Below are 114,153 nucleotides of genomic sequence, written 5' to 3'. Positions count from 1 at the left end.
TGGGCGCGCCAGTCCATCGGCCTGCGCAACGTCTACACGGATCCGCTCAACTACCTCCAGGCCGAGCTGCTCGAGCGCAGCCGGAAAGGCGGCGACGGCGCGAGCGCGGCGGACCCGCTGCTTCGGCGGGCCGTCATGGTCACCATTGCCGGCATCGCCGCCGGCATGCGCAACACGGGCTGAAGCGCGACTGCCAACGGCACGCGGGATAGCGGCGTCGCGGCCGCTGGCGTAAACTCGGTGCGTCCGCAAGGCACCCGAGTCCTTTCCCGCGAGGAACCCCCATGACCAGAACGCTGCTTACCACCCTCATGCTCTGCCTCGGTCTCTGCCTCGGCGCCGTCGCCCGGGCCGACGACAAGTACGCCGAGGCCCTCGATGCCTTCCAGCGCGCCGGCGAGACCGACAGGTTCTTCGCCTCCGCCTACGGCTATGCCCTGTTTCCGACGATCGGCAAGGGTGGCATCGGCATCGGCGGCGCGCACGGCAAGGGGCGCGTGTACGCCGAGGGCGAGTACGTCGGCGATACGACCATGACGCAGGTCACCGTCGGCTTCCAGCTCGGCGGCCAGGCCTACAGCCAGATCATCTTCTTCGAGGACCGCCGGGCCTTCGAGATGTTCACGTCCGGCAACTTCGAGTTCAGCGCCCAGGCGACAGCGGTCGCCCTCACCGCCGGCGTCTCAGCGGAAGCCTCCACCGGGGGTGGCGCCTCCGCCGGTGCCAGTGGCGGTCAGCACGACGCGACCACGGTTCACGGCGGCTATCGCAAGGGTATGGCGATCTTCACCATCGCCAAGGGCGGCCTGATGTACGAAGCGAGCCTCGGCGGGCAGAAGTTCAACTACACCCCGCTCGGCGAATAGCTAGCCGTCCAGGGCCCGGGCCGCCGCGAGGCAGTCCGGCCCGTCCCTCGCCACCAGCACGACCTGCAGCGCGCGCGGCCCGTGCGCGCCGAAGACCATCTCAAGGGCGATATCCGCCGTGCTCGAGGGCCCCGCTATGAGGTGCAGGCCCCGCGGGCGCCGCCCGGTGCCGAGGCGGGCCTGCAGCGCCGGCCAGAGCTCGTCGAGGTCCGCGACCACATCCTCACTGTTGACCAGGACGATGTGGTCCTCCGGCAGGAGGTTGTTCCGCGCCGGGTTGTCGCGGCCGCTGGTCAGCACGATACTGCCCGTCTCGCCGATGGCGAGGCGCGCGTAACTCACGGCCGCGAGATCGCCGGGCTCCACCTCGCCGAAGCGGGGCAGGAGGCCCGCATCGCGCCACGGCAGGGCGGCCAGCCTCGGGTCCTGCCCCGCGACCAGCTTGCGGCTGCCGTGCCTTGCGCCGAGGAACTCGCCGATGGCGCGGACAGCCGCCCTGCGATCCGTGACCGCGTCCACCCCTGCCTGGTTGCGCAGGAGCCGGGCCAGCAGGGTGACCCGCGGGTCCGCATGCAGCGGTCGCGGCGCCGGGCCGCGGCCGAGTGCGGCCAGCGCCCTCTCCACGTCGCCCTCGGTGGCCCGCCGGCTGGCGGCGCGCACCCGGGCAAGGATGCGGTCGCGGGCCTCTTCGCTCATCGCTCATCCTCCTGCGGCCCGCGGTAGCGGGCCATGAAGCTCGCGCCGGTGGGGGCCGGCAGGTCCCGCTCGCTGAGGAAGCCGGCGGCGAAGGGCACGCGCGTGAGAACCCCGCGCCCGCGGGCCGCGAGCTTCAACACGCGGGCGGCGATCCCCGTGAGCCGGTGGTAGAGCCAGGGATGGCGGAGGAGCCGGGCGTGGAGAGCGAGGCCGCGGCGCCAGCCCGCGGGCGAGAGTGCCTGCTCGTGCTCCTCCTGCCGCAGGTCGCGCAGCAGGTCCGGCAGGGGGATGTTGGCCGGGCAGACCTCCGCGCAGCGCCCGCAGGCCGTGCAGGCGTTCGGCAGGAGATGGCTCTCTTCCAGGGAGGTGAGCAGCGGGGTCAGCACCGACCCCACGGGCCCCGGGTAGACCCAGCCGTAGGCGTGGCCGCCGGCGGCGACGTAGATCGGGCAGTGGTTCAGGCAGGCCCCGCAACGGATGCATTGCAGAATGTCACTGTAGTCGCTGGCGAGGATCTCTGTGCGCCGGTTGTCCAGCAGAACGATGTGGGTTTCCACCGGTCCGTCGGCGTCGCCCGGGTGTCGGGGGCCGGAGTAGAAGCTCGTATAGCAGGTGACGGGCTGGCCGGTCGCGGAGCGGGCGAGCAGGCGCAGCAGGTCCGCGGCATCGCTCATGCGCGGGAGCAGGCGCTCCAGCGTCGTGCAGACGATGAGCACCGGCGGCAGGTTGGCGCACAGGTCCCCGTTTCCCTCGTTGGTGACCAGCAGCGAGTAACCCGTCTCCGCGACCAGCGCGTTGGCGCCGATGATGCCGACCTCGCCGCCGAGGAACTCCTCGCGCAGCACCTGCCGTGCCTCGCGGACCATGTCGCCCGCGCTCTCCAGGGGACGGTCGCCGAGATCGTGACGGGCGAGGAACAGGTCGCGAATCTCGTCCCGGGTCTTGTGCAGGGCCGGGCCCACGATGTGGCTGGGTGTCTCGCCGGCCTCCTGGATGATGTATTCGCCGAGGTCCGTCTCGCGCACCGCGAAGCCGGCGGCCGTGAGGTGGTCATTGAGGGCGCTTTCCTCCGTGACCATGGACTTGCCCTTGATGATCCGGCGCGCACCGTGCCGACGGCAGATGGCCTCCACGGTGCGGTTAAGCTCGTCCGGCGTCTCCGCAAAGTGCACGGTGTTGCCGTTTTCCGTCGCGGCCTCGAGGTAGCGGTCGAGGTAGACATCGAGGTGATCGAGCGTGTGCCGGCGCACGGCGTGGAGCTGTTCGCGCAGGGCATCGAAATCGCCGTAGGCGTCCACCGCCGCGCTGCGAAGAGCGGGGCCGAAGAGCCCCATGGCCTCGCGCAGTTGCGCGTGTTCGCGCTCCTCGAGCGCCGTGTCGGCCCTGGCCAGGAATTCGGCGCTGTATTGCTCCATCAGCCCCGGGTCCCCTCACCGACCGGCGGTGCTTCCAGCCGGCCGTCGAGCAGCTCCGCCACATGGCGGAAGGACAGCGCGACGCCTTCCCGCCGCGCGCGGCCGGCGAGGGCGATGAGGCAGCCGAGGTCGCCGGCAACCAGCGTGCCGGCGCCGCTCTTCACTGCGTCCCTGAGCTTGTCGTCGGCCATCCTGGCCGAGATGGCGGGCATCTTGGCGCAGAAGGTCCCGCCGAAACCGCAGCACACGTCCGGCTGCGTAAGCTCCCGTACCTCGATGCCGCGGCCGGCGAGCAGTCGCCGCGGCTGTTCGCGGACGCCGAGCTCGCGGAGGCCGGCACAGCCGTCGTGGTAGGCGACGGCCTGCTGCTGTCCGGCCGGCGCGGCGGCAGCGCGGGCGGGCGGAACCGCGCCGAGGACATCGCTGAGGAAGGCGGTCAGTTCCCAGGTTCGCGCGGCCAGGGCGCGTGCGCGGTCCCGCCAGGCGCCATCGAGGAGTTCAGGATAGTGGTGGATGAGCATGCTGGCGCAGGAGCCGGAAGGGACGACCACGAACTCGGCCTGTTCGAAGATTCGGATGACGTCCCGGGCGACACTGCGGGCCCCCTCGTAGTCGCCGTTGTTGTAGCCGGGCTGGCCACAGCAGGTCTGCGCCCGGGGGACGTAGACACGGCAGCCCGCGTCCTCCAGCAGCCGCAGGGTGGCGAAGCCCACTTCCGGCCGGAACAGGTCCACGAGGCAGGTGACGAAAAGGGCGACGGCCGGCTGTTCGCCGGTTGCCGCCGGCTGTGCGTCGGTCGCTACCGTCAAGCCTGGCTCCTGCCCGTGAAGGAGCCGCCAGTATAGCGCCTAGCCGAGGGACGCTGCGAGGCCGATCAGGGCGAGGAGGCAGGCACCGGCGGCGGCAAGCGCCAGGGGATGGCGGGCGCGCAGCAGGGCGGCGGCAACCGTGCCCAGGGAGGCCGGGGCCACCTTGCCGGTGCCGGCGCGGCTGAGTGCGGCATCGAGGGACGGAGGGAAGGCCGGCAGGCTCGCCGTGCCCAGGTTCAGCACCACATCGCCGCGGAGCAGGAACGGCCCGCGGCGGCGGAAGCTGTCGGCGGCACCGCCCTGGTAGACCCCGCGGTGGTCCGCGACGAGCAGGCGCCGCCCGGCGATACCAACGTGCCCCGCGGGAGCCAGGCAGCTGCCGGCGACCCCGCCTGCGAGCACACCCAGCGCCAGGCCTGCGAGTGCCAGGCCATGCCGGCTGCCGACCGCGGCAGCCACTGCGAGCACGCTGGCGGCGATCGCAAGCACGATGGCCTGCCGGCCGCGCTTGCGCCGGGCGGGGGCCAGGGCGGGGAACCAGAGGAAGGCACCGTATTCCCGGTCGAGACGCAGCGCCGGGGCGTCGAGGTGCCGCCGGCGGTGATCGGCCGCCAGGAGCAGGGCGAGCAGGGCGCCGCCGAGGGCTGCGGCCAGAACGCAGCGCAGCAGGGTCGACGCCGTCGATCGCCAGGCGAGCGTCTCGCGCTGCTCCCGGACCAGCGCCGCGAACAGGGAAGAGCGGAAAGGGGCGCCGAGACGCCCCTCGCCGTCCACCCGCTGCAGCTCGGGCTGCTCGGGGTCCAGTATCAGTAGCTGGCGGCCCCAGGGCTGCAGCCGCCGGGCGTCGAGCGCTGCCGGCAGGGGAACCGCGCCCAGGTGCCCCCAGCGCGTGTCGAAGCGGTGCAGGGCCACGGCGCCGGTCTCGTTCTCGAGCAGGGCCCACCACTGGTCGGCGAAGTAGGCGATGTCGCGCACGGCGGTGGCGGTGAATCCCGCCGCGATGAGCAGGAGCGCGTCGAGCTGTTCGCCGTAGCTCTCCGGGTCCGGCCGATGCACGCCGACCATGGGGCCGTCGGCGGCGAGGTAGAGCAGTCCGGCCTCGTTTACGAGCCGCGGCGCCAGCGCTTCCGCGGCGAGTGAGGCCCGTGCCCGGACGGTGCCGTCGGCAATCAGCACCAGGCCGCTGGCATCGAGGACATGGAGCGTATCGTCGCGACCGCCGGTCACCGTCCGCAGCGGGCCTGCCACCGGCAGCGGCTCGCAGGCGCCGCCGGCCGGCGCACAGCGCCACGGTGCCGGCTTGCCGTCCCCGTCGCGCGCCTGCAGCACGACGGAGCCGTCGCGACCGACGAAGAAGGGTGCGGCGAGATCGGTGAGGCCGAGGCGCCCGGCATCGAGACGGAGGAGGTCGTGGCCGGCGCGGTCGTGTAGCAGCACCGCATCCCGGGTCAGCAGGTAGAGCTGGCCGGCCCCGTCCACGCCGGTCGCGGCCGGCCCCGCGACCGGTGCCGGCGCCGATCCGCGCAGCCCGGCGATGATCGCGGCGAGGAGCGCCGCGGCGAAGAGGATGCTGGCGATCAGCGCCACCAGCCAGCGCAGCTGCGCGGCATCGCCGGTCAGCGCCGCCGGCGCATCGGGACGGACCTGGAAGAGATTGGGTGCGGCCGGCTCAGGTGCGGCCGGCTCAGGTGCGGCCGGCCCAGGTGCGGCCGGCTGCGCTGCGGGCGGCTGAGGTTCCGGTTCGGGCTCCGGTTCGGGTTCGGGTTCCGGTTCGGGTTCGGGTTCCGGTTCGGGTTCCGGTTCGGGTTCCGGCTCGGGCTCTGGCTCCGGCTCGGGTCCGACTTCGCAGTCCAGCCCCGCCGCGCGCAGCCGCTCGCAGAGCCGCTCGGCCTCGGTGGGGGTGAGCCCGCGGCGCAGGGTGACCTTGCCGCGATGAAAGAAGGGTTCTACGGCGTCGGGGTCAGTCAGGCGGAACAGCGCTGTCAGCTGCAGCCGGGCGCGGCGCGGGTCCGCCCCGGGCAGAAGTTCACCGCTGAAGGTGAGGTCGCTCACCGCACCCCGGTGCCAGTGCCGCCCGGCTCAGACGAGGTCGAAGCGAAGGCCGGCACGGTCGCGAAGGCGCGTGAGCAGCGCGTCGCCGAGGGCGCTGGCAGGCGTCCAGATGCCGCCGCCCACCGCCAGGTCGTCGAGGGCGAGACAGGCCGCCGCCTCGCCGAGCATGCGCGAGGTCGCGCCATAGCCCGGGTCCCGGTCGCCGCTCACCCGCGCTCGCAGGTCCTGTGCGCGGTCGTCCGGGTGTTCCGCGTGCTGGAACAGTTCGAAGAAGCCGTTCTCGCGCTCGTCCGCATCCGGGCCCTCGCCCGGCGCCGGCAGGACGTGCGCCGCGAGGCGCCGGGTGGGGCCGAGGGCCATGGCCGCCATACCGCCGCCGAGTGCGCCGGCCAGGAGCACGGCCCGGGCGCGCGAGCGGCAGAGCTGGCGCTCGTCATAGGCGAAGTTCTCGCCCCAGGGAAAGCCGAGAAGCGCATTGCTGCGGCGCACGACCCGCGTGTTGATCGCCGCCATGACAAAGGGCCCGGTCCACTGCCCGAAGACCGGGTCGTAGAGGGGGCGCAGGCTGTCGTTCCGGTCCGGGCCCCGCGGAGCGCCGGGCGGGTTGAGGCTGTAGGGGTCGCCAAGGAGCCGGCGGACGCTGCGGTCGCGCCCCGCGGCTTCCATGACGCCGAGGAGACTGGCTACGGTGCCGCCACTGGCGCCGCCCCGGGAACGGCCCACGCGGCCGCGAACGCGACGGCCGGCGACGCCATGGCGGGACAGCATTTCCCGCTGCACGAACCACGTGCCGAGGTCCGAGGGGATGGAGTCGAAACCACAGCTGTGGACGAGACGTGCCCCGGTTTCGGCCGCGCGCTCGCTGAAGCGCTGGATGTTCTCTGCCACCCACGGCACCTCTCCGGTGAGGTCGCAGTAGTGAGTGCCGGCGTCCGCGCAGGCCGCGACCAGTGGCGTGCCGTGACGCGCGTAGGGTCCGACGGTGCTGCATACTACCGCCGTCCGTGCGGCGAGATCCGCCATGCTGGCATCGTCGTCGCTGTCTCCCGTCAGCAGTGCCGGAGTGCCGCTGTCGTCGGCCAGCTCGTCGGCGAGGGTTTCGAGCTTTTCCCGGTTGCGTCCGCCGATGGCCCAGCGCAGCCGGCCGCCATGGCCATAGTGGGCGGTGAGATGCTCCGCGACGAGGCGGCCGGTGAAGCCCGTCGCGCCCCAGAGCACGAGGTCGAAGTCCCTTCCTGCCATGGCGCCTCTACCCCTCCCCGTGGCGGTCAGTGGATCCCGCGCATCATGCGCTTGAGCAGCGGTGACAGGGCCAGCAGTACCGCTGCGACTGCCAGGCCGACCCAGAACAGCTTGCTGAACAGCGCGGTATAGCTCGCCAGCGCCGTGCCGACGTCGGCCACCGTGCCCTCCACGGTCTCGATGGCGGCGATCTTCGACAGCTGCGCGGCAACGAAATTCGAATAGGCGGTGGCCAGGAACCAGCTGCCCATCATGACCCCCGTGATGCTTGGCACGGACAGCTTGGTCACCGCCGAGAGCCCCACTGGCGAAAGGCACAGCTCACCGCAGGTGTGCAGCAGGTAGGCGAGGATCATCCAGTAGCCCGAGACGAGGCCGGCCTGGTCCGGGTTGGCCGCGCCGAGGATCAGCGCGCCGAAGCCCAGCCCCGCCTGGGCGATGCCGAGGGAAAACTTCACCGGTGTGCTGGGTTCCAGGCCCCGGCGGCCGAGGACGGTCCAGAGCAGGGCAAAGACCGGCGCGAACAGGAAGATGAAGAAGGCGTTCAGCGAACCGAACTGGGAGGCGGTCAGGGTCACGCCGAAGACTTCCCGGTCCATTACCCGGTCCGCAAACAGGGTCATGGATGCCGCGCTCTGCTCGAAGAGGGACCAGAACAGCACGCTCGACAGCGTGAGCACGACCAGCACGATCATCCGCGAGCGTTCCACCGCGTCGCACTTCACCGCGATGAACCAGGTCAGCCCGGCGAGCACGGCCAGGGCGAGGGCGTTCAGGAGCATGCCCACGCCGCCGTTGAACTGCAGTAGCTGCCACGCCACGGCCACGCCGCCGAGGGCGGCGAGGTAGATGGTCAGTTCCTTGTTGAGGCCGAGGGGCGAACGCTCCCTGAGGACCTCCGGCCGCGAGGGCTCGGCGAGTCCCATGAGGTGCTTCTGGCCGCCGAGGAAAGTCGCGAGGCCCACGAGCATGCCGATCCCGGCGGCGCCGAAGCCGTAGCGCCAGCCGTAGGTCTCGCCGAGGTAGCCGCAGAGCAGCGTGGCGGTGAAGGCGCCGATGTTGATGCCCATGTAGAAGATCGTGAAGCCCGCATCCCGGCGCGGGTCGTCGGTGCCGTAGAGGCGCCCGACGATGGTGGAGATGTTCGGCTTCAGGAAACCCACGCCGATGACGATGAGCGCCAGCGAGAAGTAGAACACCTGCAGCGCGCCGTCGTCGCGAACCACCTCCTCGCCCACCATGCGCGCCTGTTCGCCCTCCACCGCCATGCCCAGGTGACCGAGCACGAGCAGCAGTCCGCCGAAGACCACCGCCTTGCGCATGCCGAGATAGCGGTCGGCGAGCAGGCCGCCGATCACCGGCATCGCATAGACCAGCGCGGCATAGCTGCCGAGCACCTCGAGGCCGCCGGCATCGGAGAACAGGTGGTACTTGGTGAGATAAAGGAGCAGCAGGTATTTCATGCCGTAGAACGAGAAGCGCTCCCAGAGCTCCGTAGCAAAGCAGACGAACAGCCCCCGGGGGTGGCCGAGGAGGGTCGCGTCGCCGGTGGCGGCGGGAGCGGCGGCAATGGACATGCGGCTTATCCTTTTTGAAGCGGCCTGCGGGCGATGGCCGTTACTCGACAATGTTCGTACAGCGGCCCACGCCATCGCCGGCTTTCCTGTGGCTGCCTTCGGCAAGGCGCCTGCCGCAGGGCGGCCCGGGACCGGCAAAGGCGCATTATAGGGGCAGGCCGCGGCGCGGCCGCAAGGGCGATTCAGGCCGCAGCGGCTCGCCCGTCGCTTGCGGCGTCGAGCGCTGCAGCCAGCTCGGCCGGGTCGCGCAGGCGCTTGACGCGTTCGAAGAAGACCGCCGCCTGCGGGTAGTAGCCGCGCAGGTAGACAAGCCACTGTTTCAGCGGATTGCCCGCGTGGCGCGGGTCGTAGCTGGCGAGGGTGAGCGCGAAGAAGTGGCGCAGTAGCTCGAGCACCGCCGGCCAGGGCAGGGGTTCCAGCTCCTCCCCCCGGCTTGCGGCACGCACCAGCCGCGGCAGGTCGGGCCGGCACAGGGCACCCCGGCCAAGCATGAGGTCGGCACAGCCGCTCGCGGCCCGGCAGCGCGCCGCGTCCCCCGGGCTCCAGATCTCGCCGTTGGCGATGATCGGCAGGCTTGTCACGGCACGCGCATCGGCGATGTCATCCCAGTAGGCCGGGGGCCGGTAGCCATCGCGCCGGGTGCGGGCGTGCACGGCGATTTCCGTCGCTCCCGCCTCGCTGATGGCGCGCACGACGTCGAGGAAAGGTGAGCGGTCGTCGAAGCCCAGGCGGATTTTCACCGTGAGCGGCACGTGTGCGGGCAGGGCGGCGCGCACGGCGGCCGCTATCGCGTGCACCCGCCCGGGCTCGCGAAGTACGATGGCACCGCCGTCGGAGCGGTTCACGGTTTTTGCCGGGCAGCCGAAGTTGAGGTCGATGCCGGGCGCGCCCAGTTCCGCGCCGCGGGCGGCGTTCTCGGCCACGGGGCCCGGCTGACCGCCTAGCAGCTGCAGGTAGACGGGGACGCCGTGGCGGGTCTGCCCGCCCTCCCCGAGCTCCGGGCAGATGCGGTAGAAGACACGCGGCGGCAGCAGGCGCTCCGTGACCCGGAGGAACTCCGTCACGCAGCGGTCCAGCCCCCCGAGGCCGGTGAGCAGCTCGCGCATGGTGTGATCGATGACCCCTTCCATGGGGGCTAGGATGAGTCGCATGGCGTCATTATACCCCGCGCTATACCCGTCGCTGTCCTGAGGGTGCGGCGTCACCGGCGGTGCCCGCCTACCCGTCGGCGCCGGCCATGCAGTATGATCAGCGGCACCACCTCACGGAGACGCGCGCCATGGACGAAAGCCTGCTGCACCAGGGCCTGGACCTGATGCTTTTCGGCATGCTGACCGTGGTCCTGTTCCTCTCCCTGCTGGTGCTTGCCACCGGCACCCTGTCCGCCCTGGTCCGGCGCTTTGCGCCGCGGGTGCCGGCTCCCGCGCCGGCGCCCGCGGCGCCGCGCGGCAGCGCACCGCCCGGCGCGCCCTCGCCGGCGGTGGTCGCGGCGATCACCGCGGCCGTTGCCCGGCACCGCCAGACCACCTCACGCCACAAGGAACACCCCTGATGGAAGCCAGCCAACAACGCCCGCTCGGCATTACCGATGTCGTGCTTCGCGACGCGCATCAATCCCTGTTTGCGACGCGCCTTCGCCTGGACGATATGCTGCCCATCGCGGCCGCCCTCGACGACATCGGCTTCTGGTCGGTCGAGTCCTGGGGTGGGGCGACCTTCGATGCCTGCATCCGCTACCTCGGCGAGGACCCCTGGGAGCGCATCCGGGAGCTCAAGGCCGCGATGCCGAAGACCCGGCAGCAGATGCTGCTGCGCGGCCAGAACATCCTTGGCTACCGGCACTATGCTGACGATGTCGTCGAGCGGTTTGTGGAGCGCGCCGCGAGCAACGGCGTGGACGTTTTCCGCGTCTTCGATGCCATGAACGACTTCCGCAACCTGGAAACCGCGCTAAAGGCGGTGAAGGCCGTGGGCGGGCACGCCCAGGGCACCCTGTCCTACACGCTGAGCCCCGTGCACACCCTCGATACCTGGCTCGATCTAGCCCGGCGCATCGAGGACGCCGGTGCCGACTCCATCGCCATCAAGGACATGGCCGGTCTGTTGCGCCCCTACACGGGCTACGAGCTGGTGCGCCGCCTGAAGGAGACCTGCGCCATCCCTATCCACATGCAGTGCCACGCGACCACGGGGCTGTCGACGGCGACCGCGCTCAAGTGCGTGGAGGCCGGCATCGACAACATCGACACGGCCATCTCCTCCATGTCCATGACCTACGGTCACTCGCCGACCGAGTCCGTGGTCGCCATCCTCCAGGGCACGGCGCGGGACACGGGGCTGGACCTCGACAAGCTCGCGGACATCGCGGCGTACTTCCGCACCGTGCGCAGGAAATATGCGAAATTCGAGGGCTCCCTGCGTGGCGTCGACTCGCGCATCCTGGTCGCGCAGGTGCCGGGCGGCATGCTCACGAACATGGAGAACCAGCTCCGTGAGCAGGGTGCGGCGGACCGCATGGACGAAGTACTCGCCGAGATTCCACAGGTGCGCGAGGACCTGGGCTACATCCCTCTGGTGACGCCGACCTCGCAGATCGTGGGTACCCAGGCCGTGCTCAACGTGCTTACCGGGGAGCGCTACAAGTCCATCTCCCGGGAGACCGCGGGCGTGCTCAAGGGTGAATACGGCGCCACGCCGGCACCGGTGAATACCGAGCTCCAGGCGCGGGTGCTGGAGGGCGATGCGCCGATCACCTGCCGGCCGGCGGACCTGCTCGATCCGGAGATGGACATGCTGGCGGAGGAACTCGCTGGCCTGGCGGAAGAGCAGGGCATCCGCCTTGCCGATGGCGAGCGCCGCACCGATGACGTGCTCACCTATGCCCTGTTTCCGCAGGTCGGTCTGCGGTTCCTCGCCAACCGGGGCAAGGCCGACGCCTTCGAGCCCCACCCCGATACCGAAGCCGCTGCTGAAGGGGCTGCCGAAACACCGGCCCCGGCGGCACCCGCCGCCGCTGCTGCGCCTGGCGGCCCGGCCGTGTACACGGTCAAGGTCGACGGGCAGCCCTACGTGGTGGAAGTGAGCGAAGGCGGCGCGGTGGAATCGATTGCGGATGCGCCCGCTCCCGCGGTGACAGAGGCACCCGCGCCTGCCGCTGGCGGCGATCCACTGCCGGCGCCCCTGGCGGGCAATATCGTCCGCGTGGCGGTGTCGGCCGGTGATGCGGTCAGCGCCGGGGACGTGGTGCTGACCCTCGAGGCCATGAAAATGGAGACGGAGGTGCGCGCCCCCCGCGCCGGCACCGTCGCTTCGGTGGCCGTCGCCGCCGGCGACGCGGTGCACGTCGGCGATACGCTCCTGGTCCTGGGCTGACCGGTGGAGGATCTCTCGGCCCTCTGGGCGGCCTCCGGCCTCGCCGGCCTGGATGCCGGCGCCGCGATCATGATCGGCGTAGGCCTGCTGCTCCTCTACCTCGCCATTCGCAAGGAGTTCGAGCCGCTGCTGCTGGTGCCCATCGGCTTCGGCGGCATCCTTGCCAACATTCCCGGCGCGGATCTCGCCTGGTCCGCCTTCGACAGTGCGCTTCACGGCGGTGATGCGGGGCTCCGGGCCATGCTCGCCGGGCAGCTCGGACTGCCGGCGGATGCGTCCTTCAAGGCCGTGTCCGCCGCTTTCGAGGGCGCCGGCAGCGCGGTGCAGGCGAGCCTGCAGGGCATGGCCCGGGATGCTGGCTACAGCCACGGCGTGCTCTACCAGTTCTACCGGGTGACCATCGCCAGCGGCGCCGGGCCCCTGGTGATCTTCATGGGCGTCGGGGCGATGACCGACTTCGGGCCGCTGCTCGCCAACCCGCGCACGCTGCTCCTCGGCGCGGCGGCACAGTTCGGTATCTTCGTCACGCTGCTGGGCGCCGTCGCCCTGTCGTCTGCCGGCGTGTTCGACTTCACGCTGCAGGACGCGGCGGCTATCGGCATCATCGGCGGCGCCGACGGGCCGACGGCCATCTACGTGTCGAGCATCCTCGCTCCCGACCTCCTCGGCGCCATCGCCGTCGCCGCCTACTCCTACATGGCCCTGGTGCCCCTGATCCAGCCGCCGATCATGCGCGCGCTGACCACGCGGGCCGAGCGCGAGATCGAGATGGTGCAGCTGCGCCCCGTGGGCCAGCTCGAGAAAATCCTCTTTCCGCTGTTGCTGCTCGTGCTGGTGGCATTGCTCCTGCCCGGGGCCGCGCCGCTCCTCGGCATGTTCTGCTTCGGCAATCTCATGCGCGAGTGCGGGGTGGTCGAGCGCCTGTCGGCGGCGGCGCAGAACGCCCTCATCAACATCACCACGATCTTCCTCGGCCTGTCCGTGGGCTCGAAGCTGGTGGCGGACAAGTTCCTCGATCTCGAGACCCTGGGGATCCTCGGCCTCGGCGTGGTCGCCTTCGCCATCGGCACCGCGGCCGGGGTGCTGATCGCCAAACTCATGAACCGGCTGTCGAAGACACCCATCAACCCCCTTATCGGCGCCGCCGGGGTCTCCGCCGTGCCCATGGCGGCGCGGGTCTGCAACCGCGTGGGCCTGGAGGCGAACCCGCACAATTTCCTGCTCATGCACGCGATGGGGCCGAACGTGGCCGGGGTGATCGGCTCGGCCGTGGCGGCGGGGATCATGATCACGCTGCTCGGCTGAGTCCTCGTCCCCCCGGGGTCGTGGTAGGCCCCGCCGGATTTTTGTACACTCGCGCCCTTGCCCACGTGCCGCTGGAAGGGTCGCCATGAACCCCAACTACCTGGATTTCGAACAACCGATCGCCGAGCTCGAGGTGAAGATCCAGGAGCTCGAGCAGGTGGGCAGCGGTGCCGAACTCGGTATCGACGAAGAGATTGCGACGCTCCGCAAGAAGAGCACCAGGCTCACCGAGAAGATCTTTGCCAACCTCTCGCCCTGGGACATCGTCAAGGTGGCCCGGCATCCGCTGCGCCCCTACAGCCTCGACTACATCCCGCGCATCTTCACGGACTTCGACGAACTGCACGGTGACCGCCGCTTCGGCGACGACAAGGCCATCGTCGGCGGCACCGCGCGGCTCAATGGCATCCCGGTCATGGTCATCGGCCAGGAGAAGGGGCGGGCGGTGAAGGACAAGGTCTACCGCAACTTCGGGATGCCCAAGCCCGAGGGGTACCGCAAGGCGCTGCGGCTCATGGAGCTCGCCGAACGCTTCGAGCTGCCGGTGATCACGCTCATCGACACGCCCGGGGCCTACCCCGGCATCGACTCGGAGGAGCGCGGTATCAGCGAATCCATCGCCACCAACCTGGCGGTCATGTCCCGGCTGCGCACGCCCGTGGTCTGCGTCGTGATCGGCGAGGGCAGCTCCGGCGGGGCACTCGGTATCGGTGTCGGCGACCACCTCGCCATGCTGCAGTACTCCACCTACTTCGTGATCTCCCCGGAGGGCTGCGCCAACATCATCTGGAAGAGCACGGAAAACGCCCCGGACGCGGCCCAGGCCATGGGGGTCACCTCCGGCGTCCTCGAGGAACTCGGCATCGTCGACGGCACCATCGAGGAGCCCCTGGGCGGCGCGCACCGCAACGTGGATCTCATGGCCGAACGCATCCGCGAACACCTGATCGAGCAGGTGACGCGCCTGCGCGGGACCTCCGTCGAGGACATGCTCGAGGCCCGCTACGCGCGCCTGATGTCCTACGGCAACTGAGCCCGCCGCCGGCTGTGTCGTGCCGGACCTGAACTGCCCCGTCACCGCGGCCCTCGCCGCCGCGCTCGACGGCCGCGAGGGCCGGCACTGGCTCGTCGGCTTTTCCGGCGGTCTCGATTCCACAGCGCTGCTCCTGGCCCTCGCTGCCTGGCGCTCGCAGCACCCCGGTGCGCCGCCCCTCACAGCACTGCATGTTCACCACGGCCTCCACCCCGATGCCGACCGCTGGGCCGCACATTGCGCGGGCCTGTGCGCCCGCCTGGGCGTTGCGCTCGAGACCGTACGCGTCGCGGTCGAGCCCGGCGACAGCGGTCCGGAGGCGGCCGCCCGCGCGGCGCGCTATGCCGCCTTCGAGGCCGCCCTGGGGGAAGGGGGCTGCCTGTTCCTCGCCCACCACGAGGACGACCAGGTGGAAACGGTTCTCCTGCGCCTGCTCCGGGGCACCGGGGAGCGCGGCCTGGCCGGTATGCCGGTGGAGCGGCCCGTCGGCGCCGGCGTGCTGTGCCGGCCCTTTCTCGCGCTGCCGCGCGCGGCGCTCCGGGACTATGTCGCCGCCCGCGGCGAGCGCTGGATCGACGACCCCTCGAACGACGATCCGGGACCGGACCGCAACTACCTCCGCCGGGTGGTGCTGCCGGCGTTGGCGGCGCGCTGGCCGGGCTACCGGGCGACGGTAAGCCGCAGCGCTGCCAACCTCGCGCAGGGTGCCCGCGAGGCGCCGCCGACCTGGCACAACGCCTTCGGCGACCCCGGCGTGGCGGTCGCCGAGCTTGCCGGGCCGGGCGGGGCGGCACGGCTCCGCGCCTGGCTCCTCGCCGAAGGCTGCGAGCCGGGGCCGCGGGCGCCGCTTCAGGAGTTCCTGCGCCAGCTGGCCGCTGCCGCGCCCGCTGCGGCCCCGCGGCTGGTCGGCCCCGGCTGGTGCCTCGGCCGCTTCGGCGCGGCGGCCTGGCTGCTGCCCCGCCCGGAGCCGTTCGTCGCGCCCGCGCCCCGGCTGCTGGCACCGGGGGACGTGCTGGTGGTGCCGGGTGTGGGGGAGCTCCGCGTGGCGGGGCCGGCGAAGGGCGCACCGCCGCTGCTGGCCTTCCGCCGCGGCGGCGAACGCCTGCAGCTGGCCGGCGAGCCACACCGGCGGCGGCTGAAGGCGCTGCTCCAGGACGCCGCCGTGCCGCCCTGGTGGCGGGCGCGGCTGCCGCTGCTGATCGCTTCCGACGGGCGGGTGCTGGCGGCGGGGGAGCGCTGGCGGGCGGAGGGGAGTCCGTGGGCGGTGTCGTGGGACCGGTCCGCGGTCGCCCGCCGCGACGCCTGATCCTGCGGGCCGGTGTCCGGTCGCCACGGCGCCGCCGCTCCCCCGGGGGGCTCCTGCAGCCCGCTGCCACAGGGGCGCCTGAAAAGGATGCGGAGCCTTTTCACGGACGCCTTTTCAATTGAGCGGCGGGCGCCTTTCTGGTAGCCTTTAGACCCATCTTTTTCGCAGGACTTGCGCGGTGAGCGTGGCCCCCGGCACGCCGGCCCGTTGCGGTGTTGTGGGCCCCCTGACAACGGCGTAGTAAGGGCTTTGCATGACGCGTTTCGTCTTCGTGACCGGTGGTGTGGTTTCCTCCCTGGGCAAGGGAATCGCCGCAGCCTCTCTCGCCGCAGTGCTCGAGGCCCGTGGCCTCAAGGTCACGCTGCTCAAGCTCGACCCCTACATCAACATCGATCCGGGCACCATGAGCCCCTTCCAGCACGGCGAGGTCTTCGTCACCGAGGACGGCGCCGAGACCGACCTCGACCTGGGGCACTACGAGCGCTTCACGCGCACGACCATGCGCCGCAGCAACAACTTCACCACGGGCCGGGTCTACAACGCGGTGCTCGCGAAGGAGCGTCGCGGCGATTACCTCGGCGGCACGGTGCAGGTGATTCCGCACATCACGGACGAAATCAAGCGGCGCATCATCAAGGGCGCCGGCGATGCCGATGTCGCCGTGGTCGAGATCGGCGGCACCGTGGGTGACATCGAAGGTCTGCCCTTCCTCGAGGCGGCGCGGCAGCTGAAGGTGGAACTCGGCTCCTCGCGCGCGCTGCTCATGCACCTGACCCTGGTGCCCTATATCGCTACCGCCGGCGAGATCAAGACCAAGCCCACGCAGCACTCCGTGAAGGAGCTGCGCTCCATCGGCCTGCAGCCGGATATCCTGCTCTGCCGCTGCACCGTGCCCATCGAGGATTCGGCCTGCAAGAAGATTTCCCTGTTCACCAACGTGGAGGAACGGGCCGTCATCCCGGTCATGGATGCGGACTCCATCTACCGCATCCCCGGCGCTCTCCACGCCAAGGGGCTCGACGACTTCATCACCGAGCGCTTCCAGCTCGAGTGTCCGCCGGCGGACCTCTCCGAGTGGGACGAGGTGCTGCGCCGGGAGTTTTCGCAGAAGAGCCAGCGCGTTCGCGTTGCCATGGTCGGCAAGTACATGGAACTGCCTGATGCCTACAAGTCGTTGAACGAGGCGCTCGCCCACGCCGGTCTGCAGACGCTCGCCGACGTGCAGGTGGACTACGTCGAGGCGGAGGACATCGAGCGCGACGGCCCCGGCGTCCTCGCCGAGGCGGATGCGATCCTCGTGCCGGGCGGCTTCGGAGACCGGGGGGTGGAAGGCAAGATCGCCGCCGTGCGTTACGCCCGGGAGAACCGCATTCCCTTCCTCGGCATCTGCCTCGGCATGCACGTGGCGCTCATCGAGTACGCGCGCAACGTCTGCGGCCTGGACGGCGCCCATTCCACGGAGATGCAGCCGCATGCGGCGCATCCAGTGATTGCCCTCATTACCGAGTGGCAGAATGCCGACGGCAGCACGGAGCAGCGCGACGAGAGCTCCGATCTCGGCGGCACCATGCGCCTCGGTGCCCAGCCCTGCCACCTGGCGCCCGGCAGCAGGGTCCGCGAGATCTACGGTGTGGATACGATCCACGAGCGGCACCGGCACCGCTACGAGGTGAACAACAATTACGTGCAGCAGCTGCAGGATGCCGGCATGCGGGTCGCCGGCTGGTCCGCGGACAATAATCTCGTGGAGATGGTCGAACTGCCCGATCACCCCTGGTTCATCGCCTGCCAGTTCCACCCGGAGTTCACCTCGCGGCCCCGCGGCGGGCATCCGCTCTTCACCAGTTATATCGAAGCCGCCTGTGCGCACGCCGCTGCGCGCGGCTAGGCGCCGGCCCACGGGGAGACAGGTATGACGGATCGGGTCGTCACGGTACGGGATCTGCGCATCGGCAACCGCGAGCCCTTCGTGCTCCTCGGTGGCGTCAACGTGCTGGAGAGCCGGGACTTCGCCCTCGAGGTTGCCGGGGTCTACAAGGACGTCTGCGAACGCCTCGGCATCCCGCTGGTGTTCAAGGCCTCCTTCGACAAGGCCAACCGGTCGTCCATCCATTCCTTCCGCGGCCCGGGCCTGGAGGAGGGCCTCGCGATCCTCGCCGCGGTGAAAGCGGAATACGGCCTGCCGGTGATCACCGACGTACACGAGCCGCTGCAGGCCGCCCCCGCGGCCGAGGTCTGCGACATCATCCAGCTGCCGGCCTTCCTCGCCCGGCAGACGGACCTGGTGGCGGCTATGGCGCAGACCGGCGCTGCCATCAACATCAAGAAGCCCCAGTTCCTGTCGCCGACGCAGATGAAAAACGTGGTCGAGAAATTCCGCGAGTGCGGCAACGACCGGCTCATGATCTGCGAGCGCGGCACGAACTTCGGCTACGACAACCTGGTCGTCGATATGCTCGGCTTCCGCGTGATGCGTGACGCCTGCGACGGCGTGCCCCTGGTCTTCGACGTAACCCATGCCCTGCAGTGCCGGGACCCGCTCGGTGCGGCCTCCGGCGGCCGCCGGGCCCAGGTGGGTGAGCTGGCCCGGGCCGGCCTGGCCGTCGGCGTGGCGGCGCTGTTTCTCGAGGCGCACCCGGAACCCGCAAAGGCGCTTTGCGACGGGCCCAGTGCGCTCCCCCTGGACCAGCTCGAAGCGTTCCTGGCCCAGGCAAAGGCGGTGGACGATCTCGTCAAGGGCCTGCCCCCGCTCGCTATCGACTAGGCTTACCAGAGATCCGGGCTTCAGAAAAAGGAGTTCCCATGAGCATGATCAACGGCGTTCGCGCTTTCGAGGTCCTCGATTCCCGTGGCAACCCCACGGTCCTCGCCGAGGTGCTCCTCGAGGACGGCAGCTTCGGCGCCGCCTGCGCACCCTCCGGCGCGTCCACGGGCTCCCGCGAGGCCCTCGAGCTTCGCGACGGCGACAGCAGCCGCTACCTCGGCAAGGGCGTCTGCCAGGCGGTGGCCAACGTGAACGGGCCGATCCGCGAGCTGCTCATGGGCTGTGACGCCACTGCCCAGCGCGCCCTCGACGAGAAAATGATCGCCGCCGACGGCACCGACAACAAGGCCCGTTTCGGCGCCAACGCCATCCTTGCCGTGTCGCTGGCCGCCGCCAGGGCCGGCGCACAGTCCCGGGGCCTGCCCCTGTACCGCCACATCAACGAGCTCGCCGGCGGTCCGGCGCTGTCCATGCCCGTGCCCATGATGAACATCCTCAATGGTGGTGAGCACGCGGACAACAACGTCGACATCCAGGAATTCATGATTCAGCCCGTGGCGGCCACGACCTTCGCCGAGGCCCTGCGCATCGGGGCGGAAGTCTTCCATCACCTGAAGAAAGTGCTCGCCGGCCGCGGCCTCGCCACGGCCGTGGGCGACGAGGGCGGTTTCGCGCCGAGCCTGCCGTCCAACGCGGCGGCCCTGGAAGTGATCGCCGAGGCCGTCGCCAACGCCGGCTACGGCCTCGACACGGACATCACGCTGGCCCTCGACTGCGCCGCCTCCGAGTTCTACAGGAACGGCCGCTATGTGCTCGCCGGCGAGGGCAGGGACTATGACAGCGCGGGTTTCGTCGACTACCTGGCCGGGCTGGTGGATGCGCACCCGATCCTTTCCATCGAGGACGGCCTCGACGAGGGCGACTGGGACGGCTGGAAGCTGCTCACGGAGCGCCTGGGGGACCGCGTGCAACTCGTTGGCGACGATCTCTTCGTAACCAACACGGCGATTCTCCAGCAGGGCATCGAGCGCGGCGTGGGCAACTCCATCCTGATCAAGTTCAACCAGATCGGCAGCCTGAGCGAGACCCTCGATGCCATCAACCTGGCCCGCTCCGCCGGCTATACAGCGGTGATCTCCCACCGCTCCGGCGAGACCGAGGACACCACCATCGCCGACCTGGCCGTCGCCACCGGGGCGGGCCAGATCAAGACCGGCTCGCTCTGCCGCTCGGACCGGGTGGCCAAGTACAACCGGCTCCTGCGCATCGAGGCCGAGGTGGGCAGCGAGGCGCCCTACCGGGGCCGGCTGGAACTCACGCGCTGAGGGCGCGCCCTTGCGCTGGCTCCTGCTCGTCCTCGTCGGTCTCGTCCTGCTCCTGCAGTACCGGCTCTGGTTTGCCGAGGGCAGCCTCGCCGAGCGGCAGCGGTTGCAGCGCCAGGTACAGGAAGCGGAACGGGAAAACGCCCGGCTGCGGGCGCGCAACGAGGCGCTGGCCCGGGAAGTGCTCGACCTGCAGTCGGGCAAGGCCGTGGTCGAGCAGCGCGCGCGGGAGGAACTGAACCTGGTGCGTGAAGGCGAGGTCTTCTACCAGTTCGTGGAGGAGGGGAATACACCGGCCCCGCCGGTCGAACCGTGAGGTGCTGGGGCGTCATTCCCGCCGCGGGGGTCGGCAGCCGCCTGGGTGCTGCGTTGCCCAAGCAGTATCTCGAGCTCGGCGGCCGCACCCTGCTCGAGCACAGCCTCCGGGCCCTGTTCGCCGACGAACGGGTCGAGGGCGTCGCGGTCGCGCTGCGCGCCGGTGACGAGCGCGGGGCGACGCTCGCCTGCCTGCGTGACCCGCGGGTCCTGCTGACGGAGGGCGGGGCGGAGCGGGCCGATTCCGTGGCCGCGGGGCTCGCCGCCCTGCGCACGCGCGCGTCCGAGGATGACTGGGTGCTGGTCCACGACGCCGCGCGGCCCTGCCTGGACCGGCACAGCCTCGGCGCCCTCATCGACGCGGTGGCAGCCAGCGGGGAGGGGGCGATCCTGGCCCAGCCGGTGAGCGACACGGTCAAGCGCAGCGACGACGGCAGGGCGGTGGCCGCCACGGTGGACCGGCGCAGCCTGTGGCTCGCGCAGACGCCGCAGCTGTTCCGCCTCGGCGAGCTTGCCACGGCGCTCGCACGCGCCGGCGCCGTGACCGACGAGGCCTCGGCCATGGAGGCCGCCGGTTACCCGGTGGGCCTGGTGCCTGGCCCGCGAAGTAATCTCAAGGTGACCACGGCAGAAGACCTGGTACTGGCACGCTGTCTGCTGGCGGCGGGGGAGCACGACTGATGCGTATCGGCCACGGCTATGATGTCCACCGTTTCTGCGAGGGCGACCACGTGGTGCTCGGCGGCGTGCGCATCGACCACACGCAGGGGCTCGCGGCGCACTCGGATGGCGACGTGGTCCTGCACGCGCTCTGCGACGCACTCCTCGGCGCCATCGGTGCCGGCGATATCGGCCGCCATTTCCCCGACGATGACCCGGCCTGGGCCGGGGCCGACAGCCGCGACCTGCTGCGCCGGGTGGTGGCGCGGGTGCAGGCCGCGGGCTTCATCCTCGGCAACGCAGACCTCACGGTCATCGCACAGGCGCCGCGGCTGGCGGCCCATATCGGCACCATGGTCGAGCGCATCGCCGAAGCCTGCGCGGTGGACGCCGGGGCGGTCAACGTCAAGGCCACCACCACCGAGGGCCTGGGTTTCTGTGGCCGCCGCGAGGGCATTGCCGCCCACGCGGTGGTGCTGCTGCTGCCCGCGGGCCCGTGAACGGCTCCTGGCCCTCGCCGCGAGGCGAGGCCGCGGCGAGGGCCAGGCTGCGCGCGCGGCCGGAGGACTTCCAGGTCGATGAACTCCTCGGCTTCGAGCCCGAGGGTAACGGTGAGCACCTGTTTCTCCGGCTGCGCAAGCGCGGCCTCGACAGCGAGGCCGTGGCCCGGCGCATCGCGCGCTGGGCGGCCGTGGCGCCGCAGGCCGTCAGCTACGCCGGGCGCAAGGACCGCCACGCCGTGACCAGCCAGTGGTTCAGCGTGCAGCTGCCCGGCCGGGCGGACCCGGACCCCGCCGAGCTCGCCGAGGAGGACGCGCTGGTTGTCCTCGCCAGCGCCCGCCACCCGCGCAAGCTGCGCCGGGGGGTTCACCGCGGCAACGCCTTCCGCCTGCGTCTGCGCGACCTCGCCGCGGTCGGCGCCGGCGACGTTCGCGCGCTGCTCGAGCCGCGCCTCGCCGATCTTGCCGAGCGCGGCGCGCCGAACTATTTCGGCGAACAGCGCTTCGGCAGCGGCGGCAGCAACCTCGCGCAGGCGCGCCGCTGGCGCGACGGCGGGCGAGCCCCCCGGGGCCGCGGCCGCCGGGGGATGCTGCTCTCCGCGCTGCGGGCGCACGCCTTCAACACGCTGCTCGCCGAGCGGGTCCGCGCCGGGGACTGGGATACCGTGGCTCCCGGGGACGTCTGTCAGCTGGCCGGCAGCCGCAGCCTGTTCGCCCACGACGGCAGCGGCGATCTTGCGGCGAGGGCCGCCGCCGGCGACCTGCACCTCGCGCTGCCGCTGCCGGGGCGGGGGGAGCGACTGGAGGGTGTCGCGGCCCGGGCACGCCAGGACGCCGCCTGGGCAGCGCTCGCTGCCGACATCGCTCACCTGGACGGCGCGGGTGTGGAGCTGGCGTACCGCGCGGCACGGGTTATCCCGGGTGACTTTGCCTGGGAGTTTTGTGAAGATGGAGCGCTGACCCTGGCTTTCACCCTGGCCACGGGCAGCTTTGCCACGGCAGTGGTCGCCGAACTGGTGGATTATTCTCAGGAGGAGCAAGCGGGGCCGTGAACAGTCCGGATCTGGCCGGTATCGGCATGACGTCGCAGCGCACCCGTGAGCGGCTGATCGAGCGGCTCCGGGAGCAGGGCATTGATGACTTTGCGGTGCTCGAGGTCATGCGCTCCACACCCCGGCACCTGTTCCTCGACGAGGCGATGGCGCACCGCGCCTACGAGGACACGGCCCTGCCCATCGGCTACCAGCAGACGCTCTCCCAGCCCTATGTGGTGGCGCGCATGACGTCCCTCCTCCTCGCCGGTGGCAGCCTCGACCGGGTGCTCGAGATCGGCAGCGGCTCCGGCTACCAGACGGCCATCCTCGCCCAGCTCGTGGGGCAGGTGTATGCCGTGGAACGCATCAAGCCCCTGCTCGAGGCCTCGCGCAAGCGCCTGCGCCGGCTCAAGCTGCGCAATGTGCGTTTCCGCCACGGCGACGGCATGCTCGGGTGGCCCGAGGAAGCGCCCTTCGACGGCATGCTTTGCGCCGCGGCCCCGGAACAGGTTCCCGAGGCGCTGCTCGGGCAGCTCGCGCCCGGCGGCCGGCTGGTGATACCGGTGGGTGGCGGTATGCAGTACCTCAAGGTCATTACGCGGGAGGAAGAGGGCTTCCACAGCGAGACCTACGACGCCGTGCGCTTTGTGCCCCTGCGCCCCGGAGTGCAGCGGTGAGCGACGCTCCCCCGGCGCGCGGTGCCGCTCCGCCCTCCACGGCCCTTGGCGGCGTCTTCGTGCGCGGCCTGCTCATGGGCGCCGCCGACATCGTGCCCGGGGTCTCCGGTGGCACCATCGCCTTCATCACCGGCATCTACGACCGGCTCCTCGGCGCCCTGAGCGCTTTCGGCCTGCCCGTGCTCCGCCTGTGCCTCACGCGGCGCTGGGGCCGGGCCTTTCACCGCGTGGACGGTGCCTTCCTGCTCACGCTGCTCGCCGGTATCGCGACCAGCGTCGGCACCCTGGCCCATCTCATCGGCTGGCTCCTCGCGGCGCACCCGGTGCTGCTCTGGGCTTTCTTCTTCGGGCTCATCGCCGGCTCGGCCCTGTGGCTGCTGCGCCGGGTGCCGCACTGGAACGGTGTCATCGTCCTCGCCGTGGCAGTGGGCCTGGCCGCAGCCGCGGCCGTCTCCCTGTCGCCCGCCGTGCGCCTGGATGGCGGTCCCGCGGGGCTGTTCCTGGCCGGGTTCCTGGCCATCTGCGCCATGATCCTGCCGGGCGTTTCCGGCAGTTTCATCCTGGTGTTGCTCGGCATGTATGACCGCGTCCTCGCGGCGGTGGAGAGTTTCGACGTCGCTGCCCTCGGGCTTTTCGTCGCCGGTGCGGCCTGCGGCCTGCTCGCCTTCTCGCGCCTCCTGCACTGGCTGCTGCAGCGCTTCCATGGGCCCTGCATGGGCCTGTTGACCGGGTTCCTCGCCGGCTCGCTGCCCGCCGTCTGGCCCTGGAAGCTCGCGGCGGGGGGCGGCCAGGCGCTGCCGGTGCTGCCGGGTACCTGGGCGGCGGCGCAGGGCGCCGCGCCGCAACTGCTGCCGGCGTCGCTGCTCATGGTGGGAGGCTTTGCCCTCGTCTGGCAGCTGGAGCGGCGCTGGGGCGAGCCGGTCACCTGAGCCATGGGCCCGGGCCGCGGAAGCGCTGCGCTGGCGGCGGTGCTCTGGCTCCTGCTGGGCCTCGCCGGTTGCGGCGGCAATCCGCCGGCACCGATCGAGGATCGCGGGGCGGCCGGCAGTGTCGACCGCGCTGGCCACTACACGGTAGCGCGCGGCGATACGCTCTACAGCATCGCGTTCCGCTTCGGGCTCGACTACCGGCGCCTGGCCGCCGGCAATGCCATTGCGCCACCCTACACGATCTACCCTGGCCAGGAGCTGGACCTGAAGGCCCGGGCGGCCACGCCGGCGCGAAAGGTGGCGTCGGCGCAGCAGCGGGCGACCACGAAAACGAAAACGAAAACGCCGCCGCCAGTCACCGCAAAGCCCGCGACAAGACCGGCAAGGCCTGCCGCGCCACGGACCACGGCGGGCACTGCCTCCGAGGCACCGGTCTCGAGCTGGCGCTGGCCGGCCGCCGGCCAGGTGGCTCGGGGCTTTTCCAGCACCGTGCACAAGGGCATCGACATCGCCGGCGCGAAGGGTGACCCGGTGCGTGCGACTGCGGCCGGGCGCGTGGTCTATGCCGGGGCGGGTATCGCCGGCTACGGAAACCTCCTGATCGTGCGCCACAATGCGCGTTACCTCAGTGCCTACGGGCACAACGACCGGCTGCTGGTCGGCGAGGGCGAGCACGTGGCCGCCGGCCAGCGTATCGCCACCCGCGGCAGCAGCGGCACGGACCGCGTCAAGCTCCATTTCGAGATCCGCCGGGACGGCAAACCCGTCGATCCGCTGTCCCTGTTGCCGAAACGCTAGCACCGGAGCTATCGCGCCAACCCGGCCGGGGTGTGTCAAGGCGCCTTGTCACGCCCTGCCACCTTGGGTAATCTCTCCGAGGGTTCTCTGATTGCAACCGAATCCGCCAAGGGGTGGAGAGGACGCTGGCGCTCTTATGGGAAGATCAAAGGCCGCGCACGGTAACGGCACCGCGCGCAAAGGGGGGCCACAGCCGGCGGATGTCTCGGAACTGCTGTCCGCGGACAACCCGTTTGCCGCCATGGAGGACGGCGACGGTAGCAACAGTGATGCTGCCGAAGCCAATGCAGACAACGAGGTGTTCGAGGCGGTCAGCAATGATCGGAGCCTCGACGCCACACAACTCTACCTGAGCGAAATCGGTTTCTCGCCACTGCTGACGGCGGACGAGGAGAAGCACTTCGCCCGCCTCGCCCTCGCCGGCGACGAGGCGGCGCGCAAGCGCATGATCGAGAGCAACCTCCGGCTCGTGGTGAAGATCGCCCGCCGCTACCTGCACCGGGGCCTCTCGCTCCTGGATCTCATCGAGGAGGGCAACCTCGGCCTCATGCGTGCCGTGGAGAAATTCGACCCCGAGCGCGGCTTCCGCTTCTCCACCTATGCCACCTGGTGGATCCGCCAGACCATGGAGCGGGCCATCATGAACCAGACCCGCACCATTCGTTTGCCGATCCACGTGGTCAAGGAGCTCAACGTCTACCTGCGCGCGGCGCGCGAGTTGACCCAGAAGCTGGACCACGAGCCGAGCGCGGAAGAGATTGCCGACATGCTCGACAAGCCGGTGGAGGAAGTCACCCGGCTGCTTGGTCTCAACGAGCGCATCGCCTCCATGGATGCCCCGCTGGGCCCGGATTCGGAGACGACGGTGGTGGATACCATCGCCGACGAGGCGGCCCTGGACCCCTCGGACCTGCTGCAGGACCGGGACATCGCCGAGGGTATCGTGCAGTGGCTCGAGGAACTCAACGAGAAGCAGCGCGAGGTGGTCGCGCGGCGTTTTGGCCTCCTCGGCCACGAGACAGCGACGCTGGAGGAAGTCGGGCAGGAGATCGGCCTGACCCGGGAGCGTGTGCGGCAGATCCAGGTGGAGGCGCTCAAGCGGCTGCGCCGCATCATGGAGCGCCAGGGTCTCTCCGTCGACGCACTCCTTCACTAGCACTAGCACCTGCACTAACACCAGCACTGGCGGGGCCACCAGCCGCTCCCGGCGGTCCGGAGAAAGCGCGCCGGGGCGTCAGCCCCGGGGGTCGCGAATCAGCCCCGCAATCAACCCGGCAATCAGCCCGGCAAGGGTGGTCAGCGCTGGAGCAGTTCCAGCTTGTTCGGCTTGCCCGCCCATTCCTCGGCGTCGGGCATCGCGTCCTTCATCTCGGTGATGTTCGGCCAGACCTCGGCGAGCTCCGCGTTCAGTTCCAGGAACACCTGCTGGTCTTCGGGCAGTTCATCCTCGGAGAAGATGGCGTCCACCGGGCACTCCGGCTCGCAGAGGGCGCAGTCGATGCACTCGTCCGGGTGGATGACCAGGAAATTGGGACCCTCGTAGAAGCAGTCCACGGGGCACACCTCGACGCAGTCCGTGTGCTTGCAGTTGATGCAGTCCTCGCCTACTACGAACGTCATACCACTCACCGCCTTTTTGTTGCTGGCCAAATCGGAAAACGGCGTTAGTGTAGCGGGCGGGGACGGCCACGGAAAGGGTGCTCCGGGCGGAAATACGCCTACAAAACCTGTAGTTATGGCGTCTTCTTGATCTGGCTCAGGTTGTCTTCGGGTGTTGTGTTCAGCTGAGCCGCGCGCGCAGCGTGTAGAGCAGCGCGAGGGCCTCCCGCGGGCTGAGCGCGTCCACGTCCAGCGCCTCGAGTTCGGCCAGCACCGGGTGCTGCGCCGGGTCCGAGAACAGGTCGTTCTGTGCCGGCGCCGGTGCCGGCGCTGTGCTGCCGCGCCCGGCCTCCAGCTCGCGCAGTTTCTCCGCTGCCGCGGCGAGCACGGCCTGTGGCACGCCGGCGAGCTTTGCCACCTGCAGCCCGAAGCTCTTGCTCGCCGGGCCGGCCTGGATCTGGTGCAGGAACACCACGTGGTCCCGGTGTTCGGTGGCGTCGAGGTGCACGTTGACCATGGTCGGGCAGCTCTCCGGCAGGGCTGTCAGCTCGAAGTAGTGCGTGGCAAAGAAGGTAAAGGCACGCACGCTGCGGGCGAGATGCACGGCGGCGGCCCAGGCCAGGCTGAGGCCGTCGAAGGTGCTGGTGCCGCGGCCGATCTCGTCCATTAGCACGAGGCTGCGCGGCGTGGCGTTGTGCAGGATGTTGGCCGTCTCGGTCATTTCCACCATGAAGGTGGAGCGGCCGCTGGCGAGGTCGTCGGCGGCACCGATGCGGGTGAAGATCCGGTCCATGACGCCGAGGCGTGCCGACGCCGCGGGCACCCGGCTGCCCATGTGGGCGAGCAGGGCGATGATCGCGTTCTGGCGCATGTAGGTGGACTTGCCGCCCATGTTCGGCCCGGTGATGAGCAGCATGCGCCGCTCGTCGTCCAAGAGCGCATCGTTGGCGATGAAGGGTTCGTCGATCACCTGCTCCACCACCAGGTGGCGCCCCTGGCTGACCTCGAAAACGGCCTCGTCGACGAGCGTCGGGCGGCTGAGAGCGAGCGCGTCGGCGCGCTCGGCGAGGTTGGCGAGGACGTCCAGCTCGGCGATGGCCGCGGCCGAGGTCTTCAGGGGACCGAGCGCCTCGTTCAGCTGGTCCAGCAGGCCGTCGTAGAGGGCTTTTTCCCGCGCGAGTGCACGGCTCTTGCTCGACAGCGCCCTGTCCTCGAAGGTTTTCAGCTCCGGCGTGATGAAGCGCTCGGCGTTCTTCAGCGTCTGCCGCCGGGTGTAGCGCTCCGGCGCGTCCTTCGCCTGGGCCCGGCTGATCTCGATGTAGTAGCCGTGCACCCGGTTGTAGCCCACCTTCAGCGTGGACAGGCCCGTGGCCTCGCGCTCGCGCTGCTCGATGGCTACCAGCGTGTCGCCGGCATTCGTGGACACGGCGCGCAGTTCGTCCAGTTCGGCGTCGAAGCCGTCGGCGATGACGCCGCCGTCGCGGATCACTGCCGGCGGGTTGTCGATCAGGGCCCGGGCGAGCGTGTCGCGCAGCACCGGGAAATCGCCGAGGGCTTCGCGCAGGGCGGCGAGCCGCGCCGCGTCCCGGTCGGCGAGATCCGCCGCCAGCCCGGGCACCGCGTCGAGGGCGACCTGCAGCCGGGTGAGGTCCCGCGGCCGCGCCGAGCGCAGCGCGATGCGGGTGAGGATGCGCTCGACGTCGCCGATCGGCTTCAGGCGCTCGCGCAGGGCCTCGTAGCGGTGCCCGTCGAGGAGGGCGTCGATGGCGTCCTGGCGGGCGGCGAGCTCCGCCCGGTCCGTGAGTGGACGGTGCAGCCAGCGGCGCAGCAGCCGGCTGCCCATGACCGTGGCGCACCGGTCCATGACCCAGCGCAGCGTGTGCTCCTCGCCGCCGGCGAGGTTGCGGTCGATCTCCAGGTTGCGGCGCGTGGCCGCATCGAGGACGACGCTGTCGCTGCGCCGTTCCACCGCGAGCGCGGTGATGTGGGGCAGGTTCGAGCGCTGCGTGTCCTTCACATACTGCAGCAGGCAGCCGGCGGCGCCGAGGGCGAGGGTGAGATCCTCGCAGCCGAAGCCGGCGAGGTCGCGAACCTGGAACTGCTCCTTCAGCGCCCGGCGCGCGCTCTCCAGATCGAACTCCCAGGCCGGCTGGGAACGGGCGCCGCGACGGGCGGTGACCAAGGCATTGCCGAGCTTTTCGTCGTAAAGCAGTTCCGCCGGGTCCAGGCGTTCGAGCTCGCCGAGCAGCGCCTCCTCCCCCGAGACCTCGAGCACCCGGAAGGTGCCGCTGGAGAGATCGAGGTGGGCGATGCCGTAGTCTTCCGCGCGAGCGGTAATGGCGAGGATCAGCTGGTCGGTCCGCTCGTCCAGCAGCGCCTCGTCCGAGAGCGTACCCGGCGTGACGATGCGCACCACCCGCCGCTCCACCGGCCCCTTGCTTTCGGCCGGGTCGCCGACCTGCTCCGCGATCGCCACGGCCACGCCCGCCTTTACCAGCCGCGCCAGGTAGCTCTCGGCGGCGTGGTAGGGCACGCCGGCCATGGGGATGGCCTCGCCGGCGGACTTGCCGCGGGCCGTGAGGGTGATGTCCAGCAGCTTCGCGGCGCGCTTCGCGTCGTCGTAGAACAGCTCGTAGAAGTCGCCCATGCGGTAGAACACCAGCTCGTTCGGGTGCTCGCGCTTGATCGCCAGGTACTGGCGCATCATGGGGGTGTGCTGGTCGTTGCCGCTACTGGCCGCCACGGGGGTCACTCGCTGCAAAACGGCAGATTGTAGGCGAGGGCCGCGGGCTCCGGCTAGGGAGTACCGGGCGCGCCCACGCTGCCATTGGCGCGGCGCTCCCAACTCTCTATGATCCGGGGTTCAAGCCCGTTTTTCTTCAAAGGAACCGCTTCCATGAAAACACGCGCAGCAGTCGCCTTCGGTGCCGGCAAGCCCCTGGAAATCTGCGAGGTGGACCTCGAGGGTCCCCGTGCCGGTGAGGTCATGGTGGAGCTCAAGGCGACCGGGGTCTGCCACACGGATGCCTTCACCCTGTCCGGAGATGACCCGGAGGGTGCCTTCCCGACCATCCTCGGCCACGAGGGTGCCGGGGTTGTCGTCGAGGTGGGCGAGGGCGTGACCTCCGTGAAGCCCGGCGACCACGTGATCCCGCTGTACACGCCCGAGTGCCGGGAGTGCGATTTCTGCCTGCACCCGCGCACCAACCTGTGCCAGGCCATCCGCGAAACCCAGGGGCAGGGCGTGATGCCCGACGGCTCGAGCCGCTTCACCCTCGACGGCAAGCCGCTGCTTCACTACATGGGCTGTTCCACCTTCGCCAACCACACGGTGCTGCCGGAGATCGCCCTGGCGAAGGTGCGCGAGGACGCGCCCTTCGACAAGATCTGCTACATCGGCTGCGGCGTGACCACCGGCATCGGCGCCGTCGCCTTCACCATGAAGGTCGAGGCGGGGGCCACGGTGGCGGTGTTCGGCCTCGGCGGCATCGGCCTCAACGTGATCCAGGGCGCGCGCATGGTCGGCGCCTCCCGCATCATCGGCGTGGACATGAACCCGGCCAAGGAAGCCCTGGGGCGGCAGTTCGGCATGACCGACTTCGTCAACCCGAAGGACGTGGACGACGTCACCCAGCACCTCATCGCCATGACCGGCGGCGGCGTGGACTACAGCTTCGAGTGCATCGGCAACGTGAACGTCATGCGCCAGGCCCTCGAGTGCGCGCACAAGGGCTGGGGCCAGAGCTGCATCATCGGCGTCGCCGGCGCCGGCCAGGAGATCAGCACCCGGCCGTTCCAGCTCGTCACCGGGCGCACCTGGAAGGGCACGGCCTTCGGCGGCGCCCGCGGGCGCACGGACGTGCCGAAGATCGTGGACTGGTACATGGAAGGGCACATCAACATCGACGACCTGATCACCCACACCATGCCCCTGGAGGAGATCAACACGGCCTTCGACCTGATGCATGCGGGTGAAAGTATCCGCTCTGTCGTCATGTACTGACGGCGCGGAGGCCGCTGGCGCCGTGGGCATCGAGATCGATCGCACCGCCTTTGACCCGGAGGATTTCCGGGCCTTCGAGGCGCGGCTCGAGCAGAACCTCGCCGACCTCGAGGGCCTGCTCGTCGAGCCGGACTTCGGCGTGGGCCCCGCCACCCTCGGGGCGGAGCTCGAGCTCTATCTCGTCGACGGCGAGGGCAACCCGCTGCACGTCAACCAGGAGGTGCATGCCGCGGCTGCAGACCCGCGGCTCACGCTGGAGCTCAACCGTTACAACCTCGAGTACAACCTGACCCCCGGGCCAGTGGACGGTGGCGCCTTCTCGGCCACGGAGCGGGAAATTCTCGACTGCCTCGCTGACCTCAAGGGCCACGCCGCGGCCCACGGTGGCAAGGTGGTCGCCATCGGCATCCTGCCGACGCTCCGCGAGGCGGACTTCGGGCCGGGCTCGGTCACCGACCGGCGCCGCTACCACGCGCTGGTGGCGCAGCTCATCGAGCGCCGGGGCAGCAACTTCCGCATCGACATCAACGGCCGCAATCCGCTGCAGATCGACATGGCGGACATCACGCTGGAGGGTGCGAACACGTCTTTCCAGGTGCACTACCGGGTGGCGCCGGCCGTCTACGCAGATACCTACAACGCGCTGCAACTGGCCACGCCCCTGGCGCTGGCCATCGCCGGGAATTCGCCCACGCTGTTCGGTCACGCGCTGTGGCGGGAGACGCGCATTCCGCTGTTCAAGCAGTCCATCGACTGCCGGCAGCGGGACCGCTACAGCTGGAGCGAACCGGCGCGCGTGAACTTCGGCCGTGGCTGGGTGCGCCGCGGCGCCCACGAGCTCTTCGCCGAGCAGGTGCGGCTCTATCCGCCGCTCCTGCCCATCTGTGGTGAAGGCGAGGCGGGGCCGGCGCCGTCGCTGGATGAGCTTCGGCTTCACCTGTCCACGGTCTGGCTTTGGAACCGGCCTGTCTACGACCCGGCGGACGGCGGCCACCTGCGCATCGAGCTCCGCTCGCTGCCGGCGGGGCCGACGCCCGTGGACATGGTGGCCAACGCAGCCTTCCTGGTCGGCCTCGCCGAGGGGCTCAGGCCGCGGATCAACCGCATCCTGCCGGCGCTGCCGTTCCACATCGCCGAGTACAACTTCTACCGCGCTGCCCAGCACGGCCTCGAGGCGAAGCTGGTCTGGCCACGGGAGGATCAGCACGGACTCGAGGAAACGCCGGTGACGGAACTCCTCGAGGCCTGCCTGCCCGTGGCTGCCGAGGGGCTCGCCGCCATCGGCACGCCGGCGGCGGAGGTCAGCCATTACCTGGGCGTCATCGGTGCGCGGCTGGCGGCGCGGCAGACCGGCGCTACCTGGCAGCTGGACACGCTGCACGGCCTCGACGGCGGCCTGCCCACGCCGGATGCGCAGCACGAGATGCTGAAGCGCTTCATGGCCCTGGCGGACAGCAACCGGCCGGTGGCGGAGTGGCCGTTGTGAGACGCTTCCGTTTCCTGCGCGACCCGGAACCGGCGGCGGTGGGCGACAGCGTCGAGGCGTTCCTGCGCTGGCTCGATGGGCCGGCCTGTCTCTTCATCAGCGGTGCCGATGACAGCCGGTGCCGCGCCTTCGTCACCCTGCTGCACGGCAACGAGCCCTCCGGCGCCCGCGCGCTCTGGCGCTGGCTGCGCGCCGGTGAGCGGCCGGCGGTGAACCTGGTCTGCATCGTCGCCTCGGTGACCGCCGCCCTCACCGAGCCGCTGTTCACCCACCGCATGCTGCCCCGGGCCCGGGACCTGAACCGCTGCTTCCGACCGCCCTACGACGACGCCCAGGGCCAGCTGGCCGCGGAGATCCTCGAACTGCTGCGGCTGCATCGCCCTGAAGCGTTGGTGGACATGCACAACACGTCGGGGTCCGGGCCGTCCTTCGCCGTCTGTACCTTCCCGGACCGGCAGCACGATGCCCTGGCGGCGCTGTTTACCGGGCGCCTGATCATCTCGCACCTCGACCTGGGCGCGCTCATGGAGATCAGCGACCATCGCTGTCCCACGGTGACCATCGAGGTGGGCGGCCGCCTCGATGCGGCTGCCGACCGCTGTGCTTTCGAGGGTTTCTGCCGCTACGCGGCGGCAGACAGTGTCTTCGCCGCGGGGGCCCGCGAGCGCGGCCTGGAGCGCCTGGCGGACCCGGTGCGCCTCGAGCTTCGCGACGGGGTCAGCCTCACCTATGCGCCGCGGCCCTGTGCCGGGCACGACATTACGCTGCGGCCGGATATCGAGCACCACAACTTCGGCAGCGTCGGGCCCGATGTGGTGCTCGGCTGGACCGGCGGCGTCCCCGCCCGCCTGTTCCGCGCCGTCGACGCGGCGGGGGCCTGCGCCGTCGACCGGCTGGTGCGTATCGAGGACGGTGAACTCCGCCCCGCGCAGCCGCTGAAGCTGTTCATGATCACCACCAACGCGGGCATCGCCCAGTCCGACTGCCTGTTCTACGCCGTCGCTGACGACGGCCAGCCCATCGCCGCCTAGCCTTCCCCGGCGCCGGCCTGTGGACCTGTCGCCTTTTCAGGCCGGTTTGGGCGACACGGTCGGCTTCTGCCCGGATTTGAGGGCCCGAACCTCTTGCAATTGCCCTGAAAAGCACTGAGGATATATACAGTAGTTAATAGCAGCAGACGGCTTCGGCCATCGGGAGCGACGGAGAGTGGACATGAACGCGAACAAGGAAAAGGCCCTGGCAGCGGCCCTCAGCCAGATCGAGCGCCAGTTCGGCAAGGGCACGGTCATGCGCATGGGCGACACGGAGCGGGTCGCCATCCCGGCCATCTCCACAGGCTCACTGGGCCTCGATGTGGCGCTCGGCATCGGCGGCCTGCCCAAGGGCCGCATCTGTGAGATCTACGGTCCGGAGTCCTCCGGGAAGACCACCCTCACGCTGCAGGTCATCGCCGAGGCGCAGAAGGCCGGCGGCACCGCCGCCTTCGTCGATGCCGAGCACGCCCTGGACCCCAGCTACGCCGAGAAGCTCGGCGTACAGGTGGATGACCTCATCGTGTCCCAGCCGGACACGGGCGAGCAGGCGCTGGAAGTCGCCGAGATGCTCGTGCGCTCCGGCGCCGTCGATGTGCTCGTGGTCGACTCCGTCGCCGCGCTGACGCCGAAGGCGGAGATTGAGGGCGAGATGGGCGACAGCCACGTCGGCCTCCAGGCGCGGCTGCTCAGCCAGGCCATGCGCAAGCTCACCGCCACGATCAAGCAGACCAACTGCCTGGTGATCTTCATCAACCAGATCCGCATGAAGATCGGCGTCATGTTCGGTTCGCCGGAAACCACCACCGGTGGCAACGCGCTCAAGTTCTACTCCTCCGTCCGCCTCGACATCCGCCGGATCGGCGCGGTGAAGGAGGGCGACGAGGTGGTCGGCAACGAGACCCGCGTGAAGGTGGTGAAGAACAAGGTCTCGCCGCCCTTCAAGCAGGCCGAGTTCCAGATTACCTACGGGCGCGGCATCAACCGCATGGCAGAGATCATCGACTGGGGCGTAAAGCTCAACCTGGTCGAGAAATCCGGCGCCTGGTACGCCTACCAGGGCGACAAGATCGGCCAGGGCAAGGCCAACGCCTCCAAGTTCCTCGAGGACAACCCGGCCCTGGCGAGCGAAATCGAGACGCAGATCCGCGAGCAGGTGCTTGATGTGAAGAAGCCCGCGGCGGATGCGCCGGCCGAGGCGCCGGCGAACAGCGAAGCGGGCGGCGAGGCGTAAACACAACCGTAGCGCCGCCTCCGGGCGGCGCGTGTCTCCAGGGTGCCGGGACCCACAGCACCCACTCTCATCCCCGGCACCCTTTTTTTGTATCTTGGCTATCCTTTCGCCCATGGCCTCCACAGGCAACGACAGTGAACGCGACCCCGTAGCGGCCCGCAAGGCTGCCATGGACCTGCTCGCGCGGCGAGAACACAGCCGGCAGGAACTGTTGCGCAAACTGGGACGGCGCTTCGCGCCGCAGGTGCTGGAGGCCGCGCTGGCACAGCTGGCGCGGGACGGCCTGCAGAGCGACGTCCGCTTCGCGGAGGCCTACGTGCGCCAGCGGAGCGAGCGCGGCTACGGGCCGCTCCGCCTGGTGCGCGAGCTGCGGGAGCGGGGCGTCGACAGCGTGCTGGCGGACCGCGCCGTGGCCGGCGCCGACTGTGACTGGTCGCGCCTGGCGCGCCGGGTGGCGGAGAAGAAATTCGGCCCGGCGCCGCCGGAAGACCGGAAGGAACTGGCCCGGCGGCTGCGTTTCCTCCATTACCGGGGTTTTGACACCGGGACGCTGGGCGACCTCTAGGGTTCTGCCCGGTTGTTAACCGGGCAGAACCCTGGCGCTCAGGGTTCGAGGAGGGCGCGGCGCAGCTCGCGGGCGTGGTCCTGCAGGCGTTGCAAATTGTCGGGTCCTGTACGCAAAAGCAGCTTGTCGAGGGGCTTCATGCCCTCCAGGTCCTCGTCCACGTACGCGTACACGGCCTCTACCTTCATTACCTCGAGCTCCCCGGCGGGTACCGGCAGGGCGATGATCCGGTCCAGGGCCGCCACCAGCGCGTTGTCCACCTTGTTCGGGGCGTAGCCGAGCGCGCCATAGGCCGTCTCGAGCAGGGGACGGAACGACTGGAAAGCCTCCGCCAGTGGCTCTACCGGCGTCGCGACGATGGCATCGACCATGGGGTCGTAGCGGCGGTAGCTGGCCGGGTCGATCACCGTCCGGCCACCCACCTGTTGAACGCGGAACGTGCCCTCGGGTTTCGGCAGGTTGAACACCTTGCCCGGAACCACGCCGCGGCGCACCGCGTCCACGGCGGCCACCGTGCGCTCCAGCAGGTTACTGTGGCCCAGCAGTTGTGCGGGCAGGCCCTCGGTGGCGTACGGGGCCAGGGTGTCACGGACCAACGGATCGCTGTTGTCGAGGGTGAGCGGCGGTTCCTCCGGTTCTGCCGGCGCCCCGGGCTCTGATGCCGGCTCGTCGGGTTCCCCGGCGGGTTGCTCTGGCTCCGGCTCCGCTTCCACGGGGCGCTCCGGGATATCCGGCGCGACCGGCTCGGCGACGCGCGGCGGTGTCGGGTCCGGTGTTTCCGGGACCACGGTCGTGGCCGGCTCCTCCGGCGGCGCCTCGTCGGGGGCGAGCACCAGCCACGCGATACCGGCGACGATGACGAGAGCGGCGGCAGTGACCAGGACCGGCGAGCCGCCGTTGCGGCGGTTCGCCGAATGGCCGGCGCGGTCGTTCTGGTTGGCCTGCATGGTGTCCTCCGGCAAGCGAGGGTGGACCGTGGACGTTAGCAGATTCCAGGCCGGCGGTAACGGTCCCCGTCAGTCGCCCGCGAGGGCCTCGATGACCCGGGGCGGCTGATCGGGCCGGGCATAGGCCAGGCGCTTCGGGTCCCGGGGGCGGTAGTAGCGGTCGAGGCCGGCCAGCGCGACCGTGTCGGCGACCGCCAGGTCAATGCTGCCGTCATCGTGGACGCAGGCGTCCGGCAGTTCGAGGCTCAGCACTTCGCCGATCACCAGGTGGGTGCCGTTGACCGCGAGCGGCTGGTGATCGCGCAGCGCCATGCCGATGCGTATCGAGGCCTCCGCGACGAAGGGGGCGGGAAAGCTCTCCCGCCAGTACTCTCCGAGCCCCACGGCGGCAAACTCCGAGACTTCCCTCGGGTAGCGGGCGGCGGTCTGGTGAGCGCGCTCGACGAAGGCCCCGGCCACGTGGTTCACCGTGTAGTACCCCGTGGCGAGGATGTTGTCCAGGGTGTGCCGCGGAACGCTGTCCGGGCGCATGATCAGTGCCAGCAGGGGCGGGTTGGAGCCGAGGTGCACCAGTGAACTCATGATGGCCAGGTTGCTCTGGCCGTCCCGGTCCACGGAGCCGATGAGGTTGGCGGGTTTGTAGCCGGTGATCCCGTTGACCAGGGCTGCCCGGTAGCGGCGCTCGAGCGCCGCGAGCTCAGCGCTCTCCAGGAACATGGCAGCTCCCGGCGTCGCAGCCGTCTCCGTAGAGGCGCCGGTAGCGCCAGGCCGCCCAGCGCTCGTAGACCGGGTCCACGAGGCGGCGCAGCAGCGGCCAGCGCAGCCAGCTCCACAGCCAGCCGTAGCGCGTGTGGCGCCAGGCGGCGACGTTGGCGTCGGCACCCGTGAGCCAGCGCCCGTCGGCGGTGCGCAGGTGCAGGGTCCGAAGCAGCGTGTCGCGGTCCGGTCCGCCGGGCTCCGGCGCAGCGTCCAGCGTGTGGATGTCGCAAAGGGCCAGGCCCTCGCCGCGCAGCCCGTCGAGCCGGGCGATTTCTCGGGCGCAGAGGCTGCATCGCCCGTCGTAGTAGAGGATGTCGGTCATCAGGATCCCTGGGGTGGTGCGCCGCCGTGCTCATCGTCCGGGTCGCAACTGCTGATGCCCAGGAGCGCCCAGAGGTAGCAACGGGAAAAAATGGCGTTGGCGAAGAGTGCCAGGGCCGCGATGCCGGCAAGCGCACTCAGCGGGCCGTGGCTGTCGCGGGAGAGCACCCAGCCGGCCAGGACGACCGCGCCCACCAGGCGCAGCGTCCGTTCCAGGGTGCCGAGATTTCGGTTGATCATATTCCCCACCATCATGCTGGAGGATTCACCGGAACCTACGCGTCAGCGCCTCAGCCAGATGTATCCAGCGAGCTGGCGATCGCCGCGCCGCCCAGGGCCGCCCCGGGGTCGATAACCAGGCGCACGGGAATGTTCCTTGCGTAAGCCGCAAGGGGGCCCCGGTCATTGAAGCCGGCGAGGAAGTCGCTGCCCGGGAGGCGGCCGGCGAGCCGAGGCAGGACGCCACCGGCAAGGTAAATGCCGCCGGTAGCGCCGAGGCTGACGGCCAGGCTGCCGGCGAAGCGGCCCAGCAGCCGGAGGTACCAGGCCAGGGCCTGCGCGGCACGGGGATCGTCGTCAGCGCGCGCGCAGACCGCGGCTGTCGCCAGCGCCGCGCCGCCGAGTTCACGGTAGAGCCGCCCGATACCGTCGCCGCACAGGACTGTCTCTGCGGTCACGGGTACGGCCTCCGCAGCGAGCGCCTCCCGCAGGGCCCAGTCACGGGCATCGACCGGCGCGAAGTCGGCGTGCCCGGCTTCCGTTGGCACCACCTGCTGGCCCGCCCCGGGAGCAATGACCTGTGCCGCCCCGAGCCCCGTACCGGGCCCGAGTACGGCCAGGGGGCCGCTCGCGTCGCGTGCGCCGGCCTGCAGAACGCTGCAGCCGCCGGCGGGCAGGAAGGCCAGCCCGTGTGCCAGCGCCGCGAAGTCGTTCAACAGGGTGACATGCTCAAAGGCAAAGTGCTCGGCCAGCGTTTGCCGGTCGATCTGCCAGGGGCGGTTGGTCAGCCGGGCCTGGTGCCCGTGCACCGGACCGGCCACGGCCAGGCAGGCACGTGCAGGGACGGGGCCGGGGCGTTCCGCCAGGTAGCGCGCAAGTTGGGTGTCGAGGTCCGGCACACCCGCGTTGCCGTAACTTGCCCCATGGCTGAGCCGCGGCCAGCCCCCGGAAAGGGTGGCGATCGCGAAGCGGCTGTTGCTGCCGCCGATGTCGGCTACCAGTACCGAAAGCTCACCGCTGGCCGGGTTGTCGCTCATACACGGCTCCGCCGTTTTTCTGCCCCCTGGACACTCCTCGCGCAAGATCCGGGCTAATGAAGGGTGAACGTTGCCCGGGTGGCCGGATCGGTATCCAGGGCGTTCCTCGGGTAACGTAGTTCAGCCCGGTCGTTCTCGCCGTGATGCACAGCGCTGACACTGAACATCATGTTCAAGGCTTCACCGGGGAATCGGCCCCGCACCACACGCACCTCTCTGTGCGAGCCCTCCAGAAACCGGGGTCGGATGCAGCAATCAGTCTCTTCAGTACCCGAGAACGGCACCCAGAAAGCAGTCCAGGCTCGATGGTTGCAGAAGGTCATCTCGCTCCAGTTGCCGTCGTCCATGACGCGCTCACCCAGCTGGGCCGAAACATGCAAGTTGTACAGCAAGTCGGTGCTGGCGTCACGAAGGTACACATCAAGCGTCGTGAAGTCTTCCGGCTTGCCCTTCGCGCACACGAAGATCGAGTCAGCATCGTGCATGAGCAGTAAGGACACATCCGCCGGAAGGCTGATCCCGACCGCACCTTGCCACTGACTTGCACGGCACCGCCCATCCAGTAGTGGAGTGCTGTCTGTCTGCGTGATGCTCATGGTCATGGGGGAGGGATCGACGGCGGATGCCGGGATTGAAAGGAGAGTGCATGCCAGGACAGTGCCGAGAGCTTTCATGCTGTGGTTTTTCTTGTGACCAGGTCGGTGGCAGTACCTTGTCCCGTTACATGAGCCGACACCACGTCGTGGCCGCCACGGTAAGCTGCGCATTTTTGGCGAGCAGTCGCGGATTTTCTCCAGTCATGCGGCGACCGGCAGACAGCCGCAACCTGACCGACGAATGACTGCTTTCGACCGGTTGAGATCACAGCCGATAGCTGCCAGTCAGTCCGATCATGCTGCATGACCGCTGTCGATCAGGGTAGACATCGGCCTGCACGCTTCGCCTGGCCACGCGAGCGAGCCGCCACCGCGAGGGCGCGGTCATAGCCTGAAAGCGACCTTCCCGGTACGCAGCTCGCCCGGGCACCGGGGATCCCGTTCAATTTGTAACAGTGCCACGGTGGCGGCGTTTTTTCTCCTGTGCTGCAGTCATGGTTTTCCTTCAGCCCGGAGCAACTGCCATGTCCCCAGCGGTACGTTTGCGGCTCGCGCCGCTCAGCCTCGTTCTTTTCCTTGGCCAAGCCAGCGCGCTCGCTGCCGGGGCGCCGGCGTTCGAGCCCCTCCCGCTGCCGGCCGGGGCTACTGAACTGCACGCCGAGCCCGGCGGGGCGGGCACGTGGCTGGTGGCCGCCGGCCGCGCGCTCGTGCGCCTCGTGGATGGCGAGCCCGAGCCGCTGGCCACCGGCCGCTTCGAGAGCCTCGACGCGCGTCCGCTTCCGGGAAGAGAGGGTGCCGGGAGCGTGCTTGTCAGCGCCATCGACGTGGACGCGGGGACCGTTCGCCTCATCGCCTACGACCGCGCCACCGGTAGTATCGTGATGGAGCAGACGATCACGCCGGAAGCGGCCATCCCCGACGCCCAGTGCCTGGCCGGGCATCGGGAGGGCGGTGACGTTTCCCTGTTCATCGTCGATGCCCGCGGCGAGGTGGAGCAGCGCGTAGTCTTTGATGCCGCCTCGGGGGGGCTCGTGGACCGCCCCCTCCGTCGCTTTCCCGGCGCGCCGGAGGTGGAGGCCTGCGCCGTGGACGACGCGCGGGAGTGGCTCTACCTCGCCGAGGAGTCGGTCGGGGTATGGCGCTACGACGCGGCCTGGGAGGGCGACCGCGAGCGGGAGCCGGTACTCCTCCGTGGCCCGGCCGGCCGCCTCGCGGGGGAGGCCACGGATCTTGCCGTCGACGAGCGCGGAGCCCTCTGGGTCCTCGACGGCGACGCGGCTGTGATGCATTACCTGCCTGCCGCGGCACCGCCGGCACAGTGGCCGCTGGCCGGCCTTGCCGAGCCTTCGGCCCTTGCCGTCGCCCCCGCGCTGGATGCGGTCGACGTCGTGCTCTTCGACGAGGCGGCCCCGGATCATCAAAGCACCCGGATTTCCGTTCCGCCGGCAGCGGCCGCCACGGCGCAGCGGCATCCCCCCGCCATTACCGCGAGCGCGGAGACGGCCCCCGTCGCCCGCTACGGTGACGCCGCCGATGACCCGGCGATCCACGTTCCGGCGGAGGGTGCCGGCGAGCCCCTGATCCTGGGAACGGACAAGCGGGCGGGCCTTGCGGTCTACGGCCTCGACGGCACCCTGCGCCAGTTCCTCGCGGTGGGTCGGCTCAACAACGTGGACCTCCTGCCCGCGGTGGCCTTCGCCGATGGCTCCGCCGCGCTCGCGGCAGCCAGCAACCGCAGCGGTGACAGCATCTCGCTCTTTGCCATCGAGGCGGGCAGCGTCCGTCATCTCGGCGACGTGCCCACGGCGCTCAGCGATGTCTACGGACTGTGCATGTACGGTGCGCAGGACGCGGCTTACGTCTTTATTAATGCTACTGACGGCCGCTATGAGCAGTACCGCCTCGGCGGCACGCTCGCGCGCCCGACCGCCGAGCGCGTGCGCGCCTTCCGCCTGCCGAGCCAGCCCGAGGGCTGCGTGGCGGACCCGGTCACTGCGCAGGTCTATCTCGGCGAGGAGTCCGCGGGCGTCTGGGTCGCCGGCGCGGAACCGGACGGTGCGGCGCCGGTGCTGGTTATCGAGGCCGGCGAGCAGCTGGTGCCGGACGTGGAGGGCATGGCCATCTATCGCCGCGGTGCGCAGGCGTGGCTGGTCGTTTCGAGCCAGGGCAGCAACAGCTTTGCGGTCTACGCGCTCGAGCCGGGTTATCCCCTGGTTGGCGATTTTCGCGTGACCGCGGACCTCGCCAGCGGTATCGACGGCGTTTCCGAGACCGATGGGCTGGACGTCACCAGCGCAGCACTGCCCGGCTACCCGGCCGGCCTGCTCGTCCTCCAGGACGGCCGCAACCGGCTGCCGGATGCCCCGCAGGATTTCAAGCTCGTGGACTGGCGTGCGGTAGCTGCCGTGCTCGGGCTCGCTCCCGGTGAATAGGCGCCTGCGGTGCATGACAGGTTCGTGACGGTGCCGTGACCGGCCGGTGACGGCACCGTGAAGCTTTCGTGAATTTGCCGGCGAAGCGGGCCCGTCGTCATAAGGCGGTAACACGCGTGGCCAAGACTCTGGGCAGTTATCGTGGAAAGGAACTGCCGCATGTCTTTCGTCAAGCGCCCCCTCGCCGCCGCCCTGGCCGCCGTGCTTTCACCTTCCGTCCTGCCGGTACTCGCGCAGGATGCCGCGGACAGTGAGGCCATGGACCGCATGGAAGAAGTCTACGTCTACGGGCAGCGCGCGATGATGCAGGGCGCCATCGAGCGCCAGCGCGAGTCCGACCGCATCATGAGCGTGATCACCCGCGACGCCATCGGCAACTTCCCGGATCAGAACGTCGCCGAATCGGTCCGACGCCTCTCCGGCGTCAACGTGCTCAACGACCAGGGTGAGGGTCGGTTCATCGCGGTTCGCGGCCTCGATCCGAGCCTGAACTCCTCGTCCGTCAATGGCGTGCGGGTACCGTCGCCGGAGGCCGATACCCGGGCCGTGGCCCTGGACGTGGTGGCCTCGGAACTGGTCGAGTCCATCGAGGTCGTGAAGACCCTGACCCCGGACCTGGATGCCGACACCATCGGCGCCAACATCAACATCAAGACCACGCGGGCCTTCGATGTCGAGGAGCCGTTCATCTCCCTCAAGGGCGAGCAGTCCTACAATGACCTGGCCGACCGCTACTCGCCGAAGGCGGTCGTCGACTTCACCGTTCCGATAAACGACCGGCTCGGCGTGGCGGGCGGATTCTCCTGGCAGGAGCGTGAGTTCTCAACGGATAACGTGGAGGCGGACGGCTGGGACGTGTCGGAGGATGGCGTGGCCTATGCCGATACCGTCGAGTACCGGGACTACGATGTGATCCGGGAGCGGACCAGCGGCTCCCTGGCTTTTGATTACCAGGCCAGCGACAGTACCGTGCTCTACGCCCGCGCCATGTACAGCCTCTTCGAGGATACCGAATCCCGGCGCGCCCTGGTGATCGGGCTGGATGAAGCGCCCGGCGGCGGCGACGTGAACTCCGCGGTGTTCCGCTCTGCGGACGGCGCCATCGAGGTGGAGCGGGAGCAGAAGGACCGCTACGAAGCCCAGGAGATCCAGACCTTCAGTATCGGTGGCGAGACGCGCCTCGAACGCTGGAGCTTCGACTACAGCGCCAGCTACGCGTACGCCGAAGAGCATGAGAAGGACACGCAGGATCCGACGCTGTTCGTGGCCGGGTTCGAGGAGCCGGGCGCTCTCGGCCTGGCCTTCGACTATCGCGACGATGATCTCCCGGGCTACAGCGTCTTCGAAGGCGGTCGGGCCTTTTTCGACCCGGCGACCTACGAGGTGGACGCGATCGAGGTGGTTGACGCCAAGTCGCAGGATGAGGAACTCACCCTGCAGTTCGACGCCACGCGCTTCTTCACGCTGGACAGCGGCGACCTCGAGGTGAAGTTCGGCGCCAAGCTCCGCGACCGGACCAAGGAGTTCGACGGCACCATCGACGTCCTCGAGGACTTCGACGGCGACTACACCATCGCCGACGTGCTCGGCACCCAGAGTTACGGCCTGCAGAACATGGCGCCGATCATGGACCTGGGCGCGGTGCGCGCTTTCAACGACGCGAACCTCGGCCGCTTCGAGCTCAACGAACTCGATACGGCCATCGAGTCCAGCGTCGGCGACTTCAGTGTCGACGAGGACATCACCGCCGGCTACCTCATGGGTACCTGGCGCGCCGGTGCATTGACGGTGATCGGCGGTCTGCGCGTGGAGCACACGGAAAACGACGTGACTGCCAACCGCACGGAGGTCATCGAGGAGGGCACCGAATACCAGGGCGCGATCCTCGAGGACGACATCGTCGTCATCACACCCACCCAGGATGACAACAGCTACACAAACTGGCTGCCCAGCCTCAGCGTGCGCTTCGATGCGCGCGATGACCTTGTGCTCCGCGCCGGCTTTTTCTCGAGCGTCGTGCGCCCCGGGCCGGAGCAGCTGGCGCCGATCTTCACCGTGGAGGAGTCGGGCGGCGACCGCGAGGGTGAATTCGGCAACCCCGCGCTCGATCCCTACGAGGCGATCAACTTCGATGGCAGTGTCGAGTGGTACTTTGACGAGGCGAGCGTGCTCTCCGCCGGCGTCTTCTACAAGGAGATCGAGAACTTCATCTTCAGCACGGTCTTCGATGAGGACACGCCGCCTTACAACGGCGTTTTCAACGGGGTGCCGTTCACCGAGGCGGTGATCCCCCAGAATGGCGACGACGCGCAGGTCCTGGGCTTCGAGGTGAACTACCAGCAGGTGTTCAGTTTCCTGCCGGCGCCCTTTGACGGCCTGCTGCTGGGCCTGAACTACACCTACACGGACGCCGAGGGCGACACCGGCGAGCGCGATATCGACCTGCCGGCTTCCTCGGAGAATACCTACAACGCCATCCTCGGTTACGAGACGGACCGCCTCAGTATCCGCCTGACGGCCGCCTACCGCGACAGGTACCTGGACGAACTCGGCGGCGACCCGGAGGAGGACCGCTACGTCGACGAGCACCTGCAGGTGGACCTGACGGCGAACTACGATATCAGCGATTCGCTGAAGCTCTACAGCCAGTTCATCAACCTGACGGACGAGCCCTACATCGCCTACCAGCAGGGCCCCGGCCGCGACCGGCTGCTGCAGTACGAGGAATACTCCTGGACGGCCCGCGTCGGCCTGCAGTGGACTTTCTGACCCCGCTCAGTAGCCCCGGCTGAAGTCGACCACGTCGGCGAGGGGCTCGCCGGCGCGGTAGCGGGCAAGGTTGGCGAGAAACAGCTCGACGATGGCGCCCGGGTCCGTGGGGGCGGCGGTGTGCGAGGTGATGTAGAGGTTGTCGACGGCCCAGAGCGGGTCGTCGTCGGCGAGCGGCTCCTCGGGAAAGACATCGAGCACGGCGGCGCGCAGCTGACCGGTCCCCAGGGCGGCCACGACGGCATCGGTGTCGACGGTGCTGCCGCGGCCGCCGTTCAGGAAGATGGCGCCGCGGGGCAGGGCGGCGAGCAGTTTCCCGTTGACCAGCCTCGATGAGGCAGGAGTATCCGGCAGCAGGGCCAGCAGGTAATCGCAGCTGGCGGCGAAATGCTGCGCAGCGTCGAGGGGAAATGTCTCCCTGAAGCCCTCGGACGGATGGCCGCTGCGATTCAGCCCGCGGGCCTCGATACCCAGCGCCGCGGAAGCCCGCGCCACGGCCTGCCCGATCGCCCCGGTACCGAGAATGCCGAGGCGTTTTCCCGCGACGGTGCCATCCCGCGTGGCGTCCCAGCGGGTGGCCCGGCCGCGCCGCAGAATGCCGCGCTCGATCGCGAGGAGCCAGCCCAGGAGCCACTCGCTCATGGCCTGGCCGAAGATGCCGCGAACGCCGGTGAGCGTGTAGTCCCGCCGCGGATGGTCGACGAGCGGGCGCACGCCGGCCCAGGTGGACTGGGCCCAGCGCAGCCGCGGCAGGTCGTCCAGCACCCCGGCGAGGAGGTCCGGATTCGCGAGGGCAAGGGTGGCACCGGTGCCGCGGTCGCGTGCCTCGTTGCTGTCCCTGCAGGCGATCACTTCCAGGCCATCGTGCAGGCGGCCCTCCAGGTGCGCTGCGAGCCCCGCCGCGTCCGGGGCGAGGACGAGCAGCGTGTCGTCGTTGCCGCCCGTCACGTCAGAAGCGTCCGCTGGCGGCCGGGCACTGGTCTACCCGCCGGGGCACGGACGCATCCACGTTCGTCTCCCAGCAGTCGCCGAGGCTGGAGCAGTAACAGACGCCGATCTCCCACTGGGCGGCGAGCTCTTCCAGCAGTTCCACGGCGTCGAGCCCATCGGCGGCCGGGATTGCGAAAACGAAGGGAGCGACACTGTCGCCGGCGGCAAGGATGCGCCCGGACAGCGTCTGCACGGAGCGCTGTTCCACGCTCCCGGGCATGGCAGCGGCCACGGCGTCGAGGTCCGCCAGGGGCCGGCCGTTGTGGCGCAGGGTCATGCCCTGCACCAGCGCCGGGCCGACCCCCGCGTTCTGCACCTTGACGCCGATGAGAAGGGCATCGGCCTCGCGGTTGACGAAGCCGTCGACCTGCAGCGCCGGCCACACGGAGGCCGCGACCTCGGCGCGCATCACCCGGCCCTGGTCCCAGCTCATGTACAGCGCGGCCAGGCCGACGACGATGGCCATGACCGAGCCGACGGTCTCGAAGTGGCGGTGCCACGGCCGACCGGGGGGCGAGGGCGAGGGCGCGGGCTGCGCCGGTCCGGGTGATGCGTCCATGCCTTCGTCCCGCTCACGGTCCATGGCCTATACGCGCTCGATGATGACCGCCGGGGCCATGCCGCCCGCGGCGCACATGGTCACGAGGCCCACCTGCTTGTCCTGGCGCTCGAGCTCGTCGAGGAGCGTGCCGATCAGGATGGAGCCGGTGGCGCCGATCGGGTGCCCCAGGGCCATGGCGCCGCCGTTCACGTTGACCCGCTCCCGGTCGAGCTCCAGGTCGCGGATGAACTTCTCGGCGACCACGGCGAAGGCCTCGTTGATCTCGAAGAGATCGATGTCGGCCAGGGTCATGCCGGCCTTCTCGAGCACTTTTTTCGCCGCCGGTACCGGTGCGTTCAGCATCAGCACCGGCGAGTCGCCGACGTTGGCCATGGCCCGGACCCGGGCCCGGGGCTTGAGGCCGTGGGCTTTCGCGTAGTCGGGGGAGGCCAGGAGCAGCGCAGCGGCGCCATCGACGACGCCCGAGGAGTTGCCGGCGTGGTGCACGTGGTTGATGGCGAGGTCCGGGTAGGCCGCAAGGACCAGGCTGCGGAAGGTGGTGCCCTCATCGTTCAGCGGGTAGTCCGCCAGCGCCTCGAAGGCCGGCTTCAGTCCGGCGAGGCTTTCCAGCGTGGTGTCGGGCCGCGGGAATTCCTCGTGGTCCAGCGCCAGGCTCCCGTCCGGGTTGTGCACGGGTACCAGGCTGCGCTCGAAGCGCCCCTCCTCGACGGCACGGGCGGCCCGCTGCTGCGACGTGAGCGCGAGCCGGTCCAGCGCTTCGCGGTCGATGCCCTCGAGGGTGGCGATCGTGTCGGCGCAGAGCCCCTGGTGCGGCTGCGGATGCTTCGCCCGCAGCCGCAGGTTGTCGCTGTCGATGAAGGGCGACTGGGTCGGGTCCGAGCCGAAGGTCGACATCATCTCGCAGCCGCCGGCGACGACGAGATCCTCCATGCCGCTCATGATCGAGGCGGCGGCGAAGTTCACGCTGGTGATGCCGGAGCCGCAGAAGCGATCCAGGGTCACGCCCGACGAGCGCACGTCGTAGCCCGCGTCCAGCGCAGCCATGCGGGCGAGGTCGCCGCCCTGCTGGCCACGCTGGGTGCTGGTGCCGAAGATCACATCGTCCACCTCGGCGGTGTCGATGCCGGTGCGCCCGGCGAGGGCGGCGAGCACGGTCGCGCCGAGGTGCTGCGGGTGCAGGTGGGCGAGGGCCCCCTTGCCTTTCTTGCCGATGCCCCGGGGGGTGCGGCAGGCGTCGATGATCCAGGCTTCATTCATGGTCATGCCCTCACTTGCCTTTCCACACGGGGGCGCGCTTCTCGGCAAAGGCCGTGGCACCCTCGATGGCGTCCTCGCTAGAGAGTACGTCCTTGAGCAGCGCGTTCTGCCGGTCGAACATCTCCTCGCTGCTCCAGTCCTGCGCGGCGGCGATGACCTGCTTGCTGCGGGCGACGGCGAGGGGCCCGTTGGCCGCGATTTTCGACGCGAGGGCGATGGCGGCCTCGAGGGCCTTGCCCGGTGCCACCACGCTGTTGATCAGCCCGATGGCGGCGGCGCGCTCGGCGCCGATGAAGTCGCCGGTGAGGGCGAGCTCCATGGCCAGCCGGGGCGGTACCTGCTTCGGCAGCTTGACCAGGCCTCCCGCGGCGGCGGCAAGCCCCCGCTTCACCTCCGGGATGCCGAACTTGCTGTCCTCGGCGGCGACGATGAGATCACAGCTGATGGCGACCTCGAAACCGCCGGCCAGGGCATAGCCCTCGACGGCCGCGATCAGCGGCTTGCTCAGCTGCCGTTCGACCAGTCCGGCGAAACCGTGACCCTCGACCATCGGCATCTCGCCGGTGACAAAGGCCTTGAGGTCCATGCCGGAGCAGAACGTGCCGCCGGCGCCGGTGATGATGCCGACGCGCAGGTTGTCGTCGCTCTCGAGCTGATCGAGGGCCGCGCTCACGGCCTCGGCGGTCGCCTTGTTGACGGCGTTCTTCGCCTTCGGGCGGTTCAGGGTGATGATCAGGACGCCTTCACGGACTTCTGTCAGGACTTCTGCTTCTTCGCTCACGAGGTTTCTCCTTTTATCTTCAGGTAGCTGGGGGTGTGAACAGTTCGCCTTGCTGTTGCTCATTCAGTCTTCATGGCTGTAGCGCTCGATCACCTGCTTGCCGAGCGCCATCATGTGCACCTCGTCGGGGCCATCCGCCTGGCGGCACCAGCGGGCATAGCTGAAGGCCTCGGCCATCATGTAATCCTCCGTAAGACCACCGGCGCCGTGTACCTGCATGCAGCGGTCGATCACGTCCTGCGCCATCAGCGGCACCGCGATCTTGGCCGCGGCGATCATGTCGCGGGCCGCCTGGGCGCCGACCTCGTCCATGCGCTTGCAGGCCTTGAGGACCAGCATGCGCATCATCTCGATCTCGGCGAAGCTCTGCGCGATGCCCTCGCGGATGGACTGGTGCTTGGCCAGGGGCCGGCCGAAGGTCTCGCGCCGGGTCACGCGCCGGCAGGCGAGCTCGAGGGAGCGCTGGGCCGCGCCCACGAGGCGCATGCAGTGGTGCATGCGCCCCGGGCCAAGGCGGCCCTGGGCGATCTCGAAGCCGCGCCCCTCGCCGAGGAGCATGTTCTCCAGCGGCACGCGCACGTCGTTGAAGCGCAGCTCGGCGTGGCCGTGGGGCGCGTCGTCGTAGCCGAGGGTAGTGAGCGGGCGCAGCACCTCCAGCCCCGGGGTACCGCGGGGAACCAGGACCTGGGACTGCTGCTGGTGGCGGTTGGGGTTGTCCGGGTCCGACTTGCCCATGACGATGAAGATACCGGTGCGCTCGTACATCGCCCCGGTGATGAACCACTTGCGCCCGTTCAGGACCCACTCGTCGCCGTCGCGAACAATGGAGAGCTGAACATTGGTGGCGTCGGAGGAGGCGACCTGCGGCTCGGTCATGGCGTAGGCGGAGCGGATCTCGCCGTCGAGCAGCGGCCGCAGCCAGCGCTCCTGCTGGGCCTCGGTGCCGTACTTCATCAGCACTTCCATGTTGCCGGTGTCCGGGGCATTGCAGTTGAACACCTCCGGCGACCAGAGCACGCGGCCCATGATTTCCGCCAGTGGCGCATAGTCGAAGTTGCTGATGCCACCGTGGTCGCAGAACGTCGCGAGGGAAGGCGGAATGAAGAGGTTCCAGAGCCCGGCCTCGCGGGCTTTCTCCTTCAACTCCTCGACGATGGGGACCGGGGCGAAGCGGTTCTCCGCGCCGGCCAGCTGCTCCGCGAAGGTGTGCTCGTTGGGGTAGATGTGTTCATCCATGAAGGCCTGCAGGCGCACCTGCAGGTCACGGGACTGCTCGCTGAACTCGAACATGGAGACTTCCTTGTAACTTCTTTCTTGTGACTTCTTAACTTGTGACTTCTTCCGGGGCGGTGATGCTTGCGGAGCGCATACCTTAGCGCCTGCGGCCCGCCAAGGCCACGGCCGGATGCTGCGGGCGCCGCCCCGTGCCGACCCGATGCAACACTTGCAGTGCCGCGCAGGGACCCCTAGGGTAGGGGCATGCTGATCGCCCCTCACAGGATCTGTCGGCTCGTGGGCCGGGCCCTGCGGGGTGCGCCATGAGTGCGGCTGCCTGGGACGGCGCCGTGGCGCGCGCCATCGATCTGCGGCGGGCGCTGCACGCCGAGCCGGAGCTCACCTGGGCGGAGCACGACACGGCCGCGCGGGTGCGGGCCGGCCTGGACGAACTCGGCCTGCGCTGGCGGCCCTGTGCCGACACGGGGACCGTGGCGACCCTCGCGCCCGCTGCCGGCGGCCGCCATCTCGCCCTGCGCGCCGACCTCGACGCCCTGCCGATCCACGAACAGACTGAGCTGCCCTGGCGCTCGCGGCGCGAGGGCTGCATGCACGCCTGCGGGCACGATGGCCACACGGCCACGCTCTACGCCGCCGCCGCCTGGCTCGCCACGGTGGAGGACCGCCTGCCGGGACCGGTAACGCTCCTGTTCCAGCCGGCAGAGGAGGGCGGGCACGGCGCCGCGCGGATGATTGCCGACGGCGCCCTGGAAGGGGTCGATGCCGTCTTCGGCTGGCACAACTGGCCGGCCATTCCCTTCGGCCGCGCCGTCTGCCCGGACGGGGTGGTGATGGCGGGCAACGGCACCTATCGCCTGACCCTGCGCGGTGCGGGTGGTCACGCAAGCCAGCCGGAACTCTGCCGCGACCCGGTGCTGGCGGCCGCCGCGGTGGTACAGGCGCTGCAGCAGATCGTCAGCCGGCGCCTGCCGGCACAGGCGGCGACGGTGCTCAGCGTCACGTCCATCGATGCGCGCAGCAACCCGACCGTTATCCCGGATGACGCGGTGATCGAGGGCAGCTTCCGCATCGCCGACGACCGCGACCGCAGCCGCCTCGGCGACCTGATGACCGAGATCGCTACGGGCACCGCCGCCGGTTACGGCGTGGACTGCGAGGTGGAGCTGTTCCCGCGCTATGGCCCCACGGTGAACCACGCGGAGGAGGCGGCCTGCTACCGCGGTGCCCTGGCGGCGGAGTTCGGGCCGGCCGTGCTCGATGGGGAGACGCGCCTGCCGATCATGGCCTCCGAGGACTTCAGCTACTACCTCCGGGAGCGCCCGGGGGCGTTCGCGCTCGTCGGCGCGGGCGGTGACGAAACCCGTCACCAGGTGCCGTGCCACAGCGCCCGCTATGACTTCAATGATGCATTGATCGCCCCCATGGCGCGGGTTTACGCGCGCCTTGCGGGGGCGCCCCTGCCGGCCGCTGCCCGGCCGCACCCGCTACCCGACGACTCAACGACAGAAACGACAGAGGAAAGGCAATGAATACAGCCATGAACGCTCCCGAGGGAGTCGACGTCTTTCAACAGTGGGAATCCGAGCTGCGCGGCTATTGCCGTCTCTACCCCACGGTCTTCAAGTCCGCGTCCAACGCGCGCCAGGTCGATGAGGCCGGCAAGTCCTACATCGATTTCTTTGCCGGTGCCGGCGTGCTCAACTTCGGCCACAACAATCCGCGCATGAAGAAGGCGATCATCGACTACATCGAGGCCGACGGTGTCGCCCACAGCCTCGACATGCACACCACGGCCAAGCGCGACTTCCTTGAGGCCTTCGTCGCTACGATCCTCAAGCCCCGGGACATGAACCATCGCATGACGTTCATGGGGCCCACGGGCACCAACGCCGTCGAAACAGCGCTCAAGCTCGCGCGCCGGGTCACGGGGCGCCGGTCCGTGGTGGCCTACACCTCGGGCTTCCACGGCATGACCCTGGGCTCCCTCGCCGCCACGGCGAACAGCTATTTCCGCAATGCGGCCGGCGTCCCCCTGGAGCACGTGCTGCGGCAGCCCTTTGGCTGCGAGAAAGTCTGCCTCGGCTGCAACAAGGGCTGTGGCATGGCCTCCCTGGACGCCCTGCGCGGCCAGCTGGAGAATTCCTCCTCCGGCCTCGAGCCGCCGGCCGCGTTCCTGGTCGAAGCGATCCAGGCCGAGGGGGGTGTGCACGTGGCCAGCGCCGAATGGCTGCGCGCGGTGGAGAAACTCGCGCGGGACGTCGGTGCCCTGTTCATCGTCGATGATATCCAGGCCGGCTGTGGCCGCACCGGGTCCTACTTCAGCTTTGACGGCATGGGGCTCGACCCGGACATCATCACGCTGGCCAAGGGAATCGGCGGCTTCGGCACGCCCCTGGCCATGAACCTGGTCAAGCCCGAGCACGACGATCACTGGCAGCCGGGGGAACACACGGGGACCTTCCGCGGGCAGGGCCTGTCCTTTGTCGCCGGCCGCGAGGCGCTCGCCTACTTCGACGACGACGTGCTCATGAAGGAGGTCGCCGCCAAGGGGCAGCGCATGGCCGAGCGGCTGCAGGCCTTTGCCGATGGCAGGGACCACCCGATGCAGGTGCGCGGCAAGGGCATGATGCAGGCTCTCGATGTCGGCGACGGCGCCATTACCAAGGAGGTCTGCGCGCGCTGCTTCCAGGACGGTCTGCTCATCGGCGCCAGCGGCACCCTTGGCTCGACCTTCAAGCTGATCCCGCCGCTCACGATTCCCGACGAAGACCTCGACGAGGGTCTCGACACCCTGCTGCGCAACCTGGAGGCCGTTCTGGAGGAGCGATGAGACAGCGCGATGACATGACCTTTCCCTTCGAGGAGTACGAGCGCCGGCTGCGCGAGCTGCGCGAGCGCATGGCGGCCCGGCTCCTCGACGCGGTAGTGATCACGGACCCGGAAAACCTCATGTACCTGACGGACTACCAGACGACCGGGTACTCCTTTTTCCAGGCGCTGGTCGTCCCCCTGGACGACGAGCCCTTCATGATCACCCGGCATCTGGAGGAGTCGAACATCCACGCCCGCACCTGGGTGGAGAAGACCCGGCCCTACCCGGATACGGGGGACGCGATCCAGATGCTGGTGGAGGCGCTGCGGGAGTTCGGCCTCAGCGACAAGACCGTGGGCTATGAACGCAACAGCTATTTCTTCCCGGCCTACCACCAGGACGCGATCCACACGACCTTCCGCGACGGCCGCCTGATCGACTGCTTCGGTATCGTCGAGGAGGGCCGGGTATGCAAATCGCCGGCGGAACTCGAGATCATGCGCCGGGCGGCGAAGGCCACGGAGGCCGGCATGCGGGCGGGCTTCGAGGCCTGCGAGGCCGGTGTAACCGAGAACGAGATCGGTGCCGCCATTTCCTCGGCGATGTTTCGCGCCGGCGGCGAGCCCCCGGCGGTCATGCCTTATGTGGTCTCCGGGCCGCGGTCGATGATCGGCCACGCCACCTGGGAAGGGCGCACGGTGCAGCCCGGCGAGCACGTGTTCATGGAGGTCGGCGGCTGCTACCGGCGCTACCACACGGCGATGATGCGCACCGTGATCTGCGGCGAGCTCACGGGCGCGATGGCGCAGGCGCAGGAACGCATGAAGTTCGCCCTCGACGAGGTGCACGAGCAGGTACAGCCCGGCCTCACCGTCTCGGACGTGGACAACCTGGTGCGCAACATCATCACCGACAACATGGTCGGCGCGAGCCTCATCACGCGCTCGGGCTACTCCATTGGCATCGCCTTCCCGCCCTCCTGGGACGAGGGCTACATCATCAGCCTGAAGCAGGGCGACTCGCGGGTCCTGAAGGAAGGCATGACCTTCCACATCCTGCCCTGGATGTGGGGCGTGGAGGGGGACAAGACGGTCGGTATCTCCGACACGATTCATGTGACGGCCGACGGCTGCGAGAGTTTCTTCGGTCTCGATCGGGATTTCGTGGTCAAGCCCGCCAGCGGCAAGTCCGCCGGCGGCAGAAAGGCGGCGGAGGCCGCACCGGTGTCCGCCGTGAAAGCCAACGGCGAGGACAAAGGAGCCACCCATGCAGAGAGTGATTGACCCGACCACCGGCCGCCTGCTCCGGGAGGTACCCTACGCGGATGCGGCGCAGGTGGAAGCGGCGCTCGCGGCGAGCCATGCGTGCTTCCAGGACTGGCGCCGCGCCAGCTTCGCCGAGCGCGGCGACGTGCTTCGGGCGGTGGCCAGGCACATGCGCGACGATGTCGAGGGGCTGGCATCGCTCATGACCGAGGAAATGGGCAAGCCCATCCGCGAAGCCCGCGGCGAGGTGGAGAAGGCGGCCTGGGCGGCGGAACACTACGCGGAGCATGCCGAGGCCTACCTCGAACCGCTGACCCTGCCCTCCGACGCCACCCGCAGCTACGTGCAGCACCTGCCCATCGGCACCGTGCTTGGCGTCCTGCCCTGGAATGCGCCCTTCTGGCTCGCCTTCCGCTTTGCGGCGCCGGCGCTCATGGCCGGCAATACCTGCCTCATGAAGCACGATGCCCACGTGCCTTCCTCCGCCGCCGCCATCGGGGCGCTCTTCGAGCAGGCCGGCGCGCCCGCGGGCCTGTTCCAGGACCTGCCCATGGACCATGCGGCGGTGGCGGACGTCATCCGGGACGACCGGGTGCGGGCCGTTTCCTTCACCGGCTCCGATCGCGGCGGTGCCGCGGTGGCCGCCCTCGCCGCCGCCGAGATCAAGCCGGCGGTGCTCGAACTGGGCGGCTCGGACCCGTGCATCGTGCTCGCCGGTGCGGAGCTCGAGGCGGCGGCGGACGTGATCACGCTGTCGCGCATCATCAACGCGGGGCAGAGCTGCATCGCAGCGAAGCGCATCATCGTCGAGGACGCGATCCACGACGAACTCGCCGCGCTGCTCGAAGAGCGCCTCGCCGCCCTCACCGTCGGCGACCCGCGCGAGGAAAGCACCGATGTCGGCCCCATCGCCCGCGAGGACCTGCGCGACAACCTGCACCGGCAGGTGCAGGAGACCATCGCTGCGGGCGCGCGCTGCCGCCTCGGCGGGGAAATGCCGTCGGGCGAGGGCTTTTTCTACCCGGTCACCTTGCTCACGGAAGTGACCCAGGCGATGACCGCGGCCCGCGAGGAGACCTTCGGCCCGGTCATGGCCCTCCTGCGTGCCGCGGATGCAGAGGAGGCGATCGCCATGGCCAACGACACCCGCTATGGCCTCGCCGCCTCGGTCTGGGGGGAGACCGGCCGCGCCGAGGCCATCGCCGCCAGCCTCGACACGGGGCAGGTCGCCGTCAACGGCATCGTGAAAACCGACCCGCGGCTGCCCAGTGGCGGCGTCAAGCGCTCCGGTTACGGGCGCGAGCTCGGACCGCACGGCATCCACGCCTTCGTCAATGCGCAGCAGGTCTGGGTGGGGCCGAAACAGGCGGGCTGACCCCGGCATCCCCGGAGGGCGGTAAAATTGGCAAAAATTAGCGGTACGGCACGGCGATGGTTTGCTATGCTGGTGTCGGTTGCATAAAAAGACCGCTTTGGCGGTCCGGCCATATAACGACAACTACGGGGTAAATGCCATGCCGATCACTGCGCAAGTCCGTCCTCTGCTCACCCATCGCCGCCCGCTCGTCGCCGGCCTCGCCCTGGCCCTGGCGGCCGGTGCCCAGGCCCAGGACCTGATGCTCGAGGAGGTCATCGTCACCGCCCAGAAGCGGGCCGAGAGCCTGCAGGACGTACCGATCTCCGTCAGCGCCGTCAGCGGCGACAAGCTCGTCGAGGCCAACATCAGCAATCTCGAGGCGCTGACGACCTACGTGCCGAACTTCTCCATGAACCAGAGCGGCATCTCGAACAACATCACGATCCGCGGCGTCAGCTCCGGTATCAACCCGGGCTTCGAGCAGTCCACCGGCATGTACGTGGACAACATCTACTACGGCCGGGGCCAGCTGGCGCGCTCGCCGCTCTTCGACCTCGAGCGTATCGAGGTGCTGCGCGGGCCACAGCCGATTCTCTTCGGCAAGAACAGCATCGCCGGCGCCGTCAGCATGGTGACCGCGAAGCCGACGCAGACCTTCGAGGGGTCCGTGACGGCCCTCTACGAGACCGAGGAAGAGCGCCAGGACTACCGCGTGGTGCTCTCCGGGCCGCTCACGGACACGCTTTCCGGCCGCCTGTCGCTCATGTACCGCGACGTGGAGGGCCCCTACACGAACACGGTCACCGGCGACGACGAGAAACAGGAAGAGGAAATGGTCTACCGCGGCTCCCTGCTGTGGGAGCCGACGCAGCAGCTCTCCGTGTGGGCCAAGTACGAGCACTCGGATTTCGATGACAACGGACGCAACGTCGAGCTGACGCAGAGTATCGTGCGCGAGGACCTCGCCGGCACCGGGCAGGGCACGGACTACATCACCGCCCTGGACAATTTCGTCGGCCTCGCCAACGGCGTGCTCGGCCTGCAGCCGCCGGTTACCTATACCGGGTCGGACGGTGAACTCAACCGCGTCCGCGGCGGTAACAGTGACTTTCACGACAACCAGTCGGATGTGTTCGTACTCAAGGTCGACTACGACCTCGGCGGCCTGACACTGACCTCGACCACCGGTTACCTCGAATACGAATTCCAGCAGGACTGCGACTGCGACTTCACCAGTGCGACGATCTTCAACGCCCTGCAGGACGAGGCCTTCGAGCAGTTCAGCCAGGAAATCCGCGTGACCTCGCCGGGCGGCGAGACCCTCGACTACATCGCCGGCCTCTACTACCAGACCAACGAGCTGGACTTCGAGGACTCCATCAACGTGATGGACAACAGCCTCCTGCGGCTCCTCAATCCGGCGTTCTCGAATATCCGCACGCGGCGCTTCGCGGACCAGGAAAGTGACATGTGGGCAGCCTTCGCCCAGGTGACCTGGAACATCTCCGATACCTTCCGCCTGGTACTCGGCGGCCGCTACAGCGAGGAGGAGAAGACGGCGACCAAGTCGCAGGTGCATTTCGGCCCCGACGACCAGCCGACCCCGGCGACGGACCCCACGGGCCAGACGCCGAACGTGCTCTGGGGCCTGAACCCGCTCTTCGGCGCCTTCAGCATCGAGCCCTACGACACGATCTCCGGCAAGCGCAAGGAGGAGGAGTTCAACCCGCTGGTCACGCTGCAGTGGGACGCCACCGACGACATGATGCTTTACGCAACCTACGTGGAGGGCTTCAAGGCCGGCGGCTTCGACATCCGCTCCAACGGCCATCCGGACCCGAATGTCGTCAACGCCCAGAACCTGGGCCGTGGCCTCGATATCGTCGGCGTCTTCGAGTTCGAGGACGAGTCTGCCGAGAGCTTCGAGGTGGGTGCGAAGATGGGCATCGGCGACACGGCGGAGCTCAACATCGCCGCCTTCTACACGGAGTACACGAACCTGCAGACGAGCCAGTTCGACGGTGTCCTCGGCTTCAATGTCCGCAACGCCGGCGAGGCGGAGATTTCCGGTGTGGAAATGGACGGCCGCTGGCTGGTCACCCAGGGCCTCACCCTGAGCGCCGCCGTCGCCTACCTCGACTTCGAATACACGGACTTCAAGAACAACCAGTGCTACTTCGGCCAACAGGTGCTGGACCCGGGCGCCGTGCAGCCCGACGGTGTCACCTGCGACGCCACCGGCAAGCGCAAGGAATACACGCCCGAGTGGACGGGATCGCTCATCGCCGATTACGTGATGCCGCTGGGTGACAGCCTGGAACTGCGCACCACCCTGGACCTCAACTACAGCGATTCCTACACCTACAACCCGACGCTGGACCCGCGCAGCGAGCAGGACTCTTTCACCAAGGTGAACCTGCGCGTCGCGGTCGGTGCCCCCTCCGGGCAGTGGGAGCTCGCCTTCGTCGGCCAGAACCTGACGGACGAGGATGTCGTCATCTACGGCGGCGAGGCGCCCCTCGCCGGCACGCTGACCGGCGGCACGGGCATGGCCTACTACAAGTTCCTCGACCGGCCGGCTACCTACGCGCTCCAGGGCACCTATCGGTTCTAGACCCGCAGGTAACGACAAGGGACGGGCGTCCACCGGGGCGCCCGTTTTGTTTTGGGGCATCGCGCAGTGCCGGGACGGATGCTGGAGAGTGCCCCCAGTCGCTCCCCGATACACGCTTTGTGGGGGCACTCTCCACCATCCGCCCCTACCCGTAGTGGAAGGTCGACCGAGTCGGAACTACGCGGGGCGCCCAGGGGGCAGGGCGGGATACTGCTCTCACAAAGCGTGTATCGGGGAGCGACTGAGAGCAGTATCCCGCCCTGACCCCGGAACCGTGCGATGGTTTCTTTCCGTGAGCGGTGCTGGGCTAAGATTCACGCATGAGCGAGGAAGCGGAAGGCGCGCCGCGCAAGATCATCCACGTCGACATGGACGCGTTCTACGCCAGCGTAGAGCAGCGGGACGACCCGTCGCTGCGGGGGCGGCCCGTGGCGGTCGGCGGTTCGGCGCGGCGGGGGGTGGTGGCGGCGGCGAGCTACGAGGCGCGGGTGTTCGGGGTGCGCTCGGCGATGCCCTCGGTCACGGCGAAGCGCCGTTGCCCCGGGCTCGTGTTCATCCAGCCGCGCTTCGACCACTACCGGGACATCTCCCGGCAGATCCGCGGGATCTTCGCACGCTACAGCGACCAGGTAGAGCCGCTGTCGCTGGATGAGGCCTACCTCGACGTGACCGTCGATCGAGCCGGGCTCGGCAGTGCCACGGCGACGGCGCAGGCCATCCGGGCTGCCATCCGCGAGGAGACGGCGCTGACGGCGAGCGCGGGCGTCAGCTACAACAAATTCCTGGCCAAGATCGCGTCTGACCAGCACAAGCCGGACGGTCTCTGCGTCATCACACCGGCGCAGGGGCCCGCGTTTGTCGCGGGGCTGCCCGTGCGCCGCTTTCACGGCGTGGGGCCGCGCACCGCCGAGCGCATGGCGCGGCTGGGGATCCATACGGGGGCGGACCTGCGGGCCTGTGAACGGGCCTTCCTCGAGCAGCATTTCGGCAAGTTTGCCGGCTACCTCTACGGCGCGGCCCGGGGCGAGGACCAGCGCCCGGTGCGGCCCGAGCGGCAGCGCAAGTCCATCGGCGCGGAGCGTACCTTCGGCGAGGATCTCGAGGACAGCGCCGCCGTGCACGCGGCGCTGGACCGGATCGCCGCCACGCTCTGGACCCGGGTCGAGGGGCAGCCGCTGCGCGGGCGGACCGTGACGGTGAAGGTGAAGTACTCCGATTTCCGGCTGCTGACCCGGGCGCGTTCCGTGGCCGTGCCCGTACAGACGCCGGAGCGGCTGCGCGAGCTGGCGTCTGCCGCCATTGCACCGCTGCTGCCGCCGGCGCGTGGGATCCGGCTGCTCGGTATCGCGCTCTCGGCGCTGGCAGCGCCCGAGCCGCCGGCAGCCGGGGTCCGTGAGCCCCGGCCGGGACAGCAGTCGCTCGCCTTCTGAGCATCGCTCGCGCAGAACCTTGCCGGCCCTGCCGCGGAGGGGTCATCATGGTGCAACCCGACGAAAGAGCGTTTGCGCATGGATGCCCTGTATCCCCCCATCGAACCCTATGACCATGGCTGGCTTACCGTTGGCGATGGCCACGAGGTCTACTACGAGCAGTGCGGCAACCCGGCCGGCAAGCCCTGCCTCTTCGTGCACGGCGGCCCGGGGGGCGGGGCGGGCAGGGACGCGCGGCGCTTCTTCGACCCCGAGCGCTACCGCATCGTGCTTTTCGACCAGCGCGGCTGTGGCCGGTCCCGGCCCCATGCGTCGCTGGAAGCCAATACCACCTGGGACCTTGTCGCCGACATGGAGCGGCTGCGGGACACCCTCGCTATTGAGCGCTGGCTGGTCTTCGGTGGCTCCTGGGGGAGTACGCTGTCGCTCGCCTATGCGCAGGCCCACCCGGACGTGGTCAGCGAGCTGGTGTTGCGCGGCATCTTCCTCCTGCGCGAGCAGGAGATCCGCTGGTTCTATCAGTACGGGGCGAGTGAGCTGTACCCGGATGCCTGGGAGGCCTACCTCGCGCCAATCCCGGCGGCGGAGCGCGACGACCTGGTGCAGGCCTTTTACCGGCGGCTGACCGGTCCGGACGAGGACGAGCGGCTGGCGGCGGCGCGCGCCTGGTCTGTCTGGGAGGCGTCCACGAGTTTCCTGCGGCCGCGGGCGGACTTCGTGGCGCAGCTCGATGCGCCAGCGGCGGCGCTGGCCATGGCGCGCATCGAGTGCCATTACTTCGTCAACGGCGGGTTCTTCGAGCACCCCGACCAGTTGCTGGAAGGGATCGACCGCATCCGCCCTATTCCGGCCGTGATCGTACAGGGCCGCTACGACGTGGTGTGCCCGCCGGTGACCGCCTGGGAGCTGCACCGGGCCTGGCCGGAAGCGGATTTCCACCTCGTGCCCGATGCCGGCCACTCCGCCTTCGACGGCGGCAACGCGGCCGCGCTGGTGGCGGCGACGGACCGCTTCGCGCGCTGCTAGGCGGGGAGCAGCAGGGCGCGCAGCAGGAGCGCCACCGCCCCCACCGCCAGCACGCCGGCCACCCAGAGGCCGATGAACCAGCACACCCTCCGCAGGGCGGACGGCAGCGGCTGCCCGCCCATCAGTGGTAGCCCTCGTCCGGGTCCAGCTTGCCGCGGAATACCCAGTAGGCGTAGCCGGTGTAGCCGAGGATCAGCGGCAGCATGACGAGAGCGCCGACGAGCATGAACCACTGGCTCGAGGCCGGTGCGGCCGCCTCCCAGAGTGTCACCGAGGTCGGGATGATGTACGGCCAGAGGGAAATGCACAGCCCGACAAAGCAAAGTGCGAACAGCCCGAGGGTCAGCAGGAAGGGGGCGAGGTCGTGGCCGTCGCGGGTGAGGGAACGGTAGAGCCAGATGCTGAGCACCGCGACGAGGAGAGGCACGGGCGCGGCAACGGCGGCCGTCGGCAGGGTGAACCAGCGGGTCCAGTAGGCGGCTTCCAGGAAAGGCGTCGCGAGGCTCACGGCACCGATCATGGCCACCGTGATCCCGCCGGTGATTACGGCGATGCGCCGCGCGCGGTCATGGACCTCGCCCTCCGTCTTCAGCACCAGCCAGCAGGCGCCGAGGAGCAGGTAGCCTACCGCCACGGCGACACCGGTGAGCACGGTGAAGGGCGTCAGCCAGTCCCACCAGCCCCCGCCATAGCTGCGCCCGTCCACGCTTACCCCCTGGAGTACGGCGCCCAGGGCGATACCCTGGGCCAGGGCGGCAACGGCGGAGCCGAGGATGAAGGCGCGGTCCCACCAGCGCCGCCAGCGCTCCGTGCGCCAGCGGTATTCGAAAGCCACGCCGCGGAACACGAGGGCCAGCAGCATGGCGATGATCGGCGTATACAGCGCGGTCATGTAGATGCCGTAGGCCATCGGGAAGGCGGCGAAGAGGCCGCCGCCGCCCAGGATGAGCCAGGTCTCGTTGCCATCCCAGACCGGCGCGACGGAGTTCATGAGCAGGTCGCGGTCGCGGCGTGCGGGGAAGGCGGCGAAGAGCATCCCGATGCCGAGGTCAAAGCCGTCGAGCACAACGTAGATGAAAATGGCAAGCACCAGCAGGCCTGCCCAGGCGATCGTCAGCTCCACGAGGTACCTCCGGTTGGCGCGACCTCCTGGAACTGAACCGCTGGCACGGTGCCCGCCGTGCGCAGGGGGCCATCCGTGGGCGGGCCGCCGACCCCATCGGGACCCTGGGCCATCAGCCGGAGCACGTAGAAGATCCCGGCGCCGAAGACCAGGAAATAGACCACGGCGAACACCAGCAGGGAGGTCGCGACGGCCGGCGCCGCGATCGGCGATGCCGAAGCGGCGGTGGTGAGCTCGCCATAGACCGTCCAGGGCTGGCGGCCGACTTCCGTGGTGACCCAGCCGGCAATCACCGCCACCAGGCCGGACGGCCCGAGGGCGACAGCGGCCCGCTGCAGCCAGCGGTCCTCGTAGAGGCGCCCGCGGTAGCGGGCCCAGAGGCTCCACAGCCCGAGCCCTGCCATGGCCAGTCCCAGCCCCACCATGATCCGGAAGGCCCAGAACACCACGCCCACGGGCGGCTGCGCTTCCGGCGGCACCGTGTCGAGGCCCGCCAGCGGCGCATCGAGATCATGCTTCAGGATCAGCGACGACAGCTTGGGGATTTCCAGCGCGTAGCGCACCTCGCCGGCCGCGGAGTCGGGTAGGCCGAGGAGGATGAGCGGTGCGCCCTCCGGGTGGCTCTGGTAGTGCCCCTCCATGGCCATCACTTTGACCGGCTGGTGCTCCAGCGTGTTGAGGCCGTGCAGATCACCGATGAGCACCTGTAGCGGGGCGACCAGCGCCGCCATCCACAGGGCCATGGAGAACATCCGCCGCACCGGCGCGCTGTGCCCATGCCCGCGCAGCAGGTGCCAGGCAGCCACGCCGCCGACCATGAACGCCGTGGTCAGGTAGGCGGCGGTCAGGGTGTGCGCGAGGCGGTAGGGGAAGCTCGGGTTGAAGATGATCGCCAGCCAGTCTGTGGGCATAAACTGCCCGTTCGCGGCGACCTCGTAACCCGTCGGCGTCTGCATCCAGCTGTTGACGGCGAGAATCCACGTGGCGGAGAGCGCCGTGCCGAAGGCGACCATGGCGCAGGCCAGCATGTGCAGCCGCTCACCGACCTTTTCCCGCCCGAACAGCATGATGCCCAGGAAGCCTGCCTCGAGAAAGAAGGCGGTGAGCACTTCGTAGGCCATCAGGGGGCCGATGACCGGCCCCGCGCGGTCGGAAAACACCGACCAGTTGGTGCCGAACTGATAGGACATGGTGATGCCGGAGACCACGCCCATGGCAAAAACGAGGGCGAAGATGCGGATCCAGAACCGGTACAGCGTCAGATAGCTCTGGTCGCGAGTCCACAGCCAGAGGCCGTTGAGCACGGCGAGATAGCTGGCCAGGCCGATGGACAGGGACGGAAAGATGAAGTGGAACGCGACCGTGAAGGCGAACTGGGCGCGGGCCAGCAGTATGGGGTCGAGGGCGTCGAGCATAATCAACTACAGCACGGTGTGAGCTTGGTACGGGCCAGAGGCACGGACAGACCTGCGAGCGCGGGGCCGCGCGGTGCCAGTGCCAGGCAACGGCCTTCAAGCGCACGGTCGGTCCGGGCCTGTCGGAGGCGCAGCGGTAAGGGCGGGCAGGCTCCCGGCCGGGGACGCTGCCTGGACCGGGGAAAAATGGTGCCGGCAAGAGGATTCGAACCTCCGACCCACGCATTACGAATGCGTTGCTCTACCAACTGAGCTATGCCGGCCCGGAAGAGGGCGCGATTCTATGCCATCGGTCCGGTGCCGGCAAGCGCGCGGCCGGATTGCCGCCGCAGGCGGTCAGCGAAGCGACGCGACGTAGTCAGCCTCGGGGTCCGGTGCATCGTCCTTGGGCGCCAGCTGCAGTTCCAGAGCGCGGTCCAGTTCCTCGGCAATGCGCTTGAGCGGGGCGCCGAAGGCATCGTCTGCCGCGGGCTCGAGCTCGAGTACGGCCATATCGACCACCGGGGCGTCCGGCGCCGCAGCCGGCGGTTCCGCGGCGGCCAGGGCGCTGGCAAGGACGGCCAGCCAGGTGAAGTGTTTCACGGTATCCTCCAGGATTCAGGAAGTGTGTAGATATGTAACATTGAGTGTTACGGAAAGATAATAGTACCAATTTGGATTTTTGCAAGTGCTAATAAGAAATTTTTCTCGCGGCAGACGCCCGCCGGGCGGGGATGCGCCGCACCTTGCGCGCGACTGTAGGTATCGAAATGGAATCTAATTTGAGCCCGCATGGTTGCGGGTGGGAGGGGGCGCCGCTGCCTAGAGCGAGGCGATCTTGAGCAGGGTATCGCGGAAGATGCGGTGGGCGGTCGCCAGGTCCATGGCCTGGTCGAAGTAGACCGCGGACCGCAGGCCGATCATCATCGCGTAGGCGACCTCCGCGGCGTCGCGGTCGTCACCGAGGTAACAGGCTGGCGCGGCCTCGAAGATGGCGGCCAGGTGGTCCTTGCAGCGCAGGTCAAACTCGGCCTTGGTCACGCGCAGGACTTCGTCGTGCACGGCCGCGCCGAAGCACTCGAGCATGAAGCCGATCTCGGTCCGCGTGCTGGCCTCGCCGCGGAACCACAGGTCGGCCAGGTGCTCGATGCGATCCCGGGCGCCTGCGTCCCCCCGGTCGCCGATACGGGCGAGGAACTTCTCCGACACGTTCTCGAAATACTGCTCGAGGATGTCTTCCTTTCCGCGGAAGTAGTAGAGCAGGTGGCTCGCCGACATACCGGCACCGGTGGCGATGTCCGCCAGGGTCGTGCGCGTGTAGCCCTTGTCGATGACACAGTCGTGCAGTGCCTGGAAGATCCGGCGCCGACGCTCGGCACTGCGTGCCTGGCGGCTGCTCCGGGGGGCCTGTTGCGCGCTTGCGGTGCTGTTCAAGGGAGTGGCTTCCTTGCGTGGGCCGGGCAACGCTACCAAAAAAAATTGTTTGAATCTTCTTCAAATAATGCTTAGCCTTGGCCCCATAAGTCGAATAAGCGACCAGAGGATCTGCGTATGGCCATCGCCACGCCCGCCCCCGACCCTGCAGCGCGTGCTGTCATCGGCGATCTGCTATCGCGTGCCGCCTTCGCGCTCGACGAGCAGCAGGACGCCATGCTTGCCGCCTGTTTTGCCGAGGATGCGGTGTTTACCCTGCGCATCGCCGGTGGTGACCTGATCGGCCCCTTCGAGGGCCGGGAGGGCATCATGGGCCTGATGCGCGGCGCCTGGGACGAGCAGACGGACAAGCGCCGCCACGTCGTGTCGAACGTGTTTTATCCGCCGGCGGACGAGGCGACGGTGGCCGGTGCCATTGCCGTCGTTTCCTACCTCTCGCTGTTCGCCACGGAGCACGGCGAAGCGCAGTTGCTGTGCACCGGCGTCTACCGCGACGAGGTGATCGTCGACGGCGCGCGGTGCGAACTGGTGCGCCGGCACCTCGAACTCGAGAAGGCTTACTGACGCCGCCATGAATATCGGTCGCATCCCGGCGAAAACGGCACGCATGCAGCCCAGTATACCGGCGCTCATCGATATCCCCAACGACCGCCGGATCAGCTACGGCGAGCTGGACGAACGCGTGCGGCGCCTCGCCAATGGCCTCCTGGACAGCCTCGGTGCGGAGAAAGGCGACCGCATCGCCGTTCTCTCGAAGAACTGCATCGAGTACATGGAGCTCTATTTCGCCTGCGCCCGCGTGGGCCTGGTGCTCCAGCCCCTGAACTGGCGCCTCGGCACCGCCGAACTGGCCCGCATCATCGAGGACGGCGAGCCCCGCGCCCTGGCCTATGCCGGTGATTTCGACGAGGTCGTCGACGCCCTCGGCACACAGCTGACGCTGCCCCGCTGGCTGCGCTTCGGCCCCGGCGGCGAGTACGAGCAGCTTATCGCCTCGGGCAGCGACGCCGAACCCGCGGTCGCCGACAGCGTGGGGGACCACGATCCGGTGCTGATTCTCTACACCGGGGGCACCACCGGCCGCTCGAAGGGTGCCCTGCATACGCACCGGTCCCTGTTCACGGGCATGGTCAACCAGACGGTTGCCGAGCGCGTGCAGCGCGATGACGTGTACATGCTGACCGGCCAGATGTTCCATATCCCGGTGGTACTGGCCATGAACTACATGGCCCACGGCTGCCCCGTTGTCCTGATCAACTTCGAGGCGCGGCTGGCCCTGGAGGTGATCGAGCGGGAACGGGTCTCGGCCTTCCTTGGCGTCACTACCATGCTCAACTGGATGATGGCCGTTGACGACTTCGAGCGCTTCGACCTGTCGAGCCTGCGCAACATCCAGTACGGCGGCGGGCCCATGCCGCGCAAGGTCGTGGAGGCGGCCCTGGCCGCCTTCCCCTGCACCATCATCCAGGGCTACGGGCAGACCGAGGGCATGACCATGAGCTTCCTCTCGCAGGAAGATCACCGCGGCGCCGTCGACGGAAAGCACGCCGGTCGCCTGTCCTCCTGCGGCCGCGAGGCGTTCATGACCACCCTGCGCGTCGTCGACGGTAGCGGCAACGACGTGCCCCGGGACGGGCAGACTCCCGGTGAGATCATCGTCAGCTCGGAGGCGAACATGGTCGGCTACTGGCGTCAGCCGGAGCAGACCGCCGAGACCCTGCGCGACGGCTGGCTCCACACCGGCGACGTCGCCACCTGGGACGAAGCCGGCTATGTCTACATCGTCGACAGGGCCAAGGACATGATCATCTCCGGTGGCGAGAACATCTTCAGCACCCAGGTCGAGGCCGCCATCCACCAGCATCCCGCGGTGCTCGAGTCCGCTGTTTTCGGGGTGCCGGATGACGAGTGGGGTGAGGCCGTCAAGGCCGTGGTCGTGCTGAAGCCGGGGATGAGCGCCAGCGAGGCGGAGATCATCAAGACCGCGAGCGAGCACCTGGCCTCCTACCAGAAGCCGCGCTCCGTCGATTTCGTGGAAAGTCTTCCCAAGGCGCCCACCGGCAAGATACTCAAGCGCGACCTGCGCGAACCCTACTGGCGGGAGCACGAGAAGAATGTCTAGTTCGACTGATACGGCCGCCGCGGAATCGCTCCTCACGCCCGAACTCCTCGCCAACATCGGCCGCCAGGACGCGCCGCGGCGCGAGCTGGTCACGCGGCGGGAAATCCGCAAGTACGCGATTGCCACCGGCAACCGGCAGCAGCGCTACCTCGACGGCGACGTGGCGCCGCCCATGTTCCACGTGCCCCTGTTTTGGGACGTGGTCACCATGGAGGAGCTGTCGCCGGACGGCGTCTTCATCGACAAGCTGCTGCCGAAGTTCCCGCTGGAAAAGGCCATGGCCGGCGGGCTCGAGATCGAGTACCTGAAACCGATCCACCCCGGGGACTGGCTCACGGCAACGCGCACGCTCACGGATATCTACGAGAAGCGCGGCCGTTCCGGGCCCCTCATCTTCTACGAACTGGTCATGGAAGTACGCAATGACGACGGTGAACTGGTGATCCGGGAAAAGACCACGAGGATCCTGCGGTGACGAGGGCGACGGTGAAGCGGGACTGCAAGGTCGGCGATACACTGCCGGGCTTTACGCGCAGCTGTGACGAGATCCAGCTGTTTCTCTATAACGCGGTGCTCTACAACGCCCACCGCATCCACTTCGACTACCCCTACGCCACGGAGGTAGAGGGTTATCCCGGCCTCGTGGTCGCCGGTCCGCTCCTCGGCGACTGGCTGCACCAGTGCGTGGAGGAATGGCTGGACGGCGAGGGCGAACTCGAGCGGATCAGCTATTCCAACCGCGGCGCCGCCTACGTGGGCGATGCGCTGCACGTCGGCGGCGAGATCACCGGGCTGGACGAGGCCGCCGGAACGGCCGCGCTCACCCTGTGGGTGCGCAACGACGCCGGCGATACGCTCGTGCCGGGGGAGGCCACGGTGCGCCTCCGCGGGGACGGCGCGCCGTGAGCCTGCGGGCTGCCACTGCCCTCGTGGGCGCCTTCGACACGGCAGTGGGCGTCGTGCCGGGCGTGACGCCCACGGAACTCTGCGCCGAGGCGATCCGCGGCGCCGTGGCCGATGCTGGACTCACCCTGGACCAGGTCGACGGTCTCATTACCTGTAACGCCATGGCGCAGCCCATTCTCTACCACGCGGAGGCCATGGCCGAGTACCTGCAGCTGTTCCCGAAGCTGTGCCTCACCCTGCCCACGGGCGGCGGCACCACCGTCACCGCACTGGCTCACGCCGCCGCGGCGATTCTCGCGGGGGAGGTCGATACGGTGGTCCTCGCCATGGCGGACAGCCTGCGCAGCGGCCTGACCCGTGACCAGGCCATGCGTATGCAGTCGTCCACCGGGCACCCGGACTTCGAGCAGCCCTACGGACCGACGGTGCCCGCCTACTACGCGCTGATCGCCCAGGCGCACATGGCGCGCTATGGCACCCTGCCCGAGCACTTTGCTCGCGTCGCCGTCGACACGCGTGCCCATGCCGCGCGCAACGAGACGGCGCAGAAGCGCGACCCGATCACCGTGGACGACGTGCTCGCCTCGCGACCCATCGCCGACCCGCTGCGGCTCCTGGACTGCTCCCTGGTCTCCGACGGCGGCTCGGCGGTCGTGCTCACCCGGGCCGATCGCGCCCGGGACCTCGCGCAGCCGCCGGTTTACTGCCTCGGCTTCGGCGAAGGGCACAGCCACGAACACATCAGCCAGGCGCGAGATCTCACGGCTTCCGCCGCGCGCGCCTCCGGCGCGGCGGCCTTCGCCATGGCGGGCCTCGGCCCGGCGGACCTCGCCTTCGCCCAGCTCTACGATTGCTTCACGCCGACGGTGCTGGTCGAGCTCGAGGACCTGGGGTTCTGCGCGAAGGGCGAGGGCGGGGCCTATCTCGCCAGCGAGGGCATGGGTCCGGACGCCCGGCTACCGGTCAACACCCATGGCGGCATGCTGTCCCACTGCCACCCCGGCAACCCGGGCGCCATGTTTGCGCTCACGGAGGCGGTACGCCAGCTTCGCGGCGAGTGCGGTGCGCGCCAGGTGGCAGGGGCGGAGGCGGGCCTCGTGCACGCCCAGGGCGGGATCATGTCCAGCCACGCGACGCTCATCCTGGGCCGGGAGGTGTAAGGTGGAACGGATCCAGCCCCAGCGCACCGATGGTCTCGCCGCCCCCTATTTCGCCGGTTGCCGGGAGGGTGAACTGCGCCTGCAGCACTGCGCCTCCTGCGGCCACTGGCAGTTCTACCCGCGCCCCTTCTGCACCGCCTGCGGTGCGGAGGAGCCGGCCTGGGAAGCCGCGAGCGGCCGGGGCGCGGTCGCCAGCTTCTCGGTGGTACGCCGGGGGCTGTCGCCCGCTTACGAGGCGCCCTACACCGTCGCGCTGATCGATCTCGCCGAGGGGCCGCGCATGATGTCGCTCATCACCGGCTGTGAACCGGAAGCCGTAACGGTCGGTGCTCCGGTCACCGTCTGTTTTGAACCATGGTCTGAGGAACTTTCCCTGCCGGTGTTCCGGCTGGACGAAACTGGAGGTGTGAAATGAACGCCGATGCAATTCCCGTCGCCATCATCAACCCCGATGCGCCCGCGGACTCCCTGGAAGCCAAGCAGCCCTATATCGACAACGGCGTCGAGCGGGCCGGCAAGGAGGGCTACTTCAGCCGCGAGTACATGCAGAAGGAATGGGACCGGTTGTGGACGCAGAGCTGGCTGATTGCCGGCGTCACCGCGGACCTCGAGAAGGTCGGCGACTACTTCCTGTTCAACATCGGTGACGAGTCCATCATCGTCACGCTGACCGAGAACGGGGTCCGCGCGTTCTACAACGTGTGCAGCCACCGCGGGGCGCGCCTGCTCTCGGAGGAACGCGGCAATCGCAAGGTCATCGTCTGCCCCTTCCACAGCTGGAGCTTCAACAACGATGGCAGCCTGCGCCGGATCACCGACGAGGAGACCTTCCGCCCCGAGGTGGTCGCCCACCGCCCCGGCCTCAAGGCCGTGCATTGCGAGGTCCACGCCGGCATCGTCTTCATCAACATGTGCGAGGGCGAGGCGCCGCCGCTGGCCGAGGCCATCGGTCTTCCCGAGGGCTACCTCGAGGCCTACCGCATCGACCGCATGAAGGTCGTGCGCCACGTCCGCAGCGAGTGGGGTGCCAACTGGAAGGTCGGCGTGGAGGCGTTCTACGAGAGTTACCACCTGCACGCGGTGCACCCGGAGACCCGGGGGGTCATGGGCGACCTGAACGTGCAGTATGACCTCTACCCGAACGGTGCGAGCCGCATGATCGTGCCTCTCGGCCAGCCCAGCCCCCGTGCCGCGGATCAGACCACGGTGAACGAGGGGCTCAAGGCCATGCTCAAGGACGCCGGTCTCGACCCCACGGGGTTCGACGGTACGGCGGCCGACGTGCGTCGCGCCATCCAGCAGGCCAAGCGCGAGCGTTCCGAGCGGCTCGGCCTCGAATACGAGCGCTTCACGGACGGCCAGCTTTCCGACAGCTGGGCGACCGGCATCTTTCCGAACGTGCAGATCGGCTGCCACCCGGAGGCGGTGTTCCTGATGCGCTTCATTCCCCACGAGACGGACCCGGAGCGCTTCTACTACGACACGATGACGCTGATGCTGCCGGCGGAAGATCCGGACTACTGCCCGCCGGACTGGATGGGCCTGCCGGAGGATACGGATGTGACCGGCGCCGTGCGTCCGGCCACGGAGCACTACACCCTGGAAGAAGACCCGCAGCTGGGGCTGGTGCTGAGCCAGGACGCTTCACTGCTCCCGGTGGTGCAGCAGGGCATGCGTTCCCGCGGCTTCGCCGGCCAGCTCTGGGGTGAGCAGGAACAGCGGCTGCGCCACTTCCACGTGGAACTGGAGCGCCGGCTGGCCGGGTCCTAGGCCCGGCGCGGCAGCTGTTGGTGAGCAGGTAGTAGCACAGGTAACTCGTCTAGCATGATCGCAAGCGTCAAATCGATTACAGGCATAGCCAATAAAGGAGCATAACAATGCAAGCGCAAGCCCCGAAGAATCGCTGCCGCAGCTGGCAGCGCACGAAGCTGGCCCTGGCCGTTGCCATGGCCCCGGCCCTCTCGCTCACGGCTGAAACCGCCCTGGCCCAGGCCGCGAGTGACAGCAAGCTCGAGGAGGTCCTCGTGACCGCGACCCGGCGGGCGGAGACGGACATCCAGACCACGCCCGTGGCGGTCACTGCCGTGACCGGCGCAGAGGTCGACCGGTTGGTCCCGACCGACCTGGGCGATGTGCTGGTCTATGCGCCGAACGTGGTGAATGGCAAGCAGCCGGGTTTCAACTCGGCGAACTTCGCCATCCGCGGTGTCGGCCAGAACGGCATCATCCTCTACTTCGAGAACCAGGTCGGCGTGATCGTAGACGACATGGTGATCCCGCACATCCAGACCGCCAACGTCGACATGCTCGATATCCAGAGCGTGGAGATCCTGCGCGGCCCGCAGGGCACGCTGTTCGGGAAGAACACCACCGGCGGCGTCGTCAACGTGAAGACCAACCGGCCGGAGCTCGGCGAGAACACGCTGAGCGTCCGCGGCCAGGTCGCCGAGTTCGGACGCGTGGAGGGGCGTGCCATCGCCAACCTGTCCCTCGGTGAGAACGCGGCTTTCCGCGCCGCGGTGCTGAAGGCCGAGTCCGATGGCTACTATGAGAACGGCGCCTCCTACGGCCCGGTTGCCGACTTCGGCGTGAACTACCCCCTCGTCGGCGCCACCGGCCAGGGCGACGGCAGCGACATCGGCGGCGCCGACATCCTCTCCGGCCGCTTCAAGTTCCGCTGGCAGCCCACCGATGGCCTGGACATCAACCTCGCCTACGAGATGGTGCGCGACCGTGGCGACACGCCGCCCTCGGTGAACGAGACGCCGGACGGCGCCTATGTGTTCAACGCGCTGGGCTTCACCCGGGACCCCGGCGGTGACCGGGTCAAGGTTGCCGGGGTGACCAACCGCGAGGGCGTGCTCATGCAGATGGGCAGCAAGGGCCACGAGATCGACGTGGACGGTCTCTACCTCAACGTCGACTGGGAGATGAACGACGCCTACACGCTGAGTTTCTTCGGCGGCCGCCGCGAGACGGACTCCTGGCTCTCCAACACCTACACCGGTGAGGTCGGCCCGGTTTCCCTGTTCGATGCGACCCGGCAGGACGAGCGCGAGACGACGCAGCTGGAGGCGCGGATCTCTTCGGACCTTTCCGGTCCCTTCAACTTCGTCGCCGGCGCCTTCTACCAGGAGGACGAGGCGCTGTTCTCGGTGGCCCAGGTGCTGGGCTTCGTCGACATGACCCTCGACGCGGCGGCGCTGTTCGGCGATCCGCAGTTCTTCAACAACAACCCGCAGGTCCTTTCCAACGGCCAGGACGGCGAGGCCATGGCCATCTACTTCGACGGCACCTGGCAGATCAACGAGGCCTGGTCCCTCGGTGCCGGCGTGCGCTACACGGAAGAGGAGAAGGAGTGGACCGGCCGCAACCAGGTCTTTGTCCAGGCCCTCAATGGTGGCTTCGACCCGAACTTCACCTGGCGTGAACTGGGCCAGCCCCTGAACGCCGCGGACTTCGAGCGCTTCCCCACCGGGGTGGTGCGGGACGACGAGAAGTGGGAAGAGCCGACCTGGCGTGTCACCCTGGGGTACGAGCCGACTGACAGCCTGTACTTCTACGGTACCTATGCGCGCGGCTTCAAGAGCGGCGGCTACAACGACCAGACCGGCACCGGCGGCAACCCGATCGAGCCGATCCAGGCCCGCCCGACGGACCCGGAGACCGCCGATTCCTACGAGATCGGCATGCGCTCTGACTGGATGGACGGCCGCCTGCGCCTGAACCTCACCGGTTTCTACGTCACCTACGACGATTCGCAGCAGCAGCTGCTGGCCGAGATCGAGGCAGACCGGGACGGCGACGGCATCAACGAAAGTACCTTCCAGGAGACGCGCTTCTTCAACGCGGCCGAGATCGAGGTCTACGGCATGGAGTTCGAGGGCGCCTGGCGGCTGACCCCCAACTTCCGCGTACAGGGCAGCCTCGGCTGGCTCGAATCGGAGTTCAACGAGTTCCAGGCGGACACGGACTTCGACGGCTCGATCGATACGGTGCTCGACGGCAACCCAGTCGCCCGGGCGCCGGAGTGGACCTATAACGTCGACTTCCTCTACGACCACCGCTTCATGGGCGGCAACGTGGACTGGAACCTCAACGTGAACTACGTCGACGAGGCGACCTACGCCTACACGGCGGTGCCCGACACCCCGGACGGCATCACCGACGAGCGCACGCTGGTCAACGCCGCGGTGACCTTCCGCCCGGACAACGGCTCCTGGTGGGTGCGTGCCTTCGGCAAGAACCTCACCGACGAGGAGTACCGCCTCGGTGAACTGCCGGTGGCCAACCTCTGGGTCATGTCCTACTACGGCCAGCCGGTCACCTTCGGCATCGAGGGTGGCATGGACTTCAGCTGGTAAGCCCGGCTGACCTGCCCGGTGGCGGCCCGCGGGCCGCCACAGGCCTGTTTCAAAGCCGCTCGCTGCGGCGCCCCGGGGCAGCAGGGCAGCGGCGGCGTCTTCAACCTTCAGCCCGATCGGGGTAAAGGCCTTGAGCGACATCATTCTCCACCATCACGATCCGTCCCCCTTTGCCGAGAAAGTGCGCCTGGCGCTGGGCCTCAAGGGGCTCGCCTGGCAGTCGGTGCAGATACCCATGGTCATGCCCAAGCCCCAACTCACGGCACTGACCGGGGGCTACCGCAAGACGCCGGTGCTGCAGGTGGGGGCGGACGTGTACTGTGACACCCGGCGCATCGCCCTGGAGCTGGAGCGTCGTTTCCCCGGGCCGGGCCTCTTTCCCGCCGGCTCGGAGGGCGTGGCGCTGGCACTCGGCTACTGGAGCGATACCGCGCTGTTCCAGCCCGGTGCGGCGCTGTCCATGGGGACCAACGAGCAGATCCCGGCGCCGGTCCTCGAGGACCGCATGGCGTTCTTCGATTTTCTCGAGGACGATGACCTCTGCGCCCCGCCGGACCATTTCTTTTCCCAGTTCGTCGCGGGCCTTGCCCAGCTGGAGCGCATGCTGGCCGACGGCCGGGACTGGCTTCTCGGCGATGCGCCGGGCTGGGCGGATGTCGCCTGCTACAGCCCCGTGTGGATGTGCCGGGGCAACATCGCGGGGGGCGACGGTCTGCTGGCGCCCTTTACCCGGTTGCGCGAGTGGGAAGCGCGGGTGGCTGCACTCGGCCATGGCGAGCGCGGTGAACTCGATGCGGAGGCAGCGCTCGCGGTCGCCCGTGAAGCGGAGCCGATGACCCGCCCGGCGGTGGGGGATGACGCCTGGCCGCGCCTGGCGGTGGGTACCCCTGTGCAGGTGGCGCCCGATGACTACGGGCGCGACCCGACGAACGGCACACTGCTGGTGCTGGACGCCGACGAGATTGCCATCGCCCGCGAGGAGGGACCGCTCGGGCGCGTTGTTATCCACTTCCCGCGGGCGGGGTACCGGGTGGATCCGCTGCCTTGAGCATCCGCAGGCCAGCCCGCCGGCGGTGCGCTTCAGGCGCTGAAGGCCTCGCGCAGTCTTGCGCAGAGCCACGCCTGCGCCGTGTCCGCCTGGCCGAGGACACCGGTCATGCCGAGGAAGCCGTGGATCATCCCCGGGAAGTCGCGGTAGGCCACGGCGACGCCAGCAGCCTCGAGGTGCCTCGCATAGGCAGCGCCGTCGTCTCGCAGGGGGTCGTACTCCGCCGTGAGGATGGTCGCGCCGGGCAGTCCCGTGGCGTCGCCGGCAAGTGGTGCCGCCAGGGGGTTTTCGCGGTCCGCCGCTGTCGGCAGGTACTGGTCCCGGAACCAGCGCATCATGTTGCGGGTGAGGAACAGGCCCTCGCCGTGGCGCCGGTAGGACTCCGTATCGAGGTCAGCGCCCGCGACGGGGTAGACCAGCACCTGGTGGCAAAGGGCGGGGCCGCCGCGGTCCCGGGCCAGCAGGCAGAGCGCCGCGGCGAGATTGCCGCCGGCGCTGTCACCGGCGACGGCGATGCGCGCCGGGTCGAAGCCGAGGGTCGGCGCCACCTCGGCCGCCCAGGCGGTAGCGGCATAGCAATCCTCGAGGGCGGCCGGGAACGGCGCCTCCGGGGCCAGCCGATAGGCGACCGAGGCAAAGGCGGCGCCGCTGCCGGCGCAGAGCCGGCGTACGGTCTCGTCATGGCTGTCGAGGTTGCCGACCACCCAGCCGCCGCCGTGGAAGAACATCACCAGCGGGTGCGGCCCGGGCCCTTCGGGCACGTAGAGGCGCACCGTGATCGCGCCCCCGGGCCCGGGCACCGACCTTTCATCGATGGCGCCCACGGGTGTCGGTGGATCAGCCGGCGGGAACACCGACGCCGCGCGCAGGTCCTCGAGGCTCGACGTCTCGAAATCGGGGAACCCCTCCTGCTCGAGCCGGGCAAGCAGCGGGATGACTTCCGGGTCAAGGGCCATGGCTTCTCTCTGCCCGCGTCGGGCGTCCGCGTCGGGGAAAAACCCATGGTACCGCAGCCTGCCAGCGTCGCGGCAGCGCCGCCGGTTACTGAACAGCGATAAGAGGACACCACCATGTTGTCAGCCCTTTCCCCTCCCTGGCTCCGGCGGCGCTGCGGCCCCGGCCTGCTGGCCGCGGCACTGGTCGCCGGGGCTTTGCCGGCGGCGGCCGAAACGCTGGATGGTGCCGACGTCTACGAGCGCCATTGCGCGGCCTGCCATGGCGGCGCCGTCAAGAAAGCACCGGAGAAAACCATGCTCCAGCTCATGTCGGCCCGGGTGATCCTGGCGGCCATGGAAGAGGGCATCATGCAGCCCCAGGCCTCGGCGCTGAGCCGGGGCGAGCGCGAGGCAGTTGCCGAGTACCTCTCGGGGCAGGAGCTCGCGGCGGTGCCGGAAGCGGTCGCCCCGCGCTGTGAGCAGCCGGTCATCGAGCCCGGCGCCGTTCGCGTTGGTGCCTGGGGCGTGAGCGCCGGTAACCAGCGCCACTTCCCGCCCGCTCTGGCCGGCATGACCGCCGCGGATCTCGACAGGCTCGAGCTGAAGTGGGCCGTGCGCTTTCCGGATGCCATCCGCGCCCGCTCGCAGCCCGCGGTCGCGCATGGCAACGTCTACCTTGGCAGCCAGAGCAGTGGCGTGGTCGCGCTCGATGCGAGGCGCGGCTGCCTGCGCTGGCAGTTCCCCACGGTGGCCGAGGTGCGCACCGGCATCGTCGCCGACCCGGACCCGGCCAGGCCCTACCTCTATTTCGGTGACCTGGTGGGCTACGTCTATGCCATCGATGCGCGCAGCGGTGAACTGATCTGGCGCGATCGCCCGGACGATCATCCGAGCCTCACCATCACTGCCGCCCCGGCGCTCCACGATGGCGCGCTGTACGTTTCCCTGTCTTCCCTCGAGGTCACGGCGGCGGCGGACCCGGGCTACGAGTGCTGCTCCTTCCGCGGCGCGGTGGTCCGCTACGATGCCCACAGCGGTGAGCGCCGCTGGAAGTCCTACACGATCCCCGAGCCGCCCGCGCCGGCTGGCACGAACCCCGCCGGGACGACGATCCTCGCACCCTCCGGCGCGCCCGTGTGGAACACGCCGAGCATCGACCCCGCCCGGGGCCGTCTTTACGTGGGTACGGGCGAGAACTATTCCTCACCCGCGGAAGGTCACAGCGACGCCATCATCGCCATGGACCTGTCGGACGGCGCCATCGCCTGGGTGACCCAGGTCACCGAGGGCGATGCCTGGAACATCGCCTGCGAGCTCGAGGAGGATGCGAACTGTCCCGAGGAGGACGGCCCCGACTATGACTTCGGCGCGGCGACGATTGTCGCCCGCACCGCTGACGGCCGGGACGTGGTCCTCGCGGGACAGAAGTCGGGCAAGGTCTATGCGCTGGACCCGGACAAGGGCGGCGCGGTGCTCTGGGAGCGCAAGCTCGGCCGCGGCGGTATCCAGGGCGGCGTCCACTTCGGCATGGCGGTCGCCGGTGATGCCTTCTATGTGCCCATGTCGGATTTCTACGGCGGCCCGCGCTGGCCCGGGGAAGCGCGCCCGGGCATGTACCGGCTGGATGTGGCCACCGGTGAGACGGTCTGGTTCCACGCTCACGAGGACCGCTGCGGGGAGCTCAAGCACTGCCAGCCGGGCATCTCGGCACCTGCGTCGGCGATCGAGGGCGCGGTGCTGGCCGGCGCCATGGACGGCGTGCTGCGCGCCTACGACGCGGAGAGCGGCGAGCTGATCTGGTCTTTCGACACCGTTCGCCCCTTCGAGGCCCTCGGCGGCTACGAGGGGCGGGGCGGCTCCTTCGGAGGCGCGGCCGGGCCGGTCTTCGCCGATGGCATGCTCTATGTCAATTCCGGCTACGGCATCTACGAGCACATGCCCGGGAACGTCCTGCTGGCGTTCGGGCCGAAGGCGCCGGTGAACGCACCGGAAAAACCCCGGTGAAAGCTCCGGTAACAGCTCCGGCGAAAGCTCCGGTAACAGCTCCGGCGAAAGCGCCTGTCAGCGGCGCCGCTCGCGGTGCAGCTGCGCCATGAGGCCGAAGAGCGCGAGCACGTCGTTCGGTGACGTGTCGCCCGCGAACTCCTTGTAGAGCACGGTGACGTTGACGGCGATGCGCTCGGCATCGCCCCAGCTGTCGTAATCGGTGAGGTTGATGTCCCGCGCTGCCTCCAGCGCCGGCATGCCGGCGTCGTAGCGCTTGCGGGCCTCGTCCCGAAGATAGACGAGGTAGTCGCGCACCGCCCGCACGCCGCGGGCATCGGTGATCGGGCCGTGGCCCGGCACGACGAGAGCCGGGTCCAGGGCCAGGATATGGTCGCAGGCGTCCAGCCAGTTCTGCACCGGCCCCGCCCAGAGGATGGGATGGCCCTCGATGAACAGGATGTCGCCCGTGTAGACAAGGCGCTCCGAGGGGACCCAGGCAATCACGTCACCGGCCGTGTGCGCCGGGCCGACCTGCTTCAGGTGTACATGCTTGTCGCCGACCGCGAGGTCGAGTTCGCCCTCGAAGGTGCGCGTTGGCAGGCGCTGCTCGATACCGTCGAAGTCGAAGCGGCCGAAGCAGTGGAGGAAGAACTCGCCCACCTCGCCAAGGGCCGGCGCCTGTTCCCGGAGCCCCTGCATCATGGCGGGGCTCTCGTGAGGCATTTCCTCCGCACAGGCGCGCGAGGCGATGATGTCCGCCTCGGGGACCAGCGCATTGCCGTTGCAGTGATCGCCGTTGGCGTGCGTGTTGACAAGCTGGTTGATCTGCCTTGCGGCGGGGGTGACATCGCGCATGGCGGCGAGCATGTCGGCGGTGAGGCGGTGGTCGAAGAGGGTGTCGACGAGCAGTGACTGGTCGCCGTCGGTGACCAGGCCCGCATTGGACCAGCCCCAGCCGCCGTCGGGTTGCAGCCACGCCCAGCTGCCGTTACCGAGTTCCGTGAGCCCATGGTGGTAGGCGCGTACGCCGAGGGCGTTGTTGCTCATGGCGCGGTTCCTTCCGAAGGCGGGCGCAGCGCAGTCAGGCCGGTGCCGGGTCGGTGCTGCGGCGACCGCGCCGCGCGCCGCGCCGGTCCCCGTTGCCGCTGGTGAGGTAGAGCTCGCTCTGCAGGCCGACGCCGAGGCGCCGGTCCGTGCCGGACTGGCGCCGGTCCGCGTGGGTCTGCAGGCGACAGCCACAGCGCCGCCCGTCGCAGTCGCGGAGGGGAACTCCCGGGGCCTCGTCGCGCAGGTAGCGCCTGCCGGCAGCGCGCCGCGCCGCATCGCAGGCGATCGCGGCCGGCTCCACGGAGACGGCAGCGAAGGGCCCGGTGTGCTGCTGGGAGGCCGGTGACCGGCGGCTCGGGCGGGCCCTGTCGCCGCTGCGGCCTCTGCCCAGGAGATAGAGCAGTACCGCGACCACGGTGAGGGCAGTAAGGGTGTAAGCGAGCATGCGGCGGTCCTCTCCTTGACCGAGTTCCCGCCAAGCTAGCGCCGTTCGCCGGTCGCTGCAACCACGGCAGGAAAGGCCTCAGCGATTGCGCCCGAGGCGTTCGTGGGCATCGACCCACTCGTTCTGGCGCGTTTCCTTGTCGACCCGGGTCGCGGCGCCCAGGGAGAGCTCCCCGGCCACGACCAGCCCCGCGGCGATTTCCGCCAGCTTGAGCGCCTTGCCCTTGCCGTGGCAGTCCATGATCTGCAGGCACTCGCGCTGCGTCGGCAGGTTGGTGCCGCCGCCGTAACTGGCGACGATGAGCGCCGGCAGGGTCACGGAGAAGAAATAGTCGCCGTCCCGGGTCACCCGGTTGTAGGTCGTGCACTGGTTGGATTCGCCGATATTGGCGATGTCCTGGCCCGTCGCCAGGTACAGCGCGGCGAGGCCGTTGGCCGGGTGCGCCGCATTGTTTGACGAGTGGGTGAGGAAGGAGGCGAGCGTGGTGATTCCCTGGCCGTAGTGCATGGCCTCGGGCGTGATACGCAGGTTCCGTTCCAGTACCTCGCGGGGGATGGTGATCTCCGCGGTGACGCGACGGCCGCGCCCCTTCAGGGAATTGACCGCCGAAGTACGCTTTTCCGTGTCGAAGTTGCCGGACAGGAGGTAGTTCTTAAGCTTCGGGTACTGCTCCCGGATCCACTCGCAGGCCACGAAGGTGGCGCGGCTGGTCATGTTCTGGCCAGCGGCGTCGCCCGTCGAGTAGTCGAAGCGCGTGAAGACAAAGTTGTGCGCGTTGTAGTGCTCGATCTCGCGCAGTTTGCCGACGGAGGTGGTGCTTTCCGCCACGGCGCGGATGTCGTCTTCGTGCGCCACGAGCCACTGCTCGAAGTCGCGGGCATCGCGCGCATCGCGGAACACGAAGCACGGCGCCCGCTGCATGGCCTCGCCGGCAACGGTAGTGGTGACACCACCGGCCTCGCGGATAACCTTCATGCCGCGGTTGTAGCTGGCCAGCATGGTGCCCTCGACGGTGGCCATGGGGACGTAGAATTCCCCCTGCGCGTGTTCGCCATTGACCAGCAGCGGGCCGGCGAGCCCGATGGGGACCTGGGCCACGCCGAACAGGTTCTCGATATTGCCCGCCATTTCCGGCGGCTCGAAAGAGTAGCGCCGGGTGTGCTCGAGGCGCGCCGGTGTGTTGGCCTCGATGAAGGCCTGGCGCTCGGCGATGATTTCGTCGCTGTAGTCGTTGTCTGCGGAGCGGGGGATGCGTTTGCTCACAGGGTCCTCCTGCTGTGTCCTGCTGGGGGGTTTGGGCCGTGTCCTGCGCCGTGCCGCCGCGGTGGCTGCGGCCGGCCGTGCTACCCGGCGCCGACGGCGCCGGGCCGGAGGCTTCAGCCGAAGACGAAGAAGGCGATCTTGTTGCCGTCCGGGTCGCGCACGTAGGCGCCGTAGAACATGTCCGGGATGCGCTGGCCGGGCTCCCCGTCGCAGCTGGCGCCCAGCTCGAGGGCCTTGCGGTAGAGCTTGTCGACGTTTTCCTTGCTGCCGGCCTTGATGGCGACCATATTGCCGTTGCCGGGGTGCGCGGGTTCGCCGTCGTAGGGGACGCAGACGGCCACCATGGGTTCATCCATGCTGGTGCCGATCATGGCAATACGGTCCATGTCGAAGAGTACCCTGGCGCCAAGGTCGGCGAGGAGGCTGCCATAGAAAGCCTTGGCGGCGTCCATGTCCTTCACGCCGAGGGTCACATATCCAATCATCCGCTATTCTCCTGTTGTTGTCGGTCCGGGCTCACTCCCGCGCGGCACAGTCTAGCGCAAAAAGCAGCGCCGGCGCCCGGCCCATGGACTTGGGCGCCCGCGGGCGGGAGACTGCAGCCATGGAAAGCATGGATCCGGATTTCTTCCACCTCGCGGTAGCGCTCGGGATCGGCCTGCTCTTCGGCGCCGAGCGCGGCTGGCAGCAGCGCTCGGCCCCCGATGGCGGCCGTGTCGCCGGGGTGCGTACCTTCGGGCTCATCGGTCTCCTGGGGGGCGCCGCGGGACTGCTGACAGGGGAGGGTGGTGCGCTCCTCCTCGGCCTGGTGTTCCTGGGGCTGGTGGCCACGCTGACCGTCGCCCACGTGGTGGAAGCACTGCACACACCGGATATCAGTATCACCAGCCTGGCGGCCGGGCTGCTCGTCTTTCTTCTCGGCGCCCTGGCGACCCGGGGGCAGGCGGGCCTGGCCGCCGCTGCGGCGGTGGTGGCGACGCTGCTCCTCAGCTACAAGCCGACGCTGCACCGCTGGCTCGGCACGCTGGAACTGAAGGAACTGCGCGCCGGTATCCTCATGCTCCTGCTCACGGTGGTCGTGCTGCCGGTGCTGCCGGACCGGGGCTTCGGGCCCTGGCAGGCACTCAATCCGCACGCGATCTGGTGGATGGTCATCCTCATCGCGGGCATCTCCTTCGTCGGCTATTTTGCGGTGCGCATCGCGGGAACGCGCCGGGGCCTGCTGGTCACCGGTCTCGCTGGGGGGATCGCCTCCTCCACGGCGCTCACGCTGCAGCTGTCGCGGGCCGCGCGCGGCAACGACGCCGCCGTGCCCGCGCTGGCCAGCGGGGTGCTCCTCGCCTGCGGCACCATGCTGCCGCGCATGCTGCTGGTGGCAACGCTTCTCAACCCTTCACTTCTCGAGCAGCTCGCACTGCCCGCCCTCGCCATGGGCCTGGTGGTCTACCTGCCCATCGGTTTCTACTGGCGCCGCGCCCGCCATGCCCGCGTGGATCTGCCGTCGCCGCTGAAGAACCCTTTCGAGTGGCGGGCGGCGCTCGCTTTCGGTGCGCTGCTCGCGCTCATCATGCTGCTGGGCGAGGCCCTGCGGCAGGCGTTCGGCGAGGGCGGCGTGATCGCACTGGCTGCGGCCTCGGGGATCACCGATGTCGACGCGATCACCCTCTCCCTCGCGCGCATGAGCAGCGGCGAGCTCGCCACCGAGGTGGCGGCCTTCGCCATGCTGCTGGCGGCGGCCGCCAACAACGCGGCCAAGGGTGTCCTGGCCTGGGTGCTCGGCGGCCGCTCCCTGGGCCTGCGGGTGGGCACGGTGCTGCTCGCCAGCAGCTGTGTGGGCGTTGCGGCGGCGCTGCCACTGCTGGGGTCATGAGCCCGAGCGTGCCGGCGCCGGCAGTTCCTCTCCTTGAGCCGCGGTGCGGTCCCCGCGTATCCTTGGCGCTCCTCCCAGGGTCACGGGTCGTATGCTCGAGCAAGTCGCGATCGCCGCCATCTTCCTGTGCCTTTTCACCGGTCTCCTGTTCACCAGCGTCAAACCCGTCGCGCTGTTCACCGGCGCCATGGCGCTTGCCTACCTCCTCGGCCTCGTCGATACCGCGCAGCTCCTCGACAAGGCGTCCAACACCGGGCTCGTGACGCTGGTGCTCCTGCTCCTCGTCTCCGTGGGCCTTGAAAAACTGAGCTGGCTCGAACGCCTGTCCACGCGACTCGTCAACGGAAGCTATCACCGCAGTCTCCTGCGCCTGTGCACGGTGACGGGCCTGTTTTCGGCGTTCGTCAACAACACCGCGGTGGTGGCGACGCTGGCTCACACAGTGCGTGCCAGCCGCGAACACCTGCCGTCGCGGCTGCTCATGCCGCTGTCCTACGCGGCGATTCTCGGCGGCACCACGACCCTCATCGGCACGTCCACCAACCTGATCGTGAGCAGCTTCCTCGAGGACGTCAGCGGGGAGGGACTGCCTTTCTTCGCCTTCCTGCCGGTCGGGGGCTGCGCAGCCCTGGTCGGATTGCTGGTGATCCTGCTGGCCTCCCGGCTGCTGCCGTCGCACCGCCGGGAGGCGGTGCGCATGGACGAGTACCTCGTGGAGGCGGAGGTCGGGGCGGCTTCCACCCTCGTGGGCAGGAGCATCGCCGAGAACGGCCTGCGGGAACTGGAGGACCTCTTCCTGGTAGAGATCGTTCGCGGCGACCACCTCATCTCCCCCGTGTCGCCCCAGGAATACATCGAGGCCGGCGACAAGCTGATTTTCTCCGGCGATATAGCCCGGCTGAAGGTGCTCGAGCGCTTCCCGGGGCTTTCACTCTTCGCGGTGGAAGAGGGCCTGCTGCGCGGGAATCTCACCGAGGTGATTCTCCTGCCCGGCGCCACGGTGGAAGGTCGCACCATCAAGGACAGTGGGTTCCGCTCGCTCTTCGATGCGGCGGTGGTCGGGCTGCGGCGGGGCGGCAAGCGCCTGTCGGGCAAGCTCGGCAGCATCACCCTCCAGGCCGGCGACAGCCTCATGCTTGCCGTCGGTGCGGATTTCGCCTCCCGGCGCAATGTCGACAAGAACTTCCTGGTGGTGGATCAGAACGCGCTGAGCCGGCCCACGCGGCCCTGGCAGGACCTGTTCATGAGCGCGGGCCTGCTGCTCGCGGTGGCCCTCGCCGCGCTGGAACTGGTTCCGCTCATCAAGAGCCTCGCGCTCCTGCTCATGGCCATGGTCGGGCTGAAGATCGTGCGGGCGAGCGAGCTGCGCCGTCGCTTCCCCTTCGGTCTCTGGCTGATCATCGCCTCGGCCCTCACCCTGTCGCAGGCCCTGACCAATACCGGGCTGGTGGCACTGCTGGCCGACGGTCTGCACGGCGCCGTGGCCGGGCGCGGGCCGCTCATTGCCCTCGCCGGGGTTTACCTTGGCACGCTCGTGATGACCGAGGCCATGACCAACAACGCCGCCGCGGCCCTCGCCTTTCCTGTCGCCTATGGTCTGGCCGTCAGCTACGGACTGGACCCGACACCCTTTGCCCTCGCCGTGGCTTTCGGCGCCAGCGCGAGCTTCCTCACCCCCTATGGCTACACCACGAACCTGATGGTGCAGAACCTCGGCAGCTATGCCTTCGTCGACTACCTGCGCTTCGGCTTTCCGGTCACGCTGGCCTATTCGGCCACGGTCCTCGTGCTGTTGCCGGTGTTCTTTCCCCTGCAGCCCGCCTGAGGTTCAGAGCCGCGCGAGGCGGTCCAGGTAGGGCAGGTGCTCACGCCCCACGTCCGCGTCGGCACCGGTGCCGCCCGGGCGGTTGTCCGCGCCCAGGGTGTAGAGACGGTAGTCGCGCTGCGAGCGTCCGCCGAGCCCGACCTCGTAGCGATAGGCGTTGCCCCAGGGGTCCTTGGGCAGTGCCGGGAGAAACGCGCCCGACGGCGGTACCAGTTCCTCCAGGCTGCCGAAGGGGACGTCACCTTCTGCCGCAGCATGGGCGGCGATGGCGTCGCTGAGGGCGCGCAGATCCGCGTGAATCCTGCCGAGTGCTCCGCTGCCGTTCTCCCAGGGTCCCATGCCGAGTTCCCGCTCAAGTGCGGCCGCAGGCTCCGTGGTACAGAAGAGAGCCAGCTGCTGCGCGCTCGGGCGGCGGTAGGCGGTGCCGCCCGTATAGATGAAATCGTGGGTCTCTGTGCGCAGGCCCTCGAGATCCGGCGCCGTGTAGCGCCCGCAGACAACCGCGCCGGGATACTGGCGCAGGTCGCTGAAGCTCGTGCCGTGGGGGGAGGGCAGCGCCGCAATGACGGCGTCCTGTGCCTCCTGCTGCAGCGAGGCACAGCCGGCGAGCAGGGTGACGGTAAGGAGAAGGGTCGGGGGCAGTCGCATGAGACCTCCAGCAGCGGGTATTCGGGCGTGCGGGCGCGCAGTATGGAACCCGCGTCCGGCATCGGCAAGCCTGCGCAAAAAGGGCTGAACAGTGGACGCAACGGGCGTCCACCTCAACGCCGGGGACTGCGATGCTGGCATGGACGGCTACCGGGAGGAATGCGCCATGGCGCCAGCAACGCGACCGATGCTACTACTGGCCCTCGGCCTGCTCGCCGGCGGCTTGTCCGCGTCGGCGCGGGCGCAGCTGCCGCTCAACATCGAGGCGCTCCTCGTCAGCGAACGCCGCGTGACGGCAACCCTCAGCGGCAGTCGCGCCAGCCACCGGGAGCCCGTGCTCCGCCCCGGCGCGGGCGGGCCGACGCTCGCCTGGCGTGAACTGGCGGTGGAGCAGGCGGTGCTCGGCCTTCGCTACGGCCTGACCTCACGCCTGGAGGTGAATGCGCAGTACCAGCGCAGCACGCTGCGCTGGGACGTCGATGCGCAGTTCGCGGGCGCGGGCAGCGGCGAGCAGCTCGTGCTCGGCGCCAACTGGCTGGCGGCTCGCGGTGCCGGGGGCTCGCTGCTGCTCGACGCGCGTATCGCCGCGCTCGGCCGGCCCCTGGGGGCGGAGCAGGGCTGGCGGCGTGGTGCCGGCGGCAGCCTGGGAGCAACCTGGTACCGTCCTCTGGACCCGGTCGTGCTCTCCCTCGCCGCTCGCTACCGCCGGGATATTTCCCGGGACAGTGCTCTCGGCCGCCGCCGTCCCGGTGACCGCTTCTCCGCCGATGCCGCCGTGAACTTTGCCGTCAACGACCGGGTCACGCTCATCGGCGGCTTCGGCATCCAGCGCCGCGAGCCGGACCGTCTCGCCGGGCACGCCGTGGGTGGAACACGCCTGCGTACGACCGTGGACGCCGGCCTGGCCGTGAGTCCCTGGACGCGCGGGACGGTCTTCCTTCGCGGCTGGCTGCCGCTGGGTGCAGCCGACGGTGACGGTTCGCTGTCCATCGAACTTTTACAGGAGTTCTGACCCCGGGCGACCGCCCGGGATGCCCAATGATGATCATGGAGGATCATGCGATGAAAAAACGAACCAATCCGCTTTATTCCCTGCTTGTCGCCGGCAGTCTCGGTGTGATGGCGACTACCGCGGCCGCCGGTCCCGCGAAGGCGGCGGATCCGCTGCAGGCGTCCTTTGCCGGTCTTGCCCCCGGGGCGGTCAAGGCGTTGACAGCCACGGAACTGGACGCTACTAAAGGGCAGTGGCTGCCCGCCTTCGTGTTCGGCGTCGTCGGCGCCGACCTTGCCCTGTCGGCGTACTTCTGGGGCGTGTACGTTCCCAACTACGCGGCCGCGAGTGGAGGGTGCCCGAGTTGCGCGGCAAGCTCCACGAACCTACAGTGAAACGACTCCGCGGCCCCCGGGGCCGCGGCTCAACGGCAACCCATGGCCCCTGGAGGCGCGCCGATGAAACACCCCCTGAGAGAGTTGATCGAAGCGCGGGAACGAGAGGTCGCCTATCGGGCGCGGCGCGATTTCTACTGGCGCTACTGTTTCGGCACGAGCCTTATCTACCTCTCGGCGCTGCCCTGCGCCGCGATCCTGTGTTTCCTGTCCGGCCAGCCGGTGGCTGGCATGGCATGCCTCGCGGTGTTCGCAGGCGCGTTCGGTGTGGGCAGTATCACCTGCGCCGTCCTTGCCCACCGCTGGGCAACACGCGAACCGGCGGACGCCGGCACCGGCAACGCCGTCGAGGGTCTGGCCCGCGGCTGACGCTGGCGGCGGGCGCCGTCCTGGCGCTGGCGTTCCCCGGCGGGCCGCCCGCTGCGGTCGCCTTCGAGAGCTGGGTCGCCCGGCGCGATGCCGGCGTGGTGCGCCAGCAGCGCGACTTCAGCTGCGGCACCGCGGCCCTGGCGACGGTGCTTACCCACTACTTCCTGCAACCGACGAGCGAGGCGGAACTCCTCGATGCGCTGCTGACGACCGCGGGCAGCGAGGGCCTGCTTCGCCAGGGCGTGTCCCTCGGCGCGCTTGCGGGCCTGGCGGAAGCGCGCGGGTTCGCCGCGCGCGGCGTTGCGGTCAGCCCCGGTGCGCTGAATGCGCTGCGGGCGCCGGCTATCGCGTGGCTGGCGCCGCGGGGGCAGCCGCATTTCGCGGTGCTGCGCGGCATCTCGCCTGATGCCGTGGAGCTGGCCGACCCCGCGCGGGGCAATGTCCGGGTGCCGCGCGCGGTCTTCGAGCGCGACTTCCTCGCTGAGGATGGACGGGGACGCCTGCTGCTTCTGGCGGCGCCGGCCGGGGCGCCGGTCGCGGCGGATTATTTCGGCCTGCGCCGTCCGCTGCCGCGCCTGCGCCCGCCCTAGTCGCGGAGCTCGCAGAGCGCAAGGTCCAGGCGCTCCCGCAGTTCCGCGGTCGTGTCACGCTGCGCGGCACCCGTGATGATCGCGGTGCTGGCGCGCTCCGGCACCAGGTATTCGGAGGTGACGCGGAGGAGGTCGTCGTGGGTGACCGCCAGCACCTGCTGGCGGAAGGCCATGCGGCGCTCGTGGCTGCGGCCGAAGCGGCGGTTGTGGAAGTCCTGCCGCGCCTCACCGGCCGGTGAGCCGGGCTTGTCGAAGCTGGCGATCACGCCGAGGATCGCCTCCTCGAGGGCGCCCGGGTCCGGTGCCCGCTCCTGCAGCCAGCGCACGGACGCGTCGAAATCGTCGAGCGTCTCCGAGAGGCGCGGGTCGCGATAGGAGAAAAAGCGGAAGGCCGCGATGCTGGAATCCTGGGAGGCGCCGCCGCCGTAGGCGCCGCCCTGCTCGCGGATCGCCCGGTGCAGGAAGCCGTTGCGCAGGTAGGCCGCGAGCACCGTGAGAGCGGCCGCATCCGGGTGCCCCACGGGCACCGTCGGATAGGCCCGCGCGCAGAAATTCACCTGCGTATTGGTCAACCAGCACTCGCCGCGGCGTTCCTGCACCGGGGCCAGGGCAAGGCCGTGGCTCGTCGTCGCCGGCAGGGCGGCGTCGAGCAGCCGGGCCGCGTCGAGCAGTTCCTCCCGGCTGCCCGGCTCCGTTACCGTCAGCAACTCCGGGCGCACTGCCGTGAGGCGCTCGTGCAGCCGACCGAGCCGACCCGCGAAGGCCTGGAGCTCACTGTCGCTGCCGAGGCTCCGGTCGAGGGCACGCAGGCTGCGCAGGCCGGCGAGGCCCGAGGAGCGGTGCTGCAGCCGCGCCATGGGGCTCATGCCCGCGCAGGCGGCCGCCATGGCGAGGCTGTGCCCCTGCCCGGTCACGGCCTGCTCGCGCCGGGCGCGCTGCTGGGCGACGAGCTCGCGCAGCCGCGGCAGCTCGTCGAAGCGCAGCGCCTCCCGCGTGTCGCGCATGAGGGCGAGCTGGTCATCGGCCTTGCGCTGCAGCGCCTTGCTCGACAGCACGAGCCTGGCCCGGACCTGCTGCGCGTCGTCGACATCGCCGCGCATGCTCGTGTACACGTTGATGCCGCCGACGGCCGCCGACTGGCGGTGCTGGGTCTCGAGGTAGTCCGCTCCGCCGAGGCCCAGCTCCGTCGCCGTGCCCGTATAGTGCGGCAGCAGGGCCAGCTCCTCGTCGTCCAGGTCCGGCAGTGGCGCCACCAGTTGCTGGTACACCAGCCCGTTGGTGGCCGTTTCATAGGTGGTGACCGGCAGCCCGGCCGCCTCGTCCTCGCGATAGGCCAGGCGCGGCAGCTCTGCCGGCACGTCCTCGAGGGTGACCTTCGGCAGCAGGCTGGCATCGTCGTCGGCCGCCTGCCGTGCCTTCAGGGCGGCGGCGCGCTCGATCACGGCCTCTTCGCCGGCGGCATCGAGCGCTGCGCGCCGGGTTGCCAGGCGCGCCTTTTCTTCCTCGTCCCGGCGGGCGGACAGCTCCGGGTCCGGCGTCATTACCAGGGTGACGCGGTGCGGGTTGTCGAGGAGCAGGCGCCGGGCAAGGGCCGGCAGGTAGCCGGGATCGCCGATCCTGTCCCGCAGCGTTTCCAGCGCCGGCTCGAGATCCAGCACGGCGATGGGGTCGCTGTAGTGGGTAGCGCTGCCGATGGCCTGCATCATGAGGCTGAGACCGTAGGGGAAGCCGTCGCCGCCAACCTCCCGCTGGTGCAGCTCGAGCTGGTGCAGCACCGCTTCCACCTGGTCCTGGGGAACGCCCTCCCGCGCAACCCGCTCGAGGGTATCCAGCACCAGGGCCTCGATGGCGTCGGCGTGTTCCGCTTCGCTGCCCTCGATGCCGCAGCAGAAGACCATTTCGCGCATGCCATCCTCGAGCCCGCAGAGCGGCGAGGGGGCGCTGCCGAGGTCGGTGGTTTCGAGCGCGTGCTGCAGCGGCGAAGCGCTGTTCTCCAGCAGCACGCTCGTGAGCAGCTGTGCCTCCAGCATGGCTTCGAGATCCGCGCTTTCGCCGAGCATCCAGCCGAGGACCACGTGGGTCTTGCCGGCGAGGTCGTCACCCTCGTCGTAGGCATAGGGTGCGTTCACCCGCTTTGGCGCCGTGAAGCGCTGCTCCGCGGTGACGGCGACAGTCTCGTCGAGCTTCTCGAAGCGGCTGAGGGCGCGCTCCTCGAACACGGCCTGGTGCTCCTCGGCCGGGATGTCACCAAAGGTCATGAAGATCGCGTTCGACGGGTGGTAATGGCTGCGATAGAAGGCTGTCAGCTGCTCGTAGCTCAGCGAGGGGATGTCGGCCGGGTCACCGCCGGAGTTGTAGTGGTAGGTACTGGTCGGGAACAGGTGCTCGCAGAGCGTCTGCCAAAGCGTGGCGACCGGCGAACTCATGGCGCCCTTCATCTCGTTGTACACCACGCCGCGGTAGACGAGGTCCGTCGACGGGTCGTCGGGCTCGGCGAACTCCACCCGGTGCCCTTCCTGGGCGAAGTCCAGCGGGTCCAGGCGGGAGAAGAAGGCCGCGTCCAGGTAGACGTCGAGGAGATTCGCGAAGTCCTTCCGGTTCTGGCTGGCGAAGGGGTAGGCGGTCCAGTCCGAACTGGTAAAGGCGTTCATGAAGGTATTCAGCGAACGCCGGAGCATCATGAAGAACGGGTCGCGCACCGGGTAGCGCTCGCTGCCGCAAAGCGCGGTGTGCTCGAGGATGTGGGCGACGCCGGTGGAATCCTCGGGCACGGTGCGGAAGGCGACCAGGAAAACATTTTCCGGGTTGTCCGTGGCGAGGTGGTAGTGCAGCGCGCCGGTCTCCCGGTGCACGAAGTGCTGCACGGTCAGGTTGAGGGCGGGGATGCGGGCTTCCCGGACACCCTCGAAGGCCGGGTGTGCGACCGGGCGGCGGGTCTCTGCAATGTTCATGGCGCTCCGGTAATCAGCGGATGAAAGGACGCCATTGTAGCGTCATTGCAGGTCCCTTGCGCGCGTCCCCGCAGGCGCCAGCTCGATGCGGTAGAGCCACGGCCAGTACTTCCCCGTTACCCAGATCTGTCCGGCGCTGTCGCGGGCGATGCCGTTGAGCACGTCCGTGCCGCGGTGCCGCTCCGGGAGGGGCAGCAGGCCCGTCAGGTCGACCTCGGCCTCGACCCGGCCGCTGGCGGGGTCGATGATCGCGATGCGGTCCGTGGTCCAGACATTGGCCCAGAGCCGGCCGTCGATCCATTCCAGTTCGTTGAGCCGCCGCAGGGGCTTTCCGTCGCGCCGCACGATCAGCTGGCGGGTTTGTTGCAGCGTGGCCGGGTCTAGGAAGTGTACCGTTGCGCTGCCGTCGCTGTAGATGAGCGAGCTCCCGTTGTGGGTGAGGCCCCACCCCTCTCCGGGAAGCGTGAAGCGGGCGAGCGGCTCGAGGTCCGTTGCGTCCCAGGCGATACCGAAACCGCTGCGCCAGGTAAGCTGGAAGATGCGGTCGCCGTAGCGGGTGATGCCCTCGCCGAAGAGCCGCGGCGGCAGGCGCCGCTCCTCGAGCAGGGTCATGGCCGGGAAGGCATAGCGGCGGATGCGGGACCGGCCGTACTGACCGGTCCCTACGAGGAGCGTGTCGCCGTCGAACTCGAGGCCCTGGACGAAGTTGTCCCGGGGCAGGGGGCGCTGCTCGAGAACCCGGTAGCCGTACTGCGTCGGCGCCTGGGCCAGCGCGGCGCTGGCGAGGAAGCCGAGGAGAGCGATGGCGGCAAGGCGGATCATGGGGTGCCCCCGGTACGGACCAGTGCGCGCAGTATAAAGCGCGCCGGGGCGAGAGCGCGCGCCAGGGACCGCGGCAGCGGCGGTGGCTCGCCGCAGGCCTGGCTGGCGATGAGCTCCGCCGCCAGCGGCGCGCTGCAGAGGCCCCGGGAACCGTGCCCCGTGCTCAGGTAGAGGCCGGGCCTGAAGGGTGCGCGCTCCGGTACCACTGCCCGGGCATTGCGGGCGAGGATGGCGTAGCGCTCGCGGAAGGCGTTGGGCTCGGGCGCCGGGCCGGCCAGGGGCAGGTAGTCGGGCGCGCCGCAGCGCAGCTCCGCGCGACCGTCGACCGCAGCCGGGTCCACGGACCGGAGCGCGGGGGCCCAGGCCGGCACGGCCTCGGCCAGGGCCTCCAGGTTGTGCCGGTGCTCCGCCTCGCGCAGCGACCGGTCCGGGTCCCCGGGGGCAAAGCTGGCGCCGAAGTTCAGGGTGCCGGCCTTCGCTGGCGTGACGTAGCCGCCGTGGCAGAAGGGCGCACGGAGCGTGCCCGGCACCGTCTTCGCCGGCAGCGAGCTTACCTGGCCGCGGATCGGCCTGAGCGGCAGCCAGTCAAGGTCCGCGAGGTTCGCACTGGCGGTGCCGGCGGCAATGACCGCGATCTCGGCGGCCCAGCGGCGGCCATCGGCGGCCAGCGCCTGCCAGCGGCCGTCCTCCCGGGCGAGGGCGACTTCGCCGCAGTGCGTCTCCACTGCGATTCCCCTGCCTGCCAGCAGGGCCTGACAGGCCGCGGCGGGCTGCAGCCAGCCGGAGTGCGGCAACCAGAGGCCGCCCTCGGCGGGGGTCACGCCCAGCCGCTCCGCGGCGGCCGCCGGGTCCAGCACCTCGGCGAGCTCGGGGACGGGCGCGAGGGCCGGTGCCAACTGCTCGAGGCGGACCTTGGGCCCGGCCATCTGGAAGCATCCGCCCAGCTCGCCGTCTTCGCCAGCGCGCAGCCTGCCCGCGTCGAACAGCGTCCGGTAGTGGCGGGCGGCGTCGAGGTAGCCGAGCAGGGCGATATCCGTGAGCGGCGCGTGGCGGTGCGACAGTCGGGTGAACAGTACGCCCTGGGCATTGCCCGACCCGCGCCCGGCCACGGGCCCGGCCTCGAGTACGGTGACGGCTACGCCACGCCGTGCGAGGGCGGCGGCGGCACAGGCACCGGCGATGCCCGCGCCGATGACCAGGGCGCTCGATGGCGCGGTTGGCGCCGTCTCGGGCAGGTCCCAGGGCGTGCCGTTCTCCTCCGCGACGGGCGGGGCGCCGGCAAGCTGCCCGTGCAGCGACTCGCGCTTGCTACCGAAGCCCTCGCGCTTTGCCATTGCGAAACCGGACGCGGCGAGACCGCGGCGGACGTGGCCGGCGGCGGTAAAGGTGGCGACCGTCGCGCCGGGCCTGCTGACGCACGCGAGATCACGCCACAGCGCCTCCTCCCACAGCGCCGCGTTCTTCGCCGGCGCGAAGCCGTCGAGATACCAGGCGTCGAACCAGCGGCGGCCGTGGCCGGCGAGCTCCGCGAGGGCCGCGCCGGCATCGCCCCAGCAGAGGTCCAGCACGATGCGGCCGTCGTCGAAGAGCAGGCGGTGGATGCCGGGGACCGGTGGCGGGTACTGCTCCGCCAGCGCCGCGGCCGGCGCGGCGAGGGTCGGCGGCAGGGCAGCGGCGCAGCGCGCCAGGTCCGCCGCGCGCAGGGGCTCGGCCTCCACGGCCCAGTAGTGCAGTCGCAGCCCGGCGGGCGCCTCCCGGCGCAGCGCGGCGACGGTCACCAGGAAATTGAGGCCCGTGCCGAAACCGAGCTCCCCGATGCGAAAGACGGGCGCATCGTGCCGCTGCCAGCGCCCCGGGAGCCCGCTGCCTGCGAGGAACACGTGCCGGCTCTCCGCCGGCCCGTTCGCGGGGGAGAAGTAGATATCGCCGTAGCGGCGGGAACGCGGTGCGCCTCCGGGCTCCCAGTCGAGCTCGGCGGTGGCCAGGGGGCGCCAGGGGGCTTGCTGTGGGTCCATCGCTGTCGCAGGGCCGGCGGGGTGAGGCGCGCAGGATAGCAGAGGCGGGCGCTGGCCATGGCCGGCTGCAGCGTTTAGACTCGCGCCTCTTTCCTGCACGCGACAGGCGCGAGACCAGCATGGCCGGGACCCAGACGCATACGCTTCCCACGGACAAGTTCCTGACCCTGTCCGTGAACCTGCTGCACAAGGTATTCCTCGAGGCGACCCGTACCGAGGCCAAGAACCTGTACCGCGAGATCAGCGGGGGGAGCCAGGTGCCGCTGACCCGGGTGCGCATGGAGGATGGTTCCGAGGTTCGCTTCGAGGTGGCCCTGGACCACAGCGAGTACCGCGGCCGGCTCAATTTCGGCGCCTTTCGCGCGGGCGTGACCCTGCTTGTGGCCAACATCGCCGATGCCCTGCGCGAGGAAAAGCCGGTGAAAACCTTTCACGCCGAGCACGATCCCAACGTGGTTATCTTCGGTGTTAGCGCGGTCACGGTAGAGGAGGGCGAGCCCAGCGTGCTCGTGCTCGGTGCCGATGCGGGCAGCGGCCAGCCTTCCGTAGTGCTGCAGCTCATGTACCTCGAACAAGGCCAGTTCGCCGAGCCGTCGGGCACCGGTGGGCCCGCGGAACCGGCAGCCACCCAGACCGCCAACGACCCGGCTGGCGGACCGGTCAGCGACAACGGCTGACGCCGTGGCGCGCTCCGGCGCGCCCCGCCCCGCGATGACCGAGCCGGAAGCTACCGCCACGCCGCGCGCGATCCCGCCGATCCACTATCCCGAGGACCTGCCGGTCGCCGCCCTCCGCGGGGAGATCAGCGAGGCCCTTGCCGGTCACCAGGTCGTCATCGTCGCCGGCGAGACCGGGTCCGGGAAGACCACCCAGCTGCCGAAGATCTGCCTGGAGCTCGGCCGCGGCCGCGAGCGGCGCATCGGCCATACGCAGCCGAGGCGCCTCGCCGCGCGCAACGTGGCCCGGCGCATTGCCGACGAGCTGGCGACGCCCCTCGGTGGCCTCGTCGGTTACCAGGTCCGGTTCCAGGACAGCGTCGGCCCCGGGACGGCGGTGAAACTCATGACCGACGGCATCCTCCTGGCGGAGCTGCGCCGGGATCGTGACCTCGCCGCCTACGATACGCTGATCATCGACGAGGCTCACGAGCGCAGCCTCAACATCGACTTTCTCCTCGGCTACCTGCACCGTCTGCTGCCCCGGCGGCCGGACCTCAAGGTCGTGATCACTTCCGCGACCATCGACGTGGAGCGCTTTTCCCGGCATTTCCACGGCGCGCCCGTGGTAGAGGTGCCCGGGCGCTCCTATCCCGTCGAGACGCATTACCTGCCGCCGGAGCCCGGCGCGGACCGCGACCCGGTGCAGGACCTGGCCGGGCGGGTGCGCGAGGTGCGTGACGGCGCCTGGGGGCCGCGTGGCGACATGCTCGTGTTCCTCCCCGGGGAGCGGGATATCCGCGAACTGGCCCACGCCCTGCGCGGCGAAGCGGGCCTCGACGTGCTGCCGCTCTACGCCCGCCTCGGCCAGGCGGACCAGGCCCGGGTCTTCGACCCGCGCAGCCGCCGCGGCCTGCGGGTCGTGCTCGCCACCAACGTCGCGGAGACCTCGGTCACCGTTCCCGGCATCCGCTACGTGATCGACCCGGGCGAGGCGCGGATTAATCGCTACAGCCCGCGTTCGCGGATCCAGCGCCTGCCCATTGAGCCCGTTTCCCGGGCCAGCGCCGACCAGCGCAAGGGCCGCTGCGGCCGCGTCGGCCCCGGGGTGTGCCTGCGGCTCTACAGCGAGGAAGACTACCTGGCGCGGCCCGCGTTCACGGACCCGGAAATCCGCCGCAGCAACCTGGCGGCGGTGATCCTGCAGATGCTCGACCTGCGGCTCGGGGCGGTGGAGCGGTTCCCGTTCCTCGAGCCGCCGGAGCGCAAGGGCGTGCGCGAGGGCTACCGCCTCCTGGAGGAACTCGGCGCCGTGGATGCCGGGCACCGGCTCACGCCCCTCGGGCGCAAGCTGGCCCGGCTGCCCGTCGACCCCATCGCCGGGCGCATGATTCTCGCCGCCGGCGAACACGGCTGCGTAGCGGAAGTGCTGGTCATCGCCAGTGCCCTCGCCGTGCAGGACCCCCGGGAGCGGCCGGCGGACCGCCAGGCGCAGGCGGACCAGGCCCACGCCCGCTTCCGGGACCCGCGTTCGGATTTTCTCGCCTTCGTGCAGCTCTGGCGCTACTTCGAGGAGCAGCGCCAGGCGCTGAGCCAGAACCAGCTGCGCAAGCTCTGCAAGCAGGAATACCTGTCCTTCCTGCGCATGCGCGAATGGCGGGATGTCCACCGGCAGCTGAGCATCGCCTGCCGCCAGCAGGGTATCGCCGTGCCCTCCAGGCTCGCGGAGGAGCCGGACTATACGGGCATCCACCGGGCGCTCTTGCCGGGCCTGCTGGCCAACGTCGCGCAGCGCCACGAGGGGCGCGAATACCTGGGCGCGCGCAACCGCAAGCTCCGGGTCTTTCCCGGCTCAACGCTGCATCGCAAGCCGCCGCCCTGGCTGGTGGCGGCGGAGGTCGTGGAGACCAGCCGGGTCTTCGCGCGCACGGCTGCCGCCATCGAGCCGGGCTGGCTGCTCTCGGCGAACCCGGCGCTACTCAGGCGGCATCACTACGAGCCGCGCTGGCAGCGCGGCAGCGGCCGGGTGGTGGCCACCGAGCGGATCACGCTGTTCGGGCTCACGGTGAGCGATGGCACGACCGTGCACTATGGCCCCATCGACCCGCCCGTGGCGCGGGAACTCCTGATCCGCGAGGGCCTGGTGCCGGGGCGCTGGCGACAGAAGCCCGCCTTCCTGCGCCACAACCTCGCCGAGGCCGCTGCGCTCGAGGACCTGGAAAACCGTATCCGGCGGCGCGACCTGCTGATCGACGAGGAGGCGCTGTACGCGTTCTACGACGAGCGCCTGCCGGCGGACATCACCACGGCGGCGAAGCTCGCCCGCTGGCTGAAGCGCACGCCGGGGGCCGATGCCAGCCTGCGCCTGTCCCGGGCGGACCTGGCCGCCCGCCTGCCCGGGGAGGAGCTGGAAGCGCAGTTCCCGGACGAGCTGTCCTGGGAGGGGCAGCGCTACCCGCTTGCGTACCGCTTCGAGCCCGGCGGCGAGGCCGACGGTGTCTCGGTGACGGTGCCGGTCGCGCTGCTCAACCGCGTGCCCCGGTACCGCTTCGACTGGCTGGTACCGGGCCTGCTCCGGGAGAAATGCGAAGCCCTGGTCCGCAGCCTGCCGAAGCACCTCCGGCGCAAGCTCGTCCCCGTTCCCGATACCGTCCTGGCCGCGCTCCAGGAGCTGGCACCGGCAGACCGGCCGCTGCCCGCTGCGCTCGCTCCCGTACTCTCCCGCCTCGGCGCCTGCCGTGTCGAGGCGGCCGATTTCGCCCCGGCGGGTCTCGACGATTTCTACCGCATGAACGTGCGCGTAGTGGATGCCGAGGGCAGGCTGCTGGCCCAGGGGCGGGATCTCGAGGCGCTGGTTGCGGCGTTCCGCGACGAGACCGCCGTCGCGGTGACCGGCCCGGGAGCCCCGGGGCCCGCGCGGGAAGGCATCACGGCCTGGGATTTCGGCGCGCTGCCCGAGCGCTGGAGCGAGGAGCAGGCGGGGGTCACCATCCTGGCCTTTCCCGCCCTCGAGGACCGCGGCGACAGTGTCGCCATCCGGCTCTTCGACTATACCGAGGATGCGCTGGCGAGCCATCGCCGGGGCCTGGCGCGCCTGGCGGCCCTGCAGCTGCCGCGGCCCCTGCGCAGCCTGCGCAAGCAGCTCCTGCGTGCAAACGAGGACCAGCTGCTGTTCGCAGCCGCCGGCCTGGACCGGGAACCGCTGGTCGACGACCTCCTCGCGGCCGCGGTGCTTGAGGCCTGCGCTCTGGGGACCGGTGACTGCCGGGACCCGGGGACCTTCGAGGCGGCCGTGCGGCAGGGTAATGCACGCCTTGTGGCGGTCGCCAACGAGCTGGAACAACGGCTGCGCAATACGCTGCGGCCGCTGGCCGCGGCCCGGCCCCGGCTGGCGAAGCTGGCGGGCCAGTGGCCGGAGGCCGTCGCCGACGTGGAGGGACAGCTCGCGGACCTGTTCCGACCCGGCTTCATTCTTGCGACGCCTTTCGACCGGCTAGCGCAATATCCCCGCTACGCCAAGGCGCTGGATTACAGGCTGGAACGGCTGCCGGCCCAGCCGGGCAAGGACGAACAGGCCCGTGCGCAGCTCGAGGCCCTCCAGGCGCCGCTCGCCGCGCTCCTCTCCGAGCGCCCCCATGTGCGGCTTATGTGCGAAGATATAAGAACCTATAGCGAAATGTTGGAAGAGTTTCGAGTTTCACTCTTCGCCCAGCAGCTCGGGACATCGCGGCCCGTTTCGGCCAAGCGCCTGGCCCGGCAGTGGCAGGTCTGCGAGGCCTGGCTGGCCGCGCACCCGCGTTGAGGCGTGCCGGCGGCGGATAAACATGAATGATTCGGGTTCTAGTTCGTGTTTCGCGGAACCGTCCTCTTCCTCACGGGTCGGACCTTTCTGTCGGCGCTCTCGTCGACGCCTCGATCGGTCGCGGGCCTCGGTCTGCGGCGCGGGTACTTGCAGGAACTTGCAGACCTGCCCGCGGGCCGGGTCGATTTCCTTGAGCTGGCGCCGGAGAACTGGCTCGGCGTCGGCGGGCGCCTCGGCCGCACTTTCGGGGGCCTGGCCGAGCGCTACTCCCTGGCCCTGCACGGTCTCTCCCCGGACATCGGCGGCACCGCCCCCCGAGGCCGGCCTGGACCCCTCTCGATGCCGTTCCCACGCTGTCCCCGCTCGCCTGGGTGCTTCGCTACCGCTGGCCCGTCCATCTCATCGGTCCGCGCCACCAGTCCGAGGCGCCGCCCACGGGGTGCTGGGGCTTTCGCGCGATGTGCTTTCGCGTGATGTTGTGCCGCCGGAGTCGCCGGCTTAAGATTGCCGGTTACGTTTTCGGGGAAGAACAATGATTGCTCGACTGATCCTGGTGGTAGCCCTGGCACTGTCCGGCACCCAGCTCGCGCGGGCCAGCAGCGTGGATCCGCTGGAGCCGATCAATCGCCCGATCTTCGCTTTCAACGACATGCTCGATACCTTCGTGCTGCGCCCGGCGGCGAAGGGCTACGATTACGTGGTTCCGCAGGGCGTGCAACTCAGCATCGGCAACTTCTTCGGCAACATGCTCGACGTGAACCGGGCCGTGAACGCGCTGCTCCAGGGCAAGTGGAGCGGCGCCCGGGATTCCGCTGGCAGGGTTCTTGTGAACAGCACCCTGGGCATGTTCGGCTTTTTTGATGTGGCAACGGAGCTCGGCATCGAGCGTCAGCGCGCCGATTTCGGTGAGACCCTCGCCGCCTGGGGCGTGCCGCAGGGCCCCTATATCGTGGTGCCGCTCTTTGGCCCGCGCACCGTGCGCAGCGGCACCGGGACGCTGGTCGATACCTTCGCTTCGGTGCCTTTCTACATCGACGATTCGACCGTTACCTGGAGCCTCTTCAGCCTCGGCATCGTCCACGGCCGCGCGCGGCTGCTGGAGTCGGACCAGCTCATGTCCGGCGACCGCTACATCTTCATCCGCGATGCCTACCTGCAGCAGCGCGCGGCACGGCTGAACGAAGGCGTGGTGGAGGACGAGTTCTCCGATTTCGAGGACGACTGGTCGGAGGATTTCTGAGCCCTGCCCGGCAGACGGCCCCGAAACTGTGAATTGTGCCCCAGCCTGCGCGTTCCGCCTTGCCCGGTTGCGCCGGGGGGCGTAGTGTCCTCCCAAGTCTGGAGCCCTTGATCCATGCAGATGACACACAGCGGCAAGGTGCTGGTCATCGACAATGACCCGGAACGCGCCGAGGCGCTCGCCCGGCTCGTGACCGGTGCCGGCTTCACCGCCGATATCACTACCGACGTGACCAATTCCACCCAGTCGCTGAGCGATGCCAGCGACCTGGATGTCATCCTCTGTGAACTCGATCTCGAGGGCGTCTCCTGGGGAGAAGCGAAGCGCACGCTGCGCGAGATGAACGTGCAGGTCCCGGTGATCATGTTTTCCGACGAGGCCTCTTCGGCCGACATGATGACGGCGCTGCGCCTCGGCGCGAATGATTTCTTCGCCCGCCCGGTGGAAGACGCGCAGGCCCTTTTCGACTCCATGGACCGCTGCGTGCGCCAGCGGCAGATGAGCCGGGAACTGCGCCAGTCCCGCAAGCGGCTGGAATCCGCCAACCGCGAGCTGAACCGCACCGTGCGCGTGCTCGAGCAGGACCAGCAGGCGGGGCGCCAGGTGCAGCTGCGCATGCTGCCGGTTTCACCGATGGTGATCGGGGACTATGTCTTCAGCCACACCGTGATCCCCTCCCTTTACCTGAGCGGGGACTTCACCGACTACTTCACCGTGGGCCAGGACCATGTGGTGTTCTTCATGGCCGACGTATCGGGCCATGGCAGCTCCTCTGCCTTCGCTACCGTACTGCTGAAGAACCTCTTCGCGCGCAAGCGCTCGGACTACCTGCGAAAAACCGATGGCACGGTCCTCGACCCGGTGCGCATGCTCGGGCTCGCCAACAAGGAGCTCCTCGACCTCGGTGTCGGCAAGTTCGCCACCATGATCGTCGGCGCCCTGGACATGGCATCCAACCGCCTGCGCTACGCGGTGGCCGGGCACCTGCCGCTGCCGGTGCTGGTCTCCGATGCCGGGGCCGACTACCTCCCCGGGGAGGGCACGGCGGTCGGCATGATGCCGGATGCGGCCTTCGAGGCGCAGGAAGTGCCCCTGCCGGAGAGCTTTACACTGGCGCTGTTCTCCGACGGCATCCTGGAGATCCTGCCGCCGGACAACCTGATCGAGAAGGAGTCCTTCTTCCTCGACGTTTTCCGCCAGGGCAGCGAGAGCCCGGCAGCACTGGTCACCCGCCTCGGCCTCGATTCCGTGGCCACGGCGCCGGACGACATCGCGGCGCTGTTCGTCAGCAAGCGGGCCAACCGTGAGTGAGGGCCGGGTGCTGGCCGCCTGCCAGGACGGCGCCTACGTGCTGCGCCTGACCGGCGACGTGCGCATGACCCTGTGCACGTCCCTGGACGACTACCTTGCGCAGATGCTCTCGGACCCCGCCTTCGCCAGCGTGTGGATTGACCTCTGTGACGTGGAGGGGCTGGACAGCACCACGCTCGGCCAGCTGGCCAAGCTGGCCCTGCAGGTGCGGGAGCGCTACGGCTTCCGGCCGGCCATCTACTGCTGCGATGCGGGTATCAACCGGCTGCTGACCAGCATGGGTTTCGAGCGCCTCTTCGAACTGCACGAGAAAACCTGCTGCAACAGCGGCACCGCCGAAGCGATTCCCCTCGTGCCGGGCAGCGAGGATGCGGTCCGCGAACGGGTGATCGAGGCGCACCGGGTCCTCATGGGTCTGTCCGACGAGAACGCGGACCGCTTCCGCGACCTTATGGACGCGCTGGAGTCTTCCGCCTAGGGCTGCCCTAGCGACCGACGACGGACAGCTTCGCCCGGATGTATTCTTCGTGCGGCACGTAGATGAGTTCGGCGATGCGACGGATCAGGTGCTCCTCGTACTTGTCGATATCGCCGTCCGCATAGGCCACCTTCCACATGTCGGTGATCAGCTGGCGCTTGCGCGCCAGGCTGAAGTGGTCGTTGATCAGCCGGGTGAACTGGTAGAGCGAGGTCGCCGCGTCCGCCTGGGCGTTGGCCTCGCGCACCAGGGCATCGAGCTCGGCCTCGCTGAGGCCCAGGCTTCGCCTCAGGGTGTCGGCCAGGGCCGCTTCCTCGACCCCGTCCTGGCGCGAGTCCGCCCGCGCCGTCTCGATCAGCAGCGCTGCCGCCGCCAGCCGCAGCCGGTGCTCCGTGACGGCCGGTTCGTCGGCACGGGCCGGCTCGAAGAGGGCTTTCAGCGCGCCGATCATCGCTGGCTCACCACCCGCTCGAGGCGGCGCTGGTCGGCGACGAAATTGCGGATGCCCTCGGCGAGTTTCTCCGTGGCCATGGCGTCCCCGTTGAGTTCGAGGCGGAAGGCGGCTTCCGCCGGTGGCGCGAGGGCATCCTGGGAAGCTGCGCCCGTGGCCGAGAGCGCCTGCGGCAGTTCCCCCTCGTCGTCGGCGAGGCCTTCAAGCAGCGTCGGGCTGATCGTCAGGCGGTCGCAACCGGCGAGGGCCTCGATCTCGCCCTGGTTGCGGAAACTTGCGCCCATGACCACCGTTTCGTAGCCATGGTGCTTGTAGTAGCGGTAGATGCGCCGCACCGACTGTACGCCGGGGTCGTCCTCGGGATGCTCGATGACGACGTCCGTGTTGGCCCGGTACCAGTCGAGGATCCGGCCGACGAAGGGCGAGATCAGGTGGACGCCCGCATCGGCGCAGGCGCGGGCCTGCGTGAAACCGAAGAGCAGGGTCAGGTTGCAGTTGATGCCGTCCCGCTCCAGGGATTCGGCGGCGCGGATGCCTTCCCAGGTCGACGCGGTCTTGATCAGCACGCGCTCGCGACCGACTCCCGCCTCCTCGTAAAGCCCGATCAGCTTCTTCGCCCGCTCTATCGTGCCCGCGGTATCGAAGGACAGGCGCGCATCGACCTCCGTGGAGACGCGACCGGGAATGAGCTCGAGAATCTCGCGGCCCACGGCGACGGCGAAGCGGTCGCAGCTGTCCGCGAGCTGTTCCTCGTCCGAGCCACCGCGCGCCGCGGCGGCACTGCGGGCGCTATCGAGGAGCTCGGCGTAGTGCGGCAGCGCGGAGGCCTTGAGCAGGAGCGAGGGATTCGTGGTCGCGTCCGTGGGGGCGAACTGGCGGATGGCCTGGATGTCGCCGGTGTCGGCAACCACCTGGGTCATGGCCTTGAGTTGCTCGAGCTTGCTGGGCATGGGGTCTCCTGGTTCGGTCGCCGCGTCAGGCGGCGAGCGGGGTCAGCTGGTCGAGGGCGGCGCGGAGCGTGTCGGCTCCCGCCCCGGGTCGGTGCGCGTTCTCGCTGAGATGGCGCCGGAAGCGACGGGCGCCGGGCCGGCCGCTGAACAGGCCCAGGACGTGCCGCGTGATGTGGTTGAGAGGCGTGCCTGCAGCGAGCTCGCGCTCGAGGTAGGGGAAGAGGGCGAGCAGCGCTTCTTCCGGCGTGGCGGCCGGGTCGGGCGCGGCGAACAGGGTGCTGTCGACCCGCGCCAGCTGCCACGGGTCCTGGTAGGCGGCGCGCCCGAGCATGATGCCGTCGAGCGCCGCGAGGTGCTCGCGGCCGCTCTCGAGGCTGCCGAGGCCGCCGTTGAGAACGATCGTGAGCGCCGGGAACTCGTCCTTGAGCCGGTACACCCAGGGGTAGTTGAGCGGCGGGACTTCCCGGTTTTCCTTCGGCGACAGGCCTTTAAGCCAGGCCTTGCGCGCGTGCACGATGAACACCCCGCAGCCGCCCCCGGCGACGGTGCCGACGAAGTCGCGGAATTCGCCGTAGCTCTCCATGTCATCGATGCCGATGCGATGCTTGACGGTGACGGGAATCGTGCAGGCATCACGCATGGCGCGCACGCAATCCGCCACCAGGGTCGGGCGGGCCATGAGGCAGGCACCGAAAGCGCCGTTCTGCACCCGGTCGGACGGGCAGCCGCAGTTGAGGTTGACCTCGTCGTAGCCGGCGTCCTCGGCGAAGCGGGCACAGCGGGCGAGGTCTGCCGGGTCTGAACCGCCGAGCTGCAGCGCCACGGGATGTTCCGCGGCCCGGTCGAAGGCCAGCAGCCGCTCGCGGTCGCCGTGGATCAGCGCGCCGGTGGTAACCATCTCCGTGTACAGTCGCGCATGACGAGAGAGCCCACGCCAGAACTGGCGGCAGTGGCGGTCCGACCAGTCCATCATGGGGGCGGTGCAGAAGCGCCAGGGCGAAGCGGGGTGGCGGAGACTTTCGGTGTATTTCCTCACGGTGCGTAGCATACCGCAAGCCGGCGCGTCGCGCGTCCCCCGCCCGGCCCCCCGCCCGGCGCACGAGCGCTCGATCAGCCAGCCGGCTGCGTTCTCAGCTGCGCCACGAAGCCGCGCATCAACTGCACGAACTCGGTGCGCTTGGAGTGGCTCTCCCACTCCTCGAGGAGCGTCTTGCGCCGCGCTTCCATGACCTCCGGCGGGTTAGTGATGTAGCCCATCGCCCATTCGCTGAACAGGCGCCCGGGCAGGTAGTTCACGCCGATGAGCACACTGTCGTAATGCCTCGGATCCTCCAATATCCGTGTATACAGCTGCAAGACGTTCTTCTGGGGGCCCTCCAGCACCTGGACGAACTGCCCGCCGCCTGCGCGGAGCAGGCCGCTGATGCGTTCAGCGGGGTTGTTCGCCCGGGATTGGGCCAGGATCTCGAGAAAGTCCCCTTCATCCACGCCGAGGCTCGCACGGCTGACGTACAGCAGGCAGCACAGCTTGTCCATGTATTCTCCGCCTCCCTGCGGGTCGGATCAGTTGTCGGGGTTCTTACGGCCGCACAGCGGGGGCGCTCCACACGGGGCAGGCAGCGGGATGTCAGGTGCTGCACGCACGTTTACTGCGCATCTTCTCCCCAGACTGCCTCGAGGCGCCGGTCTCGGCCGCAGTTCCAGCGGTAATACTTGTAGCGCAGCGGGTTTTTCTCCGCGTAGTCCTGGTGGTACGCCTCCACCGGCCAGAAGCGGCCGGCGGGGAGCAGATCGGTGGCGATCTCCCGGTCCGCGAAGCGCTTGCGCACGGCGGCCAGGGACGCTTCGGCGGCCGGGCGCTGGGCTTCGGTGGCGAAGATGGCGGTGCGGTAGCTCGGTCCCTTGTCGCAGAACTGGCCGCGTGCATCGAACGGGTCGATATTGTGCCAGAAGTGCTCGAGGAGCTGCTCGTAGCTGATGACAGCCGGGTCGTAGCTTACCTTCACCGCCTCGTAGTGGCCCTCATGGTTGCCGCGGTAGGTGGGGTTCGGCAGGGTGCCGCCGGTAAAGCCCGAGACGACGTCGCCGACCCCCTCGAGCTTCTCGAAGTCGGCTTCCATGCACCAGAAGCAGCCGCCCGCGAACATCGCTTCAGCGGCGCGGAGCGGGCTGGCGACGAGGCTGCAGCAGGCCAGCAGCATGAGCAGGAGCAGGCGGGTCATCGTGGCTCTCCGGTAGGGTACACAGGCTAGGACCGTTCGATGCAGGGCGGGTTCCGGGTCATTACGCCTCCGGGAGCGAAGCGGATTCGTCTCCCGCTCCCGCATCAATGCAGCCCATGCGCTACACTCGCCGCTCGACCAGCGGGGAGGGCGCCTTGAAAACATTACCTGTAATGCTGTCGCGCGGGGGCGGGCGGGCCCTCTTGCCCTGCCTGCTGGTGACCCTCTTGCTGTCGCCGCTGGCGCGCGGCGGGGTCAGCTTCGAAGCCGTGCAGGCACTGCCCTCCACGCCACCGGCCGCCCGCCTTGCCTATGGCCAGGCGGACAGCCAGTACGGTCTCTACTGGGCCCCGGCGGACGGCGCCGTGGCCGCGCCGCTCGTCGTACTGATACACGGCGGCTGCTGGCTGGCGGAGTACGGGGTGGATCACCTGCGCCCGCTCGCGGGCGCACTGGCCGAAGCCGGCTTCGCCGTCTGGGCTCCGGAGTATCGCCGCGTGGGCGACGGCGGCGGTGATCCGGCCACGCTCGAGGACCTGCGCGCGGCCATCGCGCGACTGCCGGCGCTGCCCGTCGAGCCCCGCGGCCTCGCCTTCGTGGGCCACTCCGCGGGCGGCCACCTCGCGCTCTGGGCGGCGGCCGGCGGCAGCGGTGTGGTGCCGGTACCGGACCTGGCCGTCGGGCTTGCAGCGATCACGGATCTCGCCGCCTACGGAGCCACCGGCGGCAGCTGCGGCGCGGCGGTGGCAGCATTCATGGACGGCGCTCCCGCGGCCCGCTACCGCGCGCTGTCGCCGGCGTTCCTGCGCTACACGATGCCCGTCGTTCTTCTGCACGGAGACGCGGACGCGATCGTGCCGCCCGCGCAGGCGGCGGCTCTGCCGGGAGCGACGGTGCACGCGCTCCCCGGTGCGGGCCATTTCGATCTGATTCACCCCGGCGGTGAAGCCTTCCGCAGGCTGCTCGCTGTACTGCGCGAGGGGTTGGCGTCATGAGCCACGACGAGGCGGTGCGCCGCGACCGGGAGGACACGCTGGCACCGCTGCGCGACGCTTTCGCGCTGCCGGCAGACACCGTCTACCTGGACGGCAATTCCCTGGGGGCGCTGCCGAAAGCAGTGCCGGCGCACGTTCAGGCCATGCTCGCCGACGAGTGGGGACAGGACCTGATCGCCAGCTGGAACCGCCACGGCTGGATCGACCTGCCGGAGCGGGTGGGCGAGCAGGTGGCGCCACTCATCGGCGCCGCGCCGGGGCAGGTGCTCTGCTGCGACAGCATCTCCGTGAACCTGTTCAAGCTGCTGGCCACGGCGCTGGCGCTGCGGCCGGGCCGGCGCACGATCCTGGTCGAGGCCGGTGATTTCCCGACGGACCGCTACCTGGCCGAGGGCCTGGCGTCCTTCCTCGGCGCGGAGCGCTGCCGGGTGCGCGAGGCCGCCGGTAAAGAGCTCGCGGCGGCGCTGGACGACGACGTCGCGGTGCTGCTCGCCACCGAGGTCAACTTCCGCAGCGGCCGCCGCCACGACATGGCGGCGCTCACCCGCGCGGCGCACGAGGCCGGTGCCCTGGCGCTCTGGGACCTCGCGCACAGCGCCGGCGCGATGCCGGTGCAGCTCGATGCCAGCGGCGCCGACCTCGCCGTCGGCTGTGGCTACAAGTTCCTGAACGGCGGCCCGGGCGCCCCGGCCTTCCTCTACGTGGCCCGGCGCCACCAGGACACGGTACAGCAGCCGCTGACCGGCTGGCTCGGGCATCGCTCGCCCTTCGCCTTCGCCGATCGCTATGAGCCGGCGCCGGGGGTGCTGCGCTACCAGGCGGGTACGCCGTCGATCCTCGCCCTGCGCGCGCTGGAGGCCGCGCTTTCGGTCTTCGACGGCGTGGCGCTCGAGGACCTGCGCGCGAAGTCCCTGGCGCTGACCGATTTCTTCCTCGCCGCCATCGACGCGGAGCCCGCCTTCCGCGCTGTCCGGGTCCTGACGCCGCGGGCGCACGGCGAGCGCGGCAGCCAGGTATCGCTTGCCCACCCCGAGGGCTACGCGGTGGCGCAGGCGCTGATCGAGGCCGGCGTGATCGTGGACTTCCGCGCGCCGGACATCGTACGGTTCGGCTTTGCGCCCCTCTATAACAGCTTTGCCGACGCGGCCGCTGCCGCCCGCTGTCTCGCGGCCGTGCTGGCCGAGGAGCGCTACCGGGCCGGGCGCTTCCAGGCGCGGGCCCGGGTGACCTGACAGCGCAGGAGAACACCATGCTCTACCTGTTCACCGTGACCGTCGCCGAGGGCTACAGCGCCGAGCAGTACGCGGAGGCCTGGGTGCGCGCCAGCCGCCTGATCCAGCAGGCGCCCGGGGCCCGCGGCACGCGGCTGCACCGCAAGCTGGACGACCCGCGGGTGCTGCTCGCGATCGCCCGGTGGGACTCGAAGGCCGATCGCGATGCCATGGAGGCCGACCCGCCCGACGCCGTGAAGGCGATCATCGCCGCCGAGGCGCCCTTCGTGTCCATCGACCTCATCGGTGAGTTCGACGAGCCCGAGTGGGTCGTCCTCCCCGGGGAGGGTGGTGAGCGGCCCTGACGGCCGCGCGCGGGTGCATGGCCAGGGCCCGCGCCCGTATAATCGCGGCTCGTTTTTCTGTCCAGGCCCCGCCATGACCGTACGCACCCGCATCGCCCCTTCGCCCACCGGTGACCCGCACGTCGGCACCGCCTACATCGCGCTGTTCAACCTCTGCTTCGCCCGCGCGCACGGCGGCCAGTTCGTGCTGCGCATCGAGGACACCGACCGCGCGCGCAGTACCCTTGAATCCGAACAGGCGATCCTCGACGCACTGCGCTGGCTCGGCCTGGACTGGGACGAGGGGCCGGACGCGGGCGGCGACCACGGTCCCTACCGGCAGAGCGAGCGCATGGAGCTCTACGGCCAGTACGCCTGGCAGCTGGTGGAGTCCGGCAAGGCCTTCGTCTGCTACCGCACGCCCGAAGAGCTGGAAGCACTGCGCACGGCGCGCCGCGAGGCGGGCCAGGCCACCGCGCTGAAGCCGTCCGACCTGTATCTGCCGGAGGAGGAGGTCGCCCGCCGCGAGGCGGCGGACATGCCCTACGTGATCCGCATGATCGTCCCGGAGGAGGACGGCAGCTGTGCCGTGGCCGACCGGCTCCGCGGCACCATCGAGCTGGACTGGAGCATGATCGACGCCCAGGTGCTCCTGAAGAGTGACGGCATGCCCACCTACCACCTGGCCAACGTGGTGGACGATCACCTCATGGGCATTACCCACGTCATTCGCGGCGAGGAGTGGATCAACTCCGCGCCCAAGCACCAGCTACTCTACGAGTACTTCGGCTGGGATATGCCGGAGCTGTGCCACCTGCCGCTGCTGCGCAACCCGGACAAGTCCAAGCTCTCCAAGCGCAAGAACCCCACCAGTATCCTCTACTACGAGCGCATGGGTTTCCTGCCGGAGGCCCTGCTCAACTATCTCGGCCGCATGGGCTGGTCCATGCCCGACGAGCGGGAGAAGTTCTCCCTGCACGAGATGCTCGCTCACTTCGACATCGATCGGGTCTCCCTGGGCGGGCCGATCTTCGACGTGGAGAAGCTGCGCTGGCTGAACGGTGTCTGGCTGCGCGAGGAGCTCAGCGAGGCGCAGCTCGCCGACCGGCTGCAGCACTGGGCCTTCAATCGCGACAACCTGATGAGCGTGCTGCCGCACGCGCAGAAGCGCATGGAAGTGCTCAGTGACTTCGCGCCGCTGGCGGGCTTCCTGGTCTCCGGCGAACTGCCGCTCACGGAAGCCGACTTCGACGGCGTGCGCGGCGAGCGCGAGGACATCGTGCGCCAGCTGCAGTTCGCTCTCTGGCGCCTCGAGGCGCTGCGCCACTGGGACCGCGATGCGGTCTGGCAGGCGCTCAAGGCCCTGGCCGATGACCTCGGCATCAAGGTGAAGGATTTCCTGGCGCCGCTGTTCATCGCCATCAGCGGTTCCAGCGCGTCCTTTTCGGTGGTCGACGCCATGGGCCTCCTGGGCCCGGACATGAGCCGCATGCGCATCCGCCACGCCATCGCGGTGCTCGGCGGCGTGTCGAAGAAGGCCGGCAAGCGGCTGGAAAAAGACTACGGGGCGCTGCCCTCGACGGAGGCCTGACCATGGCAGAAGCACCGCTCAGACTCATCGGAGGCACCGGTTCCCCCTACACCCGCAAGATGGTTGCGCTGCTGCGCTACCGGCGCATCCCCTACGCGGTGACCTGGGGCCACCCGGCTCAGGAGCTCGAGCGCCTCGGCATTGCGCCGCCGCGGCCGGTGCTGTTGCCCACGCTGCTGTTCGAGGAGGAGGGCGAACTGCGCGCGCGCTGCGACTCGACGCCGCTGATCCGGCGCCTCGAGGCGGAACATGCCGGGCGCGAGGTGGTGCCCGCCAACGCAGCCCTCGCCTTCATCGACTACCTGCTCGAGGACTTCGCCGACGAGTGGGGCACGAAGTGGATGTTCCACTACCGCTGGTGCCGGCCCGCGGATGCGGAGAAGGCCGCCACGGTGCTGCCGCTGAGCGTCGATGTCTCCTTGCCGGCGCGGGAGCTCGAGGCGGTGGCCCGGGCCTTCGGCGACCGGCAGATCGAGCGGCTCTGGGTGGTCGGCTCCAACACGGCCACCGCGCCGGTCATCGAGGCCAGTTACGAGCGCTTTCTCACCGCCTTCGCCGCCCACCTGGAGGAGCAGCCCTGCCTGCTGGGGCGCCGCCCGGGCGCCGGTGATTTCGCGCTCTTCGGCCAGCTTTCCCAGCTCGTGGGCTTTGATCCGACGCCGCGGGCGCTGGCCGATGAAAAGGCGCCGCGCGTGGTCGCCTGGGTCGACCGCCTCGAGGACCTCGGCGGCCTCGAGCCCGCGGAGGCGGACTGGAACGACCCCGCCGCGCTGCCTCCGACCCTGCGCCCGCTGCTCGCAGAGGTCGGCCGCGTCTACGCGCCGGCGCTGCTGGCCAACGCCGCCGCCGTGGCGGCCGGCGACAGCGAGTGGGAAACGGAGATCGACGGCGCCGCCTGGCGCCAGCGCAGCTTCCCCTACCAGGCCAAGTGCCTGGGCTGGATCCGCGAGGAATACGCCGCGCTGGAGCCCGTGGCCCGGGAACAGGTCGATACGCTGCTGGCGGGCACCGGCTGCGACGCGCTGCTCGCCGGCTGATGGATGCCGGCGTCGGGGTGCTGCCTTGCCACGCGTGCATCACCGTTCTCGAATCCCCGGCCTGGGACCGGCCGGCGCCTGGGGCTCTTTTCGGGCCCGGTTTTCTGTCAGGATAATGCTATGGCCATCAGTACCTTCGACCTGTTCAAGGTCGGCATCGGACCTTCCAGCTCGCACACCGTGGGCCCGATGCATGCTGCCCGGCGTTTTGCCGAGGCCCTCGCGGAAGCCGGTGCCCTCGACGATAGCGCGCGGGTTGTCGCCCACCTCTACGGTTCCCTGGGCGCCACCGGTGCCGGCCACGGCTCGCCCAAGGCCATCATCCTGGGCCTCGAAGGTGAGACACCGGAGACGGTCGACGTGGATGCGATCCCGGCGCGCATCGAGCACGCCCGGGAGGCGGGCGAGCTCACACTGCTCGGTCGCCATGCCATCGCCTTCAGCTACCGTGACGACCTGCAGATGCACCGCAGCGAGAGCCTGCCCTACCACTCGAACGGCATGCGCTTCGAGGCCTTCGACAGCGACGGCGAATCGCTGCTTGAGCGGGTGTTCTATTCCGTGGGCGGCGGTTTCGTAGTGGATGAGAGCGCGGCGGAGAGCGGCTTCGTCGTGGCGGACGAAACGGTGCTGCCGTACCCCTTCGACACGGCCGAGCAGCTCCTCGCCCACTGCCGGGACAGTGGCCTCTCCATCAGTGCGCTCATGCTCGAGAACGAGAAGGCGTGGCGCAGCGAGGCGGAGGTCCGCGAGGGTCTCCTGCACCTGTGGCAGGTAATGGACGCCTGCATCGAGCGCGGCTGCCGCAGCGAGGGCATCATGCCCGGGGGGCTCAAGGTCCGTCGGCGGGCGGCGCAGCTGTACCGGCAGCTGAAGAGCCACGAGCAGTCCTTCGGCGATGCCTCCCTCAACACCATGGACTGGGTCACGCTCTACGCCCTCGCGGTCAACGAGGAGAACGCCGCCGGGGGGCGGATCGTTACCGCGCCCACGAACGGGGCGGCGGGGATCATCCCCGCAGTGCTCAAGTACTACCTGGACCACTGCAGCGGCAGCAGCGAGGACGACATCGTCCGCTACCTGCTCACCGCCGGCGCCATCGGCATTCTCTACAAGATCAACGCGTCCATCTCCGGTGCGGAGGTGGGCTGCCAGGGCGAGGTGGGCTCGGCCTGTTCCATGGCCGCCGGCGCCCTCGCCGACGCGCTGGGCGGCACGCCCGCGCAGGTGGAGAACGCGGCGGAGATCGCCATGGAGCACAACCTGGGCCTGACCTGTGATCCCGTCGGCGGCCTGGTTCAGGTGCCGTGCATCGAGCGCAATGCCATGGGCGCGATCAAGGCCATCTCCGCGGCGCGGATGGCGCTGCGCGGCTCCGGCGAGCACTATGTGTCCCTGGACCAGGTGATCCGCACCATGCGCGATACCGGCCGCGACATGCAGGACAAGTACAAGGAAACCGCCCGCGGCGGTCTCGCGGTCAACGTCCTCGAGGTCCCGGTGAACATCATCGAGTGCTGAGCGGCCCGTGACGCTGGCGACCCTGCTCACCTGGACGGATCTCCTCGCCGTCGCCGTATTCGCCATCAGCGGGGCGCTGGCTGCGGCTGAGCAGAAGCTCGACGTGCTCGCCTTCATCCTCTTCGGCACCATCACCGGTGTGGGCGGTGGCACGCTGCGCGACCTCCTGCTCCAGGCGGGCCCGGTTTTCTGGATCGCCGACACCCGCTACCTGTGGGTCTGTATCGGCGTCTCCATGGCCACCTGGTACCTGGCGCCGCTGCTGCGCTCCCGGGTGAGCGTGCTGGTCTGGGCGGATGCCTTCGGCCTCGCCCTGTTCAGCGTCCTCGGCACGGCCAAGGCCCTCGGTGCAGAGGCACCGGTGATCGTCGCCGTGGTCATGGGTGTCATGTCGGCGAGCTTCGGGTCGCTCATCCGCGACACGCTGCTCAACCGCTCGCCGGTCCTGCTCGAGCCGGAGATCTACGTGACTGCCGCGCTTCTCGGCGCCGCCAGCTATGCGCTGCTGGCAGGCGTGCCGTGGCTTGATGACGGGCTCGTGTTGCTCCTCGCGATGGCCGGTGCCTTTGCGCTGCGCGCCGCCGCGATCGCCTTCGACCTGCGCCTGCCCAACTATCGCCGGTGATCGCCGGGCGCATCCTGGTCTAGACTTGCGGTAGCGACCGTCGCTAAAGGGCGCCGCCGCATCGCGTGTGCGACACAGCCCCGGCAGCGACGTCACTGACTGCCGTTGCGAGGGGAGGGTCCCGGTTTGTTCGAGCTGGCGGGCATGTTCCTCGGCGGGCTGGGCCTCTTCCTGCTCGCGGTGGCCATGATCACGGACGGCCTCAAGCTGTCCGCCGGCGAAGCACTGCGGGGTATCCTGGCGTCCTCCACGCGCACGCGGCTGCGCGGCGTTCTCTCCGGCGCCCTGGTCACGGCCCTTGTGCAGTCGTCCAGCGCTGTAACCGTGGCCACCATCGGTTTCGTCAACGCCGGCCTGCTGTCCCTGGGGCAGTCCTTCGGGATCGTCTACGGCGCCAATATCGGTACCACCATGACCGGTTGGATCGTCGCCGCCGTAGGCTTCAGCTTCAAGGTCGAGGCGTTCGCGCTGCCGCTGGTCGGCGCCGGCATGCTGTTGCGGCTGCTGCGCCCGACGTCACGCTTTGCCGCCTTCGGCGAGGCGATCGCGGGCTTCGGCCTGTTCTTCATCGGCATCGACGTGCTGCAGGAGGCCTTTGCGGCCTTCGCGCTCTCGGTGGACGTGGCCGGCTTCGCTCCGCAGGGGGGGCTGGGGCTGGTGCTCTACGTCCTTCTCGGCTTCGCCATGACCGTGCTCACACAGTCGTCGAGTGCTGCCCTCGCGCTGACGCTGACCGCGGCCGGCGGTGGCGTGCTCGCTCTCAATGCCGCGGCGGCGATGGTCATCGGTGCCAACGTGGGCACCACCTCCACGGCCGCCCTGGCGGTGATCGGGGCTACCCCCAACGCGCGCCGCGTCGCGGCGGCCCATGTCTGCTTCAACCTGCTGACCGGTGGCGTGGCACTGTTGCTCCTGCCGCTCATGCTGCTCGCCGTGGATCGCGGGGGCGCGGCGCTTGGTCTTGCCGCGATTCCCACGGTAGCGCTGGCGCTGTTCCATACGTCCTTCAATATCCTTGGTGTCGCCCTGATGTGGCCGCTGACACCCTGGCTGGCGCGCTTTCTGGCGCGGCATTTCGGCACCCGGGCGGAAGGGCTGGCGCTGCCGCAGTACCTCGACCGCAACGTCCTCGGCACCCCGGATCTCGCGCTGCGCGCCCTGTGCCTGGAGCTTGCCCGCGCCAGCGAGCTCGTGCGCAGCCGCAGCATCGAGATCATGAGTGCAGAGGCGCCCGCCCGGGAGGTCGTTGAGCAGGGCATGGCCCTGGAATCCCTGGTCGAGGCGGTCGAAACCTTCGCCACGGACCTGGGCGCGACCCGGCTTCCCGATGACCGGCGCGGCGAGCTGACCAACGCGCTGCGCATCAACACCTACCTGGAAGAGGTCACCCGCCTTGGCAGCGCGCTCCTCGATGCCCGCGACGATGTCGAGGCGGTGCTGCGCGCGCCGGTGCTGCCGCGGGTGACGGCCTTCCAGGCCGGCATCGTCGATTACCTGCGCGCCTGCGATCCGGCCGCGCCCGGGTTCTCCGGCGAAACGCTGGATGCAAACTACGATGCCCTGCGGGAGCAGTGGCACGACCTCAAGGCAGTGATGCTCGAGGCCGCAGCGCGGCACCAGCTTCCCGTGGGCAGCCTCAACGCCGCCCTCGAGGCGCTGCGCGGCTGCCTGCGCATGGCCGAGCAGCTCGCCAAGGCCGCGGAGCGGTTGCGCGCCCTGGGGGTCGAGGCGCCCTCACCGGTATTGCCAGCCGGTCCGCAGCCAGCGCAGAGCGGGGAGCCGGGGGAAGGGCCGTGGGAGGGGCCGAGGAAAGAGCCGACACCGGAAGCGGAGCCCGGCGTGGCAGCGGAAACGCGACCGGGGCCCGAACGACAACCCGAGCCGGGCCCGGAAACGAAAGACGGGGCCGGCGCCTAGCCGCCGCGCCGGAGGAGCGCCACCGCGGCGAGCACCGTGAGCAGCGACTCGAAGGCGATGGCGCCGTAGCTGTAGACGGTGAGCGGGTCCGTCGCCAGCAGCGCGTGGTAGCTGCGGGCGGCCGCGAGGAGGCCGATGCCCAGCAACAGCGCCCAGAGGCCTGCTGTACCGTACTCCGAGCGGCGCGCGCAGAGCAGGCAGAACAGCCCGAAGCCGGTCTGGAAGCCGCCGTACATCGCGCCGATTTCCGTCATGCCGTCGCCGTTGGTGGCCGCGAGCCCCGCGGCACTGGTGGCGATTTCCGGGTTCACCAGGCAGGCGAGGCCGTAGCCCGTGAAGATGAGACCGGCGACGTAGAGCAGGATCTTGCCCATGGGATGATGTCCTCCTGTCAGGCGGGGGCCGGCGGGTCCGTGCCGGGGACTCGCCGGCTCAGGGTGGCGCTCAGCCAGTAGAAAAGGGCGCCGCTGGCGACGATGCCGGCACTGATGAGTGCCTCCACCGGCCGCTGCAGCACGATGTAGAGCAGGGTCCAGCCCGTGATGGCGAGGAAGAGCAGTGGCGGCAGCGGGTAGAGCACGACCCGGAAGGGTCGCGGCAGGTCAGGCTGCCGCCAGCGCAGCACGAAGAGGCCGAGGACCGTGAAGAAGGTGTTGAGGGCCATGGTGGCGCCGGAGAAGACCAGGATGCGGTCGAAGGAGGCCGTCCACAGGAACAGGAGCGCAACGGTGGCCTGGGTGACGATGGCCGTGACCGGGATGCCGTCGCCGTTGACCCGCGCCAGGGGACGGAACACGGCGAAATCCTCGCCGATGGACTGGAGGACGCGCGGCCCGGCGAGGATCATGGCGCTGACGGTGGACACCAGCAGCAGGGCGAGCAGCACGCCCATGATGGCGGCCCCGGCATCGCCGAAGGCATAGCCTGCCGCCACGTAGCCCACCTCGACCTTGCCGACCATGGCCTCCATGGGTGCCACGGCCAGGAAGACGAAGTTGAGCAGCAGGTAGGCCAGGCAGACAATGCCCGTGCTGGCGATGAGGACCGTCGGCAGGTTGCGCTGCGGCCGCTCCAGTTCGCCGCTGATGTAGGTCGCGGCATTCCATCCCGAGTAGGCGTAGTTCACGTAGATCAGCGAGACGGCGAAGGCGCCGGAGAAGAGCAGGGCGCCGTCACCGCGAGAAGGCGCGAAAGCGGTCTGCTGCCCGCTGTCGTTGAGCAGCAGGGCAAGCCCGGAGAAACCGAGGATCAGCAGGATCTTGAGCCAGGTAAGCCAGCGCTGCGTGCCGCCGCTGCCGCGGTGACTAGTGGAGTGCGCCACGGTGAGCACGATTACCAGGCCGGTCGCCAGCCAGATCGAAGAGAGGGCCGGAAAGACGGCGGACAGGTAGCTGCCGAAGGTCATGGCGGCGAGCGCGGTGGGCGCGGCAAAGCCGACGGTGGCCGAGACCCAGCCGGAGATGAAGCCCGCGGCGGGGTGGAAAATGCGCGAGAGGAAGTTGTACTCGCCGCCGGAGCGGGGCAGGGCGGCGCCCAGCTCGGCGTAGCTCATGGCGCCGCAGAGCGCGGCCAGGCCGCCCACGGCCCACAGGGCCAGGAGCACCGGCGCCGAGCGGATCTCCACGAGCTGGAAACCGAGGCTGGTGAACACGCCGGTCCCGACCATGTTCGCGATGACGATGGCGGCGGCGACCGATGGCTTGAAGGAAGACACCGCGCAAGCTTGCTCGGCGGGGCCGCTCCATGCAAGTTTTTGCAGGGTCGGGTTTTCTCCGGGCCATGCCTTGACACCCCCGGTGGCGAACCCTAATATGCGCGCTCTCCGCCGGAGCCCGCCCGTGGCACCGGCAGTCGTGGGGCCATAGCTCAGCTGGGAGAGCGCAACACTGGCAGTGTTGAGGTCGGCGGTTCGATCCCGCCTGGCTCCACCATAACCACAGGGCTTTAAGCGTAAGTCGTCACTAACAGGGACAAAGCGGGACAAAAAGCGCGCTGTCCAAGCTGCAGAAAAAATTGTAATGCGCGATACCTGAGAGTGTTGCGCGTACACATTCGCAAGATCTGATGCAACTCGTACGCAGTCGCCGGCTAGGCTAGGGGTTCGTAAACGTACTGGACTAGCGTCTCGATGTGACTTGCTACGCGATGCTCTTTCGGCCTCACCCCAGTCGGATGGCCGCAGCCGTTCCGGAGCTTTAAGGCACCTTCAAGCTCTTCTTTGATGTTCTTGCCGAAGAGACCGATTGCCTTGCAAATTTGGAGGAGGTCATACTCCGAGACCGAGCCTAGGTCATCCCGTATCTTTATCGGCTTTGCCTTTGGCTTTCGCGCAATCAATTCCTTGTTGAAATCTGCGAGATGATTGTCAACCACGACCTGATGGAGTGTCGCTACGGCGCCCACCCAAGAGAGCACTACCGCAGAGCGGTGTAGTCCGAACTCCAAAGCCTTTACTGCCTCCTCTAGGAATCCTCGCGTACTTTCGTCTGAAACTTGATGCAGCGCGGCGCGGAGTTTGATTTGCGGCGTGGTTGTTGGCGAGCTGGTTAAGTCCAGTCCGAGTTCTTTTAGCTTGTCTTTCCCGGCTGCAGTGGCTGCCCAACCATCCGCGTAGCGAGCTACCAAGTTGTCGAGGTGGCCGAGGAGGGCAGAGACGTTCCAGTTTTTTGCCTTTCGGAGTCCAGCATTGATAGCGGCTTCCTTTATGTCTTTCGGCATCAGCTTTTCTTCGCCGGCTGCGACCAACGCAAGCACGGCGTACTTTCTCGGAAGATCTTGGTTGTGGAGAAAGGTTTCGAGGTTACTTGCCACTCAAAGTAGACCTTATCTCGGAAGCCTTTTCCTCAACGAGTGCGTATCTCTCGCCTCCTAGTTCGTTCAGAGAGCCCGACTTGACGAGGGTTCGCAAGGCGGTTGAAAGGTTGTTCGAGTAGCTCTTCCTGTAAAAGCTTGTCGCAGTCTGAATCGCTCCGGGTTTGTCGGAGGCTCCAGACCTTGAGAGGATGGAGCGATGAACAAACGACCGAAGTATCCACCGGAGTTCCGGGAGCGAGCTGTTCGCATGGTGCTTGAGCATCAGGGAGAGCATGGCTCTCAGTG

At 69.3% G+C, this 114,153-nt stretch carries 105 protein-coding genes and 2 tRNA genes (1 of these 107 only partly in view); 63 read left to right on the top strand and 44 right to left on the bottom strand.

Annotated elements, in window-relative coordinates; genetic code table 11:
• Positions 1-183 carry the end of a phosphoenolpyruvate carboxylase gene (gene ppc, locus ACX93N_RS03715; RefSeq protein WP_459427045.1) on the top strand. It extends 2,484 nt beyond the left edge of the window, so only the last 183 of its 2,667 coding nucleotides appear in the window; its start codon lies off the left edge, out of view; its stop codon occupies positions 181-183.
• A 101-nt stretch (positions 184-284) separates the two neighbouring features.
• Positions 285-866 (top strand): YSC84-related protein, encoded by a 582-nt coding sequence (locus ACX93N_RS03710; protein ID WP_459427044.1) that lies wholly within the window; start codon positions 285-287, stop codon positions 864-866.
• On the opposite strand, the gene ACX93N_RS03705 is transcribed toward ACX93N_RS03710, so the two are convergent.
• The 7 genes from ACX93N_RS03705 to ACX93N_RS03675 form a co-directional block, all read right to left on the bottom strand.
• Positions 867-1,562 carry a LutC/YkgG family protein gene (locus tag ACX93N_RS03705; protein WP_459427043.1) on the bottom strand — a complete coding sequence of 232 codons (696 nt, stop codon included), beginning with the start codon at positions 1,560-1,562 and terminating at the stop codon, positions 867-869. It lies immediately after the preceding gene.
• On the bottom strand, positions 1,559-2,977 hold the full coding sequence (locus ACX93N_RS03700; protein WP_459427042.1) for a lactate utilization protein B: 1,419 nt from the start codon (positions 2,975-2,977) through the stop codon (positions 1,559-1,561). The genes ACX93N_RS03705 and ACX93N_RS03700 overlap by 4 nt, the downstream gene beginning before the upstream one ends.
• A complete protein-coding gene (locus tag ACX93N_RS03695; RefSeq protein WP_459427041.1) occupies positions 2,977-3,786 on the bottom strand; it encodes a (Fe-S)-binding protein in 810 nt (269 codons plus the stop codon). The genes ACX93N_RS03700 and ACX93N_RS03695 overlap by 1 nt, the downstream gene beginning before the upstream one ends.
• A 39-nt stretch (positions 3,787-3,825) precedes the next feature.
• The gene (locus ACX93N_RS03690; RefSeq protein WP_459427040.1) at positions 3,826-5,838 is read right to left on the bottom strand and encodes a hypothetical protein; all 2,013 of its coding nucleotides are present in this window, start codon (positions 5,836-5,838) and stop codon (positions 3,826-3,828) included.
• A gap of 27 nt (positions 5,839-5,865) precedes the next feature.
• A complete protein-coding gene (locus ACX93N_RS03685) occupies positions 5,866-7,080 on the bottom strand; it encodes a saccharopine dehydrogenase family protein (protein WP_459427039.1) in 1,215 nt (404 codons plus the stop codon).
• A gap of 26 nt (positions 7,081-7,106) precedes the next feature.
• Positions 7,107-8,657: a peptide MFS transporter gene (locus tag ACX93N_RS03680; protein WP_459427038.1), complete on the bottom strand. Its 1,551-nt coding sequence runs from the start codon at positions 8,655-8,657 to the stop codon at positions 7,107-7,109.
• Between the two features lie 182 nt (positions 8,658-8,839).
• Complete coding sequence (locus tag ACX93N_RS03675; RefSeq protein WP_459427037.1) at positions 8,840-9,808, bottom strand: tRNA dihydrouridine synthase; 969 nt, start codon at positions 9,806-9,808, stop codon at positions 8,840-8,842.
• Positions 9,809-9,894: 86 nt separating this feature from the next.
• Here ACX93N_RS03675 and ACX93N_RS03670 point away from each other — a divergent pair, with 86 nt between their 5' ends.
• The 16 genes from ACX93N_RS03670 (at position 9,895) to rpoS (ending at position 25,828) form a co-directional block, all read left to right on the top strand.
• Positions 9,895-10,209 (top strand): OadG family transporter subunit, encoded by a 315-nt coding sequence (locus tag ACX93N_RS03670; RefSeq protein WP_459427036.1) that lies wholly within the window; start codon positions 9,895-9,897, stop codon positions 10,207-10,209.
• The gene (gene oadA / locus ACX93N_RS03665) at positions 10,209-12,029 is read left to right on the top strand and encodes a sodium-extruding oxaloacetate decarboxylase subunit alpha (protein WP_459427035.1); all 1,821 of its coding nucleotides are present in this window, start codon (positions 10,209-10,211) and stop codon (positions 12,027-12,029) included. Before ACX93N_RS03670 ends, oadA begins: the two co-directional genes overlap by 1 nt.
• A 3-nt stretch (positions 12,030-12,032) precedes the next feature.
• The gene (locus ACX93N_RS03660) at positions 12,033-13,334 is read left to right on the top strand and encodes a sodium ion-translocating decarboxylase subunit beta (protein ID WP_459427034.1); all 1,302 of its coding nucleotides are present in this window, start codon (positions 12,033-12,035) and stop codon (positions 13,332-13,334) included.
• 85 nt (positions 13,335-13,419) lie between these two features.
• Positions 13,420-14,367, top strand: a complete 948-nt coding sequence (locus tag ACX93N_RS03655; protein WP_459427033.1) for an acetyl-CoA carboxylase carboxyltransferase subunit alpha — start codon at positions 13,420-13,422, stop codon at positions 14,365-14,367.
• A 19-nt stretch (positions 14,368-14,386) separates the two neighbouring features.
• Complete coding sequence (gene tilS, locus ACX93N_RS03650; protein WP_459427032.1) at positions 14,387-15,673, top strand: tRNA lysidine(34) synthetase TilS; 1,287 nt, start codon at positions 14,387-14,389, stop codon at positions 15,671-15,673.
• A 253-nt stretch (positions 15,674-15,926) separates the two neighbouring features.
• Complete coding sequence (locus ACX93N_RS03645) at positions 15,927-17,561, top strand: CTP synthase (protein WP_459427031.1); 1,635 nt, start codon at positions 15,927-15,929, stop codon at positions 17,559-17,561.
• Positions 17,562-17,585: 24 nt separating this feature from the next.
• Positions 17,586-18,437, top strand: coding sequence for a 3-deoxy-8-phosphooctulonate synthase (gene kdsA / locus ACX93N_RS03640; protein WP_459427030.1), 852 nt, complete (start codon positions 17,586-17,588; stop codon positions 18,435-18,437).
• Positions 18,438-18,475: 38 nt separating this feature from the next.
• Positions 18,476-19,762 carry a phosphopyruvate hydratase gene (gene eno / locus ACX93N_RS03635; protein ID WP_459427029.1) on the top strand — a complete coding sequence of 429 codons (1,287 nt, stop codon included), beginning with the start codon at positions 18,476-18,478 and terminating at the stop codon, positions 19,760-19,762.
• A gap of 10 nt (positions 19,763-19,772) precedes the next feature.
• On the top strand, positions 19,773-20,075 hold the full coding sequence (gene ftsB, locus ACX93N_RS03630; RefSeq protein ID WP_459427028.1) for a cell division protein FtsB: 303 nt from the start codon (positions 19,773-19,775) through the stop codon (positions 20,073-20,075).
• Positions 20,072-20,755 carry a 2-C-methyl-D-erythritol 4-phosphate cytidylyltransferase gene (gene ispD, locus ACX93N_RS03625; protein ID WP_459427027.1) on the top strand — a complete coding sequence of 228 codons (684 nt, stop codon included), beginning with the start codon at positions 20,072-20,074 and terminating at the stop codon, positions 20,753-20,755. The genes ftsB and ispD overlap by 4 nt, the downstream gene beginning before the upstream one ends.
• A complete protein-coding gene (gene ispF, locus ACX93N_RS03620; RefSeq protein ID WP_459427026.1) occupies positions 20,755-21,234 on the top strand; it encodes a 2-C-methyl-D-erythritol 2,4-cyclodiphosphate synthase in 480 nt (159 codons plus the stop codon). The genes ispD and ispF overlap by 1 nt, the downstream gene beginning before the upstream one ends.
• On the top strand, positions 21,231-22,286 hold the full coding sequence (gene truD / locus ACX93N_RS03615; RefSeq protein WP_459427025.1) for a tRNA pseudouridine(13) synthase TruD: 1,056 nt from the start codon (positions 21,231-21,233) through the stop codon (positions 22,284-22,286). The genes ispF and truD overlap by 4 nt, the downstream gene beginning before the upstream one ends.
• A gap of 26 nt (positions 22,287-22,312) precedes the next feature.
• Complete coding sequence (locus tag ACX93N_RS03610) at positions 22,313-22,945, top strand: protein-L-isoaspartate(D-aspartate) O-methyltransferase (protein WP_459427082.1); 633 nt, start codon at positions 22,313-22,315, stop codon at positions 22,943-22,945.
• A complete protein-coding gene (locus tag ACX93N_RS03605; protein WP_459427024.1) occupies positions 22,942-23,874 on the top strand; it encodes a DUF368 domain-containing protein in 933 nt (310 codons plus the stop codon). Before ACX93N_RS03610 ends, ACX93N_RS03605 begins: the two co-directional genes overlap by 4 nt.
• A 3-nt stretch (positions 23,875-23,877) precedes the next feature.
• Complete coding sequence (locus tag ACX93N_RS03600; RefSeq protein ID WP_459427023.1) at positions 23,878-24,672, top strand: peptidoglycan DD-metalloendopeptidase family protein; 795 nt, start codon at positions 23,878-23,880, stop codon at positions 24,670-24,672.
• A 136-nt stretch (positions 24,673-24,808) separates the two neighbouring features.
• A complete protein-coding gene (rpoS, locus tag ACX93N_RS03595) occupies positions 24,809-25,828 on the top strand; it encodes an RNA polymerase sigma factor RpoS (RefSeq protein ID WP_459427022.1) in 1,020 nt (339 codons plus the stop codon).
• Positions 25,829-25,968: 140 nt separating this feature from the next.
• Here the strand turns inward: rpoS and fdxA are convergent, their stop codons facing one another.
• On the bottom strand, positions 25,969-26,292 hold the full coding sequence (fdxA, locus tag ACX93N_RS03590) for a ferredoxin FdxA (RefSeq protein ID WP_459427021.1): 324 nt from the start codon (positions 26,290-26,292) through the stop codon (positions 25,969-25,971).
• A 160-nt stretch (positions 26,293-26,452) separates the two neighbouring features.
• On the bottom strand, positions 26,453-28,978 hold the full coding sequence (gene mutS, locus ACX93N_RS03585) for a DNA mismatch repair protein MutS (protein ID WP_459427081.1): 2,526 nt from the start codon (positions 28,976-28,978) through the stop codon (positions 26,453-26,455).
• 189 nt (positions 28,979-29,167) lie between these two features.
• On the opposite strand from mutS, the gene ACX93N_RS03580 reads away from it, so the two are divergent.
• The 5 genes from ACX93N_RS03580 to ACX93N_RS03560 all read left to right on the top strand — a co-directional run bounded on the left by ACX93N_RS03580 (position 29,168) and on the right by ACX93N_RS03560 (position 34,590).
• Entirely contained in the window at positions 29,168-30,274 is a 1,107-nt protein-coding gene (locus tag ACX93N_RS03580) for an S-(hydroxymethyl)glutathione dehydrogenase/class III alcohol dehydrogenase (protein ID WP_459427020.1), read from the top strand.
• Positions 30,243-31,760, top strand: coding sequence for a glutamate--cysteine ligase (locus ACX93N_RS03575; RefSeq protein WP_459427019.1), 1,518 nt, complete (start codon positions 30,243-30,245; stop codon positions 31,758-31,760). Before ACX93N_RS03580 ends, ACX93N_RS03575 begins: the two co-directional genes overlap by 32 nt.
• Positions 31,757-32,791, top strand: a complete 1,035-nt coding sequence (locus tag ACX93N_RS03570; RefSeq protein ID WP_459427018.1) for a M14 family metallopeptidase — start codon at positions 31,757-31,759, stop codon at positions 32,789-32,791. Before ACX93N_RS03575 ends, ACX93N_RS03570 begins: the two co-directional genes overlap by 4 nt.
• 181 nt (positions 32,792-32,972) lie before the next feature.
• Complete coding sequence (gene recA, locus ACX93N_RS03565; RefSeq protein WP_459427017.1) at positions 32,973-34,025, top strand: recombinase RecA; 1,053 nt, start codon at positions 32,973-32,975, stop codon at positions 34,023-34,025.
• 112 nt (positions 34,026-34,137) lie between these two features.
• The gene (locus ACX93N_RS03560) at positions 34,138-34,590 is read left to right on the top strand and encodes a regulatory protein RecX (protein WP_459427016.1); all 453 of its coding nucleotides are present in this window, start codon (positions 34,138-34,140) and stop codon (positions 34,588-34,590) included.
• 38 nt (positions 34,591-34,628) lie between these two features.
• On the opposite strand, the gene ACX93N_RS03555 is transcribed toward ACX93N_RS03560, so the two are convergent.
• From ACX93N_RS03555 to ACX93N_RS03530, 6 genes are all read right to left on the bottom strand, one after another.
• Positions 34,629-35,537, bottom strand: a complete 909-nt coding sequence (locus ACX93N_RS03555; RefSeq protein WP_459427015.1) for a DUF3014 domain-containing protein — start codon at positions 35,535-35,537, stop codon at positions 34,629-34,631.
• A gap of 69 nt (positions 35,538-35,606) precedes the next feature.
• Positions 35,607-36,254, bottom strand: coding sequence for a flavin reductase family protein (locus tag ACX93N_RS03550; protein ID WP_459427014.1), 648 nt, complete (start codon positions 36,252-36,254; stop codon positions 35,607-35,609).
• The gene (locus ACX93N_RS03545; RefSeq protein WP_459427013.1) at positions 36,235-36,618 is read right to left on the bottom strand and encodes a thiol-disulfide oxidoreductase DCC family protein; all 384 of its coding nucleotides are present in this window, start codon (positions 36,616-36,618) and stop codon (positions 36,235-36,237) included. Before ACX93N_RS03545 ends, ACX93N_RS03550 begins: the two co-directional genes overlap by 20 nt.
• Positions 36,618-36,857 (bottom strand): YgaP family membrane protein, encoded by a 240-nt coding sequence (locus ACX93N_RS03540; RefSeq protein WP_459427012.1) that lies wholly within the window; start codon positions 36,855-36,857, stop codon positions 36,618-36,620. Before ACX93N_RS03540 ends, ACX93N_RS03545 begins: the two co-directional genes overlap by 1 nt.
• A 50-nt stretch (positions 36,858-36,907) precedes the next feature.
• Positions 36,908-37,873, bottom strand: a complete 966-nt coding sequence (locus ACX93N_RS03535) for a glucokinase (RefSeq protein ID WP_459427011.1) — start codon at positions 37,871-37,873, stop codon at positions 36,908-36,910.
• Positions 37,874-37,926: 53 nt separating this feature from the next.
• Positions 37,927-38,475 carry a hypothetical protein gene (locus ACX93N_RS03530; RefSeq protein WP_459427010.1) on the bottom strand — a complete coding sequence of 183 codons (549 nt, stop codon included), beginning with the start codon at positions 38,473-38,475 and terminating at the stop codon, positions 37,927-37,929.
• A 518-nt stretch (positions 38,476-38,993) separates the two neighbouring features.
• Here ACX93N_RS03530 and ACX93N_RS03525 point away from each other — a divergent pair.
• Both ACX93N_RS03525 and ACX93N_RS03520 read left to right on the top strand, forming a co-directional pair.
• A complete protein-coding gene (locus tag ACX93N_RS03525) occupies positions 38,994-40,901 on the top strand; it encodes a phytase (protein ID WP_459427009.1) in 1,908 nt (635 codons plus the stop codon).
• Between the two features lie 159 nt (positions 40,902-41,060).
• A complete protein-coding gene (locus ACX93N_RS03520; protein WP_459427008.1) occupies positions 41,061-43,670 on the top strand; it encodes a TonB-dependent receptor in 2,610 nt (869 codons plus the stop codon).
• A 6-nt stretch (positions 43,671-43,676) separates the two neighbouring features.
• Here ACX93N_RS03520 and ACX93N_RS03515 read toward each other — a convergent pair whose 3' ends face one another.
• The 5 genes from ACX93N_RS03515 to ACX93N_RS03495 form a co-directional block, all read right to left on the bottom strand.
• On the bottom strand, positions 43,677-44,618 hold the full coding sequence (locus ACX93N_RS03515) for a D-2-hydroxyacid dehydrogenase (RefSeq protein ID WP_459427007.1): 942 nt from the start codon (positions 44,616-44,618) through the stop codon (positions 43,677-43,679).
• A gap of 1 nt (position 44,619) precedes the next feature.
• The gene (locus ACX93N_RS03510; protein ID WP_459427006.1) at positions 44,620-45,219 is read right to left on the bottom strand and encodes a hypothetical protein; all 600 of its coding nucleotides are present in this window, start codon (positions 45,217-45,219) and stop codon (positions 44,620-44,622) included.
• A gap of 27 nt (positions 45,220-45,246) precedes the next feature.
• Entirely contained in the window at positions 45,247-46,479 is a 1,233-nt protein-coding gene (locus ACX93N_RS03505) for an acetyl-CoA C-acetyltransferase (protein WP_459427080.1), read from the bottom strand.
• 10 nt (positions 46,480-46,489) lie between these two features.
• The gene (locus tag ACX93N_RS03500; RefSeq protein ID WP_459427005.1) at positions 46,490-47,260 is read right to left on the bottom strand and encodes a crotonase/enoyl-CoA hydratase family protein; all 771 of its coding nucleotides are present in this window, start codon (positions 47,258-47,260) and stop codon (positions 46,490-46,492) included.
• 63 nt (positions 47,261-47,323) lie between these two features.
• The gene (locus ACX93N_RS03495; RefSeq protein ID WP_459427004.1) at positions 47,324-48,550 is read right to left on the bottom strand and encodes an acyl-CoA dehydrogenase family protein; all 1,227 of its coding nucleotides are present in this window, start codon (positions 48,548-48,550) and stop codon (positions 47,324-47,326) included.
• Between the two features lie 248 nt (positions 48,551-48,798).
• Here ACX93N_RS03495 and doeB2 point away from each other — a divergent pair, with 248 nt between their 5' ends.
• The 7 genes from doeB2 to pip all read left to right on the top strand — a co-directional run bounded on the left by doeB2 (position 48,799) and on the right by pip (position 59,000).
• Positions 48,799-50,025 (top strand): N(2)-acetyl-L-2,4-diaminobutanoate deacetylase DoeB2, encoded by a 1,227-nt coding sequence (gene doeB2, locus ACX93N_RS03490; RefSeq protein WP_459427003.1) that lies wholly within the window; start codon positions 48,799-48,801, stop codon positions 50,023-50,025.
• Entirely contained in the window at positions 50,022-51,326 is a 1,305-nt protein-coding gene (locus ACX93N_RS03485) for a diaminobutyrate--2-oxoglutarate transaminase (protein ID WP_459427002.1), read from the top strand. The genes doeB2 and ACX93N_RS03485 overlap by 4 nt, the downstream gene beginning before the upstream one ends.
• Positions 51,323-52,591, top strand: coding sequence for an ectoine hydrolase (gene doeA, locus ACX93N_RS03480; RefSeq protein WP_459427001.1), 1,269 nt, complete (start codon positions 51,323-51,325; stop codon positions 52,589-52,591). The genes ACX93N_RS03485 and doeA overlap by 4 nt, the downstream gene beginning before the upstream one ends.
• Positions 52,575-53,948, top strand: a complete 1,374-nt coding sequence (locus ACX93N_RS03475; RefSeq protein WP_459427000.1) for an NAD-dependent succinate-semialdehyde dehydrogenase — start codon at positions 52,575-52,577, stop codon at positions 53,946-53,948. The genes doeA and ACX93N_RS03475 overlap by 17 nt, the downstream gene beginning before the upstream one ends.
• A gap of 139 nt (positions 53,949-54,087) precedes the next feature.
• Entirely contained in the window at positions 54,088-56,544 is a 2,457-nt protein-coding gene (locus ACX93N_RS03470; RefSeq protein ID WP_459426999.1) for a TonB-dependent receptor, read from the top strand.
• Positions 56,545-56,864: 320 nt separating this feature from the next.
• Positions 56,865-57,974 carry a DNA polymerase IV gene (gene dinB / locus ACX93N_RS03465; protein ID WP_459426998.1) on the top strand — a complete coding sequence of 370 codons (1,110 nt, stop codon included), beginning with the start codon at positions 56,865-56,867 and terminating at the stop codon, positions 57,972-57,974.
• Between the two features lie 78 nt (positions 57,975-58,052).
• Positions 58,053-59,000 (top strand): prolyl aminopeptidase, encoded by a 948-nt coding sequence (pip, locus tag ACX93N_RS03460; protein ID WP_459426997.1) that lies wholly within the window; start codon positions 58,053-58,055, stop codon positions 58,998-59,000.
• Here pip and ACX93N_RS03455 read toward each other — a convergent pair.
• The 6 genes from ACX93N_RS03455 to ACX93N_RS03430 form a co-directional block, all read right to left on the bottom strand.
• Positions 58,997-59,086, bottom strand: coding sequence for a hypothetical protein (locus ACX93N_RS03455; protein ID WP_459426996.1), 90 nt, complete (start codon positions 59,084-59,086; stop codon positions 58,997-58,999). The two genes, pip and ACX93N_RS03455, sit on opposite strands and share 4 nt — an antisense overlap.
• A gap of 35 nt (positions 59,087-59,121) precedes the next feature.
• Entirely contained in the window at positions 59,122-60,123 is a 1,002-nt protein-coding gene (gene cydB, locus ACX93N_RS03450) for a cytochrome d ubiquinol oxidase subunit II (protein ID WP_459426995.1), read from the bottom strand.
• Positions 60,114-61,538, bottom strand: coding sequence for a cytochrome ubiquinol oxidase subunit I (locus ACX93N_RS03445; RefSeq protein ID WP_459426994.1), 1,425 nt, complete (start codon positions 61,536-61,538; stop codon positions 60,114-60,116). Before ACX93N_RS03445 ends, cydB begins: the two co-directional genes overlap by 10 nt.
• 187 nt (positions 61,539-61,725) lie before the next feature.
• Positions 61,726-61,801: transfer RNA gene (locus tag ACX93N_RS03440), tRNA-Thr, on the bottom strand.
• 73 nt (positions 61,802-61,874) lie between these two features.
• Entirely contained in the window at positions 61,875-62,120 is a 246-nt protein-coding gene (locus ACX93N_RS03435; RefSeq protein ID WP_459426993.1) for a hypothetical protein, read from the bottom strand.
• A gap of 219 nt (positions 62,121-62,339) precedes the next feature.
• Positions 62,340-62,951, bottom strand: coding sequence for a TetR/AcrR family transcriptional regulator (locus ACX93N_RS03430; protein WP_459426992.1), 612 nt, complete (start codon positions 62,949-62,951; stop codon positions 62,340-62,342).
• 117 nt (positions 62,952-63,068) lie between these two features.
• Between ACX93N_RS03430 and ACX93N_RS03425 the strand changes: the two genes are divergently transcribed.
• From ACX93N_RS03425 to ACX93N_RS03385, 9 genes are all read left to right on the top strand, one after another.
• Positions 63,069-63,515, top strand: a complete 447-nt coding sequence (locus tag ACX93N_RS03425) for a nuclear transport factor 2 family protein (RefSeq protein ID WP_459426991.1) — start codon at positions 63,069-63,071, stop codon at positions 63,513-63,515.
• Positions 63,516-63,522: 7 nt separating this feature from the next.
• The gene (locus ACX93N_RS03420; RefSeq protein WP_459426990.1) at positions 63,523-65,073 is read left to right on the top strand and encodes an AMP-binding protein; all 1,551 of its coding nucleotides are present in this window, start codon (positions 63,523-63,525) and stop codon (positions 65,071-65,073) included.
• A complete protein-coding gene (locus ACX93N_RS03415; RefSeq protein ID WP_459426989.1) occupies positions 65,066-65,548 on the top strand; it encodes an FAS1-like dehydratase domain-containing protein in 483 nt (160 codons plus the stop codon). Before ACX93N_RS03420 ends, ACX93N_RS03415 begins: the two co-directional genes overlap by 8 nt.
• Complete coding sequence (locus ACX93N_RS03410) at positions 65,545-65,979, top strand: hotdog family protein (RefSeq protein ID WP_459426988.1); 435 nt, start codon at positions 65,545-65,547, stop codon at positions 65,977-65,979. Before ACX93N_RS03415 ends, ACX93N_RS03410 begins: the two co-directional genes overlap by 4 nt.
• Positions 65,976-67,139, top strand: coding sequence for a thiolase C-terminal domain-containing protein (locus ACX93N_RS03405; RefSeq protein ID WP_459426987.1), 1,164 nt, complete (start codon positions 65,976-65,978; stop codon positions 67,137-67,139). The genes ACX93N_RS03410 and ACX93N_RS03405 overlap by 4 nt, the downstream gene beginning before the upstream one ends.
• Before the next feature lies 1 nt (position 67,140).
• Complete coding sequence (locus ACX93N_RS03400) at positions 67,141-67,554, top strand: Zn-ribbon domain-containing OB-fold protein (protein ID WP_459426986.1); 414 nt, start codon at positions 67,141-67,143, stop codon at positions 67,552-67,554.
• The gene (locus ACX93N_RS03395; protein WP_459426985.1) at positions 67,551-68,909 is read left to right on the top strand and encodes an aromatic ring-hydroxylating oxygenase subunit alpha; all 1,359 of its coding nucleotides are present in this window, start codon (positions 67,551-67,553) and stop codon (positions 68,907-68,909) included. The genes ACX93N_RS03400 and ACX93N_RS03395 overlap by 4 nt, the downstream gene beginning before the upstream one ends.
• A gap of 107 nt (positions 68,910-69,016) precedes the next feature.
• Complete coding sequence (locus ACX93N_RS03390) at positions 69,017-71,503, top strand: TonB-dependent receptor (protein ID WP_459426984.1); 2,487 nt, start codon at positions 69,017-69,019, stop codon at positions 71,501-71,503.
• Positions 71,504-71,633: 130 nt separating this feature from the next.
• Positions 71,634-72,551, top strand: coding sequence for a glutathione S-transferase family protein (locus tag ACX93N_RS03385; protein ID WP_459426983.1), 918 nt, complete (start codon positions 71,634-71,636; stop codon positions 72,549-72,551).
• A 32-nt stretch (positions 72,552-72,583) separates the two neighbouring features.
• On the opposite strand, the gene ACX93N_RS03380 is transcribed toward ACX93N_RS03385, so the two are convergent.
• Positions 72,584-73,507, bottom strand: coding sequence for an alpha/beta hydrolase (locus ACX93N_RS03380; protein WP_459426982.1), 924 nt, complete (start codon positions 73,505-73,507; stop codon positions 72,584-72,586).
• Between the two features lie 114 nt (positions 73,508-73,621).
• On the opposite strand from ACX93N_RS03380, the gene ACX93N_RS03375 reads away from it, so the two are divergent.
• Positions 73,622-75,490 (top strand): outer membrane protein assembly factor BamB family protein, encoded by a 1,869-nt coding sequence (locus tag ACX93N_RS03375; RefSeq protein WP_459426981.1) that lies wholly within the window; start codon positions 73,622-73,624, stop codon positions 75,488-75,490.
• Positions 75,491-75,547: 57 nt separating this feature from the next.
• On the opposite strand, the gene ACX93N_RS03370 is transcribed toward ACX93N_RS03375, so the two are convergent.
• The 4 genes from ACX93N_RS03370 to ACX93N_RS03355 form a co-directional block, all read right to left on the bottom strand.
• Positions 75,548-76,519 carry an MBL fold metallo-hydrolase gene (locus ACX93N_RS03370; RefSeq protein ID WP_459426980.1) on the bottom strand — a complete coding sequence of 324 codons (972 nt, stop codon included), beginning with the start codon at positions 76,517-76,519 and terminating at the stop codon, positions 75,548-75,550.
• A 34-nt stretch (positions 76,520-76,553) separates the two neighbouring features.
• Entirely contained in the window at positions 76,554-76,964 is a 411-nt protein-coding gene (locus ACX93N_RS03365; RefSeq protein WP_459426979.1) for a hypothetical protein, read from the bottom strand.
• A gap of 78 nt (positions 76,965-77,042) precedes the next feature.
• On the bottom strand, positions 77,043-78,227 hold the full coding sequence (locus tag ACX93N_RS03360) for a hydroxymethylglutaryl-CoA reductase (RefSeq protein ID WP_459426978.1): 1,185 nt from the start codon (positions 78,225-78,227) through the stop codon (positions 77,043-77,045).
• A 113-nt stretch (positions 78,228-78,340) separates the two neighbouring features.
• Entirely contained in the window at positions 78,341-78,712 is a 372-nt protein-coding gene (locus ACX93N_RS03355) for a VOC family protein (RefSeq protein ID WP_459426977.1), read from the bottom strand.
• 119 nt (positions 78,713-78,831) lie between these two features.
• On the opposite strand from ACX93N_RS03355, the gene ACX93N_RS03350 reads away from it, so the two are divergent.
• Together ACX93N_RS03350 and ACX93N_RS03345 are read left to right on the top strand one after the other, a co-directional pair.
• Complete coding sequence (locus ACX93N_RS03350; RefSeq protein WP_459426976.1) at positions 78,832-80,097, top strand: MgtC/SapB family protein; 1,266 nt, start codon at positions 78,832-78,834, stop codon at positions 80,095-80,097.
• A gap of 91 nt (positions 80,098-80,188) precedes the next feature.
• Positions 80,189-81,922, top strand: coding sequence for an SLC13 family permease (locus ACX93N_RS03345; protein WP_459426975.1), 1,734 nt, complete (start codon positions 80,189-80,191; stop codon positions 81,920-81,922).
• A gap of 3 nt (positions 81,923-81,925) precedes the next feature.
• On the opposite strand, the gene ACX93N_RS03340 is transcribed toward ACX93N_RS03345, so the two are convergent.
• Positions 81,926-82,570, bottom strand: coding sequence for a type II secretion system protein GspG (locus ACX93N_RS03340; protein WP_459426974.1), 645 nt, complete (start codon positions 82,568-82,570; stop codon positions 81,926-81,928).
• A gap of 91 nt (positions 82,571-82,661) precedes the next feature.
• Here ACX93N_RS03340 and ACX93N_RS03335 point away from each other — a divergent pair, with 91 nt between their 5' ends.
• The 4 genes from ACX93N_RS03335 to ACX93N_RS03320 all read left to right on the top strand — a co-directional run bounded on the left by ACX93N_RS03335 (position 82,662) and on the right by ACX93N_RS03320 (position 84,915).
• Positions 82,662-83,582 carry a hypothetical protein gene (locus tag ACX93N_RS03335; RefSeq protein WP_459426973.1) on the top strand — a complete coding sequence of 307 codons (921 nt, stop codon included), beginning with the start codon at positions 82,662-82,664 and terminating at the stop codon, positions 83,580-83,582.
• A 26-nt stretch (positions 83,583-83,608) separates the two neighbouring features.
• On the top strand, positions 83,609-83,956 hold the full coding sequence (locus ACX93N_RS03330) for a hypothetical protein (protein ID WP_459426972.1): 348 nt from the start codon (positions 83,609-83,611) through the stop codon (positions 83,954-83,956).
• Positions 83,957-84,019: 63 nt separating this feature from the next.
• The gene (locus ACX93N_RS03325; RefSeq protein ID WP_459426971.1) at positions 84,020-84,325 is read left to right on the top strand and encodes a hypothetical protein; all 306 of its coding nucleotides are present in this window, start codon (positions 84,020-84,022) and stop codon (positions 84,323-84,325) included.
• 95 nt (positions 84,326-84,420) lie between these two features.
• Positions 84,421-84,915 carry a C39 family peptidase gene (locus ACX93N_RS03320; protein WP_459426970.1) on the top strand — a complete coding sequence of 165 codons (495 nt, stop codon included), beginning with the start codon at positions 84,421-84,423 and terminating at the stop codon, positions 84,913-84,915.
• Here the strand turns inward: ACX93N_RS03320 and ACX93N_RS03315 are convergent.
• The 3 genes from ACX93N_RS03315 to mnmC are packed head-to-tail and all read right to left on the bottom strand — an operon-like array spanning position 84,912 to position 90,703.
• The gene (locus tag ACX93N_RS03315) at positions 84,912-87,866 is read right to left on the bottom strand and encodes an insulinase family protein (protein ID WP_459426969.1); all 2,955 of its coding nucleotides are present in this window, start codon (positions 87,864-87,866) and stop codon (positions 84,912-84,914) included. The genes ACX93N_RS03320 and ACX93N_RS03315 overlap by 4 nt on opposite strands.
• Positions 87,867-87,908: 42 nt before the next feature.
• Complete coding sequence (locus tag ACX93N_RS03310) at positions 87,909-88,688, bottom strand: glutaminyl-peptide cyclotransferase (RefSeq protein WP_459426968.1); 780 nt, start codon at positions 88,686-88,688, stop codon at positions 87,909-87,911.
• Positions 88,685-90,703 (bottom strand): bifunctional tRNA (5-methylaminomethyl-2-thiouridine)(34)-methyltransferase MnmD/FAD-dependent 5-carboxymethylaminomethyl-2-thiouridine(34) oxidoreductase MnmC, encoded by a 2,019-nt coding sequence (gene mnmC / locus ACX93N_RS03305; protein ID WP_459426967.1) that lies wholly within the window; start codon positions 90,701-90,703, stop codon positions 88,685-88,687. Before mnmC ends, ACX93N_RS03310 begins: the two co-directional genes overlap by 4 nt.
• Positions 90,704-90,822: 119 nt before the next feature.
• Between mnmC and ACX93N_RS03300 the strand changes: the two genes are divergently transcribed.
• From ACX93N_RS03300 to ACX93N_RS03275, 6 genes are all read left to right on the top strand, one after another.
• Entirely contained in the window at positions 90,823-91,380 is a 558-nt protein-coding gene (locus ACX93N_RS03300) for a hypothetical protein (protein ID WP_459426966.1), read from the top strand.
• A gap of 34 nt (positions 91,381-91,414) precedes the next feature.
• Complete coding sequence (gene hrpA / locus ACX93N_RS03295; protein ID WP_459426965.1) at positions 91,415-95,161, top strand: ATP-dependent RNA helicase HrpA; 3,747 nt, start codon at positions 91,415-91,417, stop codon at positions 95,159-95,161.
• Positions 95,162-95,206: 45 nt separating this feature from the next.
• On the top strand, positions 95,207-95,635 hold the full coding sequence (locus ACX93N_RS03290; protein ID WP_459426964.1) for a multinuclear nonheme iron-dependent oxidase: 429 nt from the start codon (positions 95,207-95,209) through the stop codon (positions 95,633-95,635).
• A 58-nt stretch (positions 95,636-95,693) separates the two neighbouring features.
• On the top strand, positions 95,694-96,401 hold the full coding sequence (locus ACX93N_RS03285) for an MlaA family lipoprotein (protein WP_459426963.1): 708 nt from the start codon (positions 95,694-95,696) through the stop codon (positions 96,399-96,401).
• Between the two features lie 114 nt (positions 96,402-96,515).
• Complete coding sequence (locus ACX93N_RS03280; protein WP_459426962.1) at positions 96,516-97,712, top strand: PP2C family protein-serine/threonine phosphatase; 1,197 nt, start codon at positions 96,516-96,518, stop codon at positions 97,710-97,712.
• Positions 97,705-98,190: an STAS domain-containing protein gene (locus ACX93N_RS03275; RefSeq protein ID WP_459426961.1), complete on the top strand. Its 486-nt coding sequence runs from the start codon at positions 97,705-97,707 to the stop codon at positions 98,188-98,190. Before ACX93N_RS03280 ends, ACX93N_RS03275 begins: the two co-directional genes overlap by 8 nt.
• Before the next feature lie 7 nt (positions 98,191-98,197).
• Here ACX93N_RS03275 and ACX93N_RS03270 read toward each other — a convergent pair whose 3' ends face one another.
• From ACX93N_RS03270 to msrA, 5 genes are all read right to left on the bottom strand, one after another.
• Positions 98,198-98,641: a tellurite resistance TerB family protein gene (locus ACX93N_RS03270; RefSeq protein WP_459426960.1), complete on the bottom strand. Its 444-nt coding sequence runs from the start codon at positions 98,639-98,641 to the stop codon at positions 98,198-98,200.
• A complete protein-coding gene (tal, locus tag ACX93N_RS03265) occupies positions 98,638-99,591 on the bottom strand; it encodes a transaldolase (RefSeq protein ID WP_459426959.1) in 954 nt (317 codons plus the stop codon). The genes ACX93N_RS03270 and tal overlap by 4 nt, the downstream gene beginning before the upstream one ends.
• Before the next feature lie 25 nt (positions 99,592-99,616).
• On the bottom strand, positions 99,617-100,639 hold the full coding sequence (gene dusA / locus ACX93N_RS03260; protein ID WP_459426958.1) for a tRNA dihydrouridine(20/20a) synthase DusA: 1,023 nt from the start codon (positions 100,637-100,639) through the stop codon (positions 99,617-99,619).
• A gap of 62 nt (positions 100,640-100,701) precedes the next feature.
• Positions 100,702-101,127 (bottom strand): BLUF domain-containing protein, encoded by a 426-nt coding sequence (locus ACX93N_RS03255; RefSeq protein ID WP_459426957.1) that lies wholly within the window; start codon positions 101,125-101,127, stop codon positions 100,702-100,704.
• Between the two features lie 110 nt (positions 101,128-101,237).
• The gene (gene msrA / locus ACX93N_RS03250; protein ID WP_459426956.1) at positions 101,238-101,813 is read right to left on the bottom strand and encodes a peptide-methionine (S)-S-oxide reductase MsrA; all 576 of its coding nucleotides are present in this window, start codon (positions 101,811-101,813) and stop codon (positions 101,238-101,240) included.
• 155 nt (positions 101,814-101,968) lie between these two features.
• Between msrA and ACX93N_RS03245 the strand changes: the two genes are divergently transcribed.
• The 8 genes from ACX93N_RS03245 (at position 101,969) to ACX93N_RS03210 (ending at position 111,054) form a co-directional block, all read left to right on the top strand.
• Positions 101,969-102,808: an alpha/beta hydrolase family protein gene (locus ACX93N_RS03245; protein WP_459426955.1), complete on the top strand. Its 840-nt coding sequence runs from the start codon at positions 101,969-101,971 to the stop codon at positions 102,806-102,808.
• Entirely contained in the window at positions 102,805-104,040 is a 1,236-nt protein-coding gene (kynU, locus tag ACX93N_RS03240; RefSeq protein WP_459426954.1) for a kynureninase, read from the top strand. Before ACX93N_RS03245 ends, kynU begins: the two co-directional genes overlap by 4 nt.
• 17 nt (positions 104,041-104,057) lie before the next feature.
• On the top strand, positions 104,058-104,384 hold the full coding sequence (locus ACX93N_RS03235; RefSeq protein WP_459426953.1) for an antibiotic biosynthesis monooxygenase family protein: 327 nt from the start codon (positions 104,058-104,060) through the stop codon (positions 104,382-104,384).
• Positions 104,385-104,457: 73 nt separating this feature from the next.
• On the top strand, positions 104,458-105,954 hold the full coding sequence (gene gltX, locus ACX93N_RS03230) for a glutamate--tRNA ligase (RefSeq protein ID WP_459426952.1): 1,497 nt from the start codon (positions 104,458-104,460) through the stop codon (positions 105,952-105,954).
• Positions 105,955-105,956: 2 nt separating this feature from the next.
• Complete coding sequence (locus ACX93N_RS03225) at positions 105,957-106,991, top strand: glutathione S-transferase N-terminal domain-containing protein (protein ID WP_459426951.1); 1,035 nt, start codon at positions 105,957-105,959, stop codon at positions 106,989-106,991.
• Between the two features lie 120 nt (positions 106,992-107,111).
• Complete coding sequence (locus tag ACX93N_RS03220; RefSeq protein ID WP_459426950.1) at positions 107,112-108,512, top strand: L-serine ammonia-lyase; 1,401 nt, start codon at positions 107,112-107,114, stop codon at positions 108,510-108,512.
• A gap of 7 nt (positions 108,513-108,519) precedes the next feature.
• Positions 108,520-109,137, top strand: a complete 618-nt coding sequence (locus ACX93N_RS03215) for a trimeric intracellular cation channel family protein (protein WP_459426949.1) — start codon at positions 108,520-108,522, stop codon at positions 109,135-109,137.
• A gap of 126 nt (positions 109,138-109,263) precedes the next feature.
• Complete coding sequence (locus ACX93N_RS03210; protein WP_459426948.1) at positions 109,264-111,054, top strand: Na/Pi symporter; 1,791 nt, start codon at positions 109,264-109,266, stop codon at positions 111,052-111,054.
• Here the strand turns inward: ACX93N_RS03210 and ACX93N_RS03205 are convergent.
• Together ACX93N_RS03205 and ACX93N_RS03200 are read right to left on the bottom strand one after the other, a co-directional pair.
• Positions 111,051-111,428 carry a DUF4345 family protein gene (locus tag ACX93N_RS03205; RefSeq protein ID WP_459426947.1) on the bottom strand — a complete coding sequence of 126 codons (378 nt, stop codon included), beginning with the start codon at positions 111,426-111,428 and terminating at the stop codon, positions 111,051-111,053. The genes ACX93N_RS03210 and ACX93N_RS03205 overlap by 4 nt on opposite strands.
• A 17-nt stretch (positions 111,429-111,445) precedes the next feature.
• Entirely contained in the window at positions 111,446-112,768 is a 1,323-nt protein-coding gene (locus tag ACX93N_RS03200) for an APC family permease (RefSeq protein ID WP_459426946.1), read from the bottom strand.
• A 141-nt stretch (positions 112,769-112,909) separates the two neighbouring features.
• Between ACX93N_RS03200 and ACX93N_RS03195 the strand changes: the two genes are divergently transcribed.
• Positions 112,910-112,985, top strand: a tRNA-Ala gene (locus tag ACX93N_RS03195).
• A 157-nt stretch (positions 112,986-113,142) separates the two neighbouring features.
• Here the strand turns inward: ACX93N_RS03195 and ACX93N_RS03190 are convergent.
• Complete coding sequence (locus tag ACX93N_RS03190) at positions 113,143-113,865, bottom strand: hypothetical protein (protein WP_459426945.1); 723 nt, start codon at positions 113,863-113,865, stop codon at positions 113,143-113,145.
• Positions 113,855-114,153: hypothetical protein (locus ACX93N_RS03185; protein ID WP_459426944.1), on the bottom strand; the 299-nt coding region annotated here is incomplete at its 5' end. The genes ACX93N_RS03185 and ACX93N_RS03190, both read right to left, overlap by 11 nt.

This window comes from Pseudohaliea sp. (genome assembly GCF_054552115.1).
This window is presented reverse-complemented; position numbering and strand designations above follow the sequence as displayed.

Bases quoted from the DNA above. Each gene is read 5' to 3' on its own strand.
- ACX93N_RS03655 (WP_459427033.1), top strand. From the start codon at position 13,420: ATGAACCCCAACTACCTGGATTTCGAACAACCGATCGCCGAGCTCGAG.
- doeA (WP_459427001.1), top strand. From the start codon at position 51,323: ATGAGACAGCGCGATGACATGACCTTTCCCTTCGAGGAGTACGAGCGC.
- ACX93N_RS03280 (WP_459426962.1), top strand. From the start codon at position 96,516: ATGCAGATGACACACAGCGGCAAGGTGCTGGTCATCGACAATGACCCG.
- ACX93N_RS03425 (WP_459426991.1), top strand. From the start codon at position 63,069: ATGGCCATCGCCACGCCCGCCCCCGACCCTGCAGCGCGTGCTGTCATC.
- ACX93N_RS03395 (WP_459426985.1), top strand. From the start codon at position 67,551: ATGAACGCCGATGCAATTCCCGTCGCCATCATCAACCCCGATGCGCCC.
- ACX93N_RS03315 (WP_459426969.1), bottom strand. From the start codon at position 87,866: ATGAACATTGCAGAGACCCGCCGCCCGGTCGCACACCCGGCCTTCGAG.
- ACX93N_RS03545 (WP_459427013.1), bottom strand. From the start codon at position 36,618: ATGACCGACATCCTCTACTACGACGGGCGATGCAGCCTCTGCGCCCGA.
- ACX93N_RS03705 (WP_459427043.1), bottom strand. From the start codon at position 1,562: ATGAGCGAAGAGGCCCGCGACCGCATCCTTGCCCGGGTGCGCGCCGCC.
- ACX93N_RS03510 (WP_459427006.1), bottom strand. From the start codon at position 45,219: ATGGACGCATCACCCGGACCGGCGCAGCCCGCGCCCTCGCCCTCGCCC.
- oadA (WP_459427035.1), top strand. From the start codon at position 10,209: ATGGAAGCCAGCCAACAACGCCCGCTCGGCATTACCGATGTCGTGCTT.
- ACX93N_RS03680 (WP_459427038.1), bottom strand. From the start codon at position 8,657: ATGTCCATTGCCGCCGCTCCCGCCGCCACCGGCGACGCGACCCTCCTC.
- ACX93N_RS03525 (WP_459427009.1), top strand. From the start codon at position 38,994: ATGTCCCCAGCGGTACGTTTGCGGCTCGCGCCGCTCAGCCTCGTTCTT.
- ACX93N_RS03365 (WP_459426979.1), bottom strand. From the start codon at position 76,964: ATGCTCGCTTACACCCTTACTGCCCTCACCGTGGTCGCGGTACTGCTC.
- ACX93N_RS03475 (WP_459427000.1), top strand. From the start codon at position 52,575: ATGCAGAGAGTGATTGACCCGACCACCGGCCGCCTGCTCCGGGAGGTA.
- eno (WP_459427029.1), top strand. From the start codon at position 18,476: ATGAGCATGATCAACGGCGTTCGCGCTTTCGAGGTCCTCGATTCCCGT.
- ACX93N_RS03610 (WP_459427082.1), top strand. From the start codon at position 22,313: ATGACGTCGCAGCGCACCCGTGAGCGGCTGATCGAGCGGCTCCGGGAG.
- ACX93N_RS03225 (WP_459426951.1), top strand. From the start codon at position 105,957: ATGGCAGAAGCACCGCTCAGACTCATCGGAGGCACCGGTTCCCCCTAC.
- ACX93N_RS03710 (WP_459427044.1), top strand. From the start codon at position 285: ATGACCAGAACGCTGCTTACCACCCTCATGCTCTGCCTCGGTCTCTGC.
- ACX93N_RS03355 (WP_459426977.1), bottom strand. From the start codon at position 78,712: ATGATTGGATATGTGACCCTCGGCGTGAAGGACATGGACGCCGCCAAG.
- ACX93N_RS03495 (WP_459427004.1), bottom strand. From the start codon at position 48,550: ATGTTCGAGTTCAGCGAGCAGTCCCGTGACCTGCAGGTGCGCCTGCAG.
- ACX93N_RS03415 (WP_459426989.1), top strand. From the start codon at position 65,066: ATGTCTAGTTCGACTGATACGGCCGCCGCGGAATCGCTCCTCACGCCC.
- mnmC (WP_459426967.1), bottom strand. From the start codon at position 90,703: ATGGACCCACAGCAAGCCCCCTGGCGCCCCCTGGCCACCGCCGAGCTC.
- ACX93N_RS03310 (WP_459426968.1), bottom strand. From the start codon at position 88,688: ATGATCCGCCTTGCCGCCATCGCTCTCCTCGGCTTCCTCGCCAGCGCC.
- ACX93N_RS03520 (WP_459427008.1), top strand. From the start codon at position 41,061: ATGTCTTTCGTCAAGCGCCCCCTCGCCGCCGCCCTGGCCGCCGTGCTT.
- ACX93N_RS03700 (WP_459427042.1), bottom strand. From the start codon at position 2,977: ATGGAGCAATACAGCGCCGAATTCCTGGCCAGGGCCGACACGGCGCTC.
- ACX93N_RS03670 (WP_459427036.1), top strand. From the start codon at position 9,895: ATGCAGTATGATCAGCGGCACCACCTCACGGAGACGCGCGCCATGGAC.
- ACX93N_RS03470 (WP_459426999.1), top strand. From the start codon at position 54,088: ATGCCGATCACTGCGCAAGTCCGTCCTCTGCTCACCCATCGCCGCCCG.
- ACX93N_RS03560 (WP_459427016.1), top strand. From the start codon at position 34,138: ATGGCCTCCACAGGCAACGACAGTGAACGCGACCCCGTAGCGGCCCGC.
- ACX93N_RS03390 (WP_459426984.1), top strand. From the start codon at position 69,017: ATGCAAGCGCAAGCCCCGAAGAATCGCTGCCGCAGCTGGCAGCGCACG.
- rpoS (WP_459427022.1), top strand. From the start codon at position 24,809: ATGGGAAGATCAAAGGCCGCGCACGGTAACGGCACCGCGCGCAAAGGG.
- hrpA (WP_459426965.1), top strand. From the start codon at position 91,415: ATGACCGAGCCGGAAGCTACCGCCACGCCGCGCGCGATCCCGCCGATC.
- ACX93N_RS03580 (WP_459427020.1), top strand. From the start codon at position 29,168: ATGAAAACACGCGCAGCAGTCGCCTTCGGTGCCGGCAAGCCCCTGGAA.
- fdxA (WP_459427021.1), bottom strand. From the start codon at position 26,292: ATGACGTTCGTAGTAGGCGAGGACTGCATCAACTGCAAGCACACGGAC.
- doeB2 (WP_459427003.1), top strand. From the start codon at position 48,799: ATGAGTGCGGCTGCCTGGGACGGCGCCGTGGCGCGCGCCATCGATCTG.
- ACX93N_RS03220 (WP_459426950.1), top strand. From the start codon at position 107,112: ATGGCCATCAGTACCTTCGACCTGTTCAAGGTCGGCATCGGACCTTCC.
- ACX93N_RS03675 (WP_459427037.1), bottom strand. From the start codon at position 9,808: ATGCGACTCATCCTAGCCCCCATGGAAGGGGTCATCGATCACACCATG.
- ACX93N_RS03340 (WP_459426974.1), bottom strand. From the start codon at position 82,570: ATGCGACTGCCCCCGACCCTTCTCCTTACCGTCACCCTGCTCGCCGGC.
- recA (WP_459427017.1), top strand. From the start codon at position 32,973: ATGAACGCGAACAAGGAAAAGGCCCTGGCAGCGGCCCTCAGCCAGATC.
- ACX93N_RS03350 (WP_459426976.1), top strand. From the start codon at position 78,832: ATGGAAAGCATGGATCCGGATTTCTTCCACCTCGCGGTAGCGCTCGGG.
- ACX93N_RS03330 (WP_459426972.1), top strand. From the start codon at position 83,609: ATGATGATCATGGAGGATCATGCGATGAAAAAACGAACCAATCCGCTT.
- ACX93N_RS03375 (WP_459426981.1), top strand. From the start codon at position 73,622: ATGTTGTCAGCCCTTTCCCCTCCCTGGCTCCGGCGGCGCTGCGGCCCC.
- gltX (WP_459426952.1), top strand. From the start codon at position 104,458: ATGACCGTACGCACCCGCATCGCCCCTTCGCCCACCGGTGACCCGCAC.
- ACX93N_RS03540 (WP_459427012.1), bottom strand. From the start codon at position 36,857: ATGATCAACCGAAATCTCGGCACCCTGGAACGGACGCTGCGCCTGGTG.
- ACX93N_RS03205 (WP_459426947.1), bottom strand. From the start codon at position 111,428: ATGGGCAAGATCCTGCTCTACGTCGCCGGTCTCATCTTCACGGGCTAC.
- ACX93N_RS03600 (WP_459427023.1), top strand. From the start codon at position 23,878: ATGGGCCCGGGCCGCGGAAGCGCTGCGCTGGCGGCGGTGCTCTGGCTC.
- tal (WP_459426959.1), bottom strand. From the start codon at position 99,591: ATGCCCAGCAAGCTCGAGCAACTCAAGGCCATGACCCAGGTGGTTGCC.
- msrA (WP_459426956.1), bottom strand. From the start codon at position 101,813: ATGACCCGCCTGCTCCTGCTCATGCTGCTGGCCTGCTGCAGCCTCGTC.
- ACX93N_RS03270 (WP_459426960.1), bottom strand. From the start codon at position 98,641: ATGATCGGCGCGCTGAAAGCCCTCTTCGAGCCGGCCCGTGCCGACGAA.
- ACX93N_RS03530 (WP_459427010.1), bottom strand. From the start codon at position 38,475: ATGACCATGAGCATCACGCAGACAGACAGCACTCCACTACTGGATGGG.
- dusA (WP_459426958.1), bottom strand. From the start codon at position 100,639: ATGCTACGCACCGTGAGGAAATACACCGAAAGTCTCCGCCACCCCGCT.
- ACX93N_RS03345 (WP_459426975.1), top strand. From the start codon at position 80,189: ATGCTCGAGCAAGTCGCGATCGCCGCCATCTTCCTGTGCCTTTTCACC.
- ispF (WP_459427026.1), top strand. From the start codon at position 20,755: ATGCGTATCGGCCACGGCTATGATGTCCACCGTTTCTGCGAGGGCGAC.
- dinB (WP_459426998.1), top strand. From the start codon at position 56,865: ATGAGCGAGGAAGCGGAAGGCGCGCCGCGCAAGATCATCCACGTCGAC.
- pip (WP_459426997.1), top strand. From the start codon at position 58,053: ATGGATGCCCTGTATCCCCCCATCGAACCCTATGACCATGGCTGGCTT.
- ACX93N_RS03300 (WP_459426966.1), top strand. From the start codon at position 90,823: ATGGCCGGGACCCAGACGCATACGCTTCCCACGGACAAGTTCCTGACC.
- ACX93N_RS03285 (WP_459426963.1), top strand. From the start codon at position 95,694: ATGATTGCTCGACTGATCCTGGTGGTAGCCCTGGCACTGTCCGGCACC.
- ACX93N_RS03550 (WP_459427014.1), bottom strand. From the start codon at position 36,254: ATGTTCCTGGAGAGCGCTGAGCTCGCGGCGCTCGAGCGCCGCTACCGG.
- kynU (WP_459426954.1), top strand. From the start codon at position 102,805: ATGAGCCACGACGAGGCGGTGCGCCGCGACCGGGAGGACACGCTGGCA.
- ACX93N_RS03555 (WP_459427015.1), bottom strand. From the start codon at position 35,537: ATGCAGGCCAACCAGAACGACCGCGCCGGCCATTCGGCGAACCGCCGC.
- ACX93N_RS03535 (WP_459427011.1), bottom strand. From the start codon at position 37,873: ATGAGCGACAACCCGGCCAGCGGTGAGCTTTCGGTACTGGTAGCCGAC.
- ACX93N_RS03325 (WP_459426971.1), top strand. From the start codon at position 84,020: ATGAAACACCCCCTGAGAGAGTTGATCGAAGCGCGGGAACGAGAGGTC.
- mutS (WP_459427081.1), bottom strand. From the start codon at position 28,978: ATGATGCGCCAGTACCTGGCGATCAAGCGCGAGCACCCGAACGAGCTG.
- ACX93N_RS03235 (WP_459426953.1), top strand. From the start codon at position 104,058: ATGCTCTACCTGTTCACCGTGACCGTCGCCGAGGGCTACAGCGCCGAG.
- ACX93N_RS03645 (WP_459427031.1), top strand. From the start codon at position 15,927: ATGACGCGTTTCGTCTTCGTGACCGGTGGTGTGGTTTCCTCCCTGGGC.
- ACX93N_RS03505 (WP_459427080.1), bottom strand. From the start codon at position 46,479: ATGAATGAAGCCTGGATCATCGACGCCTGCCGCACCCCCCGGGGCATC.
- ACX93N_RS03380 (WP_459426982.1), bottom strand. From the start codon at position 73,507: ATGGCCCTTGACCCGGAAGTCATCCCGCTGCTTGCCCGGCTCGAGCAG.
- ACX93N_RS03445 (WP_459426994.1), bottom strand. From the start codon at position 61,538: ATGCTCGACGCCCTCGACCCCATACTGCTGGCCCGCGCCCAGTTCGCC.
- ACX93N_RS03255 (WP_459426957.1), bottom strand. From the start codon at position 101,127: ATGGACAAGCTGTGCTGCCTGCTGTACGTCAGCCGTGCGAGCCTCGGC.
- ACX93N_RS03685 (WP_459427039.1), bottom strand. From the start codon at position 7,080: ATGGCAGGAAGGGACTTCGACCTCGTGCTCTGGGGCGCGACGGGCTTC.
- ACX93N_RS03420 (WP_459426990.1), top strand. From the start codon at position 63,523: ATGAATATCGGTCGCATCCCGGCGAAAACGGCACGCATGCAGCCCAGT.
- kdsA (WP_459427030.1), top strand. From the start codon at position 17,586: ATGACGGATCGGGTCGTCACGGTACGGGATCTGCGCATCGGCAACCGC.
- ACX93N_RS03370 (WP_459426980.1), bottom strand. From the start codon at position 76,519: ATGAGCAACAACGCCCTCGGCGTACGCGCCTACCACCATGGGCTCACG.
- ACX93N_RS03485 (WP_459427002.1), top strand. From the start codon at position 50,022: ATGAATACAGCCATGAACGCTCCCGAGGGAGTCGACGTCTTTCAACAG.